The 114,612-nt window shown below is 56.2% G+C and carries 113 protein-coding genes and 1 pseudogene (2 of these 114 running past the window's edge); 52 read left to right on the top strand and 62 right to left on the bottom strand.

The window, feature by feature from the left end; genetic code table 11:
• From NCG89_RS10395 to NCG89_RS10385, 3 genes are all read right to left on the bottom strand, one after another.
• Positions 1–1,101, bottom strand: partial view of an acyl-CoA dehydrogenase gene (locus tag NCG89_RS10395; RefSeq protein ID WP_251086464.1) — the 5' portion only. It extends 1,329 nt beyond the left edge of the window; only the first 1,101 of its 2,430 coding nucleotides appear in the window; its start codon is at positions 1,099–1,101; its stop codon lies off the left edge, out of view.
• 248 nt (positions 1,102–1,349) lie between these two features.
• Positions 1,350–1,892 (bottom strand): chalcone isomerase family protein, encoded by a 543-nt coding sequence (locus NCG89_RS10390; RefSeq protein WP_251086463.1) that lies wholly within the window; start codon positions 1,890–1,892, stop codon positions 1,350–1,352.
• Entirely contained in the window at positions 1,876–3,054 is a 1,179-nt protein-coding gene (locus NCG89_RS10385) for an MFS transporter (RefSeq protein ID WP_251086462.1), read from the bottom strand. Before NCG89_RS10385 ends, NCG89_RS10390 begins: the two co-directional genes overlap by 17 nt.
• Before the next feature lie 181 nt (positions 3,055–3,235).
• Here NCG89_RS10385 and NCG89_RS10380 point away from each other — a divergent pair, with 181 nt between their 5' ends.
• Genes NCG89_RS10380 through NCG89_RS10365 form a run of 4 tightly spaced genes read left to right on the top strand, consistent with a single transcriptional unit; the run spans position 3,236 to position 7,638 of the window.
• Complete coding sequence (locus NCG89_RS10380; protein ID WP_251086461.1) at positions 3,236–4,567, top strand: NAD(P)/FAD-dependent oxidoreductase; 1,332 nt, start codon at positions 3,236–3,238, stop codon at positions 4,565–4,567.
• The gene (locus NCG89_RS10375; RefSeq protein ID WP_251086460.1) at positions 4,564–5,349 is read left to right on the top strand and encodes a DUF1365 domain-containing protein; all 786 of its coding nucleotides are present in this window, start codon (positions 4,564–4,566) and stop codon (positions 5,347–5,349) included. The genes NCG89_RS10380 and NCG89_RS10375 overlap by 4 nt, the downstream gene beginning before the upstream one ends.
• A gap of 30 nt (positions 5,350–5,379) precedes the next feature.
• Complete coding sequence (locus NCG89_RS10370; protein WP_251086459.1) at positions 5,380–6,618, top strand: SAM-dependent methyltransferase; 1,239 nt, start codon at positions 5,380–5,382, stop codon at positions 6,616–6,618.
• Positions 6,619–7,638 carry an FAD-dependent oxidoreductase gene (locus NCG89_RS10365; protein WP_251086458.1) on the top strand — a complete coding sequence of 340 codons (1,020 nt, stop codon included), beginning with the start codon at positions 6,619–6,621 and terminating at the stop codon, positions 7,636–7,638.
• On the opposite strand, the gene NCG89_RS10360 is transcribed toward NCG89_RS10365, so the two are convergent.
• Positions 7,583–8,689, bottom strand: coding sequence for a ketoacyl-ACP synthase III (locus tag NCG89_RS10360; protein ID WP_251086457.1), 1,107 nt, complete (start codon positions 8,687–8,689; stop codon positions 7,583–7,585). The genes NCG89_RS10365 and NCG89_RS10360 overlap by 56 nt on opposite strands.
• Before the next feature lie 236 nt (positions 8,690–8,925).
• Here NCG89_RS10360 and NCG89_RS10355 point away from each other — a divergent pair, with 236 nt between their 5' ends.
• The 9 genes from NCG89_RS10355 (at position 8,926) to NCG89_RS10315 (ending at position 18,496) form a co-directional block, all read left to right on the top strand.
• A complete protein-coding gene (locus NCG89_RS10355) occupies positions 8,926–9,507 on the top strand; it encodes a TetR/AcrR family transcriptional regulator (RefSeq protein ID WP_251086456.1) in 582 nt (193 codons plus the stop codon).
• Between the two features lie 410 nt (positions 9,508–9,917).
• Positions 9,918–10,595, top strand: a complete 678-nt coding sequence (gene yrfG, locus NCG89_RS10350) for a GMP/IMP nucleotidase (RefSeq protein ID WP_251086455.1) — start codon at positions 9,918–9,920, stop codon at positions 10,593–10,595.
• Positions 10,592–10,996: an RNA-binding S4 domain-containing protein gene (locus NCG89_RS10345; protein ID WP_251086454.1), complete on the top strand. Its 405-nt coding sequence runs from the start codon at positions 10,592–10,594 to the stop codon at positions 10,994–10,996. The genes yrfG and NCG89_RS10345 overlap by 4 nt, the downstream gene beginning before the upstream one ends.
• Before the next feature lie 50 nt (positions 10,997–11,046).
• Positions 11,047–11,895, top strand: a complete 849-nt coding sequence (hslO, locus tag NCG89_RS10340) for an Hsp33 family molecular chaperone HslO (protein WP_251086453.1) — start codon at positions 11,047–11,049, stop codon at positions 11,893–11,895.
• 354 nt (positions 11,896–12,249) lie between these two features.
• Positions 12,250–13,800, top strand: coding sequence for a phosphoenolpyruvate carboxykinase (locus NCG89_RS10335; RefSeq protein WP_251086452.1), 1,551 nt, complete (start codon positions 12,250–12,252; stop codon positions 13,798–13,800).
• 257 nt (positions 13,801–14,057) lie between these two features.
• Entirely contained in the window at positions 14,058–14,528 is a 471-nt protein-coding gene (locus tag NCG89_RS10330; protein WP_251086451.1) for a hypothetical protein, read from the top strand.
• A 190-nt stretch (positions 14,529–14,718) separates the two neighbouring features.
• Positions 14,719–15,180 (top strand): phasin family protein, encoded by a 462-nt coding sequence (locus NCG89_RS10325; protein WP_251086450.1) that lies wholly within the window; start codon positions 14,719–14,721, stop codon positions 15,178–15,180.
• 270 nt (positions 15,181–15,450) lie between these two features.
• The gene (locus NCG89_RS10320; RefSeq protein ID WP_251086449.1) at positions 15,451–16,089 is read left to right on the top strand and encodes a TetR/AcrR family transcriptional regulator; all 639 of its coding nucleotides are present in this window, start codon (positions 15,451–15,453) and stop codon (positions 16,087–16,089) included.
• Positions 16,090–16,180: 91 nt separating this feature from the next.
• Positions 16,181–18,496, top strand: coding sequence for a Tex family protein (locus NCG89_RS10315; RefSeq protein ID WP_251086448.1), 2,316 nt, complete (start codon positions 16,181–16,183; stop codon positions 18,494–18,496).
• 30 nt (positions 18,497–18,526) lie between these two features.
• On the opposite strand, the gene NCG89_RS10310 is transcribed toward NCG89_RS10315, so the two are convergent.
• The 5 genes from NCG89_RS10310 to NCG89_RS10290 form a co-directional block, all read right to left on the bottom strand.
• Complete coding sequence (locus NCG89_RS10310; RefSeq protein ID WP_251086447.1) at positions 18,527–19,429, bottom strand: PA2778 family cysteine peptidase; 903 nt, start codon at positions 19,427–19,429, stop codon at positions 18,527–18,529.
• Positions 19,430–19,486: 57 nt separating this feature from the next.
• Positions 19,487–19,882: a PA2779 family protein gene (locus NCG89_RS10305; protein WP_251086446.1), complete on the bottom strand. Its 396-nt coding sequence runs from the start codon at positions 19,880–19,882 to the stop codon at positions 19,487–19,489.
• Positions 19,883–19,921: 39 nt separating this feature from the next.
• Positions 19,922–20,473, bottom strand: coding sequence for a glycine zipper 2TM domain-containing protein (locus tag NCG89_RS10300; protein ID WP_251086445.1), 552 nt, complete (start codon positions 20,471–20,473; stop codon positions 19,922–19,924).
• Between the two features lie 163 nt (positions 20,474–20,636).
• Positions 20,637–21,401, bottom strand: a complete 765-nt coding sequence (locus NCG89_RS10295; RefSeq protein WP_251086444.1) for an adenosylcobinamide-GDP ribazoletransferase — start codon at positions 21,399–21,401, stop codon at positions 20,637–20,639.
• Positions 21,402–21,504: 103 nt separating this feature from the next.
• Positions 21,505–21,921 carry an Hsp20/alpha crystallin family protein gene (locus tag NCG89_RS10290; RefSeq protein ID WP_251086443.1) on the bottom strand — a complete coding sequence of 139 codons (417 nt, stop codon included), beginning with the start codon at positions 21,919–21,921 and terminating at the stop codon, positions 21,505–21,507.
• A gap of 226 nt (positions 21,922–22,147) precedes the next feature.
• On the opposite strand from NCG89_RS10290, the gene NCG89_RS10285 reads away from it, so the two are divergent.
• Positions 22,148–22,627: a peroxiredoxin gene (locus tag NCG89_RS10285; protein WP_251086442.1), complete on the top strand. Its 480-nt coding sequence runs from the start codon at positions 22,148–22,150 to the stop codon at positions 22,625–22,627.
• Positions 22,628–22,650: 23 nt separating this feature from the next.
• Positions 22,651–23,448 carry a glutamate racemase gene (gene murI, locus NCG89_RS10280; RefSeq protein ID WP_251086441.1) on the top strand — a complete coding sequence of 266 codons (798 nt, stop codon included), beginning with the start codon at positions 22,651–22,653 and terminating at the stop codon, positions 23,446–23,448.
• Here murI and NCG89_RS10275 read toward each other — a convergent pair.
• Entirely contained in the window at positions 23,435–23,770 is a 336-nt protein-coding gene (locus NCG89_RS10275) for a hypothetical protein (RefSeq protein WP_251086440.1), read from the bottom strand. The genes murI and NCG89_RS10275 overlap by 14 nt on opposite strands.
• Before the next feature lie 45 nt (positions 23,771–23,815).
• Positions 23,816–24,436, bottom strand: a complete 621-nt coding sequence (locus tag NCG89_RS10270; RefSeq protein WP_251086439.1) for a hypothetical protein — start codon at positions 24,434–24,436, stop codon at positions 23,816–23,818.
• Between the two features lie 158 nt (positions 24,437–24,594).
• Between NCG89_RS10270 and moaA the strand changes: the two genes are divergently transcribed.
• The 6 genes from moaA (at position 24,595) to NCG89_RS10240 (ending at position 30,649) form a co-directional block, all read left to right on the top strand.
• Positions 24,595–25,596 carry a GTP 3',8-cyclase MoaA gene (gene moaA / locus NCG89_RS10265; protein ID WP_251086438.1) on the top strand — a complete coding sequence of 334 codons (1,002 nt, stop codon included), beginning with the start codon at positions 24,595–24,597 and terminating at the stop codon, positions 25,594–25,596.
• A gap of 9 nt (positions 25,597–25,605) precedes the next feature.
• Positions 25,606–26,136: a cupin domain-containing protein gene (locus NCG89_RS10260; protein ID WP_251086437.1), complete on the top strand. Its 531-nt coding sequence runs from the start codon at positions 25,606–25,608 to the stop codon at positions 26,134–26,136.
• A complete protein-coding gene (locus tag NCG89_RS10255) occupies positions 26,136–27,056 on the top strand; it encodes an AAA family ATPase (RefSeq protein WP_251086436.1) in 921 nt (306 codons plus the stop codon). The genes NCG89_RS10260 and NCG89_RS10255 overlap by 1 nt, the downstream gene beginning before the upstream one ends.
• Before the next feature lie 2 nt (positions 27,057–27,058).
• A complete protein-coding gene (locus NCG89_RS10250; RefSeq protein ID WP_251086435.1) occupies positions 27,059–28,441 on the top strand; it encodes a VWA domain-containing protein in 1,383 nt (460 codons plus the stop codon).
• Positions 28,442–28,524: 83 nt separating this feature from the next.
• The gene (locus tag NCG89_RS10245; protein WP_251086434.1) at positions 28,525–29,151 is read left to right on the top strand and encodes a DUF502 domain-containing protein; all 627 of its coding nucleotides are present in this window, start codon (positions 28,525–28,527) and stop codon (positions 29,149–29,151) included.
• Between the two features lie 37 nt (positions 29,152–29,188).
• Entirely contained in the window at positions 29,189–30,649 is a 1,461-nt protein-coding gene (locus NCG89_RS10240; protein ID WP_251086433.1) for a TrkH family potassium uptake protein, read from the top strand.
• Between the two features lie 252 nt (positions 30,650–30,901).
• Here the strand turns inward: NCG89_RS10240 and NCG89_RS10235 are convergent, their stop codons facing one another.
• On the bottom strand, positions 30,902–32,500 hold the full coding sequence (locus NCG89_RS10235; RefSeq protein ID WP_251086432.1) for an OmpA family protein: 1,599 nt from the start codon (positions 32,498–32,500) through the stop codon (positions 30,902–30,904).
• A 182-nt stretch (positions 32,501–32,682) separates the two neighbouring features.
• Positions 32,683–33,435 carry an OmpA family protein gene (locus NCG89_RS10230; RefSeq protein ID WP_251086431.1) on the bottom strand — a complete coding sequence of 251 codons (753 nt, stop codon included), beginning with the start codon at positions 33,433–33,435 and terminating at the stop codon, positions 32,683–32,685.
• A gap of 135 nt (positions 33,436–33,570) precedes the next feature.
• Between NCG89_RS10230 and trhP the strand changes: the two genes are divergently transcribed.
• From trhP to NCG89_RS16880, 4 genes are all read left to right on the top strand, one after another.
• Complete coding sequence (trhP, locus tag NCG89_RS10225; protein ID WP_251086430.1) at positions 33,571–34,914, top strand: prephenate-dependent tRNA uridine(34) hydroxylase TrhP; 1,344 nt, start codon at positions 33,571–33,573, stop codon at positions 34,912–34,914.
• Positions 34,915–34,966: 52 nt separating this feature from the next.
• Positions 34,967–35,350, top strand: a complete 384-nt coding sequence (locus tag NCG89_RS10220) for a hypothetical protein (RefSeq protein ID WP_251086429.1) — start codon at positions 34,967–34,969, stop codon at positions 35,348–35,350.
• A 754-nt stretch (positions 35,351–36,104) separates the two neighbouring features.
• Entirely contained in the window at positions 36,105–37,085 is a 981-nt protein-coding gene (locus tag NCG89_RS10215; protein ID WP_251086385.1) for an integrase core domain-containing protein, read from the top strand.
• Positions 37,086–37,089: 4 nt separating this feature from the next.
• The gene (locus NCG89_RS16880; RefSeq protein WP_285236375.1) at positions 37,090–37,212 is read left to right on the top strand and encodes a hypothetical protein; all 123 of its coding nucleotides are present in this window, start codon (positions 37,090–37,092) and stop codon (positions 37,210–37,212) included.
• 22 nt (positions 37,213–37,234) lie between these two features.
• Here NCG89_RS16880 and NCG89_RS10210 read toward each other — a convergent pair whose 3' ends face one another.
• The 4 genes from NCG89_RS10210 to NCG89_RS10195 form a co-directional block, all read right to left on the bottom strand.
• Entirely contained in the window at positions 37,235–37,435 is a 201-nt protein-coding gene (locus tag NCG89_RS10210) for a hypothetical protein (RefSeq protein WP_251086428.1), read from the bottom strand.
• 3 nt (positions 37,436–37,438) lie between these two features.
• Positions 37,439–38,584, bottom strand: a complete 1,146-nt coding sequence (locus NCG89_RS10205; RefSeq protein ID WP_251086427.1) for a GNAT family N-acetyltransferase — start codon at positions 38,582–38,584, stop codon at positions 37,439–37,441.
• A gap of 10 nt (positions 38,585–38,594) precedes the next feature.
• Positions 38,595–39,476, bottom strand: coding sequence for a 4-hydroxybenzoate octaprenyltransferase (gene ubiA / locus NCG89_RS10200; protein ID WP_251086426.1), 882 nt, complete (start codon positions 39,474–39,476; stop codon positions 38,595–38,597).
• 85 nt (positions 39,477–39,561) lie between these two features.
• Positions 39,562–40,125 carry a chorismate--pyruvate lyase family protein gene (locus tag NCG89_RS10195; RefSeq protein ID WP_251086425.1) on the bottom strand — a complete coding sequence of 188 codons (564 nt, stop codon included), beginning with the start codon at positions 40,123–40,125 and terminating at the stop codon, positions 39,562–39,564.
• A gap of 197 nt (positions 40,126–40,322) precedes the next feature.
• On the opposite strand from NCG89_RS10195, the pseudogene rd reads away from it, so the two are divergent.
• From rd to NCG89_RS10175, 4 genes and pseudogenes are all read left to right on the top strand, one after another.
• Positions 40,323–40,478, top strand: a pseudogene (gene rd / locus NCG89_RS10190) (rubredoxin); the annotation flags it as partial.
• Between the two features lie 138 nt (positions 40,479–40,616).
• The gene (locus NCG89_RS10185) at positions 40,617–41,237 is read left to right on the top strand and encodes a class I SAM-dependent methyltransferase (protein WP_251086423.1); all 621 of its coding nucleotides are present in this window, start codon (positions 40,617–40,619) and stop codon (positions 41,235–41,237) included.
• A 46-nt stretch (positions 41,238–41,283) separates the two neighbouring features.
• Positions 41,284–42,171, top strand: a complete 888-nt coding sequence (locus NCG89_RS10180) for a DNA ligase (RefSeq protein WP_251086422.1) — start codon at positions 41,284–41,286, stop codon at positions 42,169–42,171.
• A 68-nt stretch (positions 42,172–42,239) separates the two neighbouring features.
• Positions 42,240–43,541, top strand: coding sequence for a dicarboxylate/amino acid:cation symporter (locus NCG89_RS10175; RefSeq protein ID WP_251086421.1), 1,302 nt, complete (start codon positions 42,240–42,242; stop codon positions 43,539–43,541).
• Positions 43,542–43,551: 10 nt separating this feature from the next.
• Here the strand turns inward: NCG89_RS10175 and NCG89_RS10170 are convergent, their stop codons facing one another.
• From NCG89_RS10170 to NCG89_RS10155, 4 genes are all read right to left on the bottom strand, one after another.
• A complete protein-coding gene (locus NCG89_RS10170; RefSeq protein WP_251086420.1) occupies positions 43,552–44,055 on the bottom strand; it encodes a TspO/MBR family protein in 504 nt (167 codons plus the stop codon).
• A gap of 51 nt (positions 44,056–44,106) precedes the next feature.
• Complete coding sequence (locus tag NCG89_RS10165; protein ID WP_251086419.1) at positions 44,107–44,379, bottom strand: YrhK family protein; 273 nt, start codon at positions 44,377–44,379, stop codon at positions 44,107–44,109.
• 84 nt (positions 44,380–44,463) lie between these two features.
• Entirely contained in the window at positions 44,464–45,174 is a 711-nt protein-coding gene (locus NCG89_RS10160) for a DUF4197 domain-containing protein (protein WP_251086418.1), read from the bottom strand.
• A 176-nt stretch (positions 45,175–45,350) separates the two neighbouring features.
• Positions 45,351–45,731: a hypothetical protein gene (locus NCG89_RS10155; RefSeq protein WP_251086417.1), complete on the bottom strand. Its 381-nt coding sequence runs from the start codon at positions 45,729–45,731 to the stop codon at positions 45,351–45,353.
• Between the two features lie 429 nt (positions 45,732–46,160).
• Here NCG89_RS10155 and NCG89_RS10150 point away from each other — a divergent pair, with 429 nt between their 5' ends.
• Together NCG89_RS10150 and NCG89_RS10145 are read left to right on the top strand one after the other, a co-directional pair.
• Positions 46,161–46,433, top strand: coding sequence for a type II toxin-antitoxin system Phd/YefM family antitoxin (locus NCG89_RS10150; protein ID WP_251086416.1), 273 nt, complete (start codon positions 46,161–46,163; stop codon positions 46,431–46,433).
• Positions 46,414–46,686, top strand: a complete 273-nt coding sequence (locus NCG89_RS10145) for a Txe/YoeB family addiction module toxin (protein ID WP_251086415.1) — start codon at positions 46,414–46,416, stop codon at positions 46,684–46,686. Before NCG89_RS10150 ends, NCG89_RS10145 begins: the two co-directional genes overlap by 20 nt.
• Positions 46,687–46,822: 136 nt before the next feature.
• On the opposite strand, the gene NCG89_RS10140 is transcribed toward NCG89_RS10145, so the two are convergent.
• The 6 genes from NCG89_RS10140 to NCG89_RS10115 form a co-directional block, all read right to left on the bottom strand.
• Complete coding sequence (locus NCG89_RS10140; protein ID WP_251086414.1) at positions 46,823–47,182, bottom strand: transposase; 360 nt, start codon at positions 47,180–47,182, stop codon at positions 46,823–46,825.
• 85 nt (positions 47,183–47,267) lie between these two features.
• The gene (locus NCG89_RS10135) at positions 47,268–47,747 is read right to left on the bottom strand and encodes a hypothetical protein (RefSeq protein WP_251086413.1); all 480 of its coding nucleotides are present in this window, start codon (positions 47,745–47,747) and stop codon (positions 47,268–47,270) included.
• Positions 47,748–47,827: 80 nt separating this feature from the next.
• Positions 47,828–48,913 (bottom strand): TIR domain-containing protein, encoded by a 1,086-nt coding sequence (locus NCG89_RS10130; protein WP_251086412.1) that lies wholly within the window; start codon positions 48,911–48,913, stop codon positions 47,828–47,830.
• A gap of 120 nt (positions 48,914–49,033) precedes the next feature.
• Entirely contained in the window at positions 49,034–49,411 is a 378-nt protein-coding gene (locus NCG89_RS10125; protein WP_251086411.1) for a hypothetical protein, read from the bottom strand.
• Between the two features lie 114 nt (positions 49,412–49,525).
• Complete coding sequence (locus NCG89_RS10120; RefSeq protein WP_251086410.1) at positions 49,526–49,795, bottom strand: hypothetical protein; 270 nt, start codon at positions 49,793–49,795, stop codon at positions 49,526–49,528.
• Between the two features lie 125 nt (positions 49,796–49,920).
• Positions 49,921–50,268: a hypothetical protein gene (locus tag NCG89_RS10115; RefSeq protein WP_251086409.1), complete on the bottom strand. Its 348-nt coding sequence runs from the start codon at positions 50,266–50,268 to the stop codon at positions 49,921–49,923.
• Between the two features lie 228 nt (positions 50,269–50,496).
• Here NCG89_RS10115 and NCG89_RS10110 point away from each other — a divergent pair, with 228 nt between their 5' ends.
• Positions 50,497–51,486, top strand: a complete 990-nt coding sequence (locus tag NCG89_RS10110) for an integron integrase (protein WP_251086408.1) — start codon at positions 50,497–50,499, stop codon at positions 51,484–51,486.
• A 77-nt stretch (positions 51,487–51,563) separates the two neighbouring features.
• On the opposite strand, the gene katG is transcribed toward NCG89_RS10110, so the two are convergent.
• On the bottom strand, positions 51,564–53,762 hold the full coding sequence (gene katG, locus NCG89_RS10105) for a catalase/peroxidase HPI (protein WP_251086407.1): 2,199 nt from the start codon (positions 53,760–53,762) through the stop codon (positions 51,564–51,566).
• A gap of 394 nt (positions 53,763–54,156) precedes the next feature.
• Between katG and nadN the strand changes: the two genes are divergently transcribed.
• Positions 54,157–56,160 (top strand): NAD nucleotidase, encoded by a 2,004-nt coding sequence (gene nadN / locus NCG89_RS10100; RefSeq protein WP_251086406.1) that lies wholly within the window; start codon positions 54,157–54,159, stop codon positions 56,158–56,160.
• A gap of 346 nt (positions 56,161–56,506) precedes the next feature.
• Here the strand turns inward: nadN and NCG89_RS10095 are convergent, their stop codons facing one another.
• The 6 genes from NCG89_RS10095 to NCG89_RS10070 all read right to left on the bottom strand — a co-directional run bounded on the left by NCG89_RS10095 (position 56,507) and on the right by NCG89_RS10070 (position 64,043).
• On the bottom strand, positions 56,507–57,826 hold the full coding sequence (locus NCG89_RS10095) for a hypothetical protein (RefSeq protein WP_251086405.1): 1,320 nt from the start codon (positions 57,824–57,826) through the stop codon (positions 56,507–56,509).
• Between the two features lie 383 nt (positions 57,827–58,209).
• Positions 58,210–61,317, bottom strand: a complete 3,108-nt coding sequence (locus NCG89_RS10090; RefSeq protein WP_251086404.1) for an efflux RND transporter permease subunit — start codon at positions 61,315–61,317, stop codon at positions 58,210–58,212.
• Positions 61,314–62,450: an efflux RND transporter periplasmic adaptor subunit gene (locus NCG89_RS10085; protein ID WP_251086403.1), complete on the bottom strand. Its 1,137-nt coding sequence runs from the start codon at positions 62,448–62,450 to the stop codon at positions 61,314–61,316. Before NCG89_RS10085 ends, NCG89_RS10090 begins: the two co-directional genes overlap by 4 nt.
• A 360-nt stretch (positions 62,451–62,810) precedes the next feature.
• Positions 62,811–63,188 carry a DUF1428 domain-containing protein gene (locus NCG89_RS10080; RefSeq protein ID WP_251086402.1) on the bottom strand — a complete coding sequence of 126 codons (378 nt, stop codon included), beginning with the start codon at positions 63,186–63,188 and terminating at the stop codon, positions 62,811–62,813.
• 91 nt (positions 63,189–63,279) lie between these two features.
• The gene (locus NCG89_RS10075; RefSeq protein WP_251086401.1) at positions 63,280–63,786 is read right to left on the bottom strand and encodes a DUF2938 domain-containing protein; all 507 of its coding nucleotides are present in this window, start codon (positions 63,784–63,786) and stop codon (positions 63,280–63,282) included.
• 8 nt (positions 63,787–63,794) lie between these two features.
• Complete coding sequence (locus NCG89_RS10070; RefSeq protein ID WP_251086400.1) at positions 63,795–64,043, bottom strand: DUF2798 domain-containing protein; 249 nt, start codon at positions 64,041–64,043, stop codon at positions 63,795–63,797.
• A gap of 146 nt (positions 64,044–64,189) precedes the next feature.
• Between NCG89_RS10070 and NCG89_RS10065 the strand changes: the two genes are divergently transcribed.
• On the top strand, positions 64,190–65,092 hold the full coding sequence (locus tag NCG89_RS10065) for a LysR family transcriptional regulator (RefSeq protein WP_251086399.1): 903 nt from the start codon (positions 64,190–64,192) through the stop codon (positions 65,090–65,092).
• A gap of 28 nt (positions 65,093–65,120) precedes the next feature.
• Here the strand turns inward: NCG89_RS10065 and NCG89_RS10060 are convergent, their stop codons facing one another.
• On the bottom strand, positions 65,121–65,819 hold the full coding sequence (locus tag NCG89_RS10060) for a dihydrofolate reductase family protein (RefSeq protein WP_251086398.1): 699 nt from the start codon (positions 65,817–65,819) through the stop codon (positions 65,121–65,123).
• A gap of 20 nt (positions 65,820–65,839) precedes the next feature.
• Positions 65,840–66,259 (bottom strand): VOC family protein, encoded by a 420-nt coding sequence (locus NCG89_RS10055; protein WP_251086397.1) that lies wholly within the window; start codon positions 66,257–66,259, stop codon positions 65,840–65,842.
• Positions 66,260–66,522: 263 nt separating this feature from the next.
• Here NCG89_RS10055 and NCG89_RS10050 point away from each other — a divergent pair, with 263 nt between their 5' ends.
• Entirely contained in the window at positions 66,523–67,080 is a 558-nt protein-coding gene (locus NCG89_RS10050) for a hypothetical protein (protein ID WP_251086396.1), read from the top strand.
• A 4-nt stretch (positions 67,081–67,084) separates the two neighbouring features.
• Here NCG89_RS10050 and NCG89_RS10045 read toward each other — a convergent pair whose 3' ends face one another.
• Positions 67,085–68,437, bottom strand: coding sequence for a sigma-54 interaction domain-containing protein (locus NCG89_RS10045; RefSeq protein WP_251086395.1), 1,353 nt, complete (start codon positions 68,435–68,437; stop codon positions 67,085–67,087).
• Positions 68,438–68,605: 168 nt separating this feature from the next.
• On the opposite strand from NCG89_RS10045, the gene NCG89_RS10040 reads away from it, so the two are divergent.
• The 8 genes from NCG89_RS10040 to NCG89_RS10005 all read left to right on the top strand — a co-directional run bounded on the left by NCG89_RS10040 (position 68,606) and on the right by NCG89_RS10005 (position 78,038).
• Positions 68,606–69,958, top strand: a complete 1,353-nt coding sequence (locus NCG89_RS10040; protein WP_251086394.1) for a cytochrome ubiquinol oxidase subunit I — start codon at positions 68,606–68,608, stop codon at positions 69,956–69,958.
• 1 nt (position 69,959) lies between these two features.
• Positions 69,960–70,952 carry a cytochrome d ubiquinol oxidase subunit II gene (locus NCG89_RS10035; protein WP_251086393.1) on the top strand — a complete coding sequence of 331 codons (993 nt, stop codon included), beginning with the start codon at positions 69,960–69,962 and terminating at the stop codon, positions 70,950–70,952.
• A 72-nt stretch (positions 70,953–71,024) separates the two neighbouring features.
• Positions 71,025–71,300 carry a metal-sensing transcriptional repressor gene (locus NCG89_RS10030; protein WP_251086392.1) on the top strand — a complete coding sequence of 92 codons (276 nt, stop codon included), beginning with the start codon at positions 71,025–71,027 and terminating at the stop codon, positions 71,298–71,300.
• A 290-nt stretch (positions 71,301–71,590) separates the two neighbouring features.
• Positions 71,591–72,490 carry an MBL fold metallo-hydrolase gene (locus NCG89_RS10025; RefSeq protein ID WP_251086391.1) on the top strand — a complete coding sequence of 300 codons (900 nt, stop codon included), beginning with the start codon at positions 71,591–71,593 and terminating at the stop codon, positions 72,488–72,490.
• Positions 72,491–72,503: 13 nt separating this feature from the next.
• The gene (locus NCG89_RS10020) at positions 72,504–74,183 is read left to right on the top strand and encodes a bifunctional protein tyrosine phosphatase family protein/NAD(P)/FAD-dependent oxidoreductase (protein WP_251086390.1); all 1,680 of its coding nucleotides are present in this window, start codon (positions 72,504–72,506) and stop codon (positions 74,181–74,183) included.
• A gap of 34 nt (positions 74,184–74,217) precedes the next feature.
• Positions 74,218–75,972, top strand: coding sequence for a SulP family inorganic anion transporter (locus NCG89_RS10015; RefSeq protein ID WP_251086389.1), 1,755 nt, complete (start codon positions 74,218–74,220; stop codon positions 75,970–75,972).
• Between the two features lie 206 nt (positions 75,973–76,178).
• Positions 76,179–77,342, top strand: a complete 1,164-nt coding sequence (locus tag NCG89_RS10010; RefSeq protein WP_251086388.1) for a GGDEF domain-containing protein — start codon at positions 76,179–76,181, stop codon at positions 77,340–77,342.
• A 63-nt stretch (positions 77,343–77,405) separates the two neighbouring features.
• Entirely contained in the window at positions 77,406–78,038 is a 633-nt protein-coding gene (locus NCG89_RS10005) for a hypothetical protein (protein ID WP_251086387.1), read from the top strand.
• On the opposite strand, the gene NCG89_RS10000 is transcribed toward NCG89_RS10005, so the two are convergent.
• From NCG89_RS10000 to NCG89_RS09995, 3 genes are all read right to left on the bottom strand, one after another.
• Positions 78,009–79,439, bottom strand: a complete 1,431-nt coding sequence (locus NCG89_RS10000) for an SLC13 family permease (RefSeq protein ID WP_251086386.1) — start codon at positions 79,437–79,439, stop codon at positions 78,009–78,011. The genes NCG89_RS10005 and NCG89_RS10000 overlap by 30 nt on opposite strands.
• 246 nt (positions 79,440–79,685) lie before the next feature.
• Positions 79,686–79,808, bottom strand: a complete 123-nt coding sequence (locus NCG89_RS16875; protein ID WP_285236374.1) for a hypothetical protein — start codon at positions 79,806–79,808, stop codon at positions 79,686–79,688.
• A 4-nt stretch (positions 79,809–79,812) separates the two neighbouring features.
• On the bottom strand, positions 79,813–80,793 hold the full coding sequence (locus tag NCG89_RS09995; RefSeq protein ID WP_251086385.1) for an integrase core domain-containing protein: 981 nt from the start codon (positions 80,791–80,793) through the stop codon (positions 79,813–79,815).
• 756 nt (positions 80,794–81,549) lie between these two features.
• On the opposite strand from NCG89_RS09995, the gene NCG89_RS09990 reads away from it, so the two are divergent.
• The 5 genes from NCG89_RS09990 (at position 81,550) to NCG89_RS09970 (ending at position 85,130) form a co-directional block, all read left to right on the top strand.
• Positions 81,550–82,149, top strand: coding sequence for a LemA family protein (locus NCG89_RS09990; protein ID WP_251086384.1), 600 nt, complete (start codon positions 81,550–81,552; stop codon positions 82,147–82,149).
• Positions 82,149–82,886, top strand: coding sequence for a TPM domain-containing protein (locus NCG89_RS09985; RefSeq protein ID WP_251086383.1), 738 nt, complete (start codon positions 82,149–82,151; stop codon positions 82,884–82,886). The genes NCG89_RS09990 and NCG89_RS09985 overlap by 1 nt, the downstream gene beginning before the upstream one ends.
• 21 nt (positions 82,887–82,907) lie before the next feature.
• On the top strand, positions 82,908–83,525 hold the full coding sequence (locus NCG89_RS09980) for a TPM domain-containing protein (RefSeq protein ID WP_251086382.1): 618 nt from the start codon (positions 82,908–82,910) through the stop codon (positions 83,523–83,525).
• A 100-nt stretch (positions 83,526–83,625) separates the two neighbouring features.
• Entirely contained in the window at positions 83,626–84,456 is an 831-nt protein-coding gene (locus tag NCG89_RS09975) for an ATP-grasp domain-containing protein (RefSeq protein ID WP_251086381.1), read from the top strand.
• 107 nt (positions 84,457–84,563) lie between these two features.
• Entirely contained in the window at positions 84,564–85,130 is a 567-nt protein-coding gene (locus NCG89_RS09970) for a type 1 glutamine amidotransferase domain-containing protein (protein WP_251086380.1), read from the top strand.
• An 83-nt stretch (positions 85,131–85,213) separates the two neighbouring features.
• On the opposite strand, the gene NCG89_RS09965 is transcribed toward NCG89_RS09970, so the two are convergent.
• The 6 genes from NCG89_RS09965 to NCG89_RS09940 form a co-directional block, all read right to left on the bottom strand.
• A complete protein-coding gene (locus NCG89_RS09965) occupies positions 85,214–85,441 on the bottom strand; it encodes a hypothetical protein (RefSeq protein ID WP_251086379.1) in 228 nt (75 codons plus the stop codon).
• 64 nt (positions 85,442–85,505) lie between these two features.
• On the bottom strand, positions 85,506–86,141 hold the full coding sequence (locus NCG89_RS09960) for a pyroglutamyl-peptidase I (protein WP_251086378.1): 636 nt from the start codon (positions 86,139–86,141) through the stop codon (positions 85,506–85,508).
• 64 nt (positions 86,142–86,205) lie between these two features.
• Positions 86,206–86,685, bottom strand: a complete 480-nt coding sequence (locus NCG89_RS09955; protein ID WP_251086377.1) for a GNAT family N-acetyltransferase — start codon at positions 86,683–86,685, stop codon at positions 86,206–86,208.
• 137 nt (positions 86,686–86,822) lie between these two features.
• Entirely contained in the window at positions 86,823–87,281 is a 459-nt protein-coding gene (locus NCG89_RS09950) for a hypothetical protein (protein ID WP_251086376.1), read from the bottom strand.
• Positions 87,282–87,323: 42 nt separating this feature from the next.
• The gene (locus tag NCG89_RS09945; protein ID WP_251086375.1) at positions 87,324–87,863 is read right to left on the bottom strand and encodes a hypothetical protein; all 540 of its coding nucleotides are present in this window, start codon (positions 87,861–87,863) and stop codon (positions 87,324–87,326) included.
• Between the two features lie 58 nt (positions 87,864–87,921).
• Entirely contained in the window at positions 87,922–88,797 is an 876-nt protein-coding gene (locus NCG89_RS09940; RefSeq protein WP_251086374.1) for an EamA family transporter, read from the bottom strand.
• Between the two features lie 211 nt (positions 88,798–89,008).
• On the opposite strand from NCG89_RS09940, the gene NCG89_RS09935 reads away from it, so the two are divergent.
• Together NCG89_RS09935 and NCG89_RS09930 are read left to right on the top strand one after the other, a co-directional pair.
• The gene (locus NCG89_RS09935; RefSeq protein ID WP_251086373.1) at positions 89,009–89,587 is read left to right on the top strand and encodes a TetR/AcrR family transcriptional regulator; all 579 of its coding nucleotides are present in this window, start codon (positions 89,009–89,011) and stop codon (positions 89,585–89,587) included.
• Between the two features lie 287 nt (positions 89,588–89,874).
• Complete coding sequence (locus NCG89_RS09930) at positions 89,875–90,291, top strand: hypothetical protein (protein WP_251086372.1); 417 nt, start codon at positions 89,875–89,877, stop codon at positions 90,289–90,291.
• A gap of 153 nt (positions 90,292–90,444) precedes the next feature.
• On the opposite strand, the gene NCG89_RS09925 is transcribed toward NCG89_RS09930, so the two are convergent.
• From NCG89_RS09925 to NCG89_RS09915, 3 genes are all read right to left on the bottom strand, one after another.
• On the bottom strand, positions 90,445–91,017 hold the full coding sequence (locus tag NCG89_RS09925; protein ID WP_251086371.1) for an outer membrane beta-barrel protein: 573 nt from the start codon (positions 91,015–91,017) through the stop codon (positions 90,445–90,447).
• 71 nt (positions 91,018–91,088) lie between these two features.
• Positions 91,089–93,311 (bottom strand): TonB-dependent receptor, encoded by a 2,223-nt coding sequence (locus tag NCG89_RS09920; protein WP_251086370.1) that lies wholly within the window; start codon positions 93,309–93,311, stop codon positions 91,089–91,091.
• A 192-nt stretch (positions 93,312–93,503) separates the two neighbouring features.
• Positions 93,504–96,242: a PEP/pyruvate-binding domain-containing protein gene (locus NCG89_RS09915; RefSeq protein WP_251086369.1), complete on the bottom strand. Its 2,739-nt coding sequence runs from the start codon at positions 96,240–96,242 to the stop codon at positions 93,504–93,506.
• Between the two features lie 783 nt (positions 96,243–97,025).
• Between NCG89_RS09915 and NCG89_RS09910 the strand changes: the two genes are divergently transcribed.
• Positions 97,026–99,365 carry a TonB-dependent receptor gene (locus NCG89_RS09910; RefSeq protein WP_251086368.1) on the top strand — a complete coding sequence of 780 codons (2,340 nt, stop codon included), beginning with the start codon at positions 97,026–97,028 and terminating at the stop codon, positions 99,363–99,365.
• A 72-nt stretch (positions 99,366–99,437) separates the two neighbouring features.
• Here NCG89_RS09910 and cfa read toward each other — a convergent pair whose 3' ends face one another.
• The 10 genes from cfa to glmU form a co-directional block, all read right to left on the bottom strand.
• Positions 99,438–100,595 (bottom strand): cyclopropane fatty acyl phospholipid synthase, encoded by a 1,158-nt coding sequence (cfa, locus tag NCG89_RS09905; RefSeq protein ID WP_251086367.1) that lies wholly within the window; start codon positions 100,593–100,595, stop codon positions 99,438–99,440.
• A 257-nt stretch (positions 100,596–100,852) separates the two neighbouring features.
• Positions 100,853–101,746 carry a DMT family transporter gene (locus tag NCG89_RS09900; protein ID WP_251086366.1) on the bottom strand — a complete coding sequence of 298 codons (894 nt, stop codon included), beginning with the start codon at positions 101,744–101,746 and terminating at the stop codon, positions 100,853–100,855.
• 654 nt (positions 101,747–102,400) lie between these two features.
• Positions 102,401–103,114, bottom strand: a complete 714-nt coding sequence (locus tag NCG89_RS09895; protein WP_251086365.1) for a DUF975 family protein — start codon at positions 103,112–103,114, stop codon at positions 102,401–102,403.
• A gap of 67 nt (positions 103,115–103,181) precedes the next feature.
• A complete protein-coding gene (locus NCG89_RS09890; RefSeq protein WP_251086364.1) occupies positions 103,182–104,393 on the bottom strand; it encodes a hypothetical protein in 1,212 nt (403 codons plus the stop codon).
• A gap of 908 nt (positions 104,394–105,301) precedes the next feature.
• The gene (locus tag NCG89_RS09885) at positions 105,302–105,589 is read right to left on the bottom strand and encodes a BLUF domain-containing protein (protein ID WP_251086363.1); all 288 of its coding nucleotides are present in this window, start codon (positions 105,587–105,589) and stop codon (positions 105,302–105,304) included.
• A gap of 382 nt (positions 105,590–105,971) precedes the next feature.
• Positions 105,972–106,475 (bottom strand): hypothetical protein, encoded by a 504-nt coding sequence (locus NCG89_RS09880; RefSeq protein WP_251086362.1) that lies wholly within the window; start codon positions 106,473–106,475, stop codon positions 105,972–105,974.
• A gap of 96 nt (positions 106,476–106,571) precedes the next feature.
• Positions 106,572–106,910 (bottom strand): hypothetical protein, encoded by a 339-nt coding sequence (locus NCG89_RS09875; RefSeq protein ID WP_251086361.1) that lies wholly within the window; start codon positions 106,908–106,910, stop codon positions 106,572–106,574.
• 83 nt (positions 106,911–106,993) lie between these two features.
• Positions 106,994–107,509: a hypothetical protein gene (locus tag NCG89_RS09870; RefSeq protein WP_251086360.1), complete on the bottom strand. Its 516-nt coding sequence runs from the start codon at positions 107,507–107,509 to the stop codon at positions 106,994–106,996.
• 582 nt (positions 107,510–108,091) lie between these two features.
• Positions 108,092–109,921: a glutamine--fructose-6-phosphate transaminase (isomerizing) gene (glmS, locus tag NCG89_RS09865; protein WP_251086359.1), complete on the bottom strand. Its 1,830-nt coding sequence runs from the start codon at positions 109,919–109,921 to the stop codon at positions 108,092–108,094.
• A 12-nt stretch (positions 109,922–109,933) separates the two neighbouring features.
• Positions 109,934–111,301 (bottom strand): bifunctional UDP-N-acetylglucosamine diphosphorylase/glucosamine-1-phosphate N-acetyltransferase GlmU, encoded by a 1,368-nt coding sequence (gene glmU / locus NCG89_RS09860; protein WP_251086358.1) that lies wholly within the window; start codon positions 111,299–111,301, stop codon positions 109,934–109,936.
• Positions 111,302–111,656: 355 nt separating this feature from the next.
• Between glmU and NCG89_RS09855 the strand changes: the two genes are divergently transcribed.
• Positions 111,657–112,547 (top strand): transporter, encoded by an 891-nt coding sequence (locus tag NCG89_RS09855; protein ID WP_251086357.1) that lies wholly within the window; start codon positions 111,657–111,659, stop codon positions 112,545–112,547.
• Positions 112,548–112,624: 77 nt separating this feature from the next.
• Here the strand turns inward: NCG89_RS09855 and NCG89_RS09850 are convergent, their stop codons facing one another.
• The 3 genes in view from NCG89_RS09850 to atpG are tightly spaced (at most 52 nt apart) and all read right to left on the bottom strand, a layout consistent with a single transcriptional unit that may run on beyond the window.
• Positions 112,625–113,056 carry a F0F1 ATP synthase subunit epsilon gene (locus NCG89_RS09850; protein WP_251086356.1) on the bottom strand — a complete coding sequence of 144 codons (432 nt, stop codon included), beginning with the start codon at positions 113,054–113,056 and terminating at the stop codon, positions 112,625–112,627.
• Positions 113,057–113,093: 37 nt separating this feature from the next.
• A complete protein-coding gene (gene atpD / locus NCG89_RS09845; protein WP_251086355.1) occupies positions 113,094–114,491 on the bottom strand; it encodes a F0F1 ATP synthase subunit beta in 1,398 nt (465 codons plus the stop codon).
• A gap of 52 nt (positions 114,492–114,543) precedes the next feature.
• Positions 114,544–114,612, bottom strand: partial view of a F0F1 ATP synthase subunit gamma gene (gene atpG / locus NCG89_RS09840; RefSeq protein WP_251086354.1) — the 3' portion only. It continues 798 nt past the right edge of the window; 69 of the gene's 867 nt are visible here — the last part of the coding sequence; its start codon lies off the right edge, out of view — the gene reads right to left on this strand; the stop codon is at positions 114,544–114,546.

Genomic DNA, 114,612 nt, shown 5'->3' with positions numbered 1-114,612 from the left:
TTCCACCAGCATCCGCCAACCTTGACCAACCCGCTCCTGGCCACCGATCAACATCGACATGGGCACAAAGACATCTACCCCGGTCATCGGCCCGTTCATAAAGGGCGAGCCCGGGTTGTGGCGCCGACCAATCTCCATTCCGGGTTGATTTGCGGGCACCAGCGCACAGGTAATCCCGCGCTCAACCGTATCGCCGATCAAGTGCTCGGGGTCGCGAAGTTTGAAAGCGAGCCCCACCACGGTGGCCACCGGTGCCAGGGTAATCCAGCGCTTGGAGAAGCTCAGTCTCACCCCAAGGGTTTCTTCCCCTTCATACATCTGCTTGCACACCACTCCCACGTCGGGAATCGCGCCGGCATCAGACCCGGCTTCCGGGCTGGTCAGACCAAAGCAGGGAATCTCCTCGCCGCGAGCGAGACGGGGCAGCCAGTACTGCTGTTGCTCCGGGGTGCCATATTTCACCAGCAACTCGCCGGGGCCCAGCGAGTTGGGCACCATCACCGTCACCGCCGCCACCGTCGAGCGACTGGCGATTTTGCCCACTGCCCGGCTCTGGGCGTAGGGACTGAAATGCTTACCGCCAAACTCTTCAGGAATGATCAGGCCGAGAAAGCCCTTTTCTTTAATAAATTGCCACACCTCAGGCGGCAGGTCTTTGTGGCGATGATGAATATCCCATTCATTCACCATGGCGCACAGTTCCTCCACCTCATTATCGATAAAGGACTGCTCTTCCGGACTCAGCGTGGGAAGATTAATCGCGTCGAATTTGTCCCAGTCGGGGCGACCGGAAAAAATATCTTTCTCCCACCAGGTAGTCCCTGCATCCAGGGCTTCTTTTTCTGTGCTTCCCAGGGTGGGCATCATCCCGGCGAGCAGTTTTTTGATCGGCGCGGAGAGCACCTTCAGACGCACACTGGGCACGTTCAAGACCGCCAGCACAGCCAGCAGTAAGAGCAGACTCAACGGATGAACAAAGGCCTTGCAGACCGTGCCGGCCAACAACCAGGCCAGCAAAAACACCACGCTGCCCCGGCGCAGCGATAGCCCCAGATAGAAGATCACCAACAAAAGAAACAGGAGGCAAAGTAATCCGATCATAGAGTATCCCCGTTGTATCCCCATTAAGGTGATAGCCCAAGCGCAAAGGCCGCCGCCTCTACACCATGCTACGCGTCCCCTTTGCGCTTTTCATGCTTCCAACTGCAATATTGCGACGCTGGTTGTACTACGACATCGGCCCGCAAATGCGATGCACGACGCTGCGGCTTTAGTAGCGGCACCGCCACACTCCCTCACTATAGCGCTGCCGCCGCCGGCTTTCCGCCTAGCCACGTGGACTGGATGATTTATTTTTCTGCGCGCAGAAACTGACGCCATTGTGCGAGCATGTCATCCCGCTGGGATTCGCTGATGGCGGCCTTACCCAGCCACACACTGAGGATAATTTGAGCCGCCATTGGGTCTTGAACCCGGCCCAACGGCTCGCCATTGAGGGCCAGACCAAGCCCGGTGTCCATTTGCCAATCCAGACTGTATTGATCCCCTTTTTCAACGGGCTTGAACAACCCGCAAAACCGATCGATCTCCTCGTCGAAGGGTGCCAGCATCTGCGCACTGAACGCCTCCTCCAGGGAGTCGCGGGTCATATCCCGAAAGCGCTCGGCTGACACCCCGACACCGTATTCGATGACAAGCCGCTTGGCATAATGCGGATCAAGAATATCCCAGGAAGCCGGAGGCGACTGTGCCGCATCCACCTGCAATTCCGTGTAAGTTAGCCGTTTCCACAGCAGTTTGTATTCTGCGGCGGCAGCCGTTTGCCACTCTGCCTGCACCAGGCAGGGCACCGCCAATAAAATTAGTGTCGCAACGCTAACGCGCCATCTCATCTGCTGCCTCCTCTTCCATCCAGACAAGTCGGCGGTGCCCCAGCATTGCCGCCACCATGATCTTCAGCACCACGGGCGCAATCACATAGGCGCCGCTGATCGCCCAGGCCGGAGGCACCGTGTCCGGTTCCGCCTGCACCCCCAGCCACAGGTAACCCAAGCCTACCGCCAGCCCCATCGCCGCCTTGCTGAGCATGCTCCACAAAGCAAACAGTCTGGCCCCCAGATTGTTGCCGGCATCCCGAATCAGCTCCTGGGCGAGGCGGGTTTGCATCGCCGACGGCAGTGCCTGGTCCGCACCCAGCATCAAGCCCGTGCCAACGCAAATGGCGATAAACCAGTACACATCATCAGGCCCGAGCAAGGCGGCAAAGCCGAACAACACCGCCGACAGAAACAGCCCCACCCGCCAGCACAACAAGGCGCCATACCGGCGAGCCAGGGCATACCACAGCGGCACGCCGATCAACCCAGAAAGGAAATACACCAACAGCGCAACCGGGACGGCGGATTCCGCCTGCAAGACCTCGCGCATGAATAACACCAGGATGGTTCCCGGAATCGCATTGGCCAGCATATTCAGAAACCAGGGCAGGGCCAGCGAGGTTACCCGGCGGTCTTTCACTAAGGTCCACAAAGAAAAGTCCGTTTTGCCCCCCCTGTTTCCGGGGTTTGAACCCTGCAGAAGCACGGCAACCAACAACACCAGCAACACCGGACCCAGCAGCACCCTCAGTTTGTCGGGATCAAGCAACCCGGGCAGCAACAACGCTATCAGCGTCCCGAGCAATAGCGCACCTTCGCGGGCACTGTTGTACGCGAGGCGCTGGGAGGCGGTAACCGCCAGCGAGACCGGTAGTGCCAGCCAGGGCACATTAAGCCCCGTCCAGCCAAGCATCAGCAGAACCAGCACCACCAGCAGCAGCCAGGGCGGCCAGGGGTGGGGAGCAAGAAACAGCGCTATTGCGCTGGCGGTGAGCAAAATCCAGCTGGCCAGCCACCAGCCCTTGCCACACCCGCGTCGATCAATCAGCGCACCGACGGGCAGATCCGTGAAAACATCACTGATCCGCGCTATAAAAAAGACTGCACCGACTAACAAATATCCATAGCCGCTGTGCTCTGATAGCCACAACGGCACGTATATGTAAAATGGTAACATTAGCCCGGCTAGGGGTAGCCCCGGTAGCGCGTAGCGAACATACGATGCCAAAGGCCCAAAATGAGGCATGACACACCTTGTTTAGGGGGTTGATAAAACGCACAAAACTCGAGCGTCATCATGGATGAATTGTGACAGAGATGTGTAAACTACGTTTCTATGTGGAAATAAGATCAGATAAATGACTAAAGCGCTTGATATTGCCGTAATCGGCTCGGGGATTTCTGGACTCAGCAGCGCCTGGCTGCTGAGCGGTAACCATAAGGTGACGCTGTTTGAAAAGGACCAGCGCCTCGGAGGCCACAGCAACACCGTCGAAATCATGACCAGCGCCGGCACGGTCGCGGTTGATACTGGATTTATCGTATTCAACCAAAAATGCTACCCCAACCTGGTAGCCTTGTTTGAGCATCTGGGCGTGCCGTTCCAAAGCACCGCCATGTCTTTCGGCGTCTCCATGGACAATGGCCGCCTTGAGTACAGCGGCTCGGATACCCTGGCAAGCCTGTTCGCCCAACGGAAAAACCTGTTCAGCCTGCGGTTCTGGCGGATGGTGCTCGATATTCTGCGCTTCTACCGCAAAAGTAATGGCTGGCTACAAAAGCTTGACGATGACATGACCCTCGGCGAACTGCTGACCAAAGAGGGCTTCAGCAAGGGCTTTTCGGAGGATCACCTGCTGCCTATGGGAGCGGCGATTTGGTCGACACCGACCAGCAAAATGCTCGACTACCCGGCCAAAACCTTCCTCCGTTTCTGTGAAAACCACGGGTTGCTGCAGTTGAATGATCGCCCCCAATGGCAGAGCGTCATTGGCGGCTCCCAGGAATACGTAAAACGCATCAGCGGATCGCTGAACGATATCCGCCTGGGCTGTGCGGTGGAATCGGTCAAGCGCACCCCCGACCGGGTAACCGTGATCGATCAAAACGGCCACGAGCACCACTTCGACCACGTGGTGTTTGCCAGCCATGCTGATCAGACACTCAAGATGATCAAAGACCCGACTCTCGAAGAGCAGCGGCTGCTGAGCGCCTTTCAGTACGAAACCAATCGGGCGGTATTGCACCGGGATGAGCGGCTGATGCCCAACCTGGGTGACGTATGGTCCAGCTGGAATTATCTGTCCTCCCAGCGCGGCGACCAGCAGAAAGTCTCCGTCAGCTATTGGATGAACGCCCTGCAAAAGCTGCCCTGCCAAGAATCGGTGCTGGTGACCCTCAACCCATTGCGGGAGCCCCGTCCCCACCTGGTCTACCGGGAATTCGATTACCAGCACCCGATTTTTGATACCAAAGCCCTGGATGCCCAGCAAAAGCTCTGGAAGCTCCAAGGCCAACAGCGCAGCTGGTTCTGCGGCAGCTACTTTGGCTACGGTTTCCACGAAGATGGCATCCAATCCGGCCTCGCCGTTGCCGAAGCGCTGGGCGGCGAGCGCCGGCCCTGGCAAGTAGAAAATGAGAGTGGGCGAATCACCCTAGGCAAACCAGCAGGGGTGGACGCCGCGGCATGACCCCTGCTGACGGCGGCGCCATTTATGACGGCGAGGTCATGCATCATCGCTTTCGGCCCCGCCGCCACCGCTTTGTCTACCGGGTACAGTCCTTCCTGTTCGACATCGACCAACTGCAGCAAGTAGACCAACGCTGCCGTTGGTTCTCGCTCAACCGCTTCAATCTGTACAGTCTCGATTACCGCGATTTTGGTGACGGCAGCGGCGCCCCCCTGCGCGACTACCTGGAGCAAGCACTGCGCAAACAGGGCTTCACCCAGACCCTTCACCGCGCTAGCCTGCTCTGCTACCCGAAAGTGCTGGGCTACTGCTTTAACCCCCTTAGCATCTACTACTGCTACGGCGAGGATGATCGCGTCTTCGCCATTTTGTACGAAGTCAGCAATACCTTCTCCCAGCGCCACTCCTACCTGTTCCCGGTAAGCGATGGCCACTCATCCGACCGCCACTTTCGCCAAACCTGCGCCAAGAATTTTTACGTGTCGCCCTTTATCAACATGGACTGCCGCTACCATTTTCGGCTGTCTCCGCCCAATGAAACCCTGCTGGTGGCAATTCGCCAGACCGAAAATGACCAGGCGCTGCTTCACGCGCTGTTTCGCGGCGTGCGGCGACCATTGAGCGACCGGGAACTGCTCAAAGGCTTCCTGCGCATGCCGCTGATGACGGTCAAAGTCATGGCAGCCATTCACTGGGAGGCCTTGCGTCTTTTCCTCAAGGGCATCAAATTAGTTCCACGCCCCACTGAACCATCTGCTTCGGTTTCCCGTATTGACGAGTAAAACGTCTGCAGACTTCAAGGAACTCCCATAATGAAAACAGCGACTGCCGCCCTAGACCTTAACCTGGGAACTTCCTGGTGGGGAAAACGCCAACAACAGATTCTGACCAAGGTACTTGCCCCTCTGGCCAAAGCCGAACGCGGCATACTGACCCTGACCCTCCCCAACGGCAGCCAACTTCAACTCGGCCAGCATCACTGCGACGGCCTGTCGCCCAGTATTCAGCTACACCACTGGCGGGCCCTGCGCCGCGCCCTGACGGGCGGCACCGTCGGTTGGGCTGAAGCCTATATGGACGGCGACTGGGACTGCCCCTGTTTGCTCACGCTGATTGAGTGGGTTGTCGAAAACGAACCCCAGATCAGCGGCGCGCTCGAAGGTGGCAAGCTCGGCACCCTCGTGCACAAACTGCGACACCGGGGCAATGCCAACAGTAAGCGCGGCAGTCGCAAGAACATCGCTTACCACTACGATCTTGGCAACGCGTTTTATCGTCAGTGGCTGGACGAAAGCATGACCTATTCGTCCGGGCTCTACCTCGCTGACGATGACTCCCTGTCCCAGGCACAATTCAACAAATATCAGCGGGTGATCCAGGAGCTCGACGTGCAAGCAGGCGATCGCATCCTCGAAATCGGTTGCGGTTGGGGCGGTTTCGCCGAGCAAGCCTGCCGCCAGCAAGATATCCACCTGCACGGTATCACCCTGTCCAGCGAGCAATTACAGTTCGCCCAATCGCGCATCGCCGACGCTGGCCTTGCTGAGCGGGCCGCGTTTTCACTGACGGATTACCGCAACACTGAGGGCCAGTACGACAAGGTCGTCTCCATTGAGATGCTCGAAGCGGTCGGCGAGGAATACTGGCCAACCTACTTCAAAACGCTGGCCAGCCGACTCAAGCCTGGCGGCAAAGCGCTGATCCAGGTCATCACCATCTCCCCCGAGCGCTTCGACGACTACCGGCGCAACCCCGATTTTATTCAGACCTATATCTTCCCCGGCGGCATGCTGCCGACACCCGACATTTGCCGGGAGCAGGCCAGCAAAGCGGGGCTGGACGTCTGCAATGAACTGGCCTTCGGCCCAGACTATGCGCGCACCCTGGCCGAGTGGGACGAACGCTTCTCCAGCACCTGGAACCGGGTGGAGCCCCTGGGCTTTGATCAGCGGTTCAAGCGCATGTGGCACTACTACCTGGCCTACTGCGGCGTGGGCTTTGCGCTTGGCACCATCGACGTTTACCAATTTACCCTGCAAAAGCCGGCGTAAATGGCCAATATCGGCATCATTGGCGCAGGTATCAGCGGGCTGTCCGTGGCCGCCCGCCTCACAGGGCTCGGTCACCACTGCACTGTATTCGAGAAATCCCGCGGCCTCGGCGGGCGTCTCGCTCGTCGAAAGCTGCCCTGGGGCCAACTGGACATCGGCGCGCCCTTTTTGACGCCGACACTGGAGGAAACCCATGACCGCTTGGCGCACTTCTGCCGTGCTGGCATTTTGAGTCGGGGAAGGCTGCAACGCGCTCGCCTTGTGTCGGGAACACTGTATGAGGCGCCGGCCATCAAGGCTTACTGGGCCAACCACAGTAACAATGAAATCTGCCACGCCCTGGCGGAGACGGTGAAGGTAATTCGTCAGCGCCGCATTGCTGCCATCGCAGCAAGCGCCAACGGCATCATCCACCTCAGCGATGACCAGGGAGGCAGCTGCGGCGACTTTGATGCGGTGATTCTGTCGGCCCCCGCCCCGCAGACCTTGGCCCTGCTTCCGGAAACAAGCACCCTTCGCGGGCAGGATTTTCCCGAGATGCAACCGGGCTGGACGGTGACCCTGCAGTTCGAAGAAGCACTAGGATTGTTTAACCATCAGCAGGTGATCGATTTCACGGCTGATGAACCTTTGGTGAGAGGCGTCGACCTGGCTACCTTGCGCCAGGGGGAGCCACTGCATTGCTACCAGTTCCAGCTGTCGGCGCCGTTTTCTCAACTTTGCCGGAATGGCAATGAAGCGCAAACCGTTGAGGCTGTGATGGCCGCACTGGCCCGCCATTCGGCGCTGCCACCGCTGGCCAACGCCACCGTGCAACCCTGGAATTTGTGCCGGCTCGAGAAGCCCGGGCCCGCCCTCAACATTCTCGACTCGGCGCACAACCTGGTTTTATGTGGCGACTGGACCGCTGGCGACAGTGGCATTGACGCCGCCCTGACCAGCGCCGAACGCGCCGTCGATGCGGTTACTCGTCTGCTTGAGAGGCAGCGCGAGCTGCCGCCGCCGCTTTACAGCCCTTAATCCAGGGCGCCAGCAATTCCAACGCGGATTTGTCGTTTTCGGGCAGCTCTTCGTCGCAAACCTGCAGGGGCGTCACCCGATCACCCCACTTGATGATCCCGGCGCCCCAGGTCAATCCGGCGCCAAAGGCGGCCGTCAGTATCGTATCGCCGGGCTTGATCATGCCCTGCTCCAGCGCCTCACACAGGGCAATGGGCACGGTACCCGCCGACGTGTTGCCATACTTTTCAATATTGATCATCACTTTCTCTGCCGGCATGCGCAGACGCTTCATCAGCGTTTCAATAATGCGAATATTGGCCTGGTGGGGCACCAGCACATCAATGTGCTCCGGCTCCAGCTGGCGCTGCTCAAGTACACTGGACACCGCCCCACCCATGCCTTTGACGGCGCGTTTGAAGATTTCCTGGCCCTCGAAATTCACATCAAAATAGCCGTCGATGCCGGCGAAGCGCTCGCGGATGGTGCCGCTGTCTCTGGCAGCGAGTACATCCCGCGCCGCGCCATCACAACCGAGTTTTTCGGCAACCAGACCGCACTCCTGGTCAGTGGCTTCCAGCACCACCGCGCCGGCGCCGTCGCCAAATAGCACTGCGACCTCGCGCTGGCTGTAATCGAGAAAATAGGGGATGCGATCCGCACCGATGACCAGCGCCCGCTTGATGACCCCACTCCTGATCATTGCAGTGGCCACGCTTAAGCCATAAACAAAGCCCGTGCAGGCCGCGTTGAGATCAAATACAGCGGCATTATCAGCGCCGATCTCCTTTTGCACAAAGGAGGCCGCATTGGGAATCAGTGTGTCAGGGCACGCCGTCCCCAAAATCAGCAAATCAATCTCGGTGGCATCCAGACCCGCCGCCGCCAGCGCCCGTTTGGCCGCCAGTGTGGACAACCCGCCGGTGGTGACATGGGAAATCCGGCGCTCTTTGATTCCGCTGCGGCTATAGATCCACTCGTCGGAGGTATCCAGAAACGTCGCCAGATCGTCATTGGTGAGCACAGCCGGGGGCACACACTTGCCCCAGCCGGTGATATTTGCGTATTTCATAGAAACCTCCCCGAAACTGTCGCCGCATTATGACGACCAATGTGTTCACTGTCACCAAGCAATCCTGTGACTATTTGCGGACCACAGCCGATGGGAATTAACCATCGATTTTTCCGGAAATCGCCGCATTATACGTACAATCCCCTATGAGATCGGCCCCATTTTTGGTCTCCTCGAAAGTTACGGCGTGGTAGGATTGAGGCATTATCAACGGCCAAAAATGCAGTGGAATGAACATGACGGCAGCAAAAAAACGCTGGGGCAACGGCGCCAGAGTCGACGATCTGGAAACCGGCAAAAAAATCCTGCTCCGCGCAGCGGTAGAGTGTTTCATCACTCGCGGCATCAAAGCCACCACCATTGAAGACATCGCCCAGGAAGCCAACGTTACCCGGCGCACTGTATATCGGTACTTCAATGGCAAATCTGACATCATTTCTGCCCTGATCCGCGTTGAGCGGGATCGCATGTTCCGCAAGTTGGCCGATCATGTCCGCGATATGCAAGACGACTTCCCCGCCCTGCTCGAGGAATCGATCTGGTACGCGGCCAGCTATTTGCCCCCGGAAGATGGTAAGGCGGACCTGGTATCCGGTATCAACGCCGCTGAAGCATCACCCTATCTTTACTCCGACGAGTCCTCCCAGCAGTGGCATCGCATTTTGGCGGAACCGCTCAAGCAATATAACGCCGCTAACGACAAGGCACTCGACCTGGAAGAGCTGATCAGCATCGTGGCCCGGCTGGTGCTGTCCTACCGGCAACACCCCGCGACTCGGGAAGAGTTCAGCGCGGCGCTCAAAGTCATTCGACTGTAATACCCGCGTGTTGTCCGACGCCAGCCCCTCGGGCTGGCGTTGCCATTCCTGTTTAACTACCCCACCCAACCTGCGCAGTGCCCTACCGGCAAGCACCTTCTTCGAGTAAGCGATTTTCCGTATACTTTCACCGGGGCCGACGCGTTACCGTTGAAGATGTTTCCAGCGTCAACGCAGTAGAGGTGCCCCATGGGGAACGGCGAGCAACAAACTTCCCAGATATTTTCGGAATCCCGTAGACCGAGCGACAGCATCAACCCCTTTGGCGTGTGTCGCAAAGAGTGGTGGCTAAACGTCAATTACGCTGAAGTCATCGAAGTCAGGGACGCCGTCGGCATTCAAGCATTACGGGCCCGGGCCGCGAGCTAACCGCTCCTGACGCCGGCGCCCTCAGGGTCACCCGGCGAACTATGATCAACTGGCATGACATCGACACCGTCCTTCTCGACATGGACGGCACTCTGCTCGATCTGCACTACGATAATTTCTTCTGGACCCAGCACCTACCGCGTCGGTACAGCGAAATACACGGCGGTGATCTTCATCAGGTTACTGACACCTTGTTGACCCGCATCATGTCTGAGCGCGGCTCGCTGAATTGGTATTGTCTGGATTACTGGTCGCAGGAGCTCAACCTCGACATCCCCGCCCTGAAAGCGGAAGTGGCTCACCTTATCCAGCCCTTGCCATCAACCAGCAACTTTCTCAGCGCCCTCAATACCAGCCACTGCGAAACCTGGCTGGTCACCAATGCCCACCGGGTGGGCCTGGACATGAAGCTCAAGCGCACTGACCTGCAGCGCTGGCTGAAGCGCATTGTCAGCTCACACGACCTGGCGGTACCCAAGGAAGACCCCCGCTTTTGGGAGCGCCTGTGCCAGCAGCATCACTTCAACCCCGACCGCAGCCTGCTGATCGATGACACCCACAGTGTGCTGGAAGCCGCCGGCCAATTTGGTATCCGCCACTTACTGACGCTCAAACAGCCCGACAGCCAAAAGCCCCTGCGCCAAGACAGTGAAATGACCTATCCCGCCATTCACCACTTCGATGAAATTCTGCCCATTCCCAAACCGGTTCTGCCATGAAGCCATCTGATCCTTCTTCCGGGGTCCGCCTGGACAAGTGGCTATGGGCCGCACGCTTTTTTCGCACCCGCAATCTGGCCAAACAAGCCATTGAGGGCGGTAAGGTGCAGTACAATGGCGCCCGCTGCAAAGTCAGCAAAGAAGTCGAAATTGGCGCTCAACTGAAAGTCCGCTGCGGCTGGGACGACAAGATCGTTGAGGTCACCGCGCTCTCAGATCAGCGCCGGGGCGCCCCCGAAGCCGCCCTGCTATATCAGGAAACCGCAGAGAGCATTGCTGCCCGGGAAAAGGCTGCCGCAGCGCGCAAAGCGATGGGACCAGCTGCAGCCTTGCTCGGTGGAGAGCGACCCAACAAAAAGCAGCGGCGCCAGATCCACCGTTTTAAAAACATCCACGACTGAGCCACCAAAAACACCGCGCCGCGCCCTCAACAACACAGGATTTCCACACCATGACCGACGCTCTACAGCGCTTTATTTTTGAAAACTGCGAGGTTCGGGGGGAGCATGTCCAGCTGCAGCAGGCCTACCTGGATGTGCTGGCCAGTCACCACTATCCGCCCGGTGTCGCCAACCTGCTGGGCGAATTCATCGCCGCCGCCAGCCTGCTGAGCGCCACCCTCAAATTTGAGGGCAGCCTGTCCCTGCAGGTACGTGGCGATGGTGAGGTGCCATTGATCATGGCCGAAACCAACGACAAGCTGGAGATGCGCGCCATCGCCCAGGGCGCCAGCGAGGCCATGAGCAGCGAATTTCAGCGACTGCTCGGCGGTGGTCAACTGGCGATCACCATCGACCCCAAAAAAGGCAGTCGCTACCAGGGCATCGTCAGCCTTGATGGCACCTCCCTCGCCGAGTGTCTGGAGAACTATTTTCGCCAGAGCGAGCAGCTTTCCACTCGTTTGTGGCTGTGCGCCGATGGTCAACGCGCCAGCGGGCTTATGCTCCAGGAATTGCCCAGCGCAGCCCCCAACCCCGACCAATGGCAGCACCTCACCATGCTGGCCGACACCATCACCGATGAAGAACTGCTCAGCACCGACGCGGAAACACTGCTGTACCGCCTGTATCATCAAGACCCGCTGCGCCTGTTCGAGCCGAAACAGCCCCGCTTTAAATGCAGCTGCAGCCGCGAGCGGATCGAGACCGCCTTGGGCAATCTGGGCGATGCCGAGCTCAGTTCGATCCTCCAAGAGCAGGGGCAAATCGAGACCCACTGCGAGTTCTGCAATCGCCGCTATACCTTTGGCGCTGCCGACTTTCCCCAACTGACAGGCGCCGGGGCACCTACGCGCCACTGAACGCGGCCAAACCGGGCGTATCGAAACCGAGGGCGAACCTGCCCCAAAACTTTACCTGCCACCTCAAATCGGGATAACAGGCCATCGGCGACGGCCGCGCGGCCTGTCACCCCGATTAAGCCGCAAACAGCGAGGCTAGGGCACCGGGCGCTGCGCCGCAAAAATAACGGCCTCTCACAAGCGCCCAGGGGCAAACGCGGCTGTCACCGCACAGGCCGAGGCCCCCGCTGACCCCGGTATTAGCGCGAATGGAAATTTTTTGTAATAATGGCCGCCCCAAATTGCCAGCCAAATTAGAATCCCTCCCGGCTTTCACCGGCTGCTCTCAGGACCACGTAATTAGGAATGCAGAGAATGAGCGCTGAAACTACCGTTTACACCGATTTATCCCCCGCCCAGCTGATTGAACAGGCACTGCGCCGCGGCGAGGGCCAGCTGGCAGATACCGGCGCCCTGGTGGTTACCACCGGCAAGCGTACCGGCCGCTCTCCCGGTGACCGTTTTGTGGTAAAGGAACCCTCCACAGCGGATTCCATTGATTGGGGCAGCGTCAACCGCCCCTTTGATGCCGACAAATTCGACGCCCTGTGGGCGCGGGTAGAAGACTACCTGGCAGACCACGACCGCTTCGTCTCCCATCTTCATGTCGGCGCCCACGACGACCACTACATTCCGGTCGTGGTAAATACCCAAACAGCCTGGCAAGGCCTGTTCGGTCGCAACATGTTTATCCGCCCGAGCAAGTACAACCCCAAAAGCAAAGAAGAGTGGACCATTCTAAACTGCGCGGGCTTCACCTGTGACCCCGCTCGCGATGGCACCAACTCCGACGGCTGCGTGATCATTAACTTTGCCCAACGCAAAGTGCTGCTGGCCGGTATGCGTTACGCCGGCGAAATGAAAAAGGCCATGTTCTCTGTGCAAAACTTCCTGCTGCCAGAGAAAGACGTGATGCCCATGCACTGCTCCGCCAACGTGGACGAAGACGGCAACACCACCCTGTTCTTTGGCCTGTCCGGCACCGGTAAAACCACCCTGTCTGCCGACCCCAGCTGCTACCTGATCGGCGACGACGAGCACGGCTGGTCCAAAGGCTCCGTATTCAACATTGAAGGCGGCTGCTACGCCAAGACCATCAACCTGAGCCAGGAAAACGAGCCCATCATCTGGGACGCCATCCGCTTTGGTTCCATCGTTGAAAACGTGGTTATCGACGAGCACAGCCGTCACGCTGACTACGATGACACCAGCCTCACCGAAAACGGCCGCTGCTGTTATCCGCTGGAAAGCGTTGAAAAACGTGTTATCGAAAATGCGGCGGGCGAGCCCAAGACCGTTATCTTCCTGACCTGTGACGTGTCTGGTGTACTGCCGCCCATTTCGATCCTGTCCAAAGAAGCGGCGGCCTTCCACTTCCTCAGCGGCTATACCGCTCGCGTTGGTTCCACCGAGCTGGGTGCCGAGGCCGGTATTCACCCGACCTTCTCCACCTGTTTTGGCGCGCCCTTTATGCCCCGTCCTGCCGGCGAATACGCCGAGCTGCTGATGAAGCGCATTGAAGACTTCAACAGCCAGGTTTACCTGATCAACACCGGTTGGACCGGTGGCTCAGGTGCCCCCGGCGGCGCTGGCAAGCGCTTCCCGATTCCGGTGACCCGTGCGGTCGTTGCCGCTGCCCAAAGTGGCGCCCTGATCGGTGCAGAAACTGAGCAGCTGGACATTCTGAACCTGACCATTCCCAAGGCCATCCCCGGTGTTGACGAGAAATACGTTAACCCGCGTAAGGCCTGGGCGGACAGCGAAGCGTACGACAAGGAAGCAGCCAAACTGGCGGCCTTGTTCCAGCAAAATATCACCAAGTTTGAAGTCTCTGACGCGATCATCGCGGCGGGCCCCAAGGCTTAATCACACCGGTGAACTGAAAAAGGCGACCATTTGGTCGCCTTTTTTATGCCTGGCGTATTTGCCTCGGGTATCTTCCTTGCCATATGACGACCGGGCTTGCATGTTCCTTCAGACACGTGGCTCCTGTCGCAACCACCTAGTATGTGAATTCTAAAAATATTCCGTATTGTCCAACTCACACGAGACGCTTCGGGGCGGCGTGTCTAACTAGGCCCGCCCCTTTTTTTGCGCAAATTCAATATGAGAGGAACCATCCAATGGCGGCAGCAAAAAGTGAGTTTTTCAGCAAAGCTAGCACCCTGGCTCGCGAAGTCTATCTTGCCAATCTGGGCATCGCTGGCAGCGCTTTCGAGCAAAGCCAGGATCTGTTCAAGAACACCGAAGCTAAACTGAAAGAAACCGAAGCCAAGGCGAAAGACATCTACGCCAAGCGTAACGAAATTTTTGACGACCTGATCAGCCGCGGCGAGAAAGTACAAAGCGACGCCGTCAGCCTGTTCGAAGAGAGCAAATCCAAAGCGATTTCTAAATTCGAAGAGACCAAATCTCAGGCCAAAACCAAGTTTGAAGAAACCAAGGCCCAAGCCAAAAGCAAACTGGCTGAGCTGAAAACGGAAAGCAACGCGGCTGTGGAAGAGCGCATGAAGGAACTGCGTGGCAGCTTCGACAAAGTGAAAGGCTCCATTTCTCGCAAAGCCGAGAAAGTCGAAGAAGTTGTTGCAGAGTAAGCGGCGCGAGAGCAGAAATTCGGCAACACCGTTTTGGTGTTGCCACCACCCAGGTCTGTTATTGATCGAACCTTTTGCACGATGCGCTTAACCGCCATCGTGCATTTTCTCATTAAAGTGTGTCCCACAAACTCTCACCAGATAGCTGTCGGTGGAGGCTGTGTAGGCAAATTGTGCAGTGGAGATCAGCATGAGCAAAGACAGCAAGAAAAACCTCAAAGAGGTGACTTCCCAGGCAGGGGAACTGGCAAAGAGCATTTGGCTTGCCGGCCTCGGCGCTTACGGGCGGGCCTACGATGAGGCCCAAGAAGCCGTAGAGAAAGCCAGCAAGGAAACCCCCAAGCTGTTCAAAGAGCTGGTCTCCAAAGGCAACAAACTGGAAGAGCAGGCCAAGGAGAAGTTTGGCGAAGCTTCCAGCCTGGGCAAAACCGTGTCCATTGAAGAGCGCATCAGCAAAATGCGTGCAAGCCTCGGCTTCGGTCACACTGCCAGCGCCGACGACCTTGATCGTCTGGAGAAAAAACTGGACGCGCTAAGCAAGAAAGTCGACGCCCTAAGCAAATCCAGCAAGGCTACTGCGGCTGCACCGGCGAAGAAAGCGGTAGCAAAAAAGGCTGCGACTAAAAAAGCAGCGCCGAAAAAAGCGAGCTAACACCCCTGCCAGCTGTAGACAGGGGCTCCTCCTCTCTATGGCTGGCACGCGCCGCTGATGGGTTTTGACCACAGCGCCCACTGCCCCTTCAAGCATTCCACCCTGTAAAATCGGCCCCCGACGCTGCGCTTTGCAGAAATCAAATCTCCGCTCCGAGCGCTCCCTCCATTTACCCTTGCCTTTTCGCTGTCGTACCAGTCCACCAACTTTCTGGACAGTCACCGCGGTAACGTGGCAAGTTACGACTCAATTGATTGGAGCCACTCATTAATGAAAACCCGGGAAAAAATCCTGCTGGCAAGCCTCACTCTGTTCAATGAAGAAGGCGAGCCCAGCGTGACCACCGTCGACATCGCCAATGAATTGGATATCAGCCCCGGCAACCTGTACTACCACTTTCACGGCAAGGAAGAGATCATTGCCGAGTTATTCAGCGCCTTCGAAGTCGAGCTCAAGGACATTCTTGGCGCCCCTCTGGAAAAAAGCCTCAACGCCCAGGACGCCTGGTTTTACCTCTACATTGTCTTTGAGCATATCTTCAATCACCGCTACCTTTACCGAAACCTGAACGACCTGCTGCAACGCTACCCTGATATCGGCCGGCGCTTTGGCAAACTGCTCGACCTGAAGACCGCCGCAGCACGGGCGGTGCTGGACGAACTGACCCGCCAGGGCTTTTTGGAAATTTCCGACGTACAGCTCGCGCGCCTGGCCGACAATATCTCGTTGAACCTCACCTTTTGGCTCAACTACACCCAACTGCGGGAACAGCAGGCCAGTAACGAGGTGATGATTCACCAGGGCGTTTTCCAGTTGATGTCGCTGGTCGCCCCCTACCTACAGGACGAGTTCCGTTACTTTTACGATGAATGCTGCGCCCTGTTTGAAGCACTGATGCAGAGCGACTGAGCCCGTCTACAAATCACCTGTCAAGCCTCGCGCGGCAGCGCCGCTTTTTGCATAATGCCCTCCCGTTTTTAGAAATAAAGAAGTAATCAGCATGACGTCCCTCGCCCAGATCATCGCCAACGAACTCAATGTGAAAGAGAGTCAGGTCAGTGCCGCCATCGGCCTGCTCGACGAGGGCGCAACCGTGCCGTTTATCTCCCGCTACCGAAAGGAGGTGACCGGGGGGCTCGACGACACCCAAATGCGCGATCTGGAAACCCGGCTCGGCTACCTGCGCGAGTTAGAGGATCGCCGAGCGACCATCCTCGACAGCATTCGCGAGCAGGGCAAACTCAGTCCCGAGCTGGAGCGCGACATTCTCAGTGCCGATACCAAGAGTCGACTGGAAGACCTCTACCTGCCCTACAAGCCCAAGCGCCGAACCAAGGGGCAAATAGCCATTGAAGCCGGCATCGGCCCCCTGGCCGACGCTTTGTATACCAACCCAGACCTGGACCCGGCGACCGAGGCAACCAACTACCTCAACGCTGAACAGGGCTTTGCTGACATCAAATCCGTGCTCGACGGCGCCAAATACATTTTGATGGAGCGCTTCAGCGAAGACGCAAACCTGCTCAGCCGCCTGCGCGATTTTCTCTGGCAAGAGGGGCAGTTAACCAGCGCGGTTATGACCGGCAAAGAAAGCGAAGGCGAGAAGTTCCGCGATTATTTTGAGCACAGCGAGCCACTCAGATCGACCCCCTCACACCGCGCACTGGCTATGTTTCGGGGGCGCAACGAAGCCATCCTGAACCTGAGCATCAAAGTCGGCGAAGAACAAACCAGCCCCTGTGAAGTGATGGTCGCCGAACACTGGCAGATTCGCGATCAGGGCCGACCCGCTGATGGCTGGCTGCAAGAGGTGGTTCGCTGGACTTGGCGGATCAAGCTCTACACTCATCTGGAAACCGACTTGCTGGGCCAACTCCGCGAGCAGGCCGATCAGGCCGCCATCGACGTGTTTGCCCAGAACCTGAAAGACTTGCTACTGGCCGCCCCCGCTGGCCAGCGCGCTACCATCGGCCTCGACCCCGGCCTGCGCACCGGGGTAAAAGTGGCGGTCATTGATGCCACGGGCAAGGTGCTGGATCACGGCGCCATCTTCCCCAATCCGCCACAGAACAAGATCGCTGAATCAGGCGCGGTACTGGCCCAGATGATCAAAAAGCACAACGTCGCACTGATCGCCATTGGCAACGGCACGGCCAGCCGGGAAACCGAGCGCTTTGTGAAAGACCTGCTGTCCGCCATGCCCGAGCTGGACTGCACCAGCGTGATGGTGAACGAAGCTGGCGCTTCAGTGTACTCCGCCTCGGAATATGCTGCCCGGGAGTTTCCGGACCTGGACGTAACCATTCGCGGCGCGATCTCCATTGCCCGGCGCTTGCAAGATCCACTGGCGGAGCTGGTGAAAATCGATCCCAAGTCCATCGGTGTTGGCCAATACCAACACGATGTGTCCCAGACCGCGCTGTCGCGCTCGCTGGAAGCGGTCGTAGAGGACTGTGTAAACGCCGTAGGGGTGGATGTGAATACCGCTTCACCCGCCCTGCTTGCCCGGGTGTCTGGGCTCAACACTTCCATCTCGGCCAACATTGTTGAGCATCGCAATCTTCACGGCGTGTTTAAAAGCCGCGAGGACCTCAAAGCGGTCAACCGCTTTGGCGCCAAGACCTTCGAGCAGGCCGCCGGCTTCTTACGGATCAGCGGGGGCGACAATCCCCTCGATGCGTCAGCGGTGCATCCAGAGTCTTACTCGGTGGTTGAGAAAATCGTGAAAAACTGTGGCCGCCCGATCAAACAATTGATTGGCGACAGCGCCTTTCTCAAGTCACTGCGCGCCGCTGACTACGCCGATGCCCAATTTGGTGTGCCCACCGTCAGCGACATTATCGCCGAGTTAGACAAGCCCGGCCGGGACCCCCGGCCCGATTTCAAGACCGCCAAGTTCAAGGACGGTGTCGAAAAAATTTCTGATCTGCAAGCCGACATGATTCTGGAAGGGGTGGTCACCAATGTGACCAACTTCGGTGCCTTTGTGGATATTGGCGTCCACCAGGACGGGCTGGTGCACATCTCGGCCCTGTCTCACAACTACGTCAAAGACCCCCGCAGCGTGGTCAAGGCCGGCGATATCGTAAAAGTGAAAGTGATGGATGTTGACGCTCAGCGCAAACGCATTGCCCTGAGCATGCGCCTCGACGACGTCGCCGCTGAACACGACAGCCCCGGTAACAACCGGGAGCGCCCCAACCGGGGAGGCGGCCGCAATGCCGCCGCGAAACACAACGCCAAAGCCGCCCAGCCCCAGGGCACAATGGCAGCCCTCTTTGCCCAGGCAAAGGCGGATAAAGGAAAGCGGCTTTAACGAAAGCGGTCAGATAGAGGGAGCCTGCCCCTAAAAGGGCAAGCCCCCTTTGGGACGCGGGCAGTGCGCCGGATCAATGCCCCGGCCAGCACGAAAATCCTTCGCACTTTCCTGGTAACCCGGTTCATCGGGTGCCAATTGCACGGCCACCGAAATCGCCATGCTGGCGGCCAGATCACAGCCGTCGGCCTGCAGCGCATAGGCATAGTTGTTCCATAATGCCGGCGCCTTGGGTTCGCGCCGCAACAATGTCTCAAACAACTTGCGGGCCCTGCGACTGTCACCCGTCTCCAGCGCGCTATTAGCCACCGCCGTCATCACCGTAGTGTTGTCGGGCCAGCGGGCAAACGCAGCCTGGTAATAGCCATCCGCCAGCTCAGCATTGCCTGTCTGGGCAAAGGCCAGGGCGGTGCGCAGGTAAGGTAGTGGCTGGGCGGTTGCCGGTATGGTTGAGGCATCAACCACAACCCGCGCCCAATAATCGGCTCGCTGCCAGGTATGCAAAAAGGTATCAAAGGGCAGGCGGTAATACTCTTCCTCACCGGAGTGAAGAATCAGCACACGGTTATCCAGTTCATACCCCACCGCGAGGGCATAGTGCCACTGGGGCAGCCAGGAAAAGCCCAAGTTCTGCAACACCAATACCGGATTACCCGCATCGAGCTCTGCCAGCAGGCTGCCAAAGTCTGTCGGTAGCGGATAGGGCATTAACCCTAGCCGGCGGGTGGCCGCCGACATCTCAATGGTGAGAGAGCCTTTGCGCCCCGGAAGAAAGGTCTGCCGTGCCACGGTCTGCTGATCGGTTTCCAGGCCGCGGAAATTAGCGACCTCGGCCAATGCTGCCGGGCCACAGAAATATTCCTGTTGGGGATAAAAGGGAACGTCTAAGCGTTGCCGTTGAGCGATATCTTGGGGTTGAGTAAATGTGGGCACTGCTGTGCAGGCGCCAAGCGCCATGCACAGCAGCAAAACTGCAGCTCGTAACACCGCTTAGTTAGCAGGGTTAACGAAGGGGAAGATATCGGTCACGCCGATGATGTCGGTAATGAAGAAAATCAGGACCAGCAGCGCCAACAGACCCAGCGCGCCGGAACCGGCAGGCATATCGTCCATTTTATCTTGCAGCATGGCCAACTCGTCGGCTGTCAGGGCATCGATACGGGCATCGACATCAGCGGGCTCTACACCCAAGGCCAGCAGCCGATCCTTCACATCTGCCTTCGCCAAAGCATTCTTCATCTCTGCCTTGTCGGAGGCCAGTTGCTGCTCGGTGATCATTTGCTCGTTGCCAATGATGGCCGCTGAGGCAACGCTGGAGAACAGCCCCGCCCAGGCAATAAACATACTCATCACAATGGCAATGCTGGATCTTTTCGTGGTCTTCATAGTACTACTCCCTTTCGTTTTGAATTCACTGGATGCTAGTTACGAAGCATCCGGGGTCAACGCGTTCAGTACCAACTGACCGTTGCTCACCGGGATGGTGTTACCGCTGGGCTTGTCATCCATAGTCACGGTGCCAATCTCACCATCAAGGCTGTACTCCACCTCGTAGCCGGTAATCTTCTCGTGCTTGTCCTGCACAACCTGACAGCGCCGCTCGGTGGTTGTCACCACGTCATTGGCCTGTTGCTGTTGTTGCACTTTCTTACCGGCGTAACCGCCAGCCGCAGCGCCGGCAACCGTGGCAACCTTCTTGCCGCTACCACCGCCAACCTGATTACCCAACACACCGCCGATCACCGCGCCGATGACCGTACCCGCAATCTGGTTTTTGTCCTTGACCGCGGCCTGCTGCTGCACCACTTCGTCGTAACACTCTTCCCGGTCGGTAAAATAGGTTTCCACTACCGGCGTCACGCTGAGCACATCAGCGTACTGGGGAGATTTACCCAGATAGTTATAGCCAGCGTAACTGCCTACTGCAGTGACAGCCACCGCACCAAAAATACCGCCAATCAGCATCGATTTGTCCATTGTCTTTTCCTCGAGCTTAACTTGCCTGTTTACCTACGACCGTCCGGGGTAGCGCAAGTGCCCATTGGTGGCCACGAAAAAGCGGCACTATTCACAACGGAGACCACACCGGTATTCAGCGTCGGTTAGGCCAGGCGCCCATCGCCCGGCTAATACGACAATATTAGACCGACAAACTTGTCAGAAATGCGAGATACACCGTTATTTCACATATTTGCTGTGCTGCGCCAAGCAAATCGCCGGTGTAGCCGCCCAGACGGCGGCGAAACCAGGCGGCCAGGGCAAACCTGGCCAGCAGCAAAGCGCCAGCGATGAGCAGCAGAGTGGTGATTGAAAAAACCAGCAACAAGGGCACTAGGGCCAGGCCCGCCAGCCAGAAGTCCCGCACCGGCATCGGCTGGGAAAAGCTCTGGGACTTGCCCTCCTCCCGGGCATATCCGAGATCAATGAGGAAGGATACTGCGACCCAGCGACTGAGCCCCTGGGCCAATACCAGCACCGGCACGATCACGCCAACATTGGCCAATTCAATCAGCGCCGCCGCCTTGAGCAGCAACGCCATCATCAGTGCCAGCACCCCGTAGCTGCCGAGGCGCGAATCTTTCATGATACGCAGGGCATCCTCGCGACTGCGGCCACCCAGCAATCCGTCGGCGCAGTCAGCCAGGCCATCCTCATGGAGGCCGCCGGTCAGCAACAGCGAAGCGAGCATCGACAGCAGCACCGCTACCGGGACACTGCCGGTCAACCACAGCACCACCAGGTACACCATCCCGGCAACAGCACCGATGAACAAACCAACTAGTGGGAAATACCGCGTGGAGCGCGCCTGTTTGGCATCGCTGTAATCCGGATCGGGGGGTACTGGCAGCCGTGTGAGAAACGCGACTGCCAGTAACAGGGAATGCCACTCCTTACGCCAATCCATCCGAGCATCAATCCAACGACCAGTGAGAAACTATTGCAGCACGCCCCGTCAGACAGGGCAATGCCGCTAACCCGTATCCGTGGTCAGCGGCACCAGTGAAACACTACTGCACCGTGATCCGGCGCGGCGTTTGCTGGGCACGCTTGGGAATGTGCAAGGCCAGCACTCCCTGCTCCACCCGAGCCGCAATCTGCTCCTCATCCACCGTCTCCGGTAGCTGAAAGCGGCGCAGGAACTTGCCCTGCCAACGCTCTTGCAGCGCCGAGCGGTACTTTTCTGAGGTCTGGATGCTGCGTTCGCCGCGCACTTCCAACACGCCATCGTGAACCGTCACTTCAATGGCGTCGTTGGCGACACCCGGCACATCCATTGTCAGCAGATAGGCCTCATCGTTCTCGACCACATCCACTGGAGGCGCCGCCGGCGGACGCTCGCTCTGCACCGTCGGGCGACTCGCCAGATGACGACCGATATCGCGTTGAAAAGAATCAAACAGGGAAAAAGGAATATAGCTGCTCATAAAACACCTCCAATCCCGCCCCAATTTTAAGGGCGCAAATTAACCGGGCTCCTACCGGACTGCTCCGGCCCCGAGCCCACCTCCAGATGAATTCAGCAGCGCGCTGTTACTGCCTATATAGGCCCGAATTTTAAGTTTTCAAGAGTGTTACCCGACAGAAAACCCTCTGTTACACTGCCTGCTCTCCAACCTTCTATTGCAGGCAATAACAACAAGGGGTCTCACTATGAGTATTCAAGTTGGCGACGCAATTCCCTCAGTAACCCTCAAAGTCATGGGCGAAAAAGGCCCGGAAGATATCAGCACTGACAGCATTTTCGCTGGCAAAAAAGTGGTGATGTTCGCGGTACCCGGTGCATTTACCCCCGGCTGCAGCGTAACCCACCTGCCCGGTTACGTCGTGAATGCGGACAAGATCAAAGCCAAAGGTGTCGACACCATTGTCTGCCTGTCGGTGAATGATGCCTTTGTGATGAGTGCTTGGGGCAAAGCCTCCAACGCTGAAGAAATCTTGATGCTGGCTGACGGCAACGCCGAGTTGACCAAGACCCTCGGTTTGGAAATGGACGGCACTGGCTTTGGCATGGGCACCCGCTCACGCCGCTACGCGATGATTGTGGAAGACGGTAAAATCTCCCATCTTGCTGTAGAGCCAGCCGGGGGCGTGGACGTCAGCGCCGCTGAAAAAATCCTCGAGCTGCTGTGACCCCAGGAGAGCACCCTCCTCGGGTGCTAGTGTTTGACTCCGGCGTCGGATCCCTCAGTATCGGCGCCGAAATTCACCGCCTTCTTCCCGACCTGAATCTCCTTTACTGTATGGACCGCGGCGGCTTCCCCTACGGTCAGTGGCAGGAACAGGCGCTGGCCGAGCATATTTGCGAAACCATCCTCGCCCAGCTGAACATCCATCTCTGCGATATGGTCGTGGTCGCCTGTAATTCCGCCAGCACCACGGTACTGCCAGCACTGCGCTCCCAGCTGACCATCCCGGTGGTGGGCGTGGTCCCTGCAATCAAGCCTGCAGCAAACCACAGCAAAACCGGCGTCATCGGCCTGCTCGCCACCCCCGGCACCATCGCCAGACCCTATACTGATCAGCTCATCCAAGACTTTGCCGCCCATTGTCAGGTGATCAAGGTGGGAGACCCCGCGCTGGCAGGCGCGGTAGAAGCCCTGTTCTGGCAGGGCGAGGACAACAAAGCAGCCTGGCAAAGGGCCGCCCAAGCTTTTGCCGACAGCGAGCATTTTGCTGCCCTGGATACCGTCGTACTGGCCTGCACCCACTTCCCGCTGGTGCAAAAGCAACTCGACACGGCCATGCGGGCCCTGGATAAACAGGTAAGCTGGGTGGATTCGGGGCAGGCCATCGCCCGGCGGGTCGAGCACCTGCTGCTGCAGGCAACGAGCCCTCGCCAGCTCGGGGTTCAGGGCAGGCAGGAAGCCATACTACTCGGCGTGAATGACCCCAGTAACCGCTTCGCCAATACCCTTAAAGCGCGCCGAATTGACCTGCTCAGCGCTGGTTAAACTGCCGCGCTTTTTCGCTGAAGTGCGCAGCGGTCGCGTTCATCTCTGCCATGACCCGGCTGTAATCCGCAATCCGCGCTCGTCTCGTGTCTTCGCCTTCCGGGGCAGCACTCACTGAGGCATCGGTGTCATCAAGACAATCGAGATAGTCATCGGCGCCTGACAGGTAATCCTTTACCTGTCGCTGGGCCAACAGCATTGCCTGCCGGTCACTGGCTTCCAGTCGTTCGAGGCCCTGTGGCGGCGCCGGGCGCTGGCAATCGGCCACCGCGCCCCACGGCCACCAGGCGATCAAGGCCAACCATGCAAAATGATATTTCATGCCCACGTCCTCTGTTGTGGCACATGCCGGTAGTCGCTCCCGGACTTACCAGTTTTTCATGCGCTCCATTAACACATCTGCGCCAGTGCGAATCATCGCCTCGTTGGCCGAACCCGGCTGAGCACCTGAACGCATAATCGCTTCCTGAACCGCGATTTCCTTGGCCATTTCTTCGTAGGTTTTGCTCGCCACCGGCTCACCGTCTTCCGTCTCACGACGACCCTTGGCCGCGGCGACAATCTCGGCCTCCTGCTCGGAACCGGGCTCAACACCGCCCCGGGTCATCGCTTCCTGAATGGCCAGGTACTCGGCGATTTCATCGTCATTCAGCTGCTCGCCTTCACCATTAAACACAGCATCGTTGGGCAGGTAAGCGACCTGGGGAGACTGCCCCATACTCATCCGGATCAACGCCGCCTCTTTGGAGTCAGGCGGCACATCCGCTTTCGCAACGGCGGCCTCTACCGCTCTTGCCTTGGCAATTTGCCGCCCTGTCACCGGCTCGCCCACACGGTTGTACAGCTGCCAGTGGCCATAGACCTGTGCCTGCTCGCCCTGGGCACCCATCTGCCCGGCACTTGCAGGTTGACTGGCCGGCGCGGTGTCCGCCGCCCAAGCCGACAATGCCAAGCCACCAATCCCCATCGCCAGAATCCAACGTCTCATCAATTACCCCTCGCTGTCACATCACTTGTTATTGAATTACGCCTGCTGCCATTGGCCAGCCGCTTTCACCCTTTTTCAAACCATCGTGTCATTCTAACGGCAAATCGCTCCAGACCCTAAATCGCTAGCCAAGCCGCGGCCTGTGGTACCATCTGCCTATGACTTCGTCGACGCTGCCACTCCAAGATCGCTTCGGCCGAAAGGTGGATTACCTCCGCCTTTCGGTGACCGATCGCTGCGACTTTCGCTGTGTATACTGCATGGCGGAAGACATGCAGTTCCTGCCCCGCAGCGAAATTCTCAGCCTCGAACAACTCTACGAAATTGCCCGGGCTTTCGTTGCCCTGGGCGTGAAAAAAATTCGCCTCACCGGCGGCGAGCCCCTGGTGCGCAACAATATTTTGCAGCTGGTCGAGAACATTGCCCGCCTCGACGGCCTGGAGCAGCTGCACCTGACCACCAACGGCGCGCGCCTGGACCGCTTTGCCAAACCCCTGCGCGCCGCCGGTGTCACCGGCATCAACATTAGTCTGGACAGTCTCCAGCCTGCCCGCTTTCGCGAGCTGACCCGAGTGGGTGATCTCGGCAAGGTCATCGGCGGCATCGACGCCGCCCGGGACGCCGGCTTCAAGCGGCTCAAGCTCAATGCCGTGGTCATGAAGGGCCGCAATGACGATGAGGTTTTGGACCTGGTGGACTTTGCCCGGGAGCGGCAGGTCGACATCAGCTTTATTGAAGAAATGCCCCTCGGCCAAATCGACGAACACAGTCGCGCCCTCAGTTTTTGCAGCAGCGACGAGCTGCGCCAGCAGATTGGCCAGCATTATCCGCTGACCGCCAGCGACGAGAGCACCGGCGGCCCGTCTCGTTACTACCGGATGGCCGACAGTGATACGCGGATCGGATTTATCTCTCCCCATAGCCACAACTTTTGCCACCTGTGCAATCGGGTCCGACTCACCGTAGAGGGTCGGTTGCTGTTGTGCCTAGGCAACGAGCACTCGGCTGACCTCAAAGAAATTGTCGATCGCTTCCCCGGCAACCAGGAAAAACTGCAGCAGGCCATTGTGGCAGCCATGGACCTGAAACCGGAGCGCCACCACTTCGACCTGAATGACGCGCCACAAATTGTCCGGTTTATGAATATGACCGGCGGCTGATCCCGCGCGATGGATGCCCAGTCACTGATAGATCACTTGCGGTTGACACCTCATCGGGAAGGGGGCTTTTTCCGGCGGATCTATACTTCACCCCAGACCTTGCCCGACCAAACCCCAGCCGGTGCCCAAGATCAACAGCGGCCCCTGATGAGCAGCATTCTGTATTTACTGAGCAATGCCCAACCCAGGGGCTATCTGCATCGCAACCGCGCCGACATTCTTCACTACTGGCAGCGCGGCCGAGCCATCCGCTACACCCTGCTAGGCAGCGATGGCCAGCTCACCTGTGCGACCCTGGGTCCCGACTTGGCCAGTGGTCAGCAGCTGACCCTGTTGGTTCCCGGCGGCGTCTGGAAGGCCAGCGAATTACTGCCCCAAACCGGCGATGAAGCAGATTACGGGCTGATCGCCGAGGCGGTGTGTCCCGGCTTCGACTACCGAGATCAACACATGGCAAGGGCCGATGAAATCCGCCAACAATACCCGGACCATTGGCCCATCCTTGCCCCCCTTATTCAACGGGACGAAGAGACTATTTGATGACAGCAAAACCCGCCATCGATGCACTGATTACCGACCTGGCGAACCAAGGTTATATTGCCAGCCCTGCCATCGCCACTACCCTGTTTCTGGCACAACAACTGGCGCGCCCCATTTTGATTGAAGGACCGCCGGGGGTGGGCAAAACCGAGCTGGCCAATGCCTGTTCCGCCATGCTCGCCGCGCCATTGATCCGGCTGCAGTGCTACGAGGGTCTGGATGAGAGCAAAGCCCTCTACGACTGGAAATACAGCAAGCAACTGCTCTATGTCCAGGTATTGAAGGAGCAACTGCAGGAGGTTCTGGGCGGCGCCTCCGGCCTTGATGCGGCGGTGGAGCGGCTGCACAACTTTGACGACATTTTCTACTCGGAGCGTTTCCTGGAACCCCGCCCCCTGCTGCACGCCATCCAGAGTGAACAGGCCGCCGTGCTGCTGATCGACGAAATCGACAAGGCCGACTACGAATTTGAATCGTTGCTGCTAGAAATTCTCGCCGACTTTCAGGTCAGTATCCCCGAAATCGGCCGCCTCAAAGCGAAGGCAAAACCGCTGGTCATACTGACCAGTAACAACACCCGCGAACTCAGCGATGCCCTCAAGCGACGCTGCCTGCATTTGTACATTCCCTTTCCCGAGAGCCGGCTAGAGGCACGCATTGTTCACAGCCGGGTGCCAGAAGTGCCCGACCAGTTGCGCGAACAGCTGGTCAATTTTGTTCAGCAGGTCCGCGAGATGGACCTGAAGAAACTCCCCGCCATCAGCGAGACCATCGACTGGGCACGCAGCCTGATTCTGCTCCACAGCCAGTCCCTGTCCACCGAGCTGGTTACCGACACCCTCAACGTATTGCTCAAATACGAGGAAGATATCGAGATGGTGACCCCGGAAATCTCGAGGCTGCTCAAGGGCAACCCCTAGTCATGGCCGACGACGTTCTGCTGCGCTTTATTGGCCACCTGCGCCACCACGGCATTCCGGTGTCCCCCGCCGAAACCCTCGACGCCATGCGGGTTACCGCGAGTCTGGGCTACGACCAGCCCGCTTTGCTGTTCCATGGATTGCAGTCCTGCCTGGCGAAATCCCAAGCGGAGCAGCAGCCCTTTGCCGACTGCTTTGCCAAATTTTTTGCCTTGCCCAACACCGGGCAAACCGCAGCACACGATGACGGCGATACCAGCGCTCAAGGGGAGTCCACCCCCAAAGATGCTGACGGCGGCCAACAGGGCAGCGCCAATACCGCCGTACCCAACACCGCAGGCCGCGGCGGTGGCGCCGGCAGTGAGGGTCAGCGGTTGCAGCTGGCACTGATGGAAGCAGCAAGCCAGATCGAGCTGAACCAAATCCGCTACCCCACCCAGCGCAACCTGTACCGTCGCCGCCTGTTGCAGGCCCTGGCCAAGGCCCAACCTGGTTTTGCAGCGCTGCCTTCCGCAGCGGAGGCCCCCGAGACCCAACAAAGTAAGTGGTTAAGCCAGCAGCAGAGCTGGCTGCAAACGCAGGCAGCCGCGCTGGTCGACCGCCAGCTAGCGCTGAACAATCAGGCCGACCTGCGGGAATACCGCGAAGCCAGAATGCGGGACATGGCCATCGGCGCCATGGATGCCTACCACCGCAACCAATTGCCGGAGTTGATTCGCAAGCTGGCAAAAAAACTCGCCTCCCGTCACCGCCAGCATTATCGCCACAGCCGGCAGGGGCGCCTGAACCTGGGCAAAACCATTAAGCAAAGCATTGCTTATGATGGCATCCCCTTTCGGCGCCACTGGCAGAGCACCCGAAAGACGCGCAGCCAGCTCTATGTTTTGTGCGACATCAGCGGCTCGGTAGCGACCTGGTCTGAATTGCTGTTGCTGTTTCTGCACGCCCTGGGCGATGTCATCCCCAAAACCCGCAGCTTTGTGTTTTGTGACCAGAGCATAGAGGTCACCGACACCCTGCAAAGCCGCGCCCTCGCCCAGGCAGTCGCCGAAATTTTTGCCGAGCACGGCATGGGCGGCAGTGGCTACGGCACCGCTATTGACGGTTTCTTTGCCAACCACGGCGCTGATATCAACCGCCACACCACGGTCATCATCCTGGGCGATGGCCGCTGTAACGGGGCTGAAACCGGCCTTGGGTCGCTCCGCAAAATCTATCAGCGTGCCCGGCTGGTGCTATGGTTCAACCCCGAGGCGGAAAGCCGTTGGGGCAGTGGTGACTCGGAAATTCCCCGTTTCCGCAGTGCCTGTCACCACATTGCCGAGTGCAGCAGCCTTCGCCAGCTCGAACGTTTGCTCGATGAACTGCTTGGCATTCTTCATTAGCCAGCCAAATCAACGTGTTTCATTTCACCCTCGCACACCCTAAGATTGCTTCACCACAGCGTGCCTACAGGCCCTGAACCTCCATGAGCAAACTCAATCGTTTTATTCGCCAATCCTTTATCGGTGGCTTTTTGGTCATTGCCCCCATCGTCATTATTCTGCTGGCCTTTCGCTGGGCGGTGAACGGGGTGCGCGATCTGATTGCGCCGCTGGCGACCCCACTGGCTCGCGCCTCCGGTGCACCACCGCTGCTGATCGACGTGTTGGTGATCGCCAGCATCCTGCTGTGCTGCTTCGTGATAGGCACCCTGGTGGCAACCAGTGCCGGGCGCTGGCTGCAGCATTTAATCGACCGCCACCTGTCCCGCTTTGCACCGGGCTACCGGATGGTGAAAGATATTCTTAACCAGATGTTTGGCAGTGACAGCAATTCGCCCTTTAACAAAGGCGAGGTCGCGGTGGTCAAACTTTACGGCGCCGACGTGCCCACCCTCGCCACCGCCATCGTGACCAGTCGTCACCGGGACGGCTGGTATACCGTTTTCGTACCCACCGGCCCCAACCCTACCTCGGGATTTGTCTACCATCTGCCCGGTGAGTGCGTGACCCTGCGCCCGGACATCAAACTCGACAGCGCTTTCCGTTCTATTATCGCCTGCGGCGCGGGCTCGTCAGAGCTCGCTATCACCAAGACGGCCATCCAGCCATGAGCCGCGCTACACCAAAGCGAACCGGGAGGCACTTAGCGTGGGGTTAAGCCTGCTGCGGCCGGCAATCAAAGTCAGCAGCTTTGTGGTCTTCGTGTTCGGCCTGATGATGGCCGTACCCTTGCTGATGGCCTTGATTTATCACACCGGCAACAGTGAAGCCTTTATCACAGCCTTTGCGATCACCGAGACGCTGGCCCTGATGGGGTGGCTGGTATCCCGCGGCCACGCGATTCAGATACTCACACCACGTCACATGTTTTTAATGACCAGCCTGGCCTGGCTGGTCATCTCATTGATCGGCGCGCTGCCCTTTTTCCTTTCCAATGACGCCATCGACCTGACTGACGCGGTGTTTGAATCGGTTTCCGGCCTGACCACAACCGGGTCAACCGTGCTGGTAGGGCTGGATAACATGCCCCATGACATCCTCGTCTGGCGGTCGATGCTGCAATGGATCGGCGGGCTTGGCGTCATCGGCATGGCGGTGGCGATTCTGCCTTTTTTGAAAGTGGGCGGCATGAAGTTATTCCAGACCGAGTCGTCGGACTGGTCCGACAAAGCCATCCCCCAATCCCGGGCCATGGTCACCCTGATCATCTACGTGTACATCCTGCTCACCTTCCTGTGCACGCTGGCTTACATGCTGGCCGGAATGGACAGCTTTCACGCGGTCAATCACGCCATGACCACCATCTCCACCGGCGGCTACTCCACGTCAGACCAGTCCTTCGCCCAGTTTGTGGATATTCCCAGCCACTGGATTGCCGTGCTGTTTATGCTGGTAGGCGCCATGCCCTTCAGCCTGTACGTGCACTTTATGATCAAGCGGCAGTGGCGGGTATTTCGGGATCAGCAGATCAAGGGCTTTCTGATATCGGTGGCGCTGATCAGCCTGATGCTGGGCGTTTACCTGGCGTTAAACAATCAAGAGCTGGACACGGCCCACGCCTTTACCCTGGCTGCCTTTAACGTGGTGTCGGTGGTTACCACCACCGGGTACGCCAGCGGCGACTACAGCCTGTGGGGCAGCTTCGCAGCCATGCTGTTCTTTTTTATCACCTTCATGGGCGGCTGCTCCGGCTCTACCAGCGGTGGCATCAAGGTGTTTCGCTTCCAGTTGTTTTTCATGATGCTCAAGGAGAGCACCCTGCGGGCGGTGCACCCACGGGCGATTCTGCGCCGGCGCTACAATGGCCAGCCCGTCGACGACAGCATCATTTTTTCCACCGCCGCCTTTATTTTTATCGTGATCATCAGCCAGGTCGCGCTGACCTTATCCCTTTCACTCTGCGGCCTCGACTTGATCACCAGTCTCACTGGTGCCGCTACCGCGCTGATGAATGTCGGCCCCGGGTTGGGCGGTGTGATCGGCCCCGCAGGTAATTTTGCCAGCCTGCCGGATACCGCCAAGTGGCTACTCAGCGTCGGTATGCTACTGGGGCGGCTGGAGTTTATGACGGTCATTCTGATCCTGATTCCCGCCTACTGGCGGGGCTGAATACCCAGGGCCGCGGGCGGCATTCGCCAGCAGTCCCACGTCCTCTTTCCAGATTAGCCGTCGAGCCCCTTCCTCCGCCCTAGCATCAGACCATTGTGAAAACACTGATCAGCCCTGCATTGCACCTGCCGGGAGTGCGCCTGCCTGACGCTACCCAGCAGACCCGATCAACCGCGATGGCCATTTCATTCAGGCAAAAAAAAGCCCGGCTGACGCCGGGCTCTGTTAACCACCTATCGCGAGAGGCTTGCCTTAGGGCATGTACTCGTAGTCGTAATCGTCAACAGCGGGCTCTTCCTCAGCGCTGTCTTCGTCTACGGCAGGAGCTTCTTCCTCAGCTTCATACTCGTAAGAGGCATCGTCTTCATAAGAAGACTCTTCAGTCATGTAGTCGTCATAGGAAGACTCTTCGGTAGACTCTTCTTCCATCACCTCTTCTTCCATCACCTCTTCGGCAGGCGCCTCTTCTTCAACTTCCTCTTCAGCGGGCATGAAGTCGTAAGGGTCGTCAGACTCGGCCTCAGAAGACGCCGGGATGTAGACTTCCTCTTCCATCATTTCGCCGCTGTCCTGGCCGATAACCTTCAGCTCAACACGACGGTTCTCAGCGCGGCCAGCACGGGTTTCGTTGCTCGCAATCGGCTGAGTCTCACCGTAGCCTTTCGCGGTCAGGCGGCCTGAAGAAACACCCTTATCAACCAGGAAGTTCTTCACGGACTGGGCACGGTTTTGAGACAGGTTCATGTTGTAGCTGTCGCTGCCAGTGCTGTCAGTGTGACCTTGCAGCTCAACGTTGAATCCGGGTGAGTCGCTCAGGGTAGTGGCAACACCATCCAGAATGGTTTCAGCGTTGTTGGTCAGCTTGGCGCTGTCCAGCTCGAAGTTAACACCGCGCAGCACGACCGATTGCTTCTCGGCACAGCCGTTAGACATAACAGGCTGACCGGCAGGCGTGTTCGGACACATGTCATCGGCATCAGCCACACCGTCGTTGTCGCTGTCGATGCTACAACCCACTTCATCCACCTTCGCACCCGCTGGGGTGTTGGGGCACTGATCAAGGTAGTCAGCTACGCCGTCGTTGTCGCCATCGAGCGGACAACCAACGCTGTCAACCTGCACACCTTTGGGGGTGCCGGGGCACTGATCAGACTCATCGGGTACACCGTCGCCATCTTCATCTTGAACGCCGTATTTCGCGTCAAAGAAGTTGTAGCGAACACCAGCCATTACGCTTTGGCCTTCGTACTCGCCTTCAATGCGGTTGCCGCCGTTCTGATATTTGGGGTCTTCGGCAACGGCGTAGCGGTAACCGATATCCAGAGCCAGGCGGGGGTTCAGGAACCAGCTCACACCGGCGCCCAGTTGACCGATCATGACGCTGTCGTCGCCAAAGCTGGTTTCAATATCGGCAACACCGGCACCAAAACCAACATAGGGGCGCAGGGCCTCTTCCATGTTGAAGTCGTACCACAGGTTACCCATCATCGACGTGGCTTCGAGCGTGTCGTCGATCGCGTCGAAATCGTTTTCCTGGAAGCGGTATTCAAATTCTGCGCGCAAGGGGCCGGCGAATTTGTAACCGAGGGTCAGGCCGTAGCCGATGTCGTCATCGTAGCTGGCGTCGAAGCTGGTAGTCGCACCGCCACCGCCGAGCAACATGTCCAGGATGCCACCCAGACCGCCGCCACCGGCGCTGTCAGCGGCATCGTAGTCGCCATCAAAAATTTGGGTATAGAAGGCATTACCGCCAACATAGAACCCTTTTTCTTCTTCCTCTGCATATGCCGCGCTCGACAGCGACGCGGCTACAACGCCTGCAGCCAGCGCAGACTTCCATAGCGTTTTCATAAACATCCCCTGATTTTTGGACTAGCGGGTTATTTTTTCAGTATGTAGCAAAACTATATTATTGAGAAGTATCGAATAGAACACCATATTCAGGACGCTTCTCGCAATGGTTTTGTTGTGTCGTACTGCAAAATTTACCGCTTTATTTTCAATTTAGTGGAAAAAAACTGCCTACTACACAGCTAGTTGCGCTTTTTGACCTGAAAACTGACCCGCCGGTTTCGCGCCCGCCCCTCATCAGAATAGTTATCTGCCTGAGGGGCAGACTCACCGAAGAACCGGGCGGTGATCCGCTCACCTGGCAAGCCCGCATTGATCAGTGCGGCGCGCACCGCTGCCACTCGACGCTGCGACAGTGCGCGGTTATACCAAGCCGGACCACTGCTATCCGCATGACCCTGTACTTCTAAGGTAAATTCTGCGGACGTTCCCAGCACCCGGGCGATATCGGCAATCACTGCCAGGGCGGCAGTATCCAGCTCCGAAGCGTCAACCGCAAAATAGACCGCCTGCAATTGCGGAAGTTGCCGCGCGGCGCAACCATTGGCAAAGACCTGCTCACCTTTTGGTGTCGCCGGGCAGCGATCCACCGGATTTTTCACCCCGTCGCTGTCACTGTCGGCGCACCCCCAGGCATCCACATCTGCACCCGGGTCGCTCGCCGGACACCGGTCCACCGGGTCGAGAATGCCATCGTGATCGCTATCGGCGCAGCCGTGCTCATCCACCTCGGCGCCGGGCCGGGTCTGCCCACAGCGGTCCTGGTAATCCACCACCCCGTCGCCATCAGCATCGGCGTGCAGTTCGGAGGCGCCTTGAATTTGTCCAAATGACGCCGACACCGGCAGGACAACAATACATGCTGCTAATGCCAGGCCTCTCCGCCGCTGTCTGGTTTGCCGCCCTGCTTGCAATGACTGGATGACTCGCTTCATTTCTAGCGGCACAGTTTAGCGGCAAGTTTCCACAATGCCATCTCCTGCATCAACACATTGGCGGTCAACCCGAGCGGGCATTCAGCCGCCGCTGGCTTTGCGCTACCATAGCGGTTTTTTCTGGCCACCCTGAATATGACCGCCGAACTCCTCTCTCCCGCAGGCAGCCTGCGCAATATGCGCTACGCATTGGCCTTTGGTGCCGACGCCGTCTATGCCGGCCAGCCCCGTTACAGTCTGCGGGTGCGCAACAATGAATTCCGCGATCTGGAGGTCCTGGCTGAAGGCATCAACGAGTGCCACCGCCAGGGCAAGCAGTTCTACCTGGCTTCCAACATCTCGCCACACAACGACAAGATTCGCAGTTATCTGCGCGACCTCGAACCGGTCATTGAATTACAGCCCGACGCCCTGATCATGGCCGACCCCGGCCTGATCATGCTGGTGAAAGAGCGTTGGCCCGACATGCCCATCCACCTGTCGGTACAAGCCAATGCCGTCAATTGGGCCACCGTGAAGTTCTGGTATCAGAATGGGGTCAGCCGGGTCATTCTGTCCCGGGAGCTGTCACTGGAAGAGATTGGCGAAATCCGCGAGCGGGTCCCCGAGATGGAGCTGGAAGTCTTCGTCCACGGCGCCCTGTGTATCGCCTACTCCGGCCGCTGCCTGTTGTCCGGCTACATGAATCACCGGGACTCCAACCAGGGCGCCTGCACCAACGCCTGCCGCTGGCAGTATCAGGCCCACGATGCCAAAGAGGACGACAGCGGCGACCTGATTCCAGCCCAGCAGATTGCGACCAGCACGGCCGAGGCTATCCCCGTCCAGCAATTTCAGCCCGAGCCGGTATTGCTGCAACAGCGGGAACGGCCCGGCGAATTCATGCCCGCCTATGAGGACGAGCACGGCACCTACATTATGAACAGCAAAGATCTCCGCGCCGTTCAGCATGTGGCCAAGCTGATGGAAATGGGGATCCACTCGCTCAAGATTGAGGGTCGCACCAAATCCCACTACTACGCCGCCCGCACCGCCCAGGTCTATCGCCGGGCGATCAGCGACGCCGCCGCTGGCAGGCCCTTTGACATGGGCCTTATGGACCAGTTGGAAACCCTCGCCAATCGGGGCTATACAGAAGGTTTCTACCGGCGTCATCCGCCCAAGGAATACCAGAGCTACGAGCTGGGCCAAAATACCAGCCAGCAACAACAATTTGTTGGCGAGGTGGTCGACTGGGACGGGCAGATCGCCACCGTCGACGTGAAAAACCGCTTTGCGCTGGGCGACACCCTGGAACTGATGACCCCGGCAGGAAACCATCGCTTCGCGCTGGAGTCTCTTTTAGACAAGCGCGAGAAGAATATTGATGTCGCCCCCGGCTCCGGCCACCGGGTAAAAATTCCGCTGCCGGTCAGCGCAAGCGACGACGCCATGACCTTTGGGCTGCTCGTCAAAAACATCCATAGCGGCGCGGCATAAATACAAACTCGGCGACTCACCAACACTCGGCAGCTCACAAAAAGGAGACAAGATGGAACGGCGCAAACTACGAGTGCTGCGAGCCCTGGCCAACATCAGTCTGTTGAGCCTGGTCTTTGGCGCGATTCTCAACCTCCTCGCCGAATTGCTGGGCAATTACTATGCCCTCGCCGTGGGTATCCTGGTGGTATTGGTCACCTTCTACTGCTACCGCCGTGCCGACGCCGAAGAAGCCACCAGCGTGTCTTACTACGCCTGGCGATACCTCCCCACCCTGCTGTTTGTTGCCATGCCTATCGGCGTGTACTGGTATGGCTCTGATGGCCAGTGGACCCTGACTGAGATTCTCCTGTTGACGGAGATTTTCACTAGCTACGTACTGCCGATATTGTGTTTGCTGTATGTAGAGCGGGTGCTGAAGAAAGCACAACAGTGAGGGGGTGTGAGCGCGATACGCACTCCGGGCGTTTAGCCTTGCCCTAGCCTCGTTAAGTTTCCGGTGGAAGGCTGTTGTGCCGCTTGGGCTAGGCCCTGGTCTTAGTGAATAATTGTCAGGTTGTGGGCGCAGAGCTCTTACTTGGGTCTCCAGACCCTTGTCCTGCGGGCAAGGCACCTGGTCGTAGTTATATTTCCTGCGGAAGGCTTTTGTTTCGCCCCGCTGGGCGACTTACTTCTTTTTGTGTGAAAAAGAAGTAAGCAAGAAAAGCACACCCCGGCTGCGCTGCCGATGGCGAAAAGATGCCATCGGTTCCTTGCGCGCTTCGCGTCTCGCGGCGCAAAACAAACTCGCTGCGCTCAAACAGTGTTTTGCTTATCTCCGCGAGCCGCTCCAGTGCTCAGCAGCTCCACAAGGGGGGGAAGGCCGCAGCATCGAATCTGGTCGGTTTTAAATACCTCAAGCAGAATAGGAAGGCTGCGCCATGTTCAAAACTAAAAGTATTCATTTCGGAGTACCGGGGGCAATCCCCCTTTGAGCTCGCCGAGCATCGCAGAAATCCAAAGGGAGGCTTTTAGCGAGGACTGTTTGAGCGAAGCGAGTTCCGCAGCGTTCCCTTTGGATTTTGAGAAGCGCAGGGAACCCGAAGGGCGAGCGATAGGGGCGTGTAGGGTTCAACAACATAGGTAACAGTTTGTTTCAAATACATAGGTAACACATTGGTTAAATAGTGAGCACCGGATAGGAGGTGCTCATGCCTTGGCGAGATGTGAAACCGATGGACGAACGAGTGTTATTTATTAGCGATTATCTTCGCGGTGGTCGGCGCTATTTTGCTGAGCTATGCCGCTACTACGGCATCAGCCGTAAGACCGGCTACAAGTGGGTCGAGCGATACCAAGCCTCCGGCATTGAGGGCCTCCAAGAGCGAAGCCGCCGGCCTCTTCATCACCCAGCGGCGATCCCCTACGCCATTGAGCAGGCGGTGGTGGCGTCTCGTTGTATCGGTCGTATGACGTTGGGCCCGAAGAAGATCCAGCAAAAGCTCCGAGAGCAGTTTCCTGATACACCGGTGCCGTCGATCACTAGCATTCACAACATTCTTAAGCGACACGGCTTGATTGAGGCCCGCCAACCCAGGCGACGGGTCAGTCCTTATCGTGAGCCCTTTGCGCCGGTCGCTGCCCCCAATGATTTGTGGAGTGTGGATTTTAAGGGGCAGTTCAAGCTTGGCCACGGGCCGTGGTGCTTTCCGCTGACGGTGATGGATCATCACAGCCGATTTCTATTGGGCTGTCAGGGGCTTGAGGGAACCGAAACAAAGGCGGCTAAGCAAGTCTTTGAGCAGCTATTCAAAGAGTATGGGCTGCCTCGACGAATTCGCAGTGACAATGGGGTTCCCTTCGCCAGCAAAGCGCCAGGGGGCCTTTCTGCTTTGTCGGTCTGGTGGGTGCGGCTGGGCATTGTGCCCGAGCGCATCAAACCGGGAATGCCCCAACAAAATGGGCGCCATGAACGGATGCATCGGACCATGAAGCAGGTCGTCACCAAGCCCGTCGCTGACACGATGGCAGCTCAGCAGCATTGTATGGATATCTTTCGGCGAGACTACAATGAGCAGCGCCCACACGAATCACTGGCGCTTAGCGTACCTCAGGCGTGTTACAGCGCTTCGCAGCGGCACAATCTATTGGGGCGGCGGGCAGGTCTATGTGTCCCATTCCCTCAAAGGTGAGCGTGTGGGACTTGAGCAGGTTGACGATGGAATTTGGGATATCTACTTTGGACCCATTAGGTTGGGTGGCTTTAACCAGCGCAATATTGGCGGTAAAGCCTTCCCCTATTGGACGATAAAAGTGTAACCCATGTATTTGAAATAATGTGTTACCCATGTATCTGAATCATACAGGCGCCCTTTTTCTTGCCTACTTCTTTTTTGGCGCAAAAAAGAAGTAGGTCGCCCAGCAAGGCGAAACGATTGCCATCAGTAACTTCAGCAAACCCGACAAAGTCCCCTAACGAGAAGTCATAAGCGGACCTAAAACCAACAGCCAACAGCACAACCCACAATATGCCGACCGCCAAAGGTTACTCCCCCTTCCGAAAGGGCAACATCTCCCCCGCATCCACCAGATACCCCTCAATATGCCGCCGCTCTTCGGCGAGAAAATTCCCCACCGCGTCGCGAAAGGCGCCGTCAGCCAGCCAGTGATTGGAGTAGGTCATGATGGGGGTGAAGCCCCGCTGGATTTTATGCTCGCCCTGGGCGCCGGGGTCAAAATGGGTCAGGCCGTTGGCCAGGCAATAATCAATACCCCGGTAATAGCAGGCTTCAAAGTGGAGAAACTCAAACTCCCGCACACAGCCCCAGTAGCGGCCATAGAGCGTATCGCCCCCGCGAAAATTCAGCGCGGCGGCCACGCGCTTGCCCTCAAAGTAAGCCACCATCATCACCAGGGCATCGGGCATATCGCTGGCCAGGCGATGAAAAAAGTCCTCGGGTAAATAGCCGCCGTGGCCGCTGCGTTTGGCGTAGGTCATCTGGTAGCAATAAAAGAAGAACTGCCAATCCGCTTCGCTGATGGCGTCTCCCTCCAAGGTCGCCAGGCTCAGGCCCTGGTCGATCACCACCCGGCGCTCCTTGCGCACCGTTTTGCGCTTGCGCGAGCTGAAGCTGGCCAGAAAGCCGTCGAAGTCGCCGTAGCCATCATCAAACCAGTGGTATTGCGCGCCCACTCGCTGCATCAGGTTGTGTTGCTGGAGCTGGTTCGACACGGCCTCGCTGGGAAACAACAGATGCACCGAGGATGCGCCGCGGGCCAGCGCCTCGTCCTGCAGACCGGTTACCAGCTCGGGTAAGCGTTGGTCTGCATCCTGCCCCGGCGCCAACAGCAGGCGCGGGCCGGTGGCGGGGGTAAAGGGAATCGCGGACAGCAACTTGGGATAGTAGCGCCGACCATAGCGTTGATAGGCATCTGCCCAAGCCCAATCGAAGACATATTCGCCGTAGCTGTGGTCTTTCAAATACAAGGGCAAGGCGGCAACTATCTGGCCCTGGTGCCGGGCAATCAGGTGATGGGGCTGCCAGCCCTTGTCTTCATTCACGGCGCCGCTCTGCTCCAGCGCAGCTAAAAAGGCATAACGCACGAAGGGGTAGGTGCCGTCGTGGAGGGCGTCCCACTCCGCGGCGCGGATTTCAGACAGGGAGGAAACAAACTCTAGCGCGAGGGCCACGGCAGCGCCCTCAGGGTGTGATGAGGTAGTGCAGCACGATGCCGACAAAGATCACGCCACCAACATAATTGTTGTTCAGAAAAGCTTTAAAGCACTGATCCCGGTCCCGAAATCGAATCAGGTGTTGCTGGTAAATAAACAGGCCACTGGCGGCCATCAGCCCGGCGTAATAGATAAAACTGAGGGAAAACTGCACCCCCACCAACACCAGCACGATAATCACGCACACCTGCAACATGCCGGTGATGGTTTTGTCATCTTCGCCAAACAGGATCGCGGTGGATTTCACCCCAATCTTCAGGTCGTCCTCCCGGTCCACCATGGCATAGAAGGTGTCGTAGGCAATGGTCCACATCAGCACGCCGATGTATATCAGCCACAGGGCGGGCGGCAACGCGCCCTGCTGGGCGGCAAAGGCCATAGGAATCCCCCAGGCAAAGGCGGCGCCCAACACCACCTGGGGCAAATGGGTGTAGCGCTTCATAAAGGGGTAGCAAGCCGCCAGCGCCACCGCGCCAAAGGACAGCAGAATAGTCATCAAATTGGTAAACAGCACCAAGACAAACGCCGTTAGACACAGGCAGGCAAACAGAATCAGGGCTTCTTTTTCGGTCACTGCGCCGGTGGCAAAGGGGCGGGCTTTGGTGCGCTGAACATGGGCGTCGATCTTGCGGTCAGCGTAGTCATTGATCACGCAACCGGCCGAGCGCATCAGAAACGTGCCCAGGCAAAAGATGATCAGCAGGTGCCAATCCGGGAAGCCCTCGGCCGCAATCCACAGCGCCCACAAAGTGGGCCACAGCACCAGATAGGTACCGATGGGGCGAGCGACCCGCATCAGCGCCAGGTAGTGGGGCAGCTGAGCACGGAGTTTTTCCAGTAGGGCTTTCATTGAAATCGGCAGCGTCCTGGCAACAACAAGATCGGCAGTATAACTGTCCCGACCTTGTCAGTGCGATCCCCGCAGGCGCGATGAATCAGGGCTGAAAAGTCGGCAGAAAAATCTCGCTGACCATAATCGACCGGCCTGCCAGATCAAAGCGAGAGCGACGTCCCCACAGGTTCGCCCCGCGATCAGCCACCACCTCCGGGCGCAGCGCGTCGGCGGCCATACGGCAGAACTGATAAGGGCTTCGTTGCATCAGCGGGTAGTTGAACAGCAGGTGCCCGAGGGGCTGGCGATCCAGCTTTCGCAGACGGGTTAAATCCCCCTGCAGCGACCGCGCCGGCATGACGCTGCGAGCAAACACCCAGGGCTCACCGGCACCGCAAAGCAGCACTTCGCGCACCAGCGCCCACTCGCGATTGGCCATGCCCAGCAAGCGTCGCTCAGTCACATGGGGCAGGGCCCAGGCCTGTTTCAGAATTTGCACGCTGAAGCGATTGCCCGATTTGCAGCGTAGTCTTGCCGTCAGGGAATCCGGGTCGCTCAGCCAGGCCATCATCGCCCGAGACGGCGACGGTCCGCTGAGGCCAAACTCACTGGCCCCATGCCACCGGGGCTCGGCTGGCTGGTAGAAATTTGCTCGACGGGTGTACAATCGCGGGCTTCCAAAAAAGGGGATCGGCGCCGTTGCCGCCACATCGGGCGGGTACTGCGCCCGAATTTTGCATCCCTGACATTCAGGCCGATATCGCCAAAACGAGGCGGCAGAATGCGCGATCCGCCAGCCAGTTGCAAGCCTTGCAACCGGTGGCCACTGCGCTCGGCCAGACGGCAACTAATCAAGGTGAAGCAATGCGAAAGTGGGAATGTTTGGTGTGCGGCTGGATTTACGACGAGGCCGAGGGCGACCCGGAGTCTGGCATTGCACCCGGCACCGCCTGGGAAGACGTTCCCGATGACTGGATGTGCCCGGACTGCGGCGTGGGCAAGGAAGAGTTTGAAATGGTGCCGATCAGCTGATCCCCTCCGCCGGGTTTTGCGGCCAGTTTTTGGGGCGATATTATGGGACCAGCTTTCACAAATTTCGCCTCATCCGCTATGCTTCAGGTCACCCCCTAGCCAAGAGCAGCGTGCCACGCGACCACCATGAGCTTTTACGAACACCGCATTTTGCCCCACCTGATCGACACCCTATGCAGCCACCAGAGCGTGATGCGCATGCGCGAGAAGGTAGTGCCCGAGGCCCGGGGCGCCGTGCTTGAAGTCGGCATGGGCAGCGCCATCAACCTCCCGCTCTACGACCCGGAAAAGGTCGACGTTATCTGGGGCCTGGAGCCATCACACGGCATGCGCCGCCGTGCCCAAAAGAACCTCGCCAAGTCGAACCTCGACGTGCGCTGGCTCGACCTGCCCGGCGAGCAAATTCCGCTGGACGATGAAAGCGTCGACACCGTGCTGCTCACCTACACCTTGTGCACCATTCCCGATTGGCAAGCGGCCCTGCAGCAAATGCACCGGGTACTCAAACCCGACGGCCGCTTATTATTCTGCGAGCATGGCCGCGCCTGTCACCACACTGTTGAAAAATGGCAGCACCGGGTCACCCCCCTGTGGATGAAACTCGCCGGCGGCTGCCACCTGAATCGCGATATCGATGCGCTGATCCGCGCCGCCAATTTCAACATCACCCGAGCCGAAAACTGCTACATGCCCGGGATGCCCCGCATCGCCAGCTACATGTATATCGGAGAAGCCGTGAAAGCCTGATTCGCTAACGCGGTTCATTCATTGCGCAAATCAGGGAGGATTTGCCATGCACCACCCAAGCCGTTATCTGTCGGCGCTGCTCATCGCCAGCCATCTTAGCCTTACCGTTCCCTGCCGTGCCCTTGCTACTGACACCACCGGGCAACCCGTCACCGCCAGTCACCCCCCCGCCGCGCCACCGGGCATTTTGCTGGCCGAGGTCTATCAACCGGGTATCGCCCTGACCGACTATTGGGTCAGCGAAAAGCTCGACGGCGTTCGCGCCCGCTGGGATGGCAAGCAGCTCATCTCCCGGGGCGGCAACATCATTGCGGCCCCGCCCTGGTTCACCGAGGGCTTTCCCGCGTTGGCCCTTGATGGTGAGTTGTGGCTTGGCCGGGGGCGTTTTGATGAGACCTCTGGCGCGGCGCGCTCCCGCCAGCCCGACCCGGCGGTGTGGCGAGAGATGCGCTTTATGGTGTTCGACCTGCCACACCACCCCGGCACCTTCGATCAACGGCTGGGCCAACTCAAGCACATCAGCGCGCCCTATCTCGCTGTCATTCCTCAGCAAAAAATGCAAAGCCAAGGGGCCCTGATGGCCGAGCTGGATCGCATCATGGGTCTTGGCGGCGAAGGCTTGATGCTCCACCGGGGCAAGGCGGTGTATCGCGCTGGCCGCAGCGACGACCTGCTCAAACTCAAACGCCATGATGATGCCGAGGCGGTGGTCATCGCCCACCTTCCCGGCCAGGGCCGCCTGCAGGGCATGATGGGCGCAATATTGGTTGAGATGCCAAACGGCCAACGCTTTAAAATCGGCAGCGGCTTTAGCGACGAGCAACGCCGCCATCCGCCGACTGTTGGCAGTGTGGTCACCTATAAATCCTATGGCCTCACGGCCAATGGCATTCCCCGCTTTGCCAGCTTTTTGCGGGTGTATTCCGACTTCTGACGCTGGCCAACCCAGCATGGCCACGCTAGAGTGAGGGCCATCTGAGCCGGATCGGAGTCTCACCCGCCATGCCTAAACTCGCCCTGCACTGGCAGATTGTTATCGCCATCGTCCTTGCCGTGTTGATTGGCAGTGTGACCTCTGCGGATGCCGTTGTGATCGGCATCTCGCCGCTGGCAACTTTCGATTTTATCGGCACCCTGTTTTTAAACGCCTTGAAGATGCTGATTGTGCCCCTGGTGATGTCCTCCATTATCAGCGGCATGGCGGGTCTGGGCGGCCCCGGCCTGGAGCGCCTCGGCGGTAAAACCCTGCTGTTTTATGCCTGCTCCAGCCTGCTGGCCATTTTGATTGGCCTCACCGTGGTGAACCTGATTGGCCCCGGCACCGGCGACAACCAGGCCCTAGCCGAAAGCATGCGCCCCGACGACGCCACCATGACCGAGACCTTGAGCAAGGTTGAAGGGCGCGACGCGGGCGACATAGTGGAGGTGTTTATTCGCATGGTGCCCACCAATGTGGTCGCCGCTGCCGCCGAGGGGCAAATGCTCGGCTTGATCTTCTTTAGCCTGCTGTTTGGCTTCTTTCTGGCCAAAAGCCAATCCGATACCACCCGCACAGTCAGCCAATTTTTTCAGGGCGTGATGGACATCATGACCGAGCTCACCATGTGGGTGATGAAGTTTGCGCCCCTTGGTGTGTTTGGTCTGGTGGCAGAAACCGTGACCACCACCGGCTTCGCCGCATTCAAACCCATGGCGCTGTTTTTTGTCACCGCCCTGCTGGCGCTGATGCTACATGCCTTTGTGGCACTGCCGCTGGTGCTGCGGCTGGTTGGCAAAGTCCATCCCAGCAAGCATTTTGCCGCCATGTCACCGGCCATGCTCACCGCCTTTTCCACCGCGTCCAGCTCAGCCACCCTGCCCCTCACCATGAAGTGTGTGCAGGAACGCTCGGGGGTTTCCAAGCAAACCAGTGGCTTTGTGTTGCCGCTGGGGGCGACCGTTAACATGGATGGCACTGCCCTGTATGAATGCGTGGCGGCAATGTTTATTGCCCAGGTCTACGGTCTCGATTTGAGCTTTGGCCAGCAGTTTATGGTGGTGATGATTGCGCTCCTCACCTCCATTGGTGTGGCCGGTATTCCCGCCGCCAGCCTGGTGGCGATCTCGGTGATTCTGGCGGCAGTGGGGCTGCCATTAGAGGGCATCGGTTTACTGCTGGTAACCGACCGAGTGTTGGATATGATTCGCACCGCCGTGAATGTGTATAGCGACTCTTGCGCGGCGGTGGTGATTGCCCGCAGTGAGGGCGAGCATACTCACATTGCAGTGGGCGACCCAAACCCCACCCACTTTCCCAAGGCCTGAGTGGCGGGCATCACAACAGGGCGGGGTTTGCCTGCCAGATCGCAAAATTCAGCAGCCCGGCAAAGCCGACCCAAAGCAGGTACGGCACCAGCAGCCACGCGGCCAACGAGCGCAGCCGCCAAAATCCAATGAGGGTGGCCACCAGCAGCACCCATAGCACCAAAATGTTCAGAAATGCCAGAGCGCCCTGGTGCCAGGCGAAGAACAACCAGCTCCAAAGCGCATTGACGGCCAACTGCGCGCTGAATAGCACCAGGGCCCGGCGCATGCTTGCGCCCGCTTGGGTGCACCACACCAGCCAGGCACTAACACCCATCATCGCGTACAGCACCGTCCACACTGGCCCAAACAGCCACCCCGGTGGTGCCCAGGCAGGCCGCTGCAACTGGCTGTAAAACGTCCCGGCATCGACCGAGGCCACCGCGCCTACTGCGGCCGCACAAAAGGCCAGACCAAGCCAGGCAATGAGGCCAATCAGGGACTGCCCGCGGGAACGTGTTGTGAATGCTGTCATCGCCTGCTCCTTTGTCTCACCAACATCTTACGCGGTGAAAGGCGAGAGGGATTAACTTTCCCACAAGCTTGGCGGAATGCGGCGAAGATGAATTCGGTTCGCCAGGCGAATAGCGGGCCGCGCCAGAAACTGAACACTGCCCAGAATAAACAGCCACACCGCGCCTTTCTCGTACTGGGGGAACAGCATCAACACGCTGCCCACCAGAAACCAGACCGCCACCAGAAAGTCGTTAGCAATGCTGATCACTTCATAGCGCCGCCGAATGACCAGTTCCTCCCCGCCCAGCTTGATCGATAAGGGCGGTGGCGACTCCTGAGCCATGCCATATCCTCCTTCGTGGTTATTGCATCACTCAGGTGCAGACAACGGCCAGCGCCAAACATTTCAGCCGATGTTGGTAGCGGCTTATTGCGCCATGCCAAGGCCGGAGAGATCATCCCGGATCGCCAACTCTTTGCGAGCCAATTTGCGAAACACACCGCCAACCGCCTGCTCGGCAACATATTCCCCCAACTGTTCAGGGGCCACCATGGGCGGCGCCTCTACATCAGCTGAAGGCGCGGCTGCATTTGCATCCATGCTCGCTTGCTGCGCCGCAAACAACTCCCCATAAATTGCCTGGGCGCCGGTTTCTTGCAACTTTTCAGAAATGACCGGGGCCAGGGCCGTCTCAAGCGCCGGCCCCACCGACGCTTGCAAATACTCGGTGGCGGCTTGCTGTGGCGAACTGGCCAGCGCCGACAGCGTAGCGGCATCCATAGTGGTCAGCACCTCCTTGATCAGTGGCCCGGCCACTGGCACCGCATTTTCTGCCGCCCGGTTAATCAGCGTTTCCAGCAGCGCCGCCTGGGGGTCATTACGCAAATCCCGGGACGTATCCAACACCAGCCCCACGGGCGGCGGCAGCAGAATACGCACCAGCGGATCATCCAGAAAACCGCCCTCGCTGGCGAGATCGTCAACAACCCAATCGATTGCCGACGACAGCCGCTGTGAAAACACCGTCGCCAAACGCTGTTGAAAAGAAGACAAGGCCGCCTGCTGAACACCGTCAAACAACGACCCACAGGCACTAGCAAGCAACGCCACCACAAGAATGATCACGCCACGCAACATGATAGAAATTCGACTCGAAAGGAAAGAAATAAGAAGTTTGAGAGCGCCGCCAAGAACCGGCGGCGGCGAATTCTAGCATGGCCCGTGGGGGCCGAATAGCGAGTCGATAATGGTTAATCGCCGGCTCAATTGACGCCAGTGACGCCACAGGTGCCGCGAAAAATATGTCGCGGTGGTTAGCTGTTATGGCACATTGCAGGAGTAGCTTTTAGATTCATTAGTAACACCAAATTCTTATCATAGATGTAATCTGTTGAGGTCCACCCCTTAGTTGCTAACCCCTGCCTATTGCATTGCAAATTCACATATTGCCGCTGCTTGCGCTCCTTAAACCCTTCTTCAAGTTCATCCCCTGAAATCGAAAGATGCTTTACGAATTTAACTACCCGGGTTGTGCAATTAACGCTTAGCTCAACAACCGTAGTTACCTCGTCTATTTGAACCGGTAGCTTTTTGCCCATATCGCGCTCTAGAGCAACAAGTTGATTGCATTGATCGTCGCTGGCGTGAGCTGTCATGCTAGCAATTAGCATCGTGGATATTAACGCTATTTTCATATTTTCCTCTGTGTTCAGCTAACGAGGCTGTCGATTTTGTGATGCGCTGCAATGCCCGACCCTTCGCGCCATAAAAGCTTTGTTATCCGTTTCGTAGCAGGCTGACAGGTCGATGTAGCTTTCGATGAGCTGATGCAGCGTAAACTTAAAGGTGCCAGGCTGGATTTACTCGGCAAAATTGATCACAAGCATCGCATCTTGGTTGTAGTCGCAGGGTTTGAACTTGGGCATGCCATCACTCCCTGAGCGAATGCCTGATTTTAGCAAAATATGCTGGTTTTTAAGAGGAAATCTACAGCCTCAATGCCGCCAACACGCGCAGCTTTGTAGTGGAGTCAAAGGCGCAACGAAAAAGCTGTCGCAGTGCTTGGCCTTGTTAGGGCTTTTGGTATACAGTTGTACGGCATTTCCGTACACAAAGGTGGCCTTATGGACACAATCAGCGTAAACAAATTTAGAGATAACCTTAAAAGCGTTGTAGAACAAGTAGTTAGCCGGCATGAACCGCTCAAAGTGACTCGGCGAGCTGGTGAGGCTTTTGTTGTAATGAGCGCCGACGACTGGGAGCGAGAGCAGGAAACCCTGCACGTACTCCAGAGTAAGAACCTCATGCAACAAATTGCCGATTCCCTTGCCACCCACACCAGCGGGCAAGGCTACAAACCGACCGAAGAGCAGATGAATGAGATCACTGGTATTTGAGGGCAATACCTGGGAAGCCTATGAAAGCATGCGCGAAAAGGACAAGCGGCTGCACAAAGCACTCTGCAAATTACTCAAGGAAATGCTCCGATCTGATGATCCCTCATCCGGCCTCGGCAAGCCTGAACCACTCAAGCACAGTCTCTCCGGCCTTTGGTCAAAACGAATCTCGCAGAAAGACCGTTTGATATATCGTTTCGATCATAAATCCATTTATATCTTCGCTATTGGTGGGCACTACGATCAGCCCTAACACCGTAAGCAGGCGCGTGAGAACATAGCCAAGGGAAATTCCGATTCCTTCCGGTTTGCCCATTTGTAAAATCCAGCGGGTGAAACCGCTAAGCGCTTACACAAGTATCTGACGCCAAACGCATCCAGATGAGTTTCTATGAATCGGAATCGGCCTGCTTTTGATCTTTCAGATACTGTTCCCACTTTTTTAGGAAGTCGTTCTCCTTCTTCAGAGCCGCGATTTCCTTCCTCAACCTGGCCAGTTCTTCGCCTCGGGTTTCAGCAGGCTTTGGCTCGGCTTCTTCCTTTGTCATGTGGATTCGTCTCGTCGGGGTGGCTACAAACTTACCTTCACGGTACTCCTGCCGCCAACGATAAACCATCACCGGGTGAAGGCCCAATATCTCCGCAATCTGAATCGTGTCTGCGTCGAGTTTATCGGTCAGCTCGACCACTTTTATTTTGAAATCAACTGCGTATTCAATGACGCGTTCTTTGCTGTGAATCTTTGCCATAATTGCCTACCTCCAGGTTGAGATAGGCGTCTACTACTTGGGGGGAGATTCCTCCCAGCCCCGTAGGGGCAACAACCGCCGCTTGTTATGCATCATTTTCCACCAAGCTTGCCAACAAGTCTTTAAATTTTACCAAAGCAGACAAACCCCTTTCTGATGTTTTATATCTTGGCGACCAAGAGCTCAATTTAGAATACTGATGCCTGCCGGTCTCCAAAACCCACATAGAGCCATCTTTGCCTCCAACTTTATCGGTGAGAGGAAAGTTTTCTAGAACTTCGGTGTGAAGACTTAATATTTTCTGGTACTCAGAGTCTGTTAGATTAACAGAATATTGTTTTTTGATATTGCCCCAATCATACCCACCTTGCCCTTCGTAGATAGTTACGATAATTCGCTTAGGTTCGTAGTCTATAACTTCGTAAATTATAGGAGAGCGAAATGTCGGAACCACTTGTAGTTTGATTGGATTAGCTGCCCATATATCAATTAGTGGATGATCATTTAAGGAAGATTTACTGGCACATCCAGTTAATAAGAATATTAAAATTATTAGAATTCTCATAACTTCCCTATGATGCATAACGCCGCCAGCAGAGGCAGACAAAGCGCGCAGCGATTTGACTGTCCTACTGACTGGCTTTGTTAACTGTTTTTCATATCTTTCTTAAACTCTTTGATCGCTTTCATCAGTTTCATTCCTGCATTCCAATTCAGGTCATCACCTTCAAACTCACACCGATACAAACCTTGTAGATTCGATGGCACTTTAAGTCTTTTATCCCAAAGAAGAATTACTCTTCGATCATAAAGAACGAAGGCAGCCCCAATCTCGATCAGTACGTTGTTATTGATTACATAGTTTCCGTCGGCATCGGTATTGCCTTCTTCAACCGACACAATGAGTATTCCTGCATTACATCTTCGCATAGCCCCAAAAACCTTATCAGGCACAGGGATGGCAGAACTTTCTTCTTTTACTGCAACTTCAGAATCAATGTCAGAAAGGCCAAGAATTGTCTCCACTTGGTCTACAAGTTCGGTATTTTTTCCGTGAGAAATGAATACTTTGATATCCATTTGTTGAGGCTTGTCTTCAGACTCACCTGTAGATTCTATTTCTTCGTCTAGATCTTCACTGCTGGCTTGTTCATCATCTTCAATATGTTCAGATTCTAGATCGGTGTGGATTGGTGGTGTAGAGGGGCCACCTTCAACCATGGCACTTAGTTCTGACTTCGAGAGATCTAATCTGGTTGCATTGCCCTTTCTACCTATGATGCACTTACCTATACCAGCAGCATCGGCTATCCTAAAAAAGCAAACAGCTTGTTCTTTAATTGTATTTTCGTTTGAGCTTCCTATAGATGATTTGTGGTGCTCATGCCAGAACGCTGCCACATCAACATTTGTAATAGAATCAAAGCCTTGATGGTACGCCCACTCTAATGCAGCCCGATAAGGTACAACTCCGTCAATTACCTCTTTATATATCGCGCTTTCAGATCTGGTCTTTCTCGCAAGACCCCACCCTCTTTTTGCTAGTTTTAATCGTTCTCCATCACGTTCAATTATCTCCCAAAAGACATATGCGCTTAATTTTCGCGAATCCACCGGCTGAGATCCAACTATCCCTTTGGCCTCAGAAATGGTTGCCCCGGTAGCTTTATTTTTGAGGTAACCAATTATTTTGGTCACATCTTCACTGGTTGTTTTTATCGGTAATGACAACTTTTTCTCCTTGTTGATTTCGATGGTGGCCGTACAGTTAACGCCCCGCTAAACGGCGAGCGTTAGCGAGTCCGGTGGAGGCCACGTTTTTTTGTGGCCGGAACGAATTTGAGCGGATTGTTATGTGCCTTTTGCATATTTGGCCCATATTTCTAGTAACTGAGTATCCGTTTTATTACCACCATTTAATATGGCAAAGCTGAGTTCACCCTTATTTGTTTGATTAAGATAATACTCTTCCTTGCCGACCGTGATATAGATTGTGCCTTCCCTCATTTCTAACTGTGCACTAGCCCAGCTTTCAGGAACATCAATTCTCGATTGTTTCCAACCGTACTCTCCAGGACTTAGGCTTTGGTTGAGCTCAAGCATGAGGCCAATACCAAGAAGTTTGTGAGCTTGCTTTAGTTCGTAAGAAATGGACTCTGGCTTCCACAGCATTTCGGCTTTGGCAGCAAAAGCGAGAAGCATGATCGGTAATAAGAATAAGTTCTTCATCGTGCTCCATTCTCGACTAGCACATAACGCCGTGGTAAGGGGCAGCCGAAACGAAGTGTAGGTTGTCCCGCGCAGGCCGCGCCTTTTGCGGCCGGAGTGAACTTAACCACCTTGTTATGAGTTTTCATTGCGCGACTTCCTATTTTCACGCTTGGTACGCCAATAATTTGAAAAACCTTTTAATTTATCCCGAGCACCAGTAAATTTCGGTTTGCTTGGCATCGAGGGTTTACGCCACCGAATTAAAGCAATAAACAGCTCAATGACTAAAAGCCCTACCCAAAACAGCACCTCACCAAAGAGGACGACTACTGGCGCCGCAACCTCTGCCGCTGGAGCCAATAGTGCCGACACTATCTCGACGACAATCATTACCAAAGCCATGATTGCCTCAATTACTATCTCAAAGAAGGCGACTCACTCCTCTTGACTCATAACGCCGCCAACACGCGCGTATTTTTTGTGGAGCCGCAGGCGGAACGAAAAATACGTCGCGGTGATTGGCCTTGTTAGATTGCATTACCCGCTCCCAGTATATCTATACCGCCCGACACCAAGAGAAATACGCCTGCAACGAGTACATTGGTAATGGCGAGCGTAAACGCCCCAACCAATGCAGCGAACTTGTGGCCAGCCATACCCCCAATTGGTTTATTTAATGAGGGTGCCGGTTTCTGTGCAAGCGGCTTTTCTCGAATTACGAAAAATCCTATTGAAACTAGAGTGACCAGAATCTGGAAAATCAATGCTTGTGAAAAGACTCCTTCATGCTTCACATTTCCGTAGAAGCCACCCCACATTAGCCAGAAAATGTAGCAATTAAGTGCGTTCAATAGCGTAAGAATCGCGAAGGTCATTTCAATCTAACAGCATGTTAATGAGGCCACCGGCCTCATAATAATTATTAGCGTGAAGTCATCATAATTTTCACGCTTTATTTTGTGGCCTTCTAACCTGTTGAAAATCAACATGAAAATTTTTCGGCCAACCGCATAATTGGCGAAATCGTGAAACGTTCACGATAATGAGACTGTCGGCCAAGGAATGGCCATTCATAAGTAGCGCTCAGGGAGGAGTATTCATCCATGCCGTCTTCACCTTTTCTCGATTCCGTTCAAAAATATATGCTGGTTCGGCGCTACAGTCGCCGGACCGTGGATTCATACCTTTACTGGATCAAGTATTTCATAGTCTTTCACGGCAAGAAACACCCGACAGAACTCGAGCCATCAGCGGTGGAGGCGTTTCTCACTTTCCTGGCGCTCGAACGCAATGTGTCTGCGGCTACCCAAGCAATTGCCTTAAATGCGCTGGTGTTTCTTTACGATAAATTTTTGCAGCAACCCCTCGGCGATGTGTCCCAGTTCCGCCGAGCCTCCCGTCAGGCGAAGCTGCCAACCGTGTTGACCCATGACGAGGTTAGGCGGCTTTTAGACGCGCTGGCAGGTGTACATAAGTTAATGGCCGCGTTGCTTTACGGCTCGGGGCTGCGCCGCATCGAGCTTGTGCGGCTGCGGGTTAAAGATGTAGAGCCTAACCTGTTGCAATTACAGGTCTGGAACGGCAAATGTAATAAACACCGCTTGACGACACTTGCACCCGAGTTGGTTCCGGCCTTGCTAACCCAGAAGCAGCGCGTTGCCATGTTGTTGGAGGAGGATTTGGCGCATCCCGAATTTTCTGGCGTATGGATGCCAGATGCGCTTGCCCGCAAAAATCCCAAGGCGAACAAACAACTCCCTTGGCAATATCTGTTCCCGGCTACGCGCTTGAGTATCGAACCGGGAACAAGCAATTTGCGCCGTCATCACATTGATGAAACCGGAATCAACAAAGTACTTCGCCAGGCGGCCAGTGCCGCCAGGATTGAAAAGCCGGTCGGTAGTCATACTTTGCGCCATTCCTTCGCCACTCATCTGCTGCAGTCCGGCGCCGACATTCGCACGGTGCAGCAGCAGTTGGGGCACAGCGATGTGAAGACAACCGAAATTTACACCCATGTGTTGAAGCAGGGCGCCCACGGTGTACGCAGCCCCTTGAGTACATTGTTAGTTACCGGGACAAAGACGAAATAGCAGCATCGCAATGCTGTTCGCGAAAAAATAAGAAAGACCCCGATTGGGGTCTTGGCAAGTGCGTTGCAGTCAGACCGTCAGACTAAATCAAACCGATCCGCATTCATCACCTTGTTCCAGGCGGCCGCAAAGTCTTTTACAAACTTTTCTTTGGCATCGTCCTGGGCGTAGGCTTCGCTGAGTGCGCGCAGTTGTGAGTTGGAGCCAAACACCAGGTCTACCCGTGTGCCGGTCCATTTCACTTTGCCGCTCGCCGCGTCTCGACCTTCATACACGCCGTCTTCCGCTGCTGGCGCCCAGACGGTATCCATGTCGACCAGATTCACAAAAAAGTCATTGGTCAAGGTGCCGGGCTTGTCGGTAAACACGCCGTGCTGACTGCCGCCGTAGTTGGCACCCATTGCGCGCAGGCCGCCGACCAGTACCGTCATTTCGGGCGCGCTCAGGGCGAGCAACTGGGCCTTGTCCACCAGCATCTCTTCCGGTGAGACGGTGAATTTGGCACGCGCGTAGTTGCGGAAGCCGTCGGCCTCGGGTTTGAGGTACTCAAAGGATGGGCCGTCGGTCTGCTCGTCGGTAGCATCCGTGCGGCCAGGAGCAAAGGGAACCTCCACCGCCACACCGCCGTCTTTTGCAGCCTTTTCTACCGCTGCGCTGCCGCCCAGTACGATCAAATCCGCCAGCGAGACTTTTTTGTCGCCGCGGTTGAAGTCGGCCTGTATGCCTTCGAGCACACCAAGCACTTTTGCCAATTGCGCAGGTTGGTTTACGTCCCAGTCTTTCTGGGGCGCCAGCCGAATCCGGGCGCCGTTAGCACCGCCGCGCTTGTCAGAGTTGCGGAAGGTCGATGCGGATGACCAGGCGGTGTACACCAGCTCGCTCACGCTCAAGCCCGATGCCAGAATTTTGCTCTTCAGGCTGGCTACGTCGGCGCTGTCAATGAGCGGGTGATCCACTGCAGGTACCGGGTCTTGCCAGATCAGGTCTTCGGCGGGCACATCACTGCCCAGGTAGCGCACTTTTGGCCCCATATCCCGGTGGGTCAGTTTGAACCAGGCCCGGGCAAAGGCGTTGGCAAACTCTTCCGGATTGGCGTGGAAGTGCTTGGAGATTTTGCAGTAGGCCGGGTCTTCGCGCATGGCCATATCGGCGGTGCTCATCATAATGCCCACTTTTTTGCTGGCGTCTTCAGCATCGGGCGCGTGGTCCTTCTCCGCCAGGTTTTTGGGTACCCATTGGTGGGCGCCAGCGGGGCTCTTGCTGAGTTCCCATTCGTAGCCAAACAACACGTCGAAGTAGCTCATGTCCCACTGGGTGGGGGTGGGTGTCCAGGCGCCTTCCAGGCCACTGGTAATCGCGTCTCGGCCTTTGCCGCTGGCGTGCTTGCTGATCCAGCCAAAGCCCATTTGCTCAATGGGCGCGGCTTCCGGCTCGGGGCCCACCAGCGCCGCGTCGCCCGCGCCGTGGGTCTTACCAAAGGTGTGGCCACCGGCGGTCAGAGCAACGGTTTCGTAGTCATCCATCGCCATGCGCGCGAAGGTTTCACGAATGTCTTTGGCTGAGGCCAGGGGGTCGGGGTTGCCGTCGGGCCCTTCGGGATTCACGTAAATCAGGCCCATCTGCACCGCGGCCAACGGGCTTTCCAGATCGCGATCACCGGAGTAACGGCTGTTGGGCTTGTCACTGGTGGCCAGCCACTCTTCCTCGGCGCCCCAGTAAATGTCTTCTTCCGGCGCCCAGATATCTTCCCGGCCACCGCCAAAACCAAAGGGCTTGAGGCCCATGGATTCGATGGCCATGTTGCCGGCCAGAATGTAGAGGTCTGCCCAAGACAGGCTGTTGCCGTATTTCTTTTTGATCGGCCACAACAGGCGGCGGGCCTTGTCCAGGTTGCCGTTATCGGGCCAGCTGTTCAGCGGCGCAAAGCGCTGGTTGCCGGTGGAGGCGCCGCCCCGGCCATCGGCCAGGCGATAGGTTCCGGCAGCGTGCCAGGCCATACGAATCATAAAGGGACCGTAGTGGCCGTAGTCGGCGGGCCACCATTCTTTGGAATCGGTCATCAGCGCCTTGAGGTCATTTTTCACTGCCTCCAGGTCCAGCGACTTGAACGCTTCGGCGTAATCAAAGCCTTCGTCCATCGGGTCGGATGCTGGGTTATGCTGGTGCAAAATTGCGAGGTTGAGCTGGTTGGGCCACCAGTCTTTGTTCATGGTGCCCCGTCCCCCTACCTTGGTGTTTGACCCGTGCATTACGGGGCACTTGTTATCGTTGGCCATGCTTGCCTCTCCTTCTTTAACCAAACCAGACAGTGAATTGCATTAACTTACTAGGGTTATTTATAGACCCAAGGATTCAATAAGGAAAATTCTATTTTTATAAGAATTCGATAGTTTTTTTGTATTGCTTCGTCGCTACTGCAGGGACAACCACAATTGCACAGGGCGCCCTCCACATTGCACAACCCTTTTCACCATAGCTTACGCGCGCCACATGACAATGGATGGCGACGCTCCGGCCCAATATTGATGCTGTGACACAGTTAGTGTGTTGGGCCGCTGGTACGCACAGCGCCAGCAAAGCATTTGCCACAATTTATTCATCCAAGTGTCACGCCGGCGTCTACCGACCCATCTACGTTGGGGTTTTACACACCCTGCCTGGAGTTGGACGATGAAGATGAAACCACTGGCGCTCGCCACACTGTGCGCCTCTCTACTGATTACTGGCTGTTCTCTGGACGGCGATGACGGCGACCGGGGCCCCCAGGGCGAACAAGGCACACCCGGCACAAATGGCAATGACGGCGCACAAGGCCCCCAAGGTGAGCCGGGCCCTCAGGGCGAACCCGGCGCGACAAATCGCGCCATTGATCTGACCATTTTGCATATCAACGATCACCACTCCCACATTGAGGCCGAAACCTTCGGCTTTGATGTTTCTGGCCTGGACCTGTCGGCCCGCACCGAAGCCGGAGACGAGCTGACCGAGCTGGATATTAAGTACGGCGGCTTTCCGATGCTGGTGTCGCTGTTCGACACCCTGGCCAGCCAACACCAGAATGTGCTGAAACTCCACGCCGGTGACGCCATTACCGGCACCCTGTTCTACACCCTGTTCAACGGCGTGGCCGATGCCGCGGTAATGAACCAGATCTGCTTCGACGCGTTTGCCCTGGGCAACCACGAATTCGACGGCGGCGATTCCGGCCTGGCTTACTTCCTCGATGCGCTGAACTCCACCGCCTGCCAGACACCAGCGCTGGCCGCCAACGTGGTTCCCGCCGCCACCTCCGCCATTGTTTCAGGCTACATTGAGCCCTACACCCTGGTGAAGCGCGAGGGCGAATGGATCGGCATAATCGGTATCGATATCGCGGGCAAAACCAAGAATTCTTCCCAGCCCGACGACGGCACCAAGTTTCTGGATGAGACCACCACTGCCCAACAAACCATCGACGAGCTCAAGGCCATGGGGGTAAATAAGATCATCCTGCTGACCCATTACCAGTATGAGAGCGACCTGGCATTGGCGGCGACCCTCAGTGGCGTTGACGTAATCGTGGGCGGTGACTCCCACTCTTTGCTCGGCGGCGAGAGCTTTACCGCACTGGGCTTTAATCCGGTGGGCGATTATCCCACCCAGGTTACCAACCTCGACGGCGACCCGGTGTGTGTGGTGCAAGCCTGGGAGTATGCCCACCTGATGGGCAAGTTGGATGTGAGCTTTGACGCTGACGGTGTGGTCACAGAGTGTGCCGGCCAGCCCTATCTGCCCTTCCGCAATACCTTTAGCTACGCGTTCAGCGACAGTGAGACCCGCACGCTGAATAGCAGCGACACCTATACGGTGACCCAGGCCCTGACGGCCTACCCCGAGCTGGTGGTCACCCTGCCCGATGCCGCCACCACTGACCTGGTTGCCGGCTTTGCCGCCGAAACCGACGTGCTGAAGGAAACCGTGATTGGCGCCGCCAGCGAAGACCTGTGCCTGGAGCGCTTCCCCGGCGAGGGCCGTTCAGCCCTGTGTGACGTTTCTGCCACCCGCGCGATGGGCAGCGACATTTCTAACATCGTGGCCAAAGCCTTTATGACCGTCACCCCCACCGCCGACATTGGCATTCAAAACGGTGGCGGCGTGCGGGTAGACGTGGCCGCGGGCGACTTCACCATTGCCGATGCTTTTACTTTACTGCCCTTCTCCAACACGCTGGTGACCCTGGAAATGACCGGCCAGCAAGTCATCGACGTGATCGAAGATGCCCTTGCCAACCGCCTGGATAACGCGGGCTCCACCGGCTCCTACCCCTATGCCTCCGGCCTGCGCTACGACGTGGATGCCTCAGAGACCTTTGGCAACCGGGTAAGTAATGTGGAAGTGAACCCCCGCGTTGCCGGCACCTGGCAGCCCATCGACCTGGCCGCCACCTACACCGTGGTGACCAATAACTTTATTGCCTCGGGCCAGGACGGCTACACCACCTTCGGCCCCATCTATGATGCCGGCAACTTTGTGGATACCTTCACCGAGTACGCCCAGGGCTTTGTTGATTATGTAGAAGCGCTGACCGACAACGGCCAGACCCTGCAAAAACTGCCCGCCAGTGAATACTCCACCAAAACCTATATTGGTCGCGATGGCTGTAACCACAGCACTGAGGCGTGCACCGGCTATTAATCTGCACCGGGCCTGACCAGGGCACCGCCCGGGTCAGGCAGCGACCTCGGGAGCATGCTTCTTCAAGACCAACCCAGCCCCGGACCACGAATAGCGGCCGGGGCTTTTGTTTATTGGGGAGGAGGGGTAACTACTGTGCGCTGGGGTTACTCTGCCAATCCAGCATAATTCACCTCGGCAGGATTATCCGCATCGTGCTCCGGGTCTATCTCATCTGGCCGATGAGTGTGGTGCGTCGAAGCACTGGCAGTATCATCGATTTTTATGAGGGAAACTCAAATGCACGGCAAAAGAAGCGCTATCGAGCTCTGAAATGGGCCGCTGCTATCTCATGTTGAGATAGCAGCTAAGATGAGCGCCGACATCGGAAGTGTTCATCAATAAATCTCACGTACTTATCTGTCTTGGAACTCACGGGGGTCCACCCCTCCCTGCAAGCGTAGTAGTACATCTCTATGCGGTTGTAGGTGTACCAGGTTTTCCCTTTATACTGACTTTTGGGTCTAATAACGGTTGCCCCAAATCCTCCGCTGCACCGCTTTGTTTCCGCAACAACTTGAAAATCATCCACTGGAGTTCCGTCTGCCCTATCTTGCGCGGTGCAGAATGTGAGTGAAACGGAATAATCGCAAGAGTTGTTAATAATGTAGTTCCCATAAGCCATCGCACTCGTCGAATGATGAGGAAGCTCTTGCAAAGAAATGCAGCTATTGTGCGTTAAGTCATCATATTGCGAAGTATTTTTCTGTTCAGGATAAACGTCGCTTACTTCTTTCCCCTGTGCTTGTTCAGGTGAACGTGTCACACGCTGCAGCGCAGAGAAGGCATCTTCACACCACTGGAAATCCTCCGCTGCCAGGTCACAACCGTCTGCGAAGTTAGCGTCGACAATGGAGAGCCGGTGCTCCGGGGGATTAAAATGAAAGAACAAGAGCACCGTAGCCTTTCCATCCAACACCCCGTCGCGAAACAGGCCCGAAACTTCGATACGATCTACTCCGCCGTCAAAACTTGTTGTTTCCCGTCGCCAAACGCCGTAACCCGAAATTGGATGACCCTCTAGGCAAGGACCTCTCCAGGAGAAAGCGTCGATGTCGTCCTCCAAATAGTCACCATTGCCAGCCCAGTCGTACAAGTAACAGCCACCAGGCAGCTGAACTTTAACGATATTGAGGTCTTTAACTTCAGGCGCGCTCCAATCAATCTTACCTTTGCTATTTCGATCAGGCTTATCACCAGGATTGAGTTCGATACGCTCGTTCTCGCTTAGTCTAGAGGCGTCCTCCGCTCTAACTGTATCACCTTGCAATTCGGTGATTCGAAGTCGTATTAAACATTGATCCAACGCAATTAAACGGAGAGAGACTGTATTATCAAGCATGGCACGCTTGGTGTTTTCATCCGGCGAGGGGTTGTTCTTATACAAATTAAATCGATCTTTCTCGTTTTCAAGCGATGTATCTAACATCCGAAGCCTACTTTCTAGATCAGATGCACTATCAATCGTCCTAAGGAAGGTCAGGCTTTCAAATGCATACGAGGCTTCTTGAGGGGACACCAACAAATATTCAGCGTTCTCACGCTCGCAGTTTCCAGCAACCACATAAGACGAAAAGGCAGACATAAGTAGTGCGACAAAGCCAGAAATCCATACGCCAGATTTCATTCACCTGTTCTCCAAAGTGCTTTGGTAAGTATCCACTCAGCGTCTCAAGTTCTTACGAGTGCAAAATATGCCTCTATCTGAGACTGTGCGTAGCGTCTGCTATATATTTAGTTATGTCCCAACACGGTATGAATTGTGGATCAATAGAATGGCAGGTGAGGTGAACATCTACTGAGGGACAAAAACAATGCCGAACAGATTCTGTAGAAAAACATTGTTTGTTACCGTTTTCGCTGAAGATTCGACGTTAGGTAAATACCCATCAAACATAGACTGGTTATTTGTACTTTGGAAGCCAGTCAAAAAGAAATTTTTGGGCAAGATTTTCGCACTTACCCGACCCGCAAATTCATCGGCGTTATTTACGCAAAGCTTTGCATCTATCACTCCGTGGAACCGTAATAGTTCACCTCGGCAGGATTGTCCGCATCGTGCTCCGGGTCTACCTCATCTGGCCGGTGGGTGTCGGCCAGTACCAGGTACAAACAGGGCAACACAAACAGGGTAAACAGCGTACCGATCAGCATCCCGACCACCAGCACAATACCAATGCTGTTACGGGCCTCGGCACCGGCGCCGGTCACCAGCACCAGCGGGAAGTGACCCAGGGCGGTAGCGGCGGTGGTCATCAATACCGGCCGCAACCGGGTCTCGGCAGCATTTTGGATTGCCTGTATTTTGCTAACGCCTTCGGTCTGCAAGTGCTTGGCAAACTCAACGATCAAGATACCGTTTTTGGCGACCAGCCCCACCAGGGTAATAAAGCCAATCTGTGAATAAATATTCACGGTGGTGAGCCCCAGAAAGGGAATGACCAAGGCCCCGGCCAGGGCAAGTGGCACCGAGCCGAGCAGCACCACCAACGGGTCACGAAAGCTGTTGAACTGTACGGCGAGTACAAAATAAACAAACAGCAGCGCGATACCTAACACGCCAACTAGTGTGCTTCCTTCTTTGCGAATTTGCCGCGACTCTCCGGCGTAATTGATGCTATACCCTTTGGGCAACATCTCCGCCGCCGCCTGCTCGAGCACCGCCAGACCCTGTTCTTTGGTGGTGCCCGGCAATACCCCACCGAGAATACGGAAGGCATTTTTCTGCTGAAACCGCCCCAGCAAGCGGGGTGCGACGTTGTAGTCCAGCGAGGCAATCGCCGATACCGGAACCAGGTCACCCTGGGGGGTGCGAATCTGCAAATCCAACAGCGCCTCGGGGTTAGCTCGGTCCTGGCCCGCCACCATCGGGATGACCTGATAGGCCTTGCCGTTCATATCAAAGCGATTGACGTAATTGCCGGACAACAGCAGACCGAGCTGCCGACTGACCCCATCCAGACTCATGCCTAGATCGGCTATGCGCTGGCGGTCGAGAATAAAGCGCACCTCGGGCATATCGATTTTCAGGTCGGTGTCGACGAACATAAACCGGCCACTCTGGTAGCCTGCAGCCACCAGCTTGTCGGCGTAAGCCTTCATATCCTCCGGCGAGTCGGAGGATTGCACCACCATCTCCACATCAAACTGACCTGCCGAGGGCAGCGCCGGAAACAAAATCGGAAACACCCGCAGCCCAGTCACCTGCTTAGCCGTCATATATACCTGGGGTAGCAGCTCGTGCACGCTTTGCTCACGGTCCTCAATGGGCACAAAGGCCAAACCCCCAAAGCCGGCATTGGCCCGCACGATTTGCCAGATGTATTCCACCCCCGGGGTTTCCATGAGCAGGGCAATAGTGTCGTGCATGTAATCCTCGCTGTATTCCAGGGAGGAGTTGGAGGGCGCATCAACGATAATGTTGATGTGACTCTGGTCTTCAATCGGCGCCAGTTCTTTCTGAGAAAACAGATAAAACGGCACGATCAACAAGGAGATAAACAGGCCGGCAAACAGCAGCTGCCAGCGCCAGGCGAGCACTCCCGTAAGCATTCGACCGTAGTGGCGGTGCAGCACATCAAAGCGGCGGTTTACCCACTGGGTCATGCGCCCTTCTTTGCCCCCTTCCGGGTTCGCATAGGCGCTCATAATCGGCGACAGGGTGAGCGCCACCACGCCGGAGATCAACACCGCCACCGACAGGGTGAACGCAAACTCTTTAAACAACACTCCGGTTAAGCCAGACAGAAAACCGATGGGCGCGTACACCGCGGCCAGGGTGATGGTCATGCCAATGATCGGCGACATCAGCTGTCGGGAGCTGGCCAGGGCCGCCTGCATGCGGGTCTTGCCCTCGCGCATATAGCGGGACACGTTCTCCACCACCACAATGGCGTCGTCCACTACCAGGCCCACCGACAGCACAATGGCCAAAATGGTGAGCAGGTTCAGTGAAAAGCCCATCAGGGTAATGGCGGCAACCGCGCCCAACAGCGAAATGGGGATGGTGACCAGCGGCACCAGCGCCGTGCGCACCGAGCCCATCAGCGCGAGTACCACAATGCCCACCAGCACGATGGTTTCGGCCAGGGTGGTAAAAATCTCTTTGATCGCTTCGCGCATATACAGGGTGCCATCGTAGGCGGCGCGAATTTGCAGCCCCTGGGGGAGCTCGGCATTGAGCCGGTCCATCAACTCATACAGGTCGTCACCAATGGCAATTTCATTGGCACCGGGCAGGGGCCACACCGAAATGTACAGCGCGTCACTCTGGCTGTGCCGGGCGATCAGCTCACCTTCTTCTTCGCCCATTTCCACCCGCGCAACATCCTTGAGGTACACCAGGGAACCATCGCTGGCCTCGCGCACAACCAGGTTTTCAAAATCCGCCACCGTCTGCATGGTGGTATTGGTGAGCAGGTTGATGCGCTGAAGGGGGTTTTCACTTTGGCCGATAGTGGCGATCACGTTGTTGCTGGTCAGGGCGGTGCGAAGCTCATCGGCACTCACATTGAAGGCCGCCAGCTTGATCGGGTCGACCCACACCCGCATGGCTGGATTGCGACCACCCTCAAAACCCACCCGCTGTACGCCGTTAATCGCGCTGATCTCCGGGTTCACGTAGCGGGCCAGGTAGTCGGTTACTTCGGCCCGGGAGAAGTTTTCGGTCACCACGTCCAGATAAAACAGCGCATTGGGCCGGTCGGCCCGCACCACTTCCACGGCAGGGTCTTCGGCGCCGGTGGGCAGTTCAAAACGAATCTGGCCCAGGCGGGTGGTGAGTTCGGCCAGAGCGGCGGTGGTATCTTCATTGAGCTTCAACCACAGGGTGACCGTGCTCATCCCCGCCAGAGAGATGGAGTCAACGTAATCCACCCCCGGCACCGAGGCTGCCACCCGCTCAATGGGGTCGGTGATAAAGCCCTGCACCACCTGGGCTGAGGCGCCCACATAAACGGTCTTGACCACCAACGAGGCACTTTCAATTTCCGGAAACTGCAACACCGGCAAATTTTGCGAAGCCTTTAACCCGGCAATCACCAGCACCAGCGAAATCACGATAGCCAGCACCGGACGGGTGACGAAGATATCCATCAGTCCCGGCTTGGCAGTGCTCATGGCGCCATCTCCCCGGACTCAGCCTGCGCCGATTCAGCCCGCTCTGGGTCGGCTTCCAGCTCAGGCCGTTGGCCAACATAGGCCAGCATGCCGTGATGCAATTTGAAGGCACCGTCGGTAGCCACCAGATCGCCCGACTGCAAACCGCTGGTAATGATGAAGCGCGCGTCACTTTCCTTGCCCAGCTTCACTGACTGACGATGGGCGCGATAGCCCTCGCCACTGCTATCGGGCAGTAACTGAAACACATAGGCGCCCAGATCATCCCGCAGCACCGCCGGGGTCGGCACATGCACCTGATCACCGGTGCCAACCGGCACCATCAATTTCACCACCGACATGGGCGGAATGGCCTCATTGGCAGGGACTTTTGCCCGGTAGCGCAGGTTGCGCGAATCGGCTGACAAGCTCGGGTTTTTGGCCACCACCTCGGCTTCCAGTTCGCCTTCCTCACCGGGCAGAGCCACCTTCACTCGGTCACCCACCTTCAGGCGACCTTGAGCGGGAGGCAAATTGAAGTCGATCCAGGCAAAATCATTCAAGCCGACCAGATCGACCAGCGCGGTATTGGCGCTGAGGTACTCACCCACTTCCAGATCGTGCAGCCCCACCAGCGCAGCAAAGGGGGCGCGCAGGGTTTTCTTGGCTATGGTGGCTTCCAGTTCAGCAATGCCCGCCTGGGCAATATCGTACTGGGCCTGGGCCTGATCCAGGTTTTCCTGACTCACGGTGCCCTTGCCCACCAGGTTTTGCATCCGCTTCAGGCTGATCTGCGCCAGGCTGGCATTGGCCTTGGCGGCTTTCAGGCGCGCCCGCTCTTCGGCGACATCCATCTGCACCAGTACATCGCCCTGACTTACCTGCTGACCGGAGACAATATTCACCGCGCTAATGCGGCCCTCGGCTTCGTTGCGCAGCACCAGCGTATCGGGGGCCACCACCTCACCGATGGTCCCCACATACAATGCGCTCGGCTTGGCAGACACGGTCAGTGCCTGCACCGTTTCCGATGGCTCGGGAAACGAGGCACCAAAGGCAATCGCGGCTTGAATCTGGCGGTACTTGAAACCGGCCAGGGCGACCAATAGCAGCACGCAGGCGGTAACGGTGATCAACCAGCGACGAGTGTTCATCAGGGCATTCCTTTTAAAAAGCGCAGCATTTCATCGACCCGGATCGTCAACGCCGCAGGTGGCAGTCGCTGAAGCGGCGACAGGGTCAATGGGTTTACAGATACAAACAGAAGGGAGAGATCGCCAACCACGCGCTCATAGCGAAAGCGCCTTTCATCGTCGTGTCGCAACCACCAGCAGGAGCGCCGACAATGGCTGCCGCACTGGCGTCTGACACGTGCTCTATTCTGCCACAGTAATTCGACGGCGGGATGACAGCCACGGCGTCCTTTTTTGTTTAGCGTGCAGCCACTGTCCGGGCGGCGGGACCCAGCCCGGATAAACCGCGGCATCCGGGCTGGGTCGGCCAGAGGGATGGATTCACTCTCGGTTGAGGGCAACCACCGATTCAAAACCGCCGAAGATCATCCGCATGCCATCAAAGGGCATGGGATTGGTTTTGGGGTTCAGGCGGGGGTCCTCCATCAAATCGCCGTTCATCATCCGGCCCATCACCGCGTCCCGGGTCGCCTTATCGGGCCACTCAATCCAGGAGAACACCACCGCCTCGTCCTCCTTCGCCTGCACCGCCCGATGAAAATCGGTTTGCTTGCCGTGGGGAATATCCTCTCCCCAGCATTCCACCACCCGCAGCGCGCCCAACTCGATAAACACACTGTCGCCTAATTGTGCATGGGCAATAAATGCGGCTTTGTTGGCCTTGGGCACGGCCAGCAGAAATCCGTCGATGTAACTCATTTTTACTCTCCTCAACAGGTTCTTTGGTACAACCTAGTCGAGTGAGCAAGATGAAATTCGACAGTCGCCATGCTTGTTTGGCCACAACCGATCACAATTTCAACCAGGCACAGATCGGCAGCGCCGCCAAATAGAGACCCAGGCCAAACAGCGCGTGGGTGGTTGCACTTTTTATACGGGCCTTGGCTGGCGCGGGCGACCGGCTCGCGGTCACACCCAGCCCCATCGCCGGTTGCATTACCAGGAAAGGAAACACCACGGTAAGCAGGCCAAAGCCCACAGCGGGCAACACGGTCGGGGACTGCAGCCAGCCAACTCCCATAAACACGACGAAGGCAATGGCAAAGGCGACGCCAATCAGATAATGCGCAGCCCAACCCACAGCGCATTCACCACGACGCAACGCCGCGCTGGCCATACCTTCATGGACAAAACGCCCTGCAGGCATGTGCAAAAACCAGCGCCCAACCAGGCAAAAACTCAGCGACTTCACCCGAAAGACTTTCGCCAGCATCAGCGACCAGACATCTATGATCGCGGTAGCACCCAGCCCCAGCATCACGGCGGCGGCAAGTGAATTGACCGGCGACACAGCCATTGCCGCGCTTACCCCTGACCCTGGATCAGCCGCTCACGCGCCAATACCAGCCCGGTCAAGCGACGCACCAGGGGCGTCACCACAACAATACTGGGAAAGGCCACGACGAAGGCAAACACCCAGGCGCGCAAACAGGTACCCGCCAGTCCATCGACCAGACCGATGTTGTAAATCGTAATGACCATCGACATTAGCCCAGACATCAACAAGGCCATAAAAAAGGAGAACACTAACGGGGCGTATTTCGGGGGAATCACGGCTTTTCGTCCTCATGGTTTGCAGCGGCATTTTCGCGCCGGCTTTTTCGCGCCAGTATTTCTTCACTGGTGCCGAGCCAGTGTATGATGTTTCACATTCGCCAAATACAACCAATATGACAATCTAATATTCCATATTTGCAACTATGCTCGACGACATTTCCCTGTTTGTTCACATCGTCCGGCAAGGGGGCCTTGCCGCCGCCGCGGCCCAGTTGGGGCTGCCCGCCGCTACCGTCACCCGGCGCTTACAACGGCTGGAGCAGCAACTCGGCTGCCAGCTGCTGCACCGCTCCGCCCGCCAGTGCGTGCTGACCCAGGACGGGGAGGTTTATTTTCAGCAGTACGCGGAGTTGGTCGAGCAGTTTGAACAAACCCGGCAGCGGTTGAGCCGGGACCAACACCAACCTGCCGGCAAACTCAAGGTGCTCGCGCCCACCAATATTTCCCACAACGCCATGCGGCCCATGTGGCTGGGGTTTACTCGCCAATATCCAGACATTCAGCTGGAGCTGGTGCTCAGCAATCAGCTTCAGGACATGCTCAAAAGCCAGGCCGACTTGGCCTTGCGCATTGGCGCCCAGCAGGATTCCCTTCTGTACCAGCAACGCATGGGCGACTTTCAGGTTATCGCCGCCGCCGCCCCCGACTACATTGCATCTGCTCCACCGCTGACTCAGCCCGCCGATTTGAAGGATCACCGCATTATTGGTTCTACCCTGCGCAATAAATGGCGCCTGCACAACACCCGCAGCGGCACCGTTCAGGAAGTGCTTCCCCGGCCTCACATGCTGCTCAATGACATTGCCATGATTGCAGCGATGGCGGCAGACGGCCAAGGTGTCGCACTACTGCCGCTGCTGGAAATTCAACACCAACTCGACCGGGGTGAGCTGGTCCGCGTCCTGCCGGAATGGCAGGGTCAATCACGGTCGATATATTTGGTCTGGCCGAGCGGCAAACTGCTCAGCGCCCGGGCAAAGTGCCTGCGCGACTACATTGCCGACTTTATTCGCGGGGTCCAGGGTTTGTTCCACTCCAGCCAGTGAGCTCGGCTGAAACCCTGCGCGCGACATTTCAGCGCAGGAATGCATCCCGTTTACGCCGCCGTTCCAACTCCACCTCGCTGGGTTCTTTCAAGGCAAAGGACCCAACGGGAATGCCACCTGCTTTGACATATTGCGCCATAATCACACCGTTTGATGTGCTGACGCAGTGCTGCAGGGTAAACCCGCTGGGCTGGGCCGAGCCGTCAAACAGCCGCTTGCCGCGGCCAAACACCAGGGGGAAAATCAGCAGATGCATCTGGTCGAGCAGACCATTGGCCAGCAGGAGATGCAACAACTCACAGGAGCCCTGCACCAGCAGGCGGGGCCCCTCGGTCTGCTTGAGGCCGCGGATCGCTGCGACGGTATCTTCGCCCAGGGCCACACTGTTGGCCCAGGGTAAATCGTCCACGCGATGGGTGGCCACGTATTTGGTTGCGCTGTTGAACTGCCGGGCAATGGCGGCTTCACCCTCGTCAAAACCGGGTTGGTCCGGCGAGCTTGCCGCAAAGGGCCAGTGGGCCGCAAAAATATCGTAGGTATTGCGTCCCAGCAGTAAGTCGAAGGGCTCGGCAAACCAGCTCTCGAGGCCCGGGCCAATTTCCTGATCGCCGAACCCGGCTACCCAGCCACCAGATTCAAACCCACCACTGGGGTCTTCCTCCGGCGCACCCGGCGCCTGCATCACACCGTCAAGGCCGACAAAAGCGCCCAGAAATATCTCTCTCATTTGCTGCGCTCCGGTATTACTCAGGCGGGATCGCTACTAGCGGCAAAGGCCGCCATGTCCATCCACATTGCCTCCCAAACATGGCCATCCGGGTCAGCCAGGTTACGGTTATACATAAAACCGTGATCCTGCATGGGGTTAATATCCGCGGTGCCGCCGTGGGCAGCGGCGGCCGTATTGAGGGCATCGACATGGTCCCGGCTGTCGCAGGCAATGGCTAGCATCACCTCACTGGAGGTCGGCGCTGGAATGGGCCGGTCGGTAAAGGTGCGCCACTTGGCATGGGTCAGCAGCATCACGTGAATATGCTCACTCCACACCATGCAGGCGGCGGTATCGTCGGTGAATTGGGGATTATTTTCAAAGCCGAGGGCCTGGTAGAAGGTCATGGCAGCGGCCAGATCGGCCACGGGCAGGTTGATAAAGATCATCTTAGACATCACTGAATTCCTCTCGCTGAATGGACGACATATGGTTGCCGTTACCGCTTAGTCGAGTTAGTACCGGCCAATTCGACAATGCCCATAAAAAAAACCACCCACGGCAATTAAAAATTGCGAGGGAAGCCATTGCTGACCAGCGCAACCCTTGCCAAACTGACTCTCGGCACCCAGCCACTATGCTCCCCAAAATATGCTCCTAAAGAGCGCTCTCGGGGAATGCCCCAGGCCACCGCAACAACACCCACACAGGATGCTGAACCGTGAAGTTTCCCGCTTTGATTACCGCGCTGTGTCTGGCCCTGTCAGGTTGCAGCACCAGCCCAGCGTTGACAGGGCAAACCGCCGTCAACGGCACTGCGCCAGCAATGGACGCGGCCCAACAACTGCAATGGGAAACGCTGCTGGGCAGCTGGTACGGGGCACAGTCAACCCACGACGGTCGGCGTTATGAATGGATTGTTAGCCGCCGACCCGACGGCATCTATCGCCTCGACTCCCGCTTTATCGACAGCGATGGCGAAATCAAGAGCCAGATCGAATACGGCGAGTGGTCCCTGTCCGGCCCGATTTACTTCACCACCCCCCGGGCGGCCGAAGAAGACGGCGAAATGTTTGAGATTGGTCGCGATGGCCCGGAGTTTGGCATTGCCTATCACATTCTGTCGCTGGCAGCTGATGAAATCGTCGTCAAGGCCTACTCCGACAACAGTGTATTCACTTCTATTCGGGTGAAGTTCGGCACCACCTTCGCCCAGATCGACCAAGCGGGCGGTGTCGACGCCCTGCTTATTTCCCGGGATGAGGAGTTGTCCCAATAGCGGTTTAGTTTTCCAGCTTTCGATAGAGAGAGCGCGGGCTGATTCCGGCAATCTTGGCCGCTTTTTCTTTATTACCACCGCAATATGCCAGCAGGCGCTGCAGGTAATCACGCTCCTGGGTTTTGAGGTCGGTCCATTGCTCTGGCGCCGAGGACGCCGATCCGGCGAGCTGTGCTCCCTGCTCAGTCAGGCAACGCTGAATAACGGGCAGGTCGATCACATTGGACTTGCAGAAAATGGTGGCCCGCTCGAGCACATTGCGCAACTCGCGAATATTGCCCGGCAGCTGCGCCTCCTCTAGGGCTTTGATGGCCGAGTCGGCCACCACGTAGCTTTCCTTCGGCGCCAATTTGCTCAACAGACTCTTGCAGAGCAGGGCCATGTCCCCACGCCGCTGGCGCAACGGTGGCAGTGAAATTGGAAAGGTATTGATCCGATAATAGAGGTCTTCTCTGAATAGTCCCTCGGCGATCATCTCTGGCAAATTGCGATTCGTCGCGCACACCAGCCGAAAATCGGCTCGCTTGAGCTGGGTGCTGCCCACTGCCCGATAGCTGCCGGTTTCCAGCAGGCGCAGCAGTTTCACCTGCATTCCCAAGGGCACATCGCCGATCTCGTCTAAAAACAGGGTTCCGCCCTCGGCTTCCTGCAGCAAGCCGGGTTTGTTGTGGATTGCACCGGTGAAAGCACCTTTCACATGGCCAAACAGCTCGCTCTCAAACAGGGTCTCTGTCAGCCCGGCACATTCCACCGTCACCATATGGCCGCCTGCTCGGGAACTGGCCTCGTGAATGGCTTTGGCGGCCAGCTCTTTGCCGGTGCCGGATTCGCCGAGTAGCAATACTGAACTGTCACGAGAGGCGACGAGGTTGATCAGATCGACCATTTCGGTGAACGCCGGGCTGCGGCCCACCATCTGTTCGCCGCTGATCTCAGCGCTGGCAAAGCCGACTGGCTTTAACACCTCAATAAAATAGCGCGGCTCCCCATTTACGTCCTTCAGGGGCAGCATTTCCACGTCGATATGCTCCCGACCACGGGGGCTGTTGTGAATATGCAGCACCCGCTCCTTTTCCTTCGAGCCGCGGCAGGCCTGCATGGGGCAACTCTCTCCGGCCTGATCGCAGGGCCGGTCGTAGCCGTGGGAAACCTGGTAGCAGTGCTGGCCCGGCTGAATGTCACCAAAGCTGGCGCGATAGCGGTCGTTCCAGGCCAGCACCTGATAATCATTCGACAGCAGGATCGCGGGATGATCGAAGCCCTCCAGCAAGGCGCCGATATCAAGGTTGTTCACCGGGTCGCTCATGGCGATGCCAACTTTGTCATGGATTTCGCCAATTATGGCAAAGTCTTTCAATGCCAGAAACCGATTATCGCTTCACCACTCTCCACTTCGAGAAAATAAATTATTCTTATCAGGGTGTTACAGATTTTTACGCCTGCGTCGCCAAGCTGGTATCGGCTTTGCTAAACCCTGGTAGCGCCCGCCACCGTCTATCCTGCGAGCGAAACACAAGGGAAACCCATGGATCTCGACCCCTTACTGCTGGCCCGCATCCAATTCGCCGCCAATATTAGCTTTCATATTTTATTCCCCGCCATTTCCATCGGCCTGGGCTGGCTGCTGCTGTTTTTTCGTCTGCGCTTCACCGTAACCGGCGATCAAGCATGGGAATACGCCTACTACTTCTGGGTGAAAATTTTCGCCCTTACCTTTGCGATGGGCGTGGTCTCGGGCATTACCATGAGCTTCCAGTTCGGCACCAACTGGCCCGGCTTTATGGAGCGGGCGGGCAACGTGGCGGGCCCCTTACTTGGCTACGAGGTACTGACTGCCTTCTTTCTGGAAGCCTCTTTCCTGGGCATCATGCTGTTTGGCAAGCAGCGGGTGTCTAATCGCATGCACCTGCTCAGCGCCTTTTTGGTCGCCTTTGGCACAACCCTTTCCGCCTTCTGGATTCTCAGCCTCAATTCTTGGATGCATACCCCGACCGGCTATCGGATCGAGGACGGCGTAGTGATGGTAGAAAGTTGGCTAGCGGTGATTTTCAATCCTTCCTTCCCTTATCGCTTCATCCACATGTTGTTGGCCTCACTGCTCACCTGCGCCTTTCTGGTCGCTGGGGTCAGCGCCTGGCGCGCACTGCAAAATGTGGATGGCCCGGCCACCTGGAAAGTGATGAAGACCGGGGTTTTTCTGGCCGCCGTGTTAGCGCCATTGCAAATCTTTGTGGGCGATCTGCACGGCCTGAATACCCTGGCCCACCAACCCGCCAAGATCGCCGCCATGGAGGCGATCTGGGAGACCGATGCCGGCGCGCCCTTTACCGTGTTTGCCCTGCCCGACGAGGCTGCGCGCCGCAACCACTACGCTGTTGAAATTCCCTACGCCGCCAGCCTGATACTTACCCACAAAACCGATGGCGTGGTGCAAGGGCTCAATGCGTTTGCAGGAGAACACCCGCCCGTGGCGATGGTGTTCTGGTCCTTTCGGGTAATGCTCGCAGTGGGCGGCCTGATGCTACTGGTGTCCTGGTGGGGCACCTGGCAGTTGCGCGGCCGACACACCGCCAACAAGCCCCTGTTGAGAGCCCTGTCGTTAATGACTTTTTCCGGCTGGGTGGCGGTGCTGGCCGGCTGGTACGTTACCGAAATCGGCCGCCAACCCTGGATTATTGACGGTGTGCTGAGGGTATCCGACGTGGTCGCCGACCACCCTGGCAACACCGTGGCAGCGACCTTGGCGGGCTACTTGTTGCTCTATGCGTTTTTACTCGTCGCCTACATTGGCGCACTGCGAAATCTGTCGCGCAAACCCGCGGCATCGTTGCGCCTGATTCCAGTGACAAGCGCTGCCAGCGCTAACCGGGAGGCCTGACATGGCGTATTGGTTACCCATTATTTACGTGGGCATCATGGGCCTGGCGCTGCTGATCTACGTGGTGCTCGACGGCTACGATCTCGGCGTGGGGATGTTACTCCCCCTAGCCGATGAAGCCGAAAAAGACATGATGATTGCCTCCATAGGCCCCTTCTGGGATGCCAATGAAACCTGGATCGTTCTCGGTGTCGGGGTGTTACTGATCGCGTTTCCATTAGCCCACGGAGTGATCCTGACCTCCTTGTATGTGCCCGCCACGTTAATGCTAATGGGCCTGATCCTCAGAGGGGTCGCCTTTGATCTGCGGGTGAAGGCAGGCGATCAGCACAAAAGCTTATGGAACCGCGCCTTTTTTGTCGGCTCGCTCACCGCCGCCATTGCCCAGGGCTGGATGCTCGGCGCCTATGTCAGCGGCCTGAGAGGCGATACGACCAGTCTGATTTTTTCCGCCCTGATCGGCCTGACCTTACCGGCCCTTTATCTGGTGTTGGCCTGTGGCTGGCTGATGATGAAGGCGGAAGGATCACTGCTAACCAAGAGCATTGCCTGGGCCCGGGGCGCAATACTGCCTATGGGCCTGGGCCTGTTACTGGTGTCCATCGCCACCCCCCTCGTCAGTAACGAGATCGCCGACAAATGGTTTAGCTTTCCTAACGCGCTGTATATGGCGCCCATTCCCCTGCTCAGCGCCGCCTGCTACGCGGGCATTGTGATGCTGCTGAGAGACGACAACGGCATCTACCGCGGCCGAGGGTGGCGCCTGTTTGCCGCCACCGTCGCCATATGTGTGCTGGCCACCCTGGGTCTGGCCTACAGTATTTTTCCCGACGTCATCATCGGTCAGATGAGCATCTGGCAGGCAGCGGCCTCCGTTAAATCACTGACCTTTACCCTGGTTGGGGTCGTGCTTACGGTGCCGGTGATTCTGGTCTATACCGTGATCGTGTATCGCGTCTTCCACGGCAAGGCGACCGCGCTGAGTTACGAGTAGTCTGCCGGGCAGTGTCGAGTGTCAGTGCCTGCGGGGTATACTGTTGGGATTAAGAGCGGACGGCAATCACAGATGGACTCAGATTGGGATAAAAAACGCAAAGCGCTGATCAGCCGACTGCGACGGGTTGAAGGCCAGCTCAGAGGCATCCAGCGGATGATGGAGGAAGACCAGGATTGCGAGCGAGTGGCCCAACAGCTCTCCGCTGCCCGCAAGGCCCTGGACAAGACCTTTTTCGAGACCATGGCCTGCGCCCTGCAACAGGAAATTGCCAAGCACGAGACCAACGAAGGCGCCACCGACGACCAGATCCGCCATATCACCGCGCTGCTCAGCAAATACGCCTGATCACCACTACGCCCCACCGCCTGCCACGGGCCGCGTGGTATTGCTGTTCTCGGTTTTTGCTGCCGACCATGCCATTTATGACATGGATTTCTGCCATAAATGACAAAACCTCGGATTAGCGTCTGGATACCGAGCACTAAAAACGCTGCTAAAGTAAACAAAAACAATATCTTGAGTGAATTCGGCAGTGCCGGGCCTAGCTGGCACGATTTGTGTTATATCTAAATAGAATTATCATATTCCATATTTGCATAACACGGCTTGCATGCCAGCCCCGAAGGAGAAACACCATGGACTACCGCCCGGTTCCCTTTTCCGTCGACCTCACCCAGGTACCCGAGGTAGTGCCCTTTTTTGACGAACCCACCAACACCTTCTCCTATGTGGTGAAAGACCCATCGTCATCAGCCTGCGCGGTGGTAGATTCGGTCATGGAGATTGACTATGCCTCAGGCCGGCTCACCCTGGAGGGTGCCGACCGAATCATTGACTATATCCGCCAGCACAACTTGAATCTGGAGTGGATTATAGAAACCCATGTGCATGCCGATCACCTGTCGGCAGCGCCTTATATTCAAGAGCAGCTCGGCGGCAGAATCGGCATTGGCGCCGACATCATTACCGTGCAGCAAACCTTCGGTAAAATCTTCAACGAGGGCACCGAGTTTGCCCGGGACGGCTCCCAGTTTGACACCCTGTTCGCCGATGGCGACCAATACCAGATCGGCAATCTGATCTGCCACGCCCTGCACACCCCTGGCCACACCCCCGCGTGCATGAGCCACGTGATGGGTGACGCCTGCTTTGTTGGTGACACCTTGTTCATGCCCGATGGCGGCACCGCACGAGCAGACTTCCCCGGCGGCGATGCCCGAGTACTGTATAGCTCCATCCGCCGCTTACTCAGCTTACCCGCTGCGCTGCGGCTGTTTATGTGTCACGACTACATGCCCGGCGGCCGTGCCGTGGAGTTTGAGACCACGGTGGCCATACAGAAGGCGGCCAATATCCATGTTCACGACGGCATCAGCGAAGATCAGTTTGTGCAAATGCGCGAAGCCCGGGACGCCACCCTCGGCATGCCCCGGCTCATCTTGCCGTCCCTGCAAATCAATATGCGGGCGGGCCATCTCCCCCCCAGCGAGAACAATGGCACGGTGTATCTCAAAGTCCCGCTGAATTTGCTGTAAGGGAGGCTGCGCCATGACCAATTTTAAGACCTTGACCGACACGCTCACCGTGTCCGGGCAACTTTCCCCGACAGATATAGCCACCCTGGCCCAGCAAGGTGTGACCACCCTGATTTGCAACCGCCCCGATGGCGAGGGTAGCGATCAGGTGAACTTTGACGAGATTGAGCAAGCGGCCACTGCCGCGGGTTTGCACTGCCATTACCAACCCGTGATCTCCGGCAAAGTGACCGACGAACAAGCTGCCGCATTTGGCGCATTAATCACTGGCCCAGGCAAAGCCCACGCCTACTGCCGTAGCGGCATGCGCAGCACCACTCTGTGGGCGCTTAGCCAATCCAGCATACTGCCAATTAATGATATCGTTAGCATTGCCAAACAAGCAGGCTTTGATATGACCGGCATCGCCGCCCGAATTGCCGGTCTCAGCGATATAGACGACGCCCATCAACTCGGACAGTACGACGTGGTCATTGTGGGCGGCGGCGCAGCGGGTATTGCCACAGCGGCCAGCATTAAAGCTCGCTGCGAAGAAGTAAAGGTGGTCATTATTGACCCGGCAGACGTGCATTACTATCAACCCGGTTGGACCTTTGTTGGCGCGGGCATTTTTAGTCCCGCTCAAACCGCGAAAACCATGGCATCACTGATCCCCCGGGGAGTGGACTGGATCAAAGCGGCGGTGGCCGCCTTTGACCCGGCGCGCAACACCGTTATTCTCGAAGGCTGTCGATTGCTGCGCTATCAACGGCTGGTAGTGGCTCCGGGTTTGAAACTGAACTGGGACGGCATCGAGGGGCTGAGCGACACCCTTGGCCGCAATAGCGTCACCTCCAACTACCGCTTTGATCTGGCGCCCTACACTTGGGAGCTGGTGCAAAATCTGCGCCGTGGTACGGCCCTGTTCACCCAACCACCGATGCCGATCAAGTGCGCCGGAGCACCTCAAAAGGCCATGTACCTGTCGGCAGATTACTGGCATCGGCAGCAGCATCTGGCCCAGATCCAGGTCGGCTTCTACACCGCCGGTCCCGCCCTGTTTGGCGTGGCCGACTATGTTCCTGCACTGATGAAATACGTGGACAAATATCAGGCCGAGCTGAATTTTAGTCACAAGCTGGTGAAGGTTGACGGTAGCACCAAAACCGCGTGGTTTGAGACGGGCACCGCCGATGGCCAAACCACGATCGTCGCGCGCGAGTTCGACCTGCTTCATGTCTGCCCACCGCAAATTGCCCCGGACTTTATTCGCAACAGCCCCTTGGCCGACAGCGCAGGATGGGTCGATGTGGATCAGAATACCCTGCGCCACAAGCAGTTCGACAATATCTGGTCACTCGGCGATGTCATGAATGCCCCCAATGCCAAAACCGCCGCCGCGGCGCGCAAACAGGCACCGGTGGTGGCCAACAATCTGCTTGCCGATATGGGCAAGCTCCGCGGCATCGCCCACTACGACGGCTACGGCTCCTGCCCTCTCACTGTCGAGCGGGGCAAAATTGTCCTGGCCGAGTTTGGCTACGGCGGCAAACTATTACCCAGCATGCCAACCTGGCTGCTCAACGGCACCCGACCCAGCCGTCTCGCCTGGTTTCTGAAAGAACGGATGCTGCCACCGATTTACTGGAAGGCCATGCTGCGCGGTAAAGAGTGGTTGGCAGAGCCCGTCATTAGCGATGCGGCCCGCCAATGACGGGCCGCATCGCATTGTGTGGAGCTTCGCTACGATGAATCAGCTCACTCGCTATCTGCCCATTCTGGCATGGGGGCGGCAGTACAACCGCCAGACCCTGGTGAGCGATATGCTGGCAGCGGTGATCGTCACCATTATGTTGATCCCCCAGTCACTGGCCTATGCACTGCTGGCGGGGCTTCCCGCCGAGATGGGGCTTTACGCCAGTATTTTACCGTTAGTCGCCTACGGCATTTTTGGTACCAGCCGGACGCTGTCGGTTGGCCCCGTAGCGGTGGTGTCACTGATGACGGCCTCGGCGGTGGGGCAAATTGCAGCAACCGGGTCAGTAGGCTATCTCGAGGCAGCGATGTTGCTGGCGCTCATGTCGGGCCTGTTTTTGCTGGCCATGGGACTGCTGCGGGCAGGGTTTCTGGCGAACTTTCTCTCGCACCCGGTCATTGCCGGATTCATTACTGCCTCGGGGATTATCATCGCCTTTAGCCAGCTCAAGCATGTTCTGGGCATCAGCGCCCACGGTGAAAACCTGCTGCAGATGCTGATCAGTCTCGCCCGCCATTTAGGGGATACCAATCCCATCACCGTCGCTGTGGGTGTACCGGTGCTGGTGTTTTTATTCTGGGTGCGCAGCGGGCTCAAACCGCTGCTGGTCAAACTCGGCATGGCTGACTACCCGGCCAGCCTGCTGGCCAAGACCGGGCCGGTGCTGGGGGTGGTTGCCACCAGCGTGGCGGCCTATTATTTCGGCCTCGGCGAGAAGGGCGTTTCACTGGTAGGCAAGGTCCCGGTCGGGCTGCCCAACCTGCAGATTCCGGCACTGGACAACCCAGCCTGGAAGCATCTGCTGGTATCGGCAATTTTCATTTCCATTATCGGCTTTGTGGAGTCGGTGTCGGTGGGCCACACCCTGGCCGCCAAGCGCCGCCAGAAAATTTCGCCAGACCAGGAGTTGATCGGCCTGGGCGCTGCCAATATTGCCTCGTCCTTCTCGGGCGGCTATCCGGTTACCGGCGGCTTCGCCCGATCTGTGGTGAACTTTGATGCCGGCGCGGTCACCCCTGCGGCAGGCATGTACACCGCTGGCGGCATTGCCCTGGCCGCGATTTTTTTCACCCCCTATTTGGCCTATCTGCCCACCGCCACCCTCGCCGCCACCATTATTGTTGCGGTGCTGTCGCTGGTGGATTTGAGCATTTTGAAAAAAACCTGGAATTACGCCAAATCGGACTTTATTGCGGTGGCGACTACGCTTCTCGTCACTCTCGGACTGGGGGTGGAGACGGGTGTCGCCTGCGGCGTCTTCGCGTCATTGGCTCTGCATCTCTATAAAACGTCCAAGCCCCATATGGCGGTGGTCGGCGAGGTCCCCGGAACTGAGCACTACCGCAATGTCAATCGACACAGGGTGATTACCCACAGCGACATCCTGTCCCTGCGAGTCGATGAAAGCCTCTACTTCGCCAACGCCAGCTACATTGAAGACCGCATTTACGCCCTGTTAGAGAGCCAGCCGGAGGTACGCCATGTGGTATTGATGTGCACTGCGGTCAATGAAATTGATCTCAGTGCCCTGGAGGCCCTGGAGTCAATCAATACCCGCCTGATCGACCACGGAATTAAGCTGCACTTGTCCGAGGTAAAAGGCCCGGTGATGGATACCCTGCAGCGCAGCCACTTTCTGCAAGACCTGAGCGGCCAGATATTTTTGAGCCACCATCAGGCGGTAACCTCCTTAAGCCGCCACCCGGCCACCCCCGGCACCGGCCCCAGCCAAAATTGGGATATCTAAGCTCGCTAGCGCTGAAAGACGGGACCAGGATGGATGCGCGGCGAGCTTACCCACAAAATCGTTATCATTCGCACACTGGCAGCCCCTGCGATGTTAGGATAACTTCGCAAGTGACCTTACACGCCACGCAGTCTGCGGCAGTCTCGGGTCTGGTGGGCGGCGATCGCTGAATTTGTCGCCTGAGAAACCGCAGGGATCAGGCAATCATGTTGTCTAGCGTATTCGATAAACTCACTCCATTGCTGGACGCCTTCCTGCCCGGCGAGGTTCGCCGTTCGCCCTCAAAGCGTCACCGACACCGCTTTGCCGTGCTGGTCATTGCCATCACCACCCTTTATCTGCTGTTAGTTGGCCTCGTCGTGGCCAGAGTCGCGCCAGATGGTGTGCCTGCAGCGGCACTGCTCGGCAATTTTCGTCTGTTGGTCGTGGCCGGAGCGGCCTTTGCACTGTTTGTGTTGCGCCGATATCAGCAGCGCGTGATCGCATTAAATCTGTATATGGCTGCCCTCGGTTTCGGCTTTATTTACGTTATTGCCAACTCCGGGGGAATGGCCTCCCCGGTGAACGTGTGTGCGCTCGCCCTGCCGCTCATTGCCACGCTGGGGATTAATGCCCTGGCAGGCGTGATCTGGACGGGCATTGTTGCCGCAGCCTGGTTCTCGATAAATGCGCTGGCCGATGGCGGGGTCGAATGGCAAAACCTGCTCAACGAATCGACGGTGCACAACGCCAAGCTGCTGGCGCTGTTCTCCACCCTGGGGTTAATCTCCATGGCGGCTGTTTATTTCGATATCAGCTCTCGCCAGCTTAAAAACCGCTATCGCCATGAGCATGGCCTGGCGCTGCATATGGCCAATCACGATGCACTGACGAACCTCGCCAATCGCCGCCATTTTATTCGTGAGTTGGAACGCCATATCAACGCGAGCACCCAACCGCTGTGCCTGATCTACGTTGATCTGAATTACTTCAAACAGGCCAATGATCAATTCGGCCACCACGTGGGTGATGAGATTCTGCGTCAGTTTGCCCAGCGCCTTAAAAACAGTGTTCGCAACGATGACCTGGTCGCCCGGATGGGCGGCGATGAGTTTTGCATCCTGATCCAGGGGATCAGCGACGACAGCGGCGCCCGCCAGAAAATGGCGCAAATCAAGGAAAAAATCGGCGGCGAGATGCATATTGAAGATTTTCACCGTGCGCCCAGTGCGAGCTTGGGCTATGCCCTCTACCCCAAGCATGGCCGGGACTATGAAGTGTTACTACAACACGCCGATCACAGCATGTACGAAGCCAAACGCGATCGCCGGGGCACTGCCCCGAATTCGCCACTGAATCCAAACACCGACGACGCCCAGACCCGACATTAGCCCGTTGCCGGGTCAACCGGCGCGGTATTGATCCGCACTGCCGCACGGTCACGTAACAGTGACATGAATACACTCCACTTGCCCAGTCACGCCAAACCCCCTCTGCTGCTGCGCCTCTGGCGGCCGTTGCTGTTCGGCTGGGCGCTTCTTAGCGGCACCCTATGGGTCATTCTGCCGGCGGGGCACTTACTGCAATTGACCCCACTGATGTGCGGCCTGTTGCTGACCAGCGTTGGTATTACCTTGCTCACCGCGTTGAAGGTGGCCAGTAAAGATCACCGCCATATTCCCGGCTTCTTCACCATTCTCATCTCAGCGCTGGCCGCACCCGTGGCCGCCCTCGCCTTCGGTGTGGAAACCGCCGCCGTGCTCCAGCGCCACCCGGAAACCCACCTGGCTGGCTTGCTGTGGACCATCTGCTCGATGGGCGCGGTGCTCACATTGGTGGTGAGCCGCTTTCTCTGCGCGATGGTGCACGAGCGCCGCCAGGTGTCTGCGGGGAAATTCCAGATGTCTTCGATGAGCCATCCAATGTCTTCGACCAAGACCGGGGAGAGCGCTACCAAACACCAAGCTTCCACTCTCATACAGCGCAATCTTCCGGCCGATACCACGGGCCCAAGCGCTCCTACCTCTACCTTCTCAGGAAAGTATCCACCTCGCGGTTCACTGGCTGAGAATCACCCACCGCAATAGCGGCAAGCCCACCACGCTCAAGACCCCGATCGCCACCAGGTTAATCGCCAGCCCGCAGCGGATCATGTCGCCGATTTTCAGTTGACCACTGGAGAACACCACGGCATTGGGCGGTGTTGCCACCGGCATCATAAAAGCGCAGGACGCTGCGAGCGCCGCGGGTGCGGCAAACAACAGGGGCGAAACCTGCTGGGCCACTGCCAGCGCGCCGAGAAGGGGCAAAAAGGCCGCCGCTGTCGCCGTGTTGGAGCTGACCTCGGTGAGAAACAGAATGACCGTCACCACCATCGCCACCACGAGCAATAAGGGCCAGGCGGTGAAGCTCGCCATGCTATTGGCAATCCACACCGCCAGGCCGCTACTCTGAATCACACCCGCCAAGGCCAGCCCACCGCCAAACAGCAGCAGAATTCCCCAGGGTATGTTCTCTGCGGCACTCCAGTTTAGTAAGCGCTCGCTTCCAACCCCTGCAGGCGATAAGAACAGCACCAGCGTCGCGGCAATGGCAATCACGGTGTCGTCCAACCCCGGTAACCACCGGGCTAGTAAAGGTCGAAATATCCACGCCGCCGCGGTCAGCCCAAACACCCATAACACCCGCATTTCTGCGCTCGACATCGGCCCCAGTGCCGCCCGCTCTGCGTCGAGGGCCAACCCTGCCCGATCCATTGCCCTGGGCAGCGGCCGACGGCACAACCACCACCAGACAAACAGTAACAACATGGTGGCAACAGGAAGGCCCACGAGCATCCATTGACCAAAGCCCAGATCGATTTGATGGCTGTCTTTTAAATACCCCGCTAACAGCGCATTGGGCGGCGTACCAATCAACGTCGCTACACCGCCGATGCTGGCGCTGTAAGCCACCCCCAGCAGCAGCGCCACCCGGAAATTTCGGTCCGCGGGTTCATCGCTGGTTCGCTGGCCGATCACCGAGAGCGCAATCGGCAGCATCATCACGCTGGTTGCCGTATTGCTCACCCACATGCTCAAAAACGCCGTCGCCACCATAAAGCCGCCGATCTGTGCCCGAGCGCTAGTACCCGCCGATGACAAAATCAGCAGCGCGATGCGGCGATGCAAATGCCAACGCTGCATCGCCATACCGAGCATAAAACCACCGAAAAACAGGAATATGATGGGGTGCGCGTAGGACGCGGCCAGCGTCGACAGTGACGCCATCTCCAGCAAAGGTGCCACCACCAGCGGCAACAAACTCACCGCCGCCAGAGGCAGTGCCTCCGTGGCCCACCAGCTTGCCATCCAAAGGCCGAGGCCGGCCACCTGCCAGGCGGTGGCAGACAAGCCCCCGGGCGGGTCGAGCAGCAGGGTGATCAGAAATAGCGTTGGGCCCAGCGCGGTGCCGATGGTTTTTGCGCTGGAAGCGAGGGTTGTTGCCATGCTGGCGTCGGCCTTGGGGTTAGTTTTTGTGGTGGGATCGGTTTATAGGCTAGCACTTTTTGGGGGGTGAGGGCTTTGGCCCTCGCGGTTGGGGAGAGGTGGGGTTTTGGGCGCTCTGTCGGGTTATCTTCATTTTCTGGAAGCATTTTTTCGCCCAGCTGGGCGACTTACTTCTTTTTATGTGAAAAAGAAGTAAGCAAGAAAAGCACACCTGTATGATTCAGATACATGGGTAACACATTAGGGTTACACTTTTATCGTCCAATAGGGGAAGGCTTTACCGCCAACATTGCGCTGGTTAAAGCCACCCAACCTAATGGGTCCAAAGTAGATATCCCAAATTCCATCGTCAACCTGCTCAAGTCCCACACGCTCACCTTTGAGGGAATGGGACACATAGACCTGCCCGCCGCCCCAATAGATTGTGCCGCTGCGAAGCGCTGTAACACGCCTGAGGTACGCTAAGCGCCAGTGATTCGTGTGGGCGCTGCTCATTGTAGTCTCGCCGAAAGATATCCATACAATGCTGCTGAGCTGCCATCGTGTCAGCGACGGGCTTGGTGACGACCTGCTTCATGGTCCGATGCATCCGTTCATGGCGCCCATTTTGTTGGGGCATTCCCGGTTTGATGCGCTCGGGCACAATGCCCAGCCGCACCCACCAGACCGACAAAGCAGAAAGGCCCCCTGGCGCTTTGCTGGCGAAGGGAACCCCATTGTCACTGCGAATTCGTCGAGGCAGCCCATACTCTTTGAATAGCTGCTCAAAGACTTGCTTAGCCGCCTTTGTTTCGGTTCCCTCAAGCCCCTGACAGCCCAATAGAAATCGGCTGTGATGATCCATCACCGTCAGCGGAAAGCACCACGGCCCGTGGCCAAGCTTGAACTGCCCCTTAAAATCCACACTCCACAAATCATTGGGGGCAGCGACCGGCGCAAAGGGCTCACGATAAGGACTGACCCGTCGCCTGGGTTGGCGGGCCTCAATCAAGCCGTGTCGCTTAAGAATGTTGTGAATGCTAGTGATCGACGGCACCGGTGTATCAGGAAACTGCTCTCGGAGCTTTTGCTGGATCTTCTTCGGGCCCAACGTCATACGACCGATACAACGAGACGCCACCACCGCCTGCTCAATGGCGTAGGGGATCGCCGCTGGGTGATGAAGAGGCCGGCGGCTTCGCTCTTGGAGGCCCTCAATGCCGGAGGCTTGGTATCGCTCGACCCACTTGTAGCCGGTCTTACGGCTGATGCCGTAGTAGCGGCATAGCTCAGCAAAATAGCGCCGACCACCGCGAAGATAATCGCTAATAAATAACACTCGTTCGTCCATCGGTTTCACATCTCGCCAAGGCATGAGCACCTCCTATCCGGTGCTCACTATTTAACCAATGTGTTACCTATGTATTTGAAACAAACTGTTACCTATGTTGTTGAACCCTACACACCCCGGCTGCGCTGCCGATGGCGAAAAGATGCCATCGGTTCCCTGCGCTCCTCATCCATCGCGGCGCAAAACAAACTCGCTACGCTCAAACAGTGTTTTGCTTATTTCCGCGATGGACTCCGGTGCTCGGCAGCTCCACAAGGGGGAAAGGCCGCAGCATCGAATCTGGTTGGATTTTAATGCTTCTACAAAATCAACAGGCACCGCCGAAGTCGAAAGAAAAACGTATCCCGTTCAAGGTGCGGGGGTTAATCCCCCTTTGAGCTCGGTGAGCATCGCAGGAATTTGAAGGGAGTCTTTTAGCGAGGACTGTTTGAGCCGCAGGCGAGTTCCGCAGCGTTCCCTTCAAATTCTGAGAAGCGCAACGCACCCGAAGGGCGAGCGATGGGGCGCCCTTTTTCTTGCCTACTTCTTTTTTGGCGCAAAAAAGAAGTAGGTCGCCCAGCTGGGCGAAACAAAGACTTTCAGCAAAATCATCAAACTCGACAGGGCGCCCAAAATAACGAATCACGAGACCCAATCAAACCAGCACACCCTCTGCCAAGAGAAATTCCCCAACTCCGGAGGGATACAACCTCCACTCCCCCCACTCGAATGTGTACCATTACCGGCAATGCAATGCCCAACAACCTAAGGTTAAAAAAGCCAACCTCGGAGACACCTCCAATGAACATCCGTGCTAAACGCACCACGTTTTTCAGCCTGTTGCTCGCCGCCCTGATGCTCAGCGGCTGCGGTATCAACAATATCCCCACCTTCGACGAGCAGGTGAAATCGGCCTGGGGTCAGGTGGAAAACCAATACCAGCGTAGGGCCGATCTGATCCCCAACCTGGTCAGCACAGTGAAGGGCTTTGCCGCCCAGGAAAAAGACACCCTGACCGCGGTGGTCGAGGCCCGAGCCAAGGCGACGTCGATTAACGTGAACGCGGAAGACCTGAGCAACCCCGAAAAGATGCAGGCTTTCGATCAGGCACAGAGCCAGCTCAGCAGCGCGCTCAGCCGCTTGATGGTGGTGGTGGAGCGGTATCCGGAATTGAAATCCAACCAGAATTTTCTGGCACTGCAATCCCAGCTGGAAGGCACCGAGAATCGTATCAGCGTGGCTCGCCGTGACTACATCAAGGCGGTGGAGAAATACAACACCGAGATTCGGACCTTCCCCGGTCGACTCTGGCACAGCGTGCTCTACAGCGACCTTGAGGTTCGCGAGAGCTTTGAAGCAACCGCCGAGAACGCCGAGCAGGCGCCGCAGGTAGAGTTCTGATGACATCTCCCCGCCGCGCCTTGTTACCCCTGCTGGCGCTACTGCTGTTCTTTGCCGCCAGTGCCCATGCAGCGCCTGACTTTCCCAAGCTCAGTGGCCGTGTGGTGGATAACGCCGACATGCTATCCATCGCCACCGAGCGTGAGGTTTCCAAAAAGCTGGCCGCCCATGAGCAGGCGACGGGAAATCAGGTGGCCGTGGTCACCTTGAAGGATCTTCAGGGAGAAACCATTGAGGATTACGGCTACCAGCTCGGCCGCCACTGGGGCATCGGCCAGAAAGACAAGGACAACGGCGCACTGCTGATTGTGGCAAAGCAAGAGCGGGAGATTCGCATTGAAGTGGGTTACGGCCTCGAAGGGCAGCTCACCGACGCGGTCAGTGCCCAAATCATCTTTCAGATTATCAGCCCGGCATTCCGGCAGGGGCAATTCGACACCGGTATTCGTCAAGGGGTCGATGCCATGCTGGAGGTGCTCGGCGGCGGCAAACTGGCGCCATCAAAGGCCAGCAAACCCAAGCAAGCACCACCGGCCCTGGGTGGCCTGATTTTGCTGTTTGTCATCTTGATGATGATCGGCGGGGGCCGCGGCGGTCGCGGCTTCCTTGGCGGAATGGTGCTGGGTTCGGTACTCGGCGGCGGCCACCGGGGCGGCTTTGGCGGTGGCGGTTTCGGCGGCGGCTTTGGTGGTGGAGGCGGCGGCTTCGGCGGCGGCGGTGCCAGCGGTGGCTGGTAATAAGCGAATAACGGAGAATTCATGAGCCTACTGACTCAGGCAGAACAACAACAGGTTAGCGATGCCATTCGGGCGGTGGAGAGCAAAACCGACGCCGAACTGGTCACCGTGCTGGCGCGCCAATCCGATGATTACAGCTACATCCCCCTACTGTGGGCAGGGTTGCTGGCACTGGTGCTGCCCGGCGCGATCAATTATTACCTGGCCTCCCTCAGCGCCCATCAGTTGGTACTGATCCAATGGTGCCTGTTTATCGTGTTGGCAATGGTGTTTCGCAGCCGCTGGTTTGGTGTCCAGATGGTGCCGCGGTCGGTGCGTCACTGGCGGGCCAGTAATATGGCCCGCCGCCAATTTCTGGAACAGAATCTCCATCACACCGAGGGCGAAACCGGCATGCTGATTTTTGTCTCGGAGGCCGAGCGCTATGTCGAAATTCTGGTGGACCGGGGCATCTCCCAACACATTCCCGATAGCCACTGGCACAGTGTAGTGGCGCGTTTTACCCAGCAGGTGAAGGCCGGTAAAACCTTGGACGGCTTTCTGTTTGCGATCGCCGCCTGCGGCGAAGAATTGGGGCGCACCCTGCCCGCCAGTCGGGATAAAAACGAGCTGCCCAACCACCTCATCATTCTTGACTGATGGCACTGGCATAGCAGCGGCAAAACTACCCAAGGGCGCCACTTGACGGCGCCCGAACCTCAGCCTAAAAATGCGCACCGCAATTTTCTGTGCACACTGTATGGCGTGGGTTTCCTTCGATATTTTTCGTACTCTGGGTTTTGCAGACACCCTGCAGATCAAGCCCGAGCAACTCTTTACATTTCGCGACGAGATCAGCAGCGCAAGCTGGGTGTTGTTCCCGGAATATTGGCAGCTCAACGCCCTCACCTACGGCTTGAAAGCGCGGGTCTTTCCCAGTGAAGCCAGCTATCGGCTGGGGCACAACAAAATCGAAATGACCCGCGCCTTTGAGCTGGTCGCCCCGGCCAACACGCCCTGCACCCGTATTGAAGCCAATACCCCGGAAAATGCCGATCTGCTATGGGCGGAAATGGCGCTGCCCTTTGTTGCCAAATTGCCCAAAGCCTCCCAGGGCAACGGGGTCTGGCTGATCGAGGACCGGGCCGACTGGCGCCGTTATCTGGCGCTCACCGATGTGCTCTATGTGCAGGAATATCTGCCGATCGACCGGGATGTGCGGGTCGTCATTGTCGGGGACCAGGTCGTGTGCGCTTATTGGCGCCAGCAGGCCGCCCAAGGCTTTTACAACAATGTCAGCAAGGGAGGCGTGGTTGATCACAGCCCGGTTCCAGCCCAGGCGGTCGAGCTCGCCCTGCGCCTGGCCACCACCCTTGGCATTGATCATGCCGGCTTCGATATCGCCCTGGTCGGCGAGCACCCCTATGTGCTTGAATTCAACCGCCTGTTCGGCAACCAGGGTATTCCCGGCGGTGATCGCAAATTGCGCGATGCCATCGTCGACTACCTGCTTCGTCAATCGGAGCCCACCGGCCCCCATTTTCCCCAGCGCCCTACCACGCCCCGGCGGCGACTCAAGCGGGTCGCCTAGCGCAAAGCGCACCTCCTGTGTGCTGCGCTGTAAGGAACTTTTGCTTGCCATCACTGGCCAAGAAGATAACACCCAGAAATCGTCCTACCGAGCTATAAGGAGGCGCAATGAGTGATCGAAATCATCTTGCCGGCAAACACGTGGCTATTCTGGCCACCGATGGATTCGAGCAAAGCGAATTGGTTGAACCACGCAATGCCTTGGCGGAAAGCGGCGCAAAAGTCGATGTGGTGTCGCCCAAGTCGGGCAGCATCACCGGCTGGCGTAAAGACAACTGGGGCGATACCGTCCAGGTTGATAAAACCTTGGACTTGGCGTCGCCCACCGACTACCACGCACTGATTCTTCCCGGAGGTTTGTTCAACCCCGATATGTTGCGCAGCAACCGCCATGCGGTGGAGTTCGTAAAGGGCTTTTTCGGTCAGGAAGAGATCAAGCCGGTGGCGGCTATTTGTCACGGCCCCTGGCTGCTGGCCGAGGCCGGTGTGCTGAAGGGTCGCACGGTAACCTCATACCCCAGTATCAAAACTGATCTGGAAAATGCCGGTGCGACCTGGGTCGACCAGGAAGTGGCGGTAGATCAAGGCGTGGTCACCAGCCGCCAGCCCGACGATCTGGCCGCCTTTAATCGCAAAATTATTGAAGAAATAGCCGAAGGGCGGCACGCCGCCTGATCGGAGAATAAGCCGGTGCCGGATGTTTCCGGCACCGGCTTATTCAAGTTTTAATATCGCATTTTTGTGGCATAGATATATCGTTAGCTAAGAAGAATCTTTGACTTCATCATCGGCGCTGGATTGAGTGGATGACGAACAAACCAGGCGCCAGCACGACGGGCCAGCATCTTGTGGAAGCCAGCATTAGGGTAGGTCGACTTGACGGATTTGATATCGGATTTCGACAAGCCAAAGGTCACCGCACCCAGGCAGGACTCCCCGGGTTCAAGCAGGGTGTCTATATGATCAACATTAGGGGTCAATGTCATCACGCGCTCCACGCCAGTTTTTTCGCCCTATGATACGACACTCATCCGCAAATGGGTGACGCAGTCAAACCGGCGCAGCACTGGTCAGGCATTGGATCAGCATGGCGAGATCATTCAGCCGCTGGGGCATTTCCCGGGCGGCAGACAGCTCATCGCCCGTGCCATGCAGGTCTGGCACATGGACAAACAGGGCGCGACACGCCGGAGAACAGCGCTGGCTAAACCGCAGCATTTCATAGTAGAGATGGTTACAGACATAGTCGCCGCAGTTGCTTGATAAGCCGACATCGACACCCAGGTCCTTCAGCTGCGTCTGCAACGCGGGCAGGTCCAGGTCGGAGGACAAGGTTGCTGGCCCCTTGTGGTCAATCCAGGGCACCGGGGCCCGGTAGCCGTCATTGTCGGGCAGGCTGGTGGAAATCTGGTTGATTGCCTGGGTCTCCAGCCGCAATTCGCGGATGCTGGGCGCCACCCCAAGCATGACAACAAGCTCTGGCGTTTGCCTTGCCACTGCGGCCTGCAATTTTTCCACCGACCGACCATAGACTGTGGGCAACACCAGGGTGTGCAGATCCAATGTTGCGGCCCACCCGGTGGCCGCGCGACTCTGGCTCAGCAGGGCCAAGCCCTCTACCAGCGTTTGCGAGCTATTGCAGACCAGCCCCCCGAAGGGGTCAAAGCCACTTATCACCAGTTTCATGAAGTTGCTCAACCTGTTGGACATTGCCAATCACAACGCAACACTGTGACAGACAAATGGCAGTTCATTCGGTGCTCGACCACACAACACGCTTTTCCATCCGGTAGCGCAGCAAGCGCTGACCGCGGCGCTCTACCCGTTCTTCGGCCACCACATCAAACCCCTGGCGGGCAAAGAAAGGCCGCGCCAATACGCTTGCGTCGGTGGTCAAATGGCTCACACCCCATTGAATCAGGCGTGCCTCCACATGCCGATACAGGCTCTTAGCAATACCGCGACGGCAGCATTCCGGATCAGTAAACAGCAAGTCGATATGCCCGTCGAGGCTGTATCCGATAAAGCCCAGCGACTTGCCCTCCTGCTCAGCTACCACTACCTGCAGCCAGGCCAGCCGGATTTGCCAAACCGTTAGATCAGGCGGCACTGGCGCCCAAGCAAATAACTCAGGCGGTGAGTATGCACTTACACCAAGGGTATGCACCGAGCGCGTGAACAAGGCCGCCAGTTCCGGCAAGTCGGTTTCCTTATAGACCCGCAACTGCATAACCGCATTCCTTTTTGGCAGGCTGACAATAGTGGTTGGAAATATGATCGGCACGACGGGCTAACTGAGCAATACCGCCAGCCCATCTTTGCTCTGCGCTTTGCGATATCGCAATATTTCCCGGCGCTGGCCGCCCGTTAACCCCAGGCGGTGTCGAGAGTTGCCCGAAACCGAAAGAGCGAGCGGGCGGTGCGGGGGCAGGTATGTCGCAAAAAGGGGAAGGGAAACCAGCGATTGCGGGCTGTCATTGCATGGATCAGCACGGCAAGCTCGTCGAGGCGCTGCTGCTCACCCGGCTCAAAGGAGAACTGCAGGCGCAGTTTCTCACCCTCATCCAGCGACCCGAGCCGGCGGAGCACCCAATCGCGCAGCGCTGCGCTCACTGGCAATACACCCTCCACAAACACCGTAATGCGCTGGGTCAGATCAACCTCTGCCCGCAAGGTGCAAAACCAGAACACCAGTTGGCCGGCGTCATCAAAGTCGCCCTCCCCGCGATCATCAATCACGATATCGATCAGGTCGCCCCGCTTACGGATTCGGCCATGCTCCAGGCCACCGTATTGGGCAAATAACAACGGTTTTAATGCGGCCATAAGCTCAAACAAGCGCAGGGGTGGAGATGGAAGCGCAACTCGTCAATTTTCCTCCGAACCCAATATGCCAACAACAATGGGATTACGCAGCAAGACTGCCAGGGAATCCAGTGCCTGCTGTCGCTCTGGGCCAACCGCGGGGCACTGGCGAATTCGCTGTTCAAGCTCCCGCAATGCCACCCGCAATTCGGCGTTCTGAACAGCAGCGGGCTGCGTCGGTGCCGTCGGCGAAAATTCACCCATTAAACCTGACAACGAAAAGCCTGCCTTGTCGGCAATGCGCGACCCCAGTGCAAACGCGGGATTGTCTTCGGTAGCGCCCACCCCCTCCCCAGCGCGGTCGGGGGTGATCGCTTTGATTCGCAATTGGAAATAGCGACTGTCTGCGGATTCCCGCACAGGGACCACCGCAATGACGGTAAACCAGGCTTCGGCCTCGCCGTGCAGATCAACCACCAAACGCTCTCCCTTAGAGGGAGGTACCAGCAAATCATCGGCGATGATGTTGCTACCCGCAATCACCCCCGAATAGGGCCCACGCGCTTCGTCCGGGCTGGCGCCAATCCAAAATTTATCTGGCATAGTGATTATTGCCTCGATTGTTTTATGGGGGCTGCCATCTCGCTCACTCCAGATACGCCTAATCTCGAGTCAGCAACAGGGTGGCCAGCAAGATCGCACCGATGCCAAGCCACTGCAACGGGGACAGTACCTCGCCCAGAAAGGCAAAGCCGATCAGCACGGCCACCGCGGGACTCACATACACAACACTGCTCAACTTACTCGGCGCAACCTGGGTGGCCAGCCAGCAATACAGCACATAGGCAATCCCGGAACCAAAAATCGACAGGTAGGCGACTTCCATAAACAAGCTCGTGGACCAGTGCCAATGCAAGTCGTCCCAGGAAGCGGTACAAACCAGTACCAGAAGCCCCCCTGCCACACAGCTCTGTATGCCAGCCGCCATCACCGGGTGGCAGTTGATTGGTCGGCGCCGCATCAACAATGTTCCTAACGCCATAGACATGGCCGCGCCAAGCACCGCCAATGCAGGTCCTATTGGCATCGCAATCGGGTCACTGCGACCTCGACTCAACACAACCAGCAAGCCCACCAAGCCGAGAAACAGGCTAAACCATTGCAATACTGTTGGGCGCTCGCCCCTTTTCCCCAATGCACCAAACACAGTAAGCCATACAGCCGAACTAGCCATAATGACTGCAGAAACGCCGGACGGGACCCATTGCTGAGCCCAAGTAACCGTCACACTGGCCACCACCAATACCAGTACACCCGACAAGCCCATCACCAGGTAATCATCCAGGCGAGTCGGCAGAGGCTTTCCCATCATTATCCCGGCGAGCAGCAATAATGGGCCAGCAAGCACCGCCCTGCTTCCCGCAATAAGCAATGGGGAGGCCTGATCGACCGCTAACGAGAGCGCTGCGTAATTTGATCCCCAGATCAGATAGATAGATAGGAATGCCAAGCCAATCTTGGGCAATGTGTTGTGCACAAATAGCAACCTGTTTAAATTGACTTGAACATCAACCTGAATAGACAAATACAGAGAAATTGTTTATTATCGACGCATTCACTAAAAGTTGACACATTGTCTTAATTGTAACGGGTAGCACACTTTGAATACAAAATTAAAGTTACAGGCTCGACCCACCAGAAAGACGCGCGCAAAACACGGTGGCGAAAAGCCCTCAGTAGAAGCAAGATTGCTGGCAGCAACAGAGCGCCTTCTCCAGCAAGGCAACAGCTTCGGCTCCATCTCCATTGAACAACTCACCAAAGAAGCCGGCATGGCTCGCGGCACCTTCTATCTGCATTTCAAAGATAAAGGAGAATTGGTGGCACGCCTGATGGATTTTTTCACCGAGGAAGTCACCTCGAGTTTTGGCACCTGGACAGAGAACGCCGAAATTGCCGAGCCCAAAGACGTGGCTGCAGCTGTGCGGGGGATGGTAAAGAGCTTTAAATCCCACGAGGCTATTATTGTCGCTGTTCGTGACACCATGCCCAACGATAATAACGTGGCGGACCTATACGAAAAAATGATGAACACCATCTCCGAGATGGCGATGGAATCAATGAAGGCAATCAAGCAACGGGGGTTGAGCCGGGAAAATGCCGACTATGACCGTGTCGGATTTGCTCTGGGCTGGATCGTCGGGCTGTACTGTACTTACTTTATCGACCGGCACAACACCAAAGAACTCAACCACGCCATCAACGCACTGGACTATGTCTGCCAGACCGCGATTTTTTCCGATGCGGCCCGAGAGCAGCTCGACTAACGCAAATTCTGATCTGTGGCGCTGACATAAGAACAATAATATCCCTCGCCACCTCGCTGATTTTCCACCAATTTCTGCTCTACTTCTCCGCCCCTACTTGTTCCCTGCCAGCTCAACAAACAGTTCAGCGTGCTAACCAAAAAAAACTTAAAGCGTTAGTTCACAAAAATGAACACCGTGACTATTTTTTGTTTCCACAAAGTGCTATAAAATTCACACATGACGCATTGCGTGAAATGCGTTTTAGTCACGATGTTAGATTCTAATAAGTATGTTGAGGATTCGATATGAAAAAGTCATTGGCTCTGGCTGCTGCATTGTTCGCTTCGACAACTGCGTCCGCGCAGCTGGCGATTCCCGTTATTGGCCAATTGGAAATCCCAGTGATTGGTCAGCTTGAACTGCCGGCACTGGGTGGCGGAATGGGCGGTCTGGATATTCTTGCTATTGGTAGTTTGGGCGGTGATGCAGATTTGTCCTCACTTCTGGACGTTGGCAATATCACAGACATGATCGAAAGTGACCCGCTGGGCGTGGTTGGTATTGGGAAAGAACTTCAGGGAATGGGCGCTCCCGCGCTGACCCCGCTTCTGCTGACAGTTTCACCCTTCGTTGACGCCGGCCCCGCACTGCCTCTGTTGGCGCCGCTGCTGAATGGCGCATCTCTACTACCCGGGCTGCCCAATCTCGATGGCTTCATGTAAAGCAAGTTTGCTGCGGCCCCGCCGCAAGTAAAAACCCCGCCGGTGCTCGGCGGGGTTTTTTTATGCCTTTATTTTTCCAACAAAAAAGGGGACGAAAGCGTCCCCTGAAAGGTGAGTCTTGGGGTGGACAAGACTCGGTGAATGATCGTTTTTTCAGTTACCTAGCGGAATTTGCAGACCGATCGAAAATACGGTTTGCTCAAAGTCGCCAGGAACGTCGAGGTCGACATCAGCATCGTTATATTCATCTTCACGATGACTAACGCGGTAGCGGGCCTCTGCGCGAATAGCAAAGCCATTCTTGCTGAATGGCAGCATGTATCCCACACCAGCATCGACGTTATAGGTGCTGAAATCTTCCTCATCGCCTTCAACCGGGTAGTCTTTGTAATTGCTGCCAGACAGACCAGCCGTTACATAGAGACCACTATTATCGAAGGGAAAGAGCAAGCCATTTAAGGCGATGGAGGTCAACTTGGTGCCATCGAGATCGACCATACCGGGGACGATTTCATAAGCCAGATGATCTGCTTTGTAACCCAGTCCAACAGAGAAACCGTTTCCCGTACTGAAATCGGTATCATCGTTGGGGCTAACAAATGCCATCATAGGCGCAATATATGAACCATTCTTCAGCGACATCTCTTCAGCGTGGGCACTGGCTATAACAGCCATGCCCAGTGCAACGGCAGAAGAAGCATTCACCAACTTACTTTTTAATTTCATAACTCTAACCTTTTAGCTCTGCGTCTAAGCGCGTTTATTGTCAACAGGTAATGCGTAATTGAGGCGTTTGATTACAGCTCCCAGGACAGGGTTAGACCATAAATGCTGCCCTGCGCTACCGTAAATACGCCGCCAAAGTCTGTTGAAATAACACCCTGGGTATAGAACTCATCTGTGAGGTTCTTACCGAATGCACGCACATCCATATTCCAAGGCACATAGGTATACTTCACAAACCCACCTACCAGCGCGTAATCCTCTTGCTCATACTTCGAGTCGTTGGATGCGCTATAGAAGAAACCATCGTTGTAGTAGTAGTCCGCACCCACTTCCAGCTCCGAGTTACCGAAAGACCAGAATTTGGTTAGGGCAACGGTTCCGGAAAACTCCGGTGTACGGGTTTGCTTGTTGCCAGAGAAGTCATTCGTGGTACTAAACAGTCCCGTCTCGCTATCGTAGCCGGCGGCATTGGTGTACTTACCAAAGGTCGCATCGATGAAGGCACCGTTAAGAGACAGAGCAAAGCCTTCTACTACGGAGGGGAACAGCTCAGTCACCAAGTCGAAGTCAAAACCTTTCGACGTTGCCTCCGGTACGTTCTCAAACGCCAGGGCGCCGCCACTGGTTAATGAAACATACTGCGTTTGCAGGTTGGTGATATCGTATTCGAAGTAAGCCGCGTTCAAGCTCATCAAACCATCGAACAACGTAGTCCGCAGGCCGATTTCCGCCGCATCGATTTCTTCCGAGTAGATATACTGGGCCGGCAAATACACCGCAAAGGCGTTGTAAGCATGGGCTTTCTCGGCCTGTTGCCAGGTCAAGAAGATCAAGGTGTCGTCATCAAAGGGACGGAAGTCCAGAGTGACTTTGGGATAGAAGCCCTTGGTGGTATCACGATTGGGTTTTGGCCGATCATCTTGATCGCGGGCGTCAAACTGCGTCCAGTCAACCTGGAAGGGAAGCTCGGTATCGCCAACCACAACCGCCACATTAGACTTGTACAAGCCCCGCTCTTCATCCTGATAACGTCCACCCAGCGTCAACGAGAACCAATCGGTAATCGCGGCAGTTGCCTGGATGTAATAGCCAGCAGACTCGGTTTCAACTTGGGCTTCTGCGCGAGCACGGTACAACCGCTCAGAGCCTAGCAGACTGCCCAGATCGAGTCCGAGGGGGCTGGTTGCCAATGCATCAACAATGCCCTGACGCACATCATTTGCCAGACCGACGTTGCCAACGGTTACCTCAACCGGGTTGAAACCCTGGACGTTTTCAAAGAAGAACGCACCCGCCGTCACGTCCAACCAGTCAGCCCAAGGGTGACCGTCGTTGGAGATCAACTGAATCTCCGCCTGGCTGATATCAGCAGGGTGTCCGGGTACGTCGAAGGATACCAATGGCTGAGTGGAGCCATCGAAGTCGTAGTTGTATAACAAGCTACTGTCTTGCTCACTGGCCAACAGCTTGATGTCCAGCCAAGGCGTATAGAAATTCAGCTGACCGCTGAATACCTTGGTATCAGCAACACCGTAAAGGCGCTCGTCAACATACACTTCGCGATCATCATCTGGCGGCGTGACACCTGAGGCATCGCCCAGTGGGCTGGGGTTCAAGTTCTGACCAATGGCGCCGTTACCTTGGCTGCGCGAACGGGTGAAGCCCAAATTCAACTCTGCCCATTCCACAGGCGCCCAGCGGGTTTTGATGCGAATACCGCGGTCGATCTGTTCGCGCAAGGGCTTACCGGCAGATTCGCCATCAAGGTGATAATCCTGTACCGAGTAGAAGGCACTCACGTTCACAGCAAAATCATCGGTGACCGGTACACTGGCATAAACCCGCGGCTTGATCAGGTTATTGCTGCCAACGGTCATGTCGATGCTGACTTGAGGCTCATTAAAATCGGGTGCCTTGTTGGTCACGCTGATCGCGCCACCGGTGGCATTACGGCCAAACAGGGTACCCTGTGGGCCTTTAAGAACTTCTACCCGCTCTACCCCGGCGAAATCCTGGATAAAGGTGGGTGAGAAGGGAAAGTACACGCCATCAACGTAACTGGCGATACTGGGGTCAGCGGTCAGAAACGCTTCCGTACCGATACCACGGAGGAAGATCGTTGCGTAGCCCGCCTGAGAACCTACATCGAGGCTAGGTACCGCGCGAGCCAAGTCCAACTGGCTCTCGATACCCCGTGACGCGAGCGCATCAGGCGAGAATGCCTGAATGGAAATAGGTACGTCTTTGAGATTTTCCTCACGTTTTTGCGCCGTAACCACAACCTCTTCGAGCATGGCGCTGCGTTTTCTTGGTTTTTCCTCTTGTGCGAAACCAGGAACGGCTTGAGCGGACAGCGTTACTGCTAAACTAATCACCCCTAACTTACTGCAAGACTGTTTTGACATCTCCAGCTCCCAACAACATTTATTAGTATTTTCTAATTTGAACCGCCCCGGCGATTAGCCGGGGCGGGGTTTTACACCGAATTACGCGGCAGCCTCGTCAGAGGAGGCTTCATCATCGTGGATGATGACCGCACCAGCGTCACCGTCCAGCGTGATGGTCGCGCCATCCGGAATCAGTTGCAGCGCGCCCGGGATCTGTACCCCTGGCAAGCCATACTCACGGGCCAACAGCGCACCGTGGGAGATCAAACCACCGGTTTCGAGAACGATACCTGTGATCAGCATGAACACCGGAGTCCAACCCGGGTCGGTTGCATGCACAATCAAGATTTCGCCTTTGTTTACCCGGCCAATCTGAGACAGCTCTTTCACCACACGCGCGGTACCGGTGACTTTACCGATACTGGTGGACTTGCCTTTCAGTACGCCATCACCAGACAGCTCGGGTACGTCGATGGCAGCGGCCAGACCTTTTTGCAGGTACTTGGGCGGATGCATAGCCTTGGTGTCGATGGCGTTGAAGTTCTTCTTACGCGCAGCGATTTTGGCCTGCATCAGCGGCATACGGTCGGTGGTGCCATCCAGAACCTGGTACAGCTCGTCCTGGGTCAAGAAGTACTCATCCTTCGGTCCGTGCAGTTTGCCTTGCTCGCGGCAGCGGCGACCCACCTCCTCGTAACCCAGCTTGATGGCATAGGTTGACCAGTCCATCACCTCGCGCTCGTTGTCGCGGAACTCCAGGCTGTTGTGGCTGAAATCGATCAGCGCACGGAAGGCCTCAGCCTTGAACTCGCCGTTTTCTTGCTCCAGCAGGTTCTGATATACGTGCTCGATGGATTCTTCCAGCTTAGCGGTCATTTTCTGTTCTTGTACGAAGGGGTCTGGTGTACCCATCAGTGCCTTGAACAGACGCAGGTCAACATTGACATCATCGTGGCGGCGATCGAAGTAAATATCCCGGTCAGGATGGCCACGGTGACCGCCCAGTTCCATGTGCTTGTTCCACATCTCCATGAACTTGGGACCATCGACACACTGCTCAACGTAGTCGAAGAAGCGCTCGTTGGGGTACATGTTGAACAGGGACAGCAGCTCAGGCGACTTGTAGATAAAGTTCGCCAGCGACCATACGCGGTGGTTGTCTTTGGTAGTAACGGTGGGGTTACGGGTACCGGTCATCAAGTCCATCATGATGGTTTCGCGATCGCCGGTGTACCAGTTCTGGGTCATCCAGCCGATCCAGCCCAGGGACTCACGCATGTACCACAGCAGACCGTTCCACGGTGGATCGTAAGAAGCCACTTCCAGGCGAACCACTTTGGCGATGTATTGCTTGAGCTCGAAGTCAGACATCGCACGCAATTCTTCCTGGCTCAGGGGGCGAGTCTCGTCGCGGTAGGTCTCGCTCTCGATGAAATCATCGCGAATGACCTCCCACCATTTGAAGCCCATGTCGGGACGCTCGTTCTCAACCTTCTGGAACATTTGCAGATAACGCTGCCAGTTAAAGGGCGCGTTCAGTGCTTCCTCATGCCATTCCATAGGGATCTTTTCCAGCAGGCCAGCACGCAGTTGCGGCGGCACGGCGGTTTTGATCATTTCCAGGTCGGTTTTGGCGTTGTGGTAGGAAACACCCTTGTTGTAGATCCACAGGCGGCGAGTGCTGTAATCCAGCTCGGGATAACCGAAGGCATGTACACCCACGCTATGACACTGGTTCAGACCCCAGCAGCGCCAGGAGAACATCAGCGGAGTGATACCACCGGTCCACATTTCTTCAGGGAAGTTACGCGACCAGACTTCGTCGAACTCGATGCCGTCGTTATTACCCTGCACACTGTTGGTGACATCGGCATCCCAAGAGAACTCAACCCCAGTGATGGGACGGGCTTGCAGCAGGTAGAACTGGCCATCCTGATAGGCCCACTCGATATCCTGAGGGAAGCCGCCGTAGGTTTCCTGGATATCCAGACCGAGCTGAGCCAGCTCCTGTGCCTGGGCATCAGACAGGGTGAATACCGCGCGCTTATCCTCTGCGGTTTCTTCTTCAACGGTGCCGTTGCCAGATTTGAAATCGCGGCTGATGGTGATTTCCTTGGTGCCCAGGGTTTTTTCCAGAATGCGCTTGCCCTGGTGGCGAATAATGTACTCATCGGGTGTCACAATGCCCGATACAATGGCTTCACCCAGACCCCAGCTGGAGTTGATCAGAATCTGATCCGTGGCAGTGTTCATGGGGTTACCGGTGAACATAACACCCGAGATTTCAGACTGAACCATGGTCTGAACCACGATCGCGATAGAGCTGGTGAAGTGGTCGAAACCTTGCGAGTTGCGGTAGAAGGTCGCACGGCCAGTCCACAGTGAGGCCCAGCAGCGCTTAACCGCGTCGATCACATTGTCGACACCGCAGATATCCAGGTAAGTGTCGTGCAGACCGGCGAAGGAGGCGCCTTCCAAGTCTTCGGCAGTACCAGAGGAGCGTACCGCAACAAACACGCCCTCACCCATTTGGGTGTAAGCCGTCGCAATTTCTGAGGCCACACTGGCAGGAACATCTGTTTCAGTGATCAACTTGCGAATTTCGGCCGCTTTCTCTTCCAGCTGCTCCGCATTGTTGTAGTCCACGGTTTCCAGAATGGCGTTTACGCTGCTCTGGATTTTTTCCATGTGTTTGTTGTAACCCGTTGTGTTAACAACAAAACCTGGTGGTACCGTAAAGCCGGCGGCTGTCAGGCGACCCAAGTTGGCCCCTTTACCACCAACGATACTGATATCCGTTGCTCCTTCGTCTTTAAACCACACTGTGGATGTCGACATTGCACTTCTCCTCTTATTGATTGACGCCAATCCACACCCGCCTTACCGACGCCAGGTTGACGTTACGCTTGCTAGAGACGCTGCTTGGCCCGAGCCGAAGGACCGAAGCATGATTTTTATTTCCCCTACCCACTGGGAAGGTGTTTCTTTGAACCCCTTAACAGAGGCACAACCTCCGGAAGCCTGCGACACACTTACGTGAGATAACAAAGGCCTGGTCGAGCATCAGCGCAGTGCGGGCGTCATGAAGCCGAGCGCCAAAATCTGGCACCCTACCTCAGAAAAAATTACGCCTGACGACGGCTAAGCTGATATAGCGCTGCAAGCCGGAAGAGCAATCTTTGCCCTGTTATCGTTGTTATCGCGTTGAACCGTGACACGTATGACAACCCATAATGAACATCGTGTCAATCTTTTATGAATCACTAGTTGGTTTCTTTCAGCTAATCAATTTCGTTAAATAAGTTGATCTAATTAATTGTTTTACATGAACAAAAAAATTATTTATTGAATTTTCGCGGCGCGCAACTAGCAAAAATAATCGATAAATTTTGTAACCTGCGAGTAAAAAATACAGGCCTTAAACCACTTTCCACCCAGTCAAATATCAAAATAGGGGTATTTACCTACCCCGAACTGCTTTTAAAAAATGCACACCGTGTTCATACTTTATTTACTTCTAGGTTGAGTCGTGCGATTTTACTGCCGCCCAAAATAGGGCACTCGATACGCAACCAGAATTGCACACGTGATAACACTAATTAAAAAGTGAGGAGCAACTCCATGAGAGCAAAGTTCAACCCCCTCGTCTCCGCTATGCTAGGTCTTGGGCTGGCCGCCCCTGCCACATCCGTGTTGGGCAGCAATCTGGCACTGGAAGAAGTTGTGGTAACCGCCCAAAAACGCTCTGAAAGCGCCCAAGACGTTGGTATGTCAATTTCTGCCATGTCTGGTGAGGATCTAAAAGCAAACGGCGTCAGCGACCCCAATGATTTGGGCAAAGTCGTTTCTGGCTTCGTCTACACCAAAACCCCTCGAGGAACCCCGGTGTTCGCATTGCGCGGCATCGGCTTTGATGACAGCTCTCTTGGTTCGGCCTCCACCGTGGCGACCTACTTGGACGAAGTTCCTATGGCCTATCCGGTGATGTCACGCTTCACCATGTTCGATTTGGCTCAGGTCGAGGTTCTAAAAGGCCCCCAGGGCATCCTGTTTGGCCAGAACTCCACCGGTGGTGCGGTCAACTTCATTGCCGCGAAACCGTCTGAGGAGTTTGAAGCCGGCTTTGATGCTAGTTACGGGCGCTTCCAAACCCTTGAAACCTCGGGTTTTGTTAGTGGACAGATCACTGAAGGACTGACTGCACGCGCCAGTATCCAGGCCGTGCAATCAGGCGAAGGCTGGCAAGAAAGCTACACCCGCAATGACGAACTGGGCGAGCAGGATGCCTTCGCGGCCCGCCTGCTGGCGAACTGGGATGTGAATGATAAGCTGTCTATGCAGTTCGCCCTGCACGGCTGGGTGGATAAATCAGATACCCAAGCTGGCCAGTTGACCGAGGTGCACCACTCGGTGGACGCCACCTCCAACCCCGAGTACGACGCGTATCCGCGCTCACCAAACGACGCCCGCGCGGCGGACTGGGATGCCAACCCCGATCAACCACTGGTTCGTGACGACAGCTTTATGCAGTCATCCGTGCGGATCGATTACAGCCTGTCCGACAATCTGACGTTTACCTCCATCACCGCTTACTCGGACTACGAGCAGGACTTCAACCAGGATACCGATGGCTCCGACCTGCAGAACTTCAGCTTGAGCAACTTCGGTAGCATCGAATCCATCAGCCAGGAGTTCCGCCTGACCGGCGAAACCGACGCTGTGCGCTGGATCGTGGGCCTGAACTTCGCCGAAGACGAGACTGAAGACAACACGATTTACTACTTCGACGAGAACTCGGTATCGACTGCCTTCCAGATCGATGAGGCGATTTCAACCGCCAACCAGGACGTGGAAACCCGGGCTATTTTCGGTAACGCCGCCTGGGATGTGGGCGAAACAGTGACCCTGAACGTTGGCGCCCGCTACACCGAAGATGAGCGCAGCTACGTGGGCTGTACCGGCGATACCGGCGACGGCCAAATGGCGACAGCCTTTAATGCACTCTGGCTTGCGGTTTACCAGAGCAACAACAACCTGCAACCGGGCGATTGCACCACCGCCGATAACGGCGTTGCCGGCCTGGTTCGTCGTGAACTGGACGAAGACAATGTCAGCTGGCGCGGCGGCATTGACTGGCAGATGAATGATGATGTTCTTACCTATTTGAACATCAACAAAGGCTTCAAGTCTGGCGCGGTGCCCTCAGTTAACTCCTCTGAAGCCAAGCAGGTGAGCGTAGTAACCCAGGAGAGCGTGCTGGCTTACGAGCTTGGCTTTAAGAGCTCACTGATGGATTCGCGCATGCGCCTCAACGGTGCCCTGTTCCGCTACGATTACGAGGACAAGCAGCTGCGTGGCCGGATCTCTGACCCTGTGTTTGGCCCCCTCGAAACCCTGGTGAACATTCCAGAGTCGCAGGTTTACGGCGCGGAAATCGGCTTTGAGTTCCTGGTCAGTGAAGGTTTGACCGTGGCACTGAATGGCTCTTACACCCGCACTAAAGTCACCGATGATTTCATGAACTTTGACCCCTTGAACAATGAAATCAATTACAAAGGCCTGTCCTTCCCGCTGACCCCAGAACTGCACGTCTCTGCACGAGTCAGCTATGAGCGACCCATCAACGATCAGTGGCTCGGCTTTGTCAGCGTCAACGTGCTGCATAAAGACGAAACCACCGGCCTGTTTTATGACGAGGATGTCTTCGCCAACACGCAGATTTCGCCAGTCCTTCGCCCCGGTGAAATGGCTGACCCTGACCTGCTGAAAGTGGACGGCTACACCACCGTAGACATGCGCCTGGGTGTACAGTCTTCCGATGGCAAGTGGGAAGCCGCGCTGTGGGGCCGCAACCTGACCGACGAGTACTACTGGAACAACGCGACCCAGGGTCTGGACAACTTCTACCGCCTGTCCGCTATGCCGCGCACCTATGGTATCTCGGTGGCTTACCGCTTCTGATCAACCCCACCCATAACACCACTCCCTTGGGCTGCATTTGCAGCCCTTTTTTGCTCTTTACCGCTGTGGTTTTTAATTGTGGCGGGCATAGCCGCCCAGCTCACCACGGGGCGAAAACACCCATTGCCAGAGCTGAATATCCCGCGCCCGAAATGCCCCGGCGCAACTGAGTAAGTAGTAGCGCCACATGCGGTAAAAGCGACTATCAAATTTATCCGCCAGCCGGTCTGGCCACGCCAGCTCAAAATTGCGATGCCAGGCCATTAGCGTCTTATCGTAATCGGCGCCAAAGTTATGCAAATCTTCGGTGACGAACAGCGCATCGGCCGCGTCGCCAATCTGCCCAATGGATGGCAAATCTCCGTTGGGAAAGACATAGCGATCAATCCACGGATCAACCACTGAATGACGACGGTTCTTGCCGATGGTATGGAGCAGCATCAAGCCATTTTCCTTCAGGCAACGTCGTGCTACCTGCATAAAAGCAGCATGGTTTTTGCGGCCAACGTGCTCGAACATGCCCAAGCTGATAATCCGGTCGAACTGGCCGTCAATCTCACGATAATCCTGCAGGCGAAACGTGATAGGGAGGCTGGCGTATCGCTGTTGCGCCCACTCGGTCTGTTCTTTGGACACGGTCACCCCAACGCATTCCACACCGTAATGCTGGGCGGCATAGGACATGAAACTGCCCCAGCCGCAGCCGATATCAAGCACCTTCATGCCGGGTCGCAGGCCCATTTTTTTGCAGACCAGATCCAGCTTGTCGGTCTGGGCTTGCTCGAGGTTGGCCGCAGTTTTCCAATAACCGCAGGTGTAGGTCAGGCGGGAATCCAGCATGGCCTCGTAGACCTCATTACCAATATCGTAATGCTGTTCGCCGACCTGAAATGACCGAGACAGGCTTTGCAGATTGAATAGTCGCGCGCGGAGGGAGTCGAGCATCACCTGCCGCGGCCTGATTTGTTGATCAATGCCGTGGCGCAGAATGCGAAAGAAAAACTCGTCGAGGCGACGGGCATCCCACTGCCCCGCCATGTAGGCTTCACCTAAAGCAAGGTTGCCCTGGGTGATCAGTTTCGGGATAAAGCGCTTGTCGTGGAGTTGAAAATCCCAACTACGCGAGCCATTGATTTCAATATCGGCCTTGTTCAGCAGGGACTCAAATAGCGCGTAGGGGCTACCGCGAAACCCCCGGTTTTCTTGTCGAGTTTTTGTAAGACTGCCCACTGCGTTGCCTCCTCATACCTTGATAGGTTTGAATGAATGCTGTGCTCAGTTTCCAATAACGACTACAGAAATTTTTCAGCAAATTTTAGGCCGATCGGCGCTCCAACTGCGAAACCGCGTTAACAAAATTCTGCGCCAAGAGCAGAATCATGTCGATTTTCAAACTGCGATGCTTTTCACGGAAGCGGTCTAACTGCCTGAAATTGGCAGGTATTTAACCAACAAGAGAGAGGGGAATAGCAGGGGAAGCACAGAAACTAACGTCGCTTTGCGCTCCACTCGGCAAGGAGTATACCGCCCAAGACAAAGGCCAGTGCCGCGATGTGGTAAAGATGTAGCACCTCACCCAGCACCATCACCGCGAGCACCGCACCAAATACCGGCACCAGATTAATAAAAAGGTTAGCGCGATTGGCACCGATTAACTCCACACCGCGAATATAAAAGGACTGGGCAACCAATGAAGGGAACAGGGCAATGTAGGCCAACACACCCAGACCCATCGCATCGGGCACCTGTGCATTGCCCTGCTGCCATTTCAATAACGCCAACGGAACAGCGCTTATCATGGCGGACACCGACAGCAAGGCAATGGCAGAACGCCAATGAAAATCTGGCTTGAACCGCAGCGCCAGCGTGTAGCCACCATACAGCACCACCGCAGCCAATATTAAGGCGTCGCCTTTGTTGAGATGCAAATGGCGCAGCACCTGCCAATCACCCCCGCTTACCGTAATAGCGACGCCGACCAGGGTCAGACTAAAACCCACTAACTGCAGCGGGTTAAAAGGCACCCGAAAGAACAGCAGGTTGCCCAGAAACACCAGTAAGGGCATCGCCGACTGGGTAATGGTGACGTTGATTGCGGAGGTGTGATTCAACGACCAATAGAACAGCGCATTGAAGCCGGTAAAACCAAAAGCACCAAGCGCAAACATCAACCGCCAGTGCCGACGAATCAGCGCCCGATCCCGGCGTAGATCGGGCCAAGCGAATGGCACGATGACGGCCACGGCAACCACCCAACGCAGCAAGGTGAGCAGCATTGGCGATACGTGGCCCGCTGCCAGCTTTCCGGCAATGGCATTTCCCGCCCAGATCACGGCGACCAGCAACAGTACGGCGTAGGGATTATTCGTTAAGGCTTTCACAAAGATAAATGGCTGGCAGCGGGGTGGGCATCATAACAGCCGGCGGCCGGGCGCGCCGCCCGGACCGGGCAGGTTTCGGTAATTGCTGTCAATAATCAGGTCATTCGGCAGGTTGTCTGATCGCTGCCAGCCCGACGTCAAATGATTGCGGATCGGTTTCCTCGGCCATAGCATCTATCAAAGCCCAGCGGATCGCACGATTCAATTTCCGAAAAACGTCTTGCAATAGCAAAGCCGATTTCCGGGCGGGCTATTCTCGAGGTGGCGGAATAACGTTGGGCTAACTGGTTGAGTTTGAGATCTTTTCCCAGGACGAGCCACTGCCCCGAATATTTTTCACCCATTCACACTACAAACCAATATTTTTTGAAGAGGAAATAGACGCTGCTAACGACACGTTTATGTAGTGGAATATCCCTACATTTGCGTTTACTCTCAAACCACTGTCGCGCTCAAGGAGGGCAATACAATGCTGGAATTCGCTATGGTGACATTGATTATCGCTGCAACGCTGTCCATTCCCCACAGTGTGCTGTGGCTGCGCAACGCCAAGAAGCGGACCTGACCAGGCCAGCACCCGACGTTCAAGCCTACCCTTGGTGATAGGCTCGACAAGGTAACGGCGCCGTCGCTCAACCTTGAACCTGCCGCTGGCTAAGCCTGAAGAGACTCCTGTTCACTATCGTCTGCTTCATAGCCAAATAGCTGTCGATACGCCACACCCACCGCACAGATGGACCAGGGTATTGTCCAGATCAAGCCCACCCCAAAGGCCAGCAGCGCGGCCAGATTCATCAACAACAGCAGCAAAATAAAACCAAACATCGCAAACCAGTGCTTGGTTACTGTTTTGCGTGAGGTTTCCAGTGCTTGCCAAAACGAAAGCCCTTTGTCCGCGGACAGAGGCATCGCGAAGATGTAGGCCACACTGAGGTAAATGCCGGGAATAATAAGCGCCAGAAAGCCCAGGAACATCAGCACAACCATCACGATGTATAACAACAGCAGCGGCCAGGCGCGGTGGTAATAATCAAAAACCTGCCGAGGCCGAACATCGCGGCCCGCCGCACGCTCGGCACCAATCAGGGTAAAGGCCGCCGTCAGCGGATTGGTAAAGAAGATATAGGCCACCTGTCCGGCGATGCCCAAGAACATCGCCAAGTTGGAGTAAGGGTTACGCTCCTGCAAAATCCCGGGAAAGACCTGAAAGATCAAGCCAGCGGGAATCATCACCAGCAGCGATAACAACAGCGCCTTGAAAATAGGCCATTTTGCGCCATTACTGAGGCGCATCCCCTCATTCAGCGCATGGCCAATGCTGAATGTTGGCTGCGCCGCCTGCGTGACTGACTCGGGCTCCTGGCTCATCGAAAATCCTTCCTGGTTTCAGTAAGGCTAGCATTATGCCAGTGTTTTCTATGTTGAGGCGCGCTGCTTATGGTCTCAAGTTACGGTAGGCGTGGTAGTGGTGAACCGCCGTGCCACGATAGGCTGCCTGGTCAGCCTTCAGGCGCCGATCAACATTTGCCAACACCGACTCCATCACCCGGGCGCCTTCTTCACAAAAGGTAATCAACTCCGGGGGAATGCACATGGTTTCCACACCGACAACCACTTGCTTGCCCTTGCTCGCCGCGTACTGCAGCTCCTGTGAGGCATCATTAACGATGCGACTCTCAGTATCCCGGTAATCCATCAGCACCGTTCGATCGCTGCCGTCAATTACCCACTGGTGCAGGGGTCGACTGACACCATTGCGGGTCACCGAAAAAGTGTCCCACCACACGGGGATATCCACCACCAGCGGCAAGCCGGTGCCAGCAAGCCGAGAGCGCACCTTGGCAAGCAGGTCCAGGAGTTGATTGGCCACGCTATTACGATTGTCCTGCCACTGGCCCACCAAGTGCGCCTCAATATCCAAATGCACTGCCACCGGCGCCTCCTCTGGATGGCGCCGCAGGTATTCGATGCTCTGATCGACCAGGTTCAGCACCTCATGGTGATGTTCAAACAATGCCCACTCCGGCTTACCAAACATCAACTCGACCGCGATGCCCTGCCGGCTGAGAGTGCGAATAAACTCCGACAGCATGTAATGATTGTTAAGAACGGGGATGCGCGCATCAACATACGCTGCATTCAAGCCTTTACCGCTCATAAAGTTTACCAGGGCAGTACGCTCGCCCTGGTCCAGTACCGGGTCTGCCCGCCATACCCACAGGCCCTTCTCGCTGGCTGCTGCACTGGCAAGGCTCACACTGCCTCCAGAAAGTTCGGGCTCGGTAAAGAACACTCTGTCGGTGCCAGGATTGGCGGAAAAGTACGGTGCACCATTGCCGCCGGCGATACCGAAATGGACGCTGGTGACATTGCTACCCTGAAAATCAACGGCAACCCGATGCCAGCCCCCGCCTAGATGGGCAATGCGGGCACCATGTTCTGGACTGCGCTGACCCGCGCGGCCATTAAGCAAATCAAAGTAGGTACGGTGAATCACCCCACTTTTTCGCGTTGCCAAATAGACCCAGCGACTGCCGGTATCCTTAAAAACGGCTGACAGGGTTTTGCTACCACTGCGTTGATCGGCTGGAATGTCATGCACTAGATCGTGGCCACCGTTGGCGAAGGACCGCAGGGAATAGAACACTTCACCGCCACGCTCACCAGCTCCAACCGGCTCTATTTGGAAAGGTGCTAATTGCTCTACCTCTAAGGCAAGGGCTGGGCACGATAGCAATAGCAGTGTTATTAGCCGTGATAACAAAAGGCTCGGGTATTTCATTATTTTCTATCTCCATCAATACAAATTCGATATCGCAGCCCTTTGGCGACTAACGATATAAATTATTCTTGGTAAATTGTTGTCGTTTTTACAGCGAGGTATTCAGAAAATTCGGGGAGGTAAATACGAGATGATACCGACGAAATAGTCTCACCACGGTCGTATTCAGCGTAGGGCACAGCGAATGCAATGACAGATAAACGTTGCCCTGCTACCGAATGGCTGAGCCCGTAACGAGTGGTGACCGAGCTGCTTATGTCGCCACGCTAGCGATTTTTATATTCTGACTTCAACAACTTATTTTTGAGGTTCAACGAATTGTGCAAGGGTTCAAAGTTAACCTTGGGATATAGCGGCGATGTGGTGGGCTAACAGCGACAACTTAGCTCGGGAGTCGAGACCAATGAGTGGCGCCCCGGTTAACGAAAACGTACTCGGCTCTGTTTTAGGGGACGGATCGCTACTGCCAAGATACTACGCCGAAAGAGAGGACTCATTGCGCCTACAGATAGGTCTACCGCGTCACTGGAAACATACCATCATGGCTTGGGTGGGGCTCAAAGAGAAGAGTCGTCAAATCCACGCACATTAGCGAGCATATCGATGCCTTCCCAAATCACCCGCTGCCAGTGGCCAGCAGATACTTCGCCTGCATTACTGTCTTCTAACGCAATTAGCTTGAAGCGAAGCAACCACTCGGTTTGGTTTGAGGATTCGTTCCCGCTAATTGAGAGCAGTGGACGATTTTCAAATCGACGTTTGTGCAGCTCGGTTTAATTCGTGGTGACAAGGATTCGATGGTTCGAATCCAGACTGATATTTTTCATCAGTTGGCGTGCCGTGTCATCTGGCTCCTCGATGTATTGAATAAACACGGCTTCTTGCCAGTAAATAAGGCAGCTGGTGACGTCATGCTTTTCATTATTGATGCGACTGCGATCAAGCAACGCTCTCATCTCCTTGTAAGGAAAGGACTTTTCAGCGCGACTTATGTAGACGAAAGCAGTGAGATGCTCTCTGATGGAATGTCCGGCGGGAGTAGATTGACCAAATGAGGGCATATTTCTCCAAGGATCAAACTTGGACAGTGGACCCTTCTGGCGGCAAGGGCAACCTTTATCGGGGATAAATGTTATTCCTTCCTTGTGAAGGTGGTAGTATTTCTGCTGATCTAACGCTTTATTTTTGCCACTTTTGGACCGAGGTACTTCTGATTAGCCCAATGTTGCCCGGCATGAAAATAGATTGATGCCACGCATTCCTAGAACAGCCTTTTAATTTCAATAAGATACTTCCTGAAGCTCACCCGGCCTGCTGAGCAGGTGAAGCCGGTATTCAACTTCGAAAGTCGCCATTGGAAAGAACGACCTATTACCCCTAGACGTGTTCTTTGCTGTGAATGGTGGCTATACTTGCCTGCCTTCAGGTTGAGATAGGCGTCTACTACTTTTGGGGAGACTCCATCCGCTGCTTGACCTTGTATGAGTTGGATTCAAGAAAATCAACGACGTATTTCCTTTCACGCTCATGGATTGACTCTACTTTCTTATAATGAATTGTGGGGCTGCATGAGGATACCATAGCTCCTCCTTCGACTTCCCAGCCATTATTCGCTGACTCTTTCGTGCCAATGTAAGCAAATACAACGTATTCAACACCTATCTTGAAAGGGTAGCCACAGGCGTTAATCGTTGGCCTCGTGAACACTATCGTATTTTTATCCTGCTTCCCTTTGTAAGACTTAATGACCTCCATTTTCACTTTATTTAAAGTATTTGGAAACCAATAACCTTTTTCCCAAACCCATTTACTACCAGTACTTTTCACGACACCACGAAACACAATCTCATATTCGTTGAAAGCTTCTTCAATATTATACCCTCGACAGTCACACGCAAAAGACAAGCTAGGTAGTGCGGCGAGAAGAAGCATTAACATAGTTTTCATTGCGTGAACTCATAGCGCCCGGCGTTGGGGCAGGCAAAATAAGCGCAGCGTTTTTGACTGTCCCCAGTCCCTGCCGAAGGCGACAACACCGCGTTTTTATAGGTGCTCATGTGCATTACCGCCGTTTAGCATTAGGCCGCAATTTTTGCATTTCCGGGCAAACAGATTGTAACTGTACCAGCCGCCATCACTGCGCTTAGCATGAAAGCGCTGACCGCAACGTGGACACACAAAGTTGTTGATTTTGAAGCTATAAAAGAATGTAGCAAAAAAAGCTGCCACGGAAGCGAACGCAACAACTTTAATAAAGGGCTCCATTGATTCAGGAAGAACGAAACCTAGCAAGAATGCCACTAGCATGGCAGCTAATGGGCCATGACAAAGTTTCCTTAATCCTCTTAATTTCTCTAGCTCGATTTCGATATCCTTGCTCAAATCTCTAGGACCTATAACGCCGCCGTAAATTGCCGCTTGAAGCGCAGGGTAAAGCGGTCAATTTGACGGCCTTATTACCTGTTTTACTCAAAGTGGCCACGATTCTTTAAAATTCCATATTTCTTTATCCGAAAGAGCTCATCGAGATAGACTCCTTGTCGGCAGATTGCTTTGCCATTCGCGTGTTCGAATACTGGCTCCGGGAATTCTTCTTTTGCAAACGCTTCGTTATACATGACGGTGCTATATTCGATAGCCGGACTAAATTCTATATTCTCTAATGGCTTAGGTTTCACACGATCTTCTTCGTAGTCAAAGGGTGTACCGCAGTGAGCCCACCGCCCCGACTTTGTTTTATATACATCGAAGAATTGATATTTCTCATGGTATATTTTTCCATCATGCTCTGAGACAAACAACAGAACATATTTATACCTTGAAAATGCAGGGGTTCCGTAATGATCGTAGGCCTCAAAAGATATTAAGTCAGAATTATACTCTCCATGAACTTTTTCTAAGATTTTGTACTTTGCCTTGAATGCATCATCCATGAGGATTACATCATCACCAGCGTTGGGCTCAAATTTGTAGAAGTCCACTTGTTCTCCAACAAATGCAAATATGCCGCTTTTACTATTTATGCTTGGGGCGGCGAACGCATTTAGAGAAAACAGCATTAGAGTAGTAATTAGCGTCCTCAATCTATGACTCCGGATGACAGGTAACAGTTTTATTATGAAGACCGGGGCCTTATATCACTGAGGCTCCTTATCTCGGGGACTAAATTTGGAATGGCACCCGGAATCCTGGAGATTTCATGGACTTAGATGCATTTCGTGGAGCTAGTGATAAATGTTAGCAAGACCCGTTCCCTCTATCTGCGTTAAGCTCCTTTTCTCTTTATCATATACCTACCCATATAGAAATCAATAAGTTAGGCTCGGCAAAAAGGTGATAGTGCGCACAAGGCTCCTGAAAGGGAAAGTGGCGATTTGAGAGCAATTTTTAGTTACGCCGAGTGTCCGTTTACGACCAACAGCCACCGTGTATGACGAGAGGGCCACAGTGCGGTCTTGCCGCAAAGCGGGCAGTGGAGAGGAGAAATTTTAAAGCCAGAAACGCCCAAACTGGGCGTCGACAGCTTATATTGTTAATAAACGCGTTTTAATTAGAGTGTTAGGCTATTCGACGGTCACCGACTTAGCTAGGTTGCGAGGCTGGTCTACGTCGGTGCCCTTGAGAATGGCAACATGGTAAGACAGGAGTTGCAGGGGAATGGTGTAGATCAGCGGGGCGATTATCTCGTCCACATGGGGCACCGCGATAATATCGAGGCCGGGTGACTCTTCAAAACCAGCCGCCTTATCAGCGAACACAAACAACTGTCCACCCCGGGCCTGAACCTCCTGAAGATTGGATTTAAGCTTTTCCAGTAACTCGTCATTGGGGGCAACCGCAATCACCGGCATATCGCTGTCCACCAGAGCCAGAGGGCCGTGTTTGAGTTCACCTGCCGGATAACTCTCGGCATGAATGTAGGAAATCTCTTTTAGCTTGAGGGCCCCTTCCATGGCGACGGGCCATTGCACACCGCGCCCAAGAAAGAGTGCGTGATGCTTTTCGGCAAAGGCATTGGACATCTTTTTGATGTCATCATCCAGGGACAGGGTTTCGGTGATCAGATCCGGTAGTGCGTGCAGAGATTTGACGATCGCCTCTTCCTCTGCCTCGTCGAGGTCGTGGTAGCGACCAATAGCGACCGTTAACAGGATCAGCGCCACCAGCTGGGTGGTAAAGGCCTTGGTGGAAGCCACCCCAATTTCGGGGCCTGCCTCGGTCATCAAAAAGAGATCCGATTCACGCACCAACGAACTTTGGTTAACGTTACAAATGGCGAGCGTGGCAGCGTAATCCAGGGTTTGGGCCAGGCGCAGCGCGGCCAGGGTGTCCGCCGTTTCTCCCGATTGAGAGATCGTTACCAACAGGGTGTTTTGCTGCACCTTGAATTTGCGATAGCGAAATTCGCTGGCCACCTCTACCCGACAAGGGACACCGGCAAAGCCCTCAATCCAGTATTTGGCCACCATGCCTGCGTGATAGCTGGTACCACAGGCAACAATCTGCACATTTTCAATGTTCTTCAGAATTTCACCCGCCTTGGCACCCAAGGCCTCGGTCAGCACTTTGCGGCTGCCCAGGCGCCCGGCCAGACTGCGGCGGATAACCGAGGGTTGCTCGTAAATTTCTTTGAGCATGAAGTGCCGGTATTGGCCTTTATCGGCGGATTCAGCGGCGGTATCAATCTGGTTTACATCGCGAACAACGGGCTCGTCATCGGCATTCCACACCCGAAAATGACCGGGCGCCACCTCGGCAATATCGCCCTCCTCCAGATAAGCAAAGCGGTCGGTGACCTGACGCAGTGCCAGGTGGTCGGAGGCGATAAAGTTTTCACCGATGCCAATACCGATCACCAGCGGGCTGCCCTTGCGGGCGCAAACCAGACGGTCGGGCTGTTCGGCGTTGATCACCGCCAGACCGTAGGCGCCCTCTAGGTCGGTAACCGCATGCTTCACGGCGCCGAGGAGGTCGCGTTGCTGTTGGTAGTAATGATGGATCAGATGGACGATGGTTTCGGTATCCGTCTCGGATGCAAACCGATAACCAAGACCCTCTAAGCGCTCACGCAGGGCGGCATGGTTCTCGATGATGCCGTTGTGGACCAGTGCAATATCGCCAGACAAATGGGGGTGGGCATTTCGCTCAGAGGGCTGGCCGTGGGTAGCCCAACGGGTGTGGGCAATGCCGGTGGTACCCGGCAGCGGCGACGCCTCAAGGGCGCTCGCCAATGCCGACACCTTGCCAACCGCTTTGCGCGAGGCAAGGCCGGATTGGGGAGAGATCACCGACATACCGGCGGAGTCGTAACCGCGATATTCCAAGCGCCGCAAACCTTCCAACAGGATTGCTGATACTTCGCGCTGGGCCACCGCCCCGACTATTCCGCACATAATTGCCCCTTGCTACGACTGCTTTTTGGTCGGCCTATGCCAGCCTTCTATATTACGCTGTTTGGCCCGGGCCACTGCCAGTTCGCCCTCGGCAATATTGCCGGTAATGGTCGAGCCAGCGCCGACCGTTGCCTCGGCACCGACGTTCACCGGCGCCACCAAGGCGGTATTGGAGCCAATAAAGGCTTTATCACCGATCACCGTCTGGTGCTTGTTAACCCCGTCGTAATTACAGGTAATCGTGCCAGCGCCAATATTGACCTCGCTGCCCACCGTGCTGTCGCCGATATAACTCAGGTGGTTCGCTTTGCTGCCTTTGGCGAAGGAGGATTTTTTCACCTCCACAAAATTGCCGATGCGCACCCCTTCGGCCAAATCGGTGCCGGGCCGCAGTCGCGCGAAGGGGCCGATCACGGCATCGGCACCGACAACACTGCCTTCAACGATGGAGTTTGCCTTGATCACCGCGCCGCGCTCGATCTTGCAATCAATCAGCACGCAATTAGGGCCGATAGTGCAATATTCAGCGATCTCCACCTGGCCTTCAAACACGCAGTTCACGTCAATGCTGACGTCACTGGCACAGCGGAGATCGCCACGGATATCGATGCGGCTGGCGTCTGCCAAGGTTACGCCACCTTCCATTAAGCGTTGCGCACGCTGCTGTTGTAGCGCCCTTTCCAGGGTTTGCAATTGTACCCGGCTGTTAACACCCTGGATTTCAAGAACACTGGCCGGTTGAGACACAACAACCTCGTGCCCCTCCGCGACCGCCATTGCCACAATATCCGTTAGGTAATATTCGCCCTGGGCGTTGTCAGCCTTCAGTGCCGGCAACCAACGATGCAAAGACGCGCCCGAGGCGGCGAGAATACCTGTGTTGATTTCATCAATGGCCAGCTGTTCGGCACTGGCATCTTTCTGTTCGACAATCGCGGTAACCTGACCCTGTTCGCTGCGAACAATTCGGCCATAACCGCTAGGGTCTTGGAGATTTGCCGTCAGCAGCGCCAACCGCTGCTGACCGACTCGGGTAATAAGATCTTGCAGGGTAGTGGCCGAAATCAGCGGCACATCGCCGTACAGTACTGCCACCGTTGAGGTTTCAGCGATGTGCGGCAGAGCCTGGGCAACGGCGTGACCAGTACCCTTTTGCTCGCGTTGCTCCACCCAGTTCACTTGGGGAATAGTAATGGCCTGCTGGATTTGCTCTGCGCCGTGACCAATCACCACATGCACTTTTTCAGCACCCACTTTCAATGCGGCTTCAATTGTCCACTCCAACATCGACTTACCCGCCAATGGGTGCAGCACTTTGGGCAGACTGGACTTCATACGGGTGCCTTTTCCCGCGGCGAGGATAACGATTTCCAATGACATAACACGGTTCCTTGGTAGACGGCGACCCGAGGTCTGAAATGTTAACCAATGCGCTGCTGGCTCGCCATGCCTTTACGGCCGTATGCACAGCAGGCGGGGCTCAGAGGTAGGGCCGCGATTTGAATTTGTCCGGCTTGGACCGGCAAGCCCGCAAAAAGTTGAGCAGGGAATTGGCCCAAACCGGTATCGCTGTTGGATGACTGCCCCACCTCCAGTTTGGCAGCATTACCCTTTTGCTGCTGATTTCGTTATTGTACGATATAAGAAAATAAAGCTTCTGCCAGCAAAGCCAGCAGCCTTTGCTGACGCACAAGCGCCTGTCGATAATCGGGTGGCCTAAAATAGGCTTGTAGCTATGCAAGGACGTTCACGTTTTCTCACTTGGGCAAATGGGTTTATCTTCATCATCGGACTATTTGTCTCCAACATTATTGAAGCGATAGAAGTTGATCCCGGGGATTTCGTTTCTGCGCCCGATGGCACCAACCTGATCCTGATGTACAACCAGTTCTCCAATTTCGATAGCTTTTATAAAGACGGCAAAAAGCTATCCGGTGACCCCGGACTACGCACCAACGTAAACATTCTGCGATTGGTTCGCTTTATGGAAGTGGGCGGCGTGTTGATTGACCCGCAAGTGCTGTTGCCCTTCGGGCGGCTTGAGGGCACCCGCTACAATGGAAATTTAGGTGGCGAAGGCGGGACCGGGGATTTGCTGTTAACCGGCGGCGCCTGGTTAGTGAACGAGCCCGCAAAGGGCAACTACCTTGTTCTCATTCCCTATTTCTTTTTACCTACAGGCAGTTATGACAAGCGCTCGCCCCTGAATCTGGGTGAGAATCGCTTTAAATTCAATCTGCAACTGGGCGCTACCTTTGCCGTGGGTACCAGCTATCAGGCAGACCTTCTTGGCGACGTGACGTTTTATGGCGACAATGACGAGTTAGGGCCGTCAGAACAAACTCTAGAACAAGAGCCCCTGTATCAACTCGGCGGCAAGATGGCGCGAATTATCAACGAACACTGGAAGGTCAGTGTTGGTTTGACTTACACCTATGGCGGCGAGCAAACGGTGTCGGGTGTCGACCTGGAAAACGAAAAGAATGATTGGCGGGCTGAAGCCGGGGTAGTGTTCAATGCAACACCGCGCCACCAGGTCATTGCGTTATATCGCCGGGATTTACGGGTTGAGAATGGCTTTGGCCTGGATCATGGCCTGTTCTTACGCTTCTTGTATGCGTTTTAAGGGTGGGATTGCCGCTCTTTTAAATGCATACAAAAAAGGCAGCCTAAGCTGCCTTTTTTGTTTCAACACCCACCAAATTACTTGGTTTTGTTGATGGTCTTGCGAATCTGCTGCAGGGTGCGAAGCTGGGCAGAAGCAGCGGCCAGGTTGGCTGCTGCACGGCCGTAGTCGATATCACCGCTCTGATTGAGCATATCGGCTTGGGCCTGCTTCTGCGCTTCCAGTGCGGCCGCTTCGTCCAGATCATCAGCGCGCAGTGCTGTGTCGGCAAGAATACTCACCACGTTGGGCTGCACTTCAAGGAAGCCGCCAGACACGTAGTAAATCAGTTCTTCACCGCTATCGAGCACCACGCGAACCGGACCCGGCTCCAGCGAGGTCAGCAGAGGCGCGTGACCATAGGTGACACCAAGGTCACCCTGTACACCGTTGGCGACGATCAATTTTGCGCGGCCAGAGTAGATCTCTTCTTCCGCACTAACGATGTCACAGTGAATAGTCATAGCCATATCATCCGCCTCTCAGGCGTAAGCTCGCAAGGCGAGCTTACAGTTTCGCTGCTTTCTCAACCGCTTCTTCGATGGTGCCTACCATGTAGAAGGCCTGCTCGGGCAGGTGGTCGTAGTCACCAGCCAGAATGCCTTTGAAGCCAGCAATGGTGTCTTTCAGAGACACGTACTTACCGGGGCTGCCGGTGAAGACTTCAGCAACGTGGAAGGGCTGAGACAGGAAGCGCTCAATTTTCCGGGCGCGTTCTACGGTCTTCTTGTCTTCCTCAGACAGTTCGTCCATACCCAGAATGGCGATGATGTCTTTCAGCTCTTTGTAGCGCTGCAGTACAGACTGAACGCCACGAGCGGTTTCATAGTGCTCGCTACCAATGATCAGCGGATCAAGCTGACGAGAGGTAGAATCCAGCGGATCTACGGCAGGGTAGATACCTTTTGCGGCAATGTCCCGGCTCAATACAACGGTTGAGTCAAGGTGAGCAAAGGTGGTTGCAGGTGATGGGTCGGTCAAGTCATCCGCCGGTACGTATACCGCCTGGATAGAAGTGATAGAACCAGTCTTAGTGGAAGTAATCCGCTCCTGCAGTACACCCATCTCTTCTGCCAGTGTCGGCTGGTAACCTACCGCAGAAGGCATACGACCCAGCAGTGCCGATACTTCGGTACCAGCCAGGGTGTAACGGTAGATGTTGTCGACGAACAACAGTACGTCACGGCCTTCATCACGGAATTTTTCCGCCATGGTCAGCCCCGTCAGGGCCACACGCAGACGGTTGCCCGGGGGCTCATTCATCTGACCGTAAACCATTGCTACCTTAGATTTGCTGAAGTCCTGCACGTTAACAACGCCGGCTTCCTGCATTTCGTGGTAGAAGTCGTTACCTTCACGAGTCCGCTCACCCACACCGGCAAACACAGACAAACCACTGTGCTCGGTTGCGATGTTGTTGATCAGCTCCATCATGTTTACGGTTTTACCTACACCCGCACCACCGAACAGACCTACTTTACCGCCCTTCGCGAAGGGGCAAACCAGGTCGATTACTTTGATACCGGTTTCCAGCAGGTCAGAAGAAGCGGCCAATTCTTCGTAGGCAGGTGCCTTACGGTGAATTTCCATGCGCTCTTTTTCGCCGATGGGGCCGCACTCATCAATGGGGTTACCCAGTACGTCCATGATCCGGCCCAGGGTTTCGATACCCACAGGCACTTTGATTTTTTCATTGGTGTTGCTCACACCCAGGCCGCGACGCAGACCTTCGGAAGAGCCCAGTGCGATAGCGCGAACTACGCCATCACCCAACTGCTGCTGCACTTCCAGGGTCAAACCGCTGTCGGTCACTGTCAACGCGTCATAAACCTGCGGTACCGCATCGCGTGGAAATTCCACGTCGATAACGGCGCCGATGACTTGCACGATACGTCCGCTACTCATGTCCGGTTCCTCTTAAAAACCTTAAAAATTCAAATTCTGTTCGGGCGCCGTCTTACGACGAAACCGCCGCCGCACCGCCAACAATTTCTGACAGCTCCTGAGTGATCGCCGCCTGACGGGC

Origin of the sequence: Spongiibacter taiwanensis, assembly GCF_023702635.1 — a bacterium.
GTDB lineage: Bacteria > Pseudomonadota > Gammaproteobacteria > Pseudomonadales > Spongiibacteraceae > Spongiibacter > Spongiibacter taiwanensis.
Note: the sequence above shows the minus strand (reverse complement) of the source record. Positions and strands in the feature narration are given on the sequence as shown.

What these genes read in the sequence shown, in the direction of transcription:
- NCG89_RS10390 (WP_251086463.1), bottom strand. Translation starts at nt 1,892, where the DNA reads ATGAGATGGCGCGTTAGCGTTGCGACACTAATTTTATTGGCGGTGCCC.
- NCG89_RS10385 (WP_251086462.1), bottom strand. Translation starts at nt 3,054, where the DNA reads ATGTTACCATTTTACATATACGTGCCGTTGTGGCTATCAGAGCACAGC.
- NCG89_RS10380 (WP_251086461.1), top strand. Translation starts at nt 3,236, where the DNA reads ATGACTAAAGCGCTTGATATTGCCGTAATCGGCTCGGGGATTTCTGGA.
- NCG89_RS10375 (WP_251086460.1), top strand. Translation starts at nt 4,564, where the DNA reads ATGACCCCTGCTGACGGCGGCGCCATTTATGACGGCGAGGTCATGCAT.
- NCG89_RS10370 (WP_251086459.1), top strand. Translation starts at nt 5,380, where the DNA reads ATGAAAACAGCGACTGCCGCCCTAGACCTTAACCTGGGAACTTCCTGG.
- NCG89_RS10365 (WP_251086458.1), top strand. Translation starts at nt 6,619, where the DNA reads ATGGCCAATATCGGCATCATTGGCGCAGGTATCAGCGGGCTGTCCGTG.
- NCG89_RS10360 (WP_251086457.1), bottom strand. Translation starts at nt 8,689, where the DNA reads ATGAAATACGCAAATATCACCGGCTGGGGCAAGTGTGTGCCCCCGGCT.
- NCG89_RS10355 (WP_251086456.1), top strand. Translation starts at nt 8,926, where the DNA reads ATGACGGCAGCAAAAAAACGCTGGGGCAACGGCGCCAGAGTCGACGAT.
- yrfG (WP_251086455.1), top strand. Translation starts at nt 9,918, where the DNA reads ATGATCAACTGGCATGACATCGACACCGTCCTTCTCGACATGGACGGC.
- NCG89_RS10345 (WP_251086454.1), top strand. Translation starts at nt 10,592, where the DNA reads ATGAAGCCATCTGATCCTTCTTCCGGGGTCCGCCTGGACAAGTGGCTA.
- hslO (WP_251086453.1), top strand. Translation starts at nt 11,047, where the DNA reads ATGACCGACGCTCTACAGCGCTTTATTTTTGAAAACTGCGAGGTTCGG.
- NCG89_RS10335 (WP_251086452.1), top strand. Translation starts at nt 12,250, where the DNA reads ATGAGCGCTGAAACTACCGTTTACACCGATTTATCCCCCGCCCAGCTG.
- NCG89_RS10330 (WP_251086451.1), top strand. Translation starts at nt 14,058, where the DNA reads ATGGCGGCAGCAAAAAGTGAGTTTTTCAGCAAAGCTAGCACCCTGGCT.
- NCG89_RS10325 (WP_251086450.1), top strand. Translation starts at nt 14,719, where the DNA reads ATGAGCAAAGACAGCAAGAAAAACCTCAAAGAGGTGACTTCCCAGGCA.
- NCG89_RS10320 (WP_251086449.1), top strand. Translation starts at nt 15,451, where the DNA reads ATGAAAACCCGGGAAAAAATCCTGCTGGCAAGCCTCACTCTGTTCAAT.
- NCG89_RS10315 (WP_251086448.1), top strand. Translation starts at nt 16,181, where the DNA reads ATGACGTCCCTCGCCCAGATCATCGCCAACGAACTCAATGTGAAAGAG.
- NCG89_RS10305 (WP_251086446.1), bottom strand. Translation starts at nt 19,882, where the DNA reads ATGAAGACCACGAAAAGATCCAGCATTGCCATTGTGATGAGTATGTTT.
- NCG89_RS10300 (WP_251086445.1), bottom strand. Translation starts at nt 20,473, where the DNA reads ATGGACAAATCGATGCTGATTGGCGGTATTTTTGGTGCGGTGGCTGTC.
- NCG89_RS10295 (WP_251086444.1), bottom strand. Translation starts at nt 21,401, where the DNA reads ATGGATTGGCGTAAGGAGTGGCATTCCCTGTTACTGGCAGTCGCGTTT.
- NCG89_RS10290 (WP_251086443.1), bottom strand. Translation starts at nt 21,921, where the DNA reads ATGAGCAGCTATATTCCTTTTTCCCTGTTTGATTCTTTTCAACGCGAT.
- NCG89_RS10285 (WP_251086442.1), top strand. Translation starts at nt 22,148, where the DNA reads ATGAGTATTCAAGTTGGCGACGCAATTCCCTCAGTAACCCTCAAAGTC.
- NCG89_RS10275 (WP_251086440.1), bottom strand. Translation starts at nt 23,770, where the DNA reads ATGAAATATCATTTTGCATGGTTGGCCTTGATCGCCTGGTGGCCGTGG.
- NCG89_RS10270 (WP_251086439.1), bottom strand. Translation starts at nt 24,436, where the DNA reads ATGAGACGTTGGATTCTGGCGATGGGGATTGGTGGCTTGGCATTGTCG.
- moaA (WP_251086438.1), top strand. Translation starts at nt 24,595, where the DNA reads ATGACTTCGTCGACGCTGCCACTCCAAGATCGCTTCGGCCGAAAGGTG.
- NCG89_RS10260 (WP_251086437.1), top strand. Translation starts at nt 25,606, where the DNA reads ATGGATGCCCAGTCACTGATAGATCACTTGCGGTTGACACCTCATCGG.
- NCG89_RS10255 (WP_251086436.1), top strand. Translation starts at nt 26,136, where the DNA reads ATGACAGCAAAACCCGCCATCGATGCACTGATTACCGACCTGGCGAAC.
- NCG89_RS10250 (WP_251086435.1), top strand. Translation starts at nt 27,059, where the DNA reads ATGGCCGACGACGTTCTGCTGCGCTTTATTGGCCACCTGCGCCACCAC.
- NCG89_RS10245 (WP_251086434.1), top strand. Translation starts at nt 28,525, where the DNA reads ATGAGCAAACTCAATCGTTTTATTCGCCAATCCTTTATCGGTGGCTTT.
- NCG89_RS10235 (WP_251086432.1), bottom strand. Translation starts at nt 32,500, where the DNA reads ATGAAAACGCTATGGAAGTCTGCGCTGGCTGCAGGCGTTGTAGCCGCG.
- NCG89_RS10230 (WP_251086431.1), bottom strand. Translation starts at nt 33,435, where the DNA reads ATGAAGCGAGTCATCCAGTCATTGCAAGCAGGGCGGCAAACCAGACAG.
- trhP (WP_251086430.1), top strand. Translation starts at nt 33,571, where the DNA reads ATGACCGCCGAACTCCTCTCTCCCGCAGGCAGCCTGCGCAATATGCGC.
- NCG89_RS10220 (WP_251086429.1), top strand. Translation starts at nt 34,967, where the DNA reads ATGGAACGGCGCAAACTACGAGTGCTGCGAGCCCTGGCCAACATCAGT.
- NCG89_RS10215 (WP_251086385.1), top strand. Translation starts at nt 36,105, where the DNA reads ATGCCTTGGCGAGATGTGAAACCGATGGACGAACGAGTGTTATTTATT.
- ubiA (WP_251086426.1), bottom strand. Translation starts at nt 39,476, where the DNA reads ATGAAAGCCCTACTGGAAAAACTCCGTGCTCAGCTGCCCCACTACCTG.
- NCG89_RS10185 (WP_251086423.1), top strand. Translation starts at nt 40,617, where the DNA reads ATGAGCTTTTACGAACACCGCATTTTGCCCCACCTGATCGACACCCTA.
- NCG89_RS10180 (WP_251086422.1), top strand. Translation starts at nt 41,284, where the DNA reads ATGCACCACCCAAGCCGTTATCTGTCGGCGCTGCTCATCGCCAGCCAT.
- NCG89_RS10175 (WP_251086421.1), top strand. Translation starts at nt 42,240, where the DNA reads ATGCCTAAACTCGCCCTGCACTGGCAGATTGTTATCGCCATCGTCCTT.
- NCG89_RS10170 (WP_251086420.1), bottom strand. Translation starts at nt 44,055, where the DNA reads ATGACAGCATTCACAACACGTTCCCGCGGGCAGTCCCTGATTGGCCTC.
- NCG89_RS10165 (WP_251086419.1), bottom strand. Translation starts at nt 44,379, where the DNA reads ATGGCTCAGGAGTCGCCACCGCCCTTATCGATCAAGCTGGGCGGGGAG.
- NCG89_RS10160 (WP_251086418.1), bottom strand. Translation starts at nt 45,174, where the DNA reads ATGTTGCGTGGCGTGATCATTCTTGTGGTGGCGTTGCTTGCTAGTGCC.
- NCG89_RS10155 (WP_251086417.1), bottom strand. Translation starts at nt 45,731, where the DNA reads ATGAAAATAGCGTTAATATCCACGATGCTAATTGCTAGCATGACAGCT.
- NCG89_RS10150 (WP_251086416.1), top strand. Translation starts at nt 46,161, where the DNA reads ATGGACACAATCAGCGTAAACAAATTTAGAGATAACCTTAAAAGCGTT.
- NCG89_RS10145 (WP_251086415.1), top strand. Translation starts at nt 46,414, where the DNA reads ATGAGATCACTGGTATTTGAGGGCAATACCTGGGAAGCCTATGAAAGC.
- NCG89_RS10140 (WP_251086414.1), bottom strand. Translation starts at nt 47,182, where the DNA reads ATGGCAAAGATTCACAGCAAAGAACGCGTCATTGAATACGCAGTTGAT.
- NCG89_RS10135 (WP_251086413.1), bottom strand. Translation starts at nt 47,747, where the DNA reads ATGAGAATTCTAATAATTTTAATATTCTTATTAACTGGATGTGCCAGT.
- NCG89_RS10125 (WP_251086411.1), bottom strand. Translation starts at nt 49,411, where the DNA reads ATGAAGAACTTATTCTTATTACCGATCATGCTTCTCGCTTTTGCTGCC.
- NCG89_RS10120 (WP_251086410.1), bottom strand. Translation starts at nt 49,795, where the DNA reads ATGGCTTTGGTAATGATTGTCGTCGAGATAGTGTCGGCACTATTGGCT.
- NCG89_RS10115 (WP_251086409.1), bottom strand. Translation starts at nt 50,268, where the DNA reads ATGACCTTCGCGATTCTTACGCTATTGAACGCACTTAATTGCTACATT.
- NCG89_RS10110 (WP_251086408.1), top strand. Translation starts at nt 50,497, where the DNA reads ATGCCGTCTTCACCTTTTCTCGATTCCGTTCAAAAATATATGCTGGTT.
- katG (WP_251086407.1), bottom strand. Translation starts at nt 53,762, where the DNA reads ATGGCCAACGATAACAAGTGCCCCGTAATGCACGGGTCAAACACCAAG.
- nadN (WP_251086406.1), top strand. Translation starts at nt 54,157, where the DNA reads ATGAAGATGAAACCACTGGCGCTCGCCACACTGTGCGCCTCTCTACTG.
- NCG89_RS10095 (WP_251086405.1), bottom strand. Translation starts at nt 57,826, where the DNA reads ATGAAATCTGGCGTATGGATTTCTGGCTTTGTCGCACTACTTATGTCT.
- NCG89_RS10090 (WP_251086404.1), bottom strand. Translation starts at nt 61,317, where the DNA reads ATGAGCACTGCCAAGCCGGGACTGATGGATATCTTCGTCACCCGTCCG.
- NCG89_RS10085 (WP_251086403.1), bottom strand. Translation starts at nt 62,450, where the DNA reads ATGAACACTCGTCGCTGGTTGATCACCGTTACCGCCTGCGTGCTGCTA.
- NCG89_RS10080 (WP_251086402.1), bottom strand. Translation starts at nt 63,188, where the DNA reads ATGAGTTACATCGACGGATTTCTGCTGGCCGTGCCCAAGGCCAACAAA.
- NCG89_RS10075 (WP_251086401.1), bottom strand. Translation starts at nt 63,786, where the DNA reads ATGGCTGTGTCGCCGGTCAATTCACTTGCCGCCGCCGTGATGCTGGGG.
- NCG89_RS10065 (WP_251086399.1), top strand. Translation starts at nt 64,190, where the DNA reads ATGCTCGACGACATTTCCCTGTTTGTTCACATCGTCCGGCAAGGGGGC.
- NCG89_RS10060 (WP_251086398.1), bottom strand. Translation starts at nt 65,819, where the DNA reads ATGAGAGAGATATTTCTGGGCGCTTTTGTCGGCCTTGACGGTGTGATG.
- NCG89_RS10055 (WP_251086397.1), bottom strand. Translation starts at nt 66,259, where the DNA reads ATGTCTAAGATGATCTTTATCAACCTGCCCGTGGCCGATCTGGCCGCT.
- NCG89_RS10040 (WP_251086394.1), top strand. Translation starts at nt 68,606, where the DNA reads ATGGATCTCGACCCCTTACTGCTGGCCCGCATCCAATTCGCCGCCAAT.
- NCG89_RS10035 (WP_251086393.1), top strand. Translation starts at nt 69,960, where the DNA reads ATGGCGTATTGGTTACCCATTATTTACGTGGGCATCATGGGCCTGGCG.
- NCG89_RS10030 (WP_251086392.1), top strand. Translation starts at nt 71,025, where the DNA reads ATGGACTCAGATTGGGATAAAAAACGCAAAGCGCTGATCAGCCGACTG.
- NCG89_RS10025 (WP_251086391.1), top strand. Translation starts at nt 71,591, where the DNA reads ATGGACTACCGCCCGGTTCCCTTTTCCGTCGACCTCACCCAGGTACCC.
- NCG89_RS10020 (WP_251086390.1), top strand. Translation starts at nt 72,504, where the DNA reads ATGACCAATTTTAAGACCTTGACCGACACGCTCACCGTGTCCGGGCAA.
- NCG89_RS10015 (WP_251086389.1), top strand. Translation starts at nt 74,218, where the DNA reads ATGAATCAGCTCACTCGCTATCTGCCCATTCTGGCATGGGGGCGGCAG.
- NCG89_RS10010 (WP_251086388.1), top strand. Translation starts at nt 76,179, where the DNA reads ATGTTGTCTAGCGTATTCGATAAACTCACTCCATTGCTGGACGCCTTC.
- NCG89_RS10005 (WP_251086387.1), top strand. Translation starts at nt 77,406, where the DNA reads ATGAATACACTCCACTTGCCCAGTCACGCCAAACCCCCTCTGCTGCTG.
- NCG89_RS10000 (WP_251086386.1), bottom strand. Translation starts at nt 79,439, where the DNA reads ATGGCAACAACCCTCGCTTCCAGCGCAAAAACCATCGGCACCGCGCTG.
- NCG89_RS09995 (WP_251086385.1), bottom strand. Translation starts at nt 80,793, where the DNA reads ATGCCTTGGCGAGATGTGAAACCGATGGACGAACGAGTGTTATTTATT.
- NCG89_RS09990 (WP_251086384.1), top strand. Translation starts at nt 81,550, where the DNA reads ATGAACATCCGTGCTAAACGCACCACGTTTTTCAGCCTGTTGCTCGCC.
- NCG89_RS09985 (WP_251086383.1), top strand. Translation starts at nt 82,149, where the DNA reads ATGACATCTCCCCGCCGCGCCTTGTTACCCCTGCTGGCGCTACTGCTG.
- NCG89_RS09980 (WP_251086382.1), top strand. Translation starts at nt 82,908, where the DNA reads ATGAGCCTACTGACTCAGGCAGAACAACAACAGGTTAGCGATGCCATT.
- NCG89_RS09975 (WP_251086381.1), top strand. Translation starts at nt 83,626, where the DNA reads ATGGCGTGGGTTTCCTTCGATATTTTTCGTACTCTGGGTTTTGCAGAC.
- NCG89_RS09970 (WP_251086380.1), top strand. Translation starts at nt 84,564, where the DNA reads ATGAGTGATCGAAATCATCTTGCCGGCAAACACGTGGCTATTCTGGCC.
- NCG89_RS09965 (WP_251086379.1), bottom strand. Translation starts at nt 85,441, where the DNA reads ATGACATTGACCCCTAATGTTGATCATATAGACACCCTGCTTGAACCC.
- NCG89_RS09960 (WP_251086378.1), bottom strand. Translation starts at nt 86,141, where the DNA reads ATGAAACTGGTGATAAGTGGCTTTGACCCCTTCGGGGGGCTGGTCTGC.
- NCG89_RS09955 (WP_251086377.1), bottom strand. Translation starts at nt 86,685, where the DNA reads ATGCAGTTGCGGGTCTATAAGGAAACCGACTTGCCGGAACTGGCGGCC.
- NCG89_RS09950 (WP_251086376.1), bottom strand. Translation starts at nt 87,281, where the DNA reads ATGGCCGCATTAAAACCGTTGTTATTTGCCCAATACGGTGGCCTGGAG.
- NCG89_RS09945 (WP_251086375.1), bottom strand. Translation starts at nt 87,863, where the DNA reads ATGCCAGATAAATTTTGGATTGGCGCCAGCCCGGACGAAGCGCGTGGG.
- NCG89_RS09930 (WP_251086372.1), top strand. Translation starts at nt 89,875, where the DNA reads ATGAAAAAGTCATTGGCTCTGGCTGCTGCATTGTTCGCTTCGACAACT.
- NCG89_RS09925 (WP_251086371.1), bottom strand. Translation starts at nt 91,017, where the DNA reads ATGAAATTAAAAAGTAAGTTGGTGAATGCTTCTTCTGCCGTTGCACTG.
- NCG89_RS09920 (WP_251086370.1), bottom strand. Translation starts at nt 93,311, where the DNA reads ATGCTCGAAGAGGTTGTGGTTACGGCGCAAAAACGTGAGGAAAATCTC.
- NCG89_RS09915 (WP_251086369.1), bottom strand. Translation starts at nt 96,242, where the DNA reads ATGTCGACATCCACAGTGTGGTTTAAAGACGAAGGAGCAACGGATATC.
- NCG89_RS09910 (WP_251086368.1), top strand. Translation starts at nt 97,026, where the DNA reads ATGAGAGCAAAGTTCAACCCCCTCGTCTCCGCTATGCTAGGTCTTGGG.
- NCG89_RS09895 (WP_251086365.1), bottom strand. Translation starts at nt 103,114, where the DNA reads ATGAGCCAGGAGCCCGAGTCAGTCACGCAGGCGGCGCAGCCAACATTC.
- NCG89_RS09885 (WP_251086363.1), bottom strand. Translation starts at nt 105,589, where the DNA reads ATGCCCTCATTTGGTCAATCTACTCCCGCCGGACATTCCATCAGAGAG.
- NCG89_RS09880 (WP_251086362.1), bottom strand. Translation starts at nt 106,475, where the DNA reads ATGAAAACTATGTTAATGCTTCTTCTCGCCGCACTACCTAGCTTGTCT.
- glmS (WP_251086359.1), bottom strand. Translation starts at nt 109,921, where the DNA reads ATGTGCGGAATAGTCGGGGCGGTGGCCCAGCGCGAAGTATCAGCAATC.
- glmU (WP_251086358.1), bottom strand. Translation starts at nt 111,301, where the DNA reads ATGTCATTGGAAATCGTTATCCTCGCCGCGGGAAAAGGCACCCGTATG.
- NCG89_RS09855 (WP_251086357.1), top strand. Translation starts at nt 111,657, where the DNA reads ATGCAAGGACGTTCACGTTTTCTCACTTGGGCAAATGGGTTTATCTTC.
- NCG89_RS09850 (WP_251086356.1), bottom strand. Translation starts at nt 113,056, where the DNA reads ATGGCTATGACTATTCACTGTGACATCGTTAGTGCGGAAGAAGAGATC.
- atpD (WP_251086355.1), bottom strand. Translation starts at nt 114,491, where the DNA reads ATGAGTAGCGGACGTATCGTGCAAGTCATCGGCGCCGTTATCGACGTG.